This window comes from Paraburkholderia sp. FT54 (assembly GCF_031585635.1).
Classification (GTDB): domain Bacteria; phylum Pseudomonadota; class Gammaproteobacteria; order Burkholderiales; family Burkholderiaceae; genus Paraburkholderia.
Genome location: NZ_CP134195.1, coordinates 971394 through 1086736, shown reverse-complemented (window position 1 = coordinate 1086736; position 115343 = coordinate 971394). Strand labels below are relative to the sequence as shown.

105 protein-coding genes, 2 tRNA genes and 1 other RNA gene (2 of these 108 cut by a window edge) are annotated in these 115343 nt (G+C 63.8%); 51 read left to right on the top strand and 57 right to left on the bottom strand.

The window, feature by feature from the left end:
• Positions 1-320: the 5' end (the start) of a nicotinate phosphoribosyltransferase gene (gene pncB / locus RI103_RS05075; RefSeq protein WP_310814304.1), read on the bottom strand. The gene continues 877 nt to the left of window position 1, outside the view; only the first 320 of its 1197 coding nucleotides appear in the window; the start codon lies at positions 318-320; its stop codon lies beyond the left edge, outside the window.
• A gap of 291 nt (positions 321-611) precedes the next feature.
• On the opposite strand from pncB, the gene fdxA reads away from it, so the two are divergent.
• The 8 genes from fdxA to RI103_RS05035 all read left to right on the top strand — a co-directional run bounded on the left by fdxA (position 612) and on the right by RI103_RS05035 (position 5179).
• Positions 612-935 carry a ferredoxin FdxA gene (fdxA, locus tag RI103_RS05070; RefSeq protein WP_064268471.1) on the top strand — a complete coding sequence of 108 codons (324 nt, stop codon included), beginning with the start codon at positions 612-614 and terminating at the stop codon, positions 933-935.
• Positions 936-1051: 116 nt separating this feature from the next.
• Positions 1052-1127, top strand: a tRNA-Asn gene (locus RI103_RS05065).
• A gap of 77 nt (positions 1128-1204) precedes the next feature.
• A tRNA-Asn gene (locus RI103_RS05060) sits at positions 1205-1280 on the top strand.
• Positions 1281-1512: 232 nt separating this feature from the next.
• A complete protein-coding gene (locus RI103_RS05055) occupies positions 1513-1989 on the top strand; it encodes a CreA family protein (protein WP_310815175.1) in 477 nt (158 codons plus the stop codon).
• A gap of 100 nt (positions 1990-2089) precedes the next feature.
• A complete protein-coding gene (locus RI103_RS05050; protein ID WP_310814303.1) occupies positions 2090-2920 on the top strand; it encodes an AraC family transcriptional regulator in 831 nt (276 codons plus the stop codon).
• A gap of 131 nt (positions 2921-3051) precedes the next feature.
• Entirely contained in the window at positions 3052-3813 is a 762-nt protein-coding gene (locus tag RI103_RS05045) for an AzlC family ABC transporter permease (RefSeq protein WP_310814302.1), read from the top strand.
• Positions 3810-4133, top strand: a complete 324-nt coding sequence (locus RI103_RS05040; RefSeq protein WP_310814301.1) for an AzlD domain-containing protein — start codon at positions 3810-3812, stop codon at positions 4131-4133. The genes RI103_RS05045 and RI103_RS05040 overlap by 4 nt, the downstream gene beginning before the upstream one ends.
• 284 nt (positions 4134-4417) lie before the next feature.
• A complete protein-coding gene (locus RI103_RS05035) occupies positions 4418-5179 on the top strand; it encodes a DUF4088 family protein (RefSeq protein WP_310814300.1) in 762 nt (253 codons plus the stop codon).
• 65 nt (positions 5180-5244) lie between these two features.
• Here the strand turns inward: RI103_RS05035 and RI103_RS05030 are convergent, their stop codons facing one another.
• From RI103_RS05030 to RI103_RS05020, 3 genes are all read right to left on the bottom strand, one after another.
• Complete coding sequence (locus RI103_RS05030; RefSeq protein WP_409076963.1) at positions 5245-7401, bottom strand: ATP-dependent helicase; 2157 nt, start codon at positions 7399-7401, stop codon at positions 5245-5247.
• Between the two features lie 285 nt (positions 7402-7686).
• Positions 7687-7950 (bottom strand): hypothetical protein, encoded by a 264-nt coding sequence (locus RI103_RS05025; protein WP_310814297.1) that lies wholly within the window; start codon positions 7948-7950, stop codon positions 7687-7689.
• Positions 7951-8048: 98 nt separating this feature from the next.
• Positions 8049-8495, bottom strand: a complete 447-nt coding sequence (locus tag RI103_RS05020) for a hypothetical protein (RefSeq protein WP_310814296.1) — start codon at positions 8493-8495, stop codon at positions 8049-8051.
• Positions 8496-8813: 318 nt separating this feature from the next.
• On the opposite strand from RI103_RS05020, the gene RI103_RS05015 reads away from it, so the two are divergent.
• The 5 genes from RI103_RS05015 (at position 8814) to fumC (ending at position 15348) form a co-directional block, all read left to right on the top strand.
• The gene (locus RI103_RS05015; protein WP_011489423.1) at positions 8814-9032 is read left to right on the top strand and encodes an RNA-binding S4 domain-containing protein; all 219 of its coding nucleotides are present in this window, start codon (positions 8814-8816) and stop codon (positions 9030-9032) included.
• 250 nt (positions 9033-9282) lie between these two features.
• The gene (locus RI103_RS05010) at positions 9283-10695 is read left to right on the top strand and encodes an MATE family efflux transporter (RefSeq protein ID WP_310814295.1); all 1413 of its coding nucleotides are present in this window, start codon (positions 9283-9285) and stop codon (positions 10693-10695) included.
• Between the two features lie 455 nt (positions 10696-11150).
• Positions 11151-12110, top strand: a complete 960-nt coding sequence (locus tag RI103_RS05005) for a bile acid:sodium symporter family protein (protein WP_310814294.1) — start codon at positions 11151-11153, stop codon at positions 12108-12110.
• A gap of 184 nt (positions 12111-12294) precedes the next feature.
• Positions 12295-13932 (top strand): phospholipase D family protein, encoded by a 1638-nt coding sequence (locus tag RI103_RS05000; RefSeq protein WP_409076973.1) that lies wholly within the window; start codon positions 12295-12297, stop codon positions 13930-13932.
• A gap of 15 nt (positions 13933-13947) precedes the next feature.
• The gene (gene fumC / locus RI103_RS04995) at positions 13948-15348 is read left to right on the top strand and encodes a class II fumarate hydratase (RefSeq protein ID WP_310814292.1); all 1401 of its coding nucleotides are present in this window, start codon (positions 13948-13950) and stop codon (positions 15346-15348) included.
• A gap of 146 nt (positions 15349-15494) precedes the next feature.
• On the opposite strand, the gene RI103_RS04990 is transcribed toward fumC, so the two are convergent.
• The 4 genes from RI103_RS04990 to RI103_RS04975 form a co-directional block, all read right to left on the bottom strand.
• Entirely contained in the window at positions 15495-16001 is a 507-nt protein-coding gene (locus RI103_RS04990; RefSeq protein ID WP_310814291.1) for an acyl-CoA thioesterase, read from the bottom strand.
• 268 nt (positions 16002-16269) lie between these two features.
• Positions 16270-17526: a helix-turn-helix domain-containing protein gene (locus tag RI103_RS04985; protein WP_310814290.1), complete on the bottom strand. Its 1257-nt coding sequence runs from the start codon at positions 17524-17526 to the stop codon at positions 16270-16272.
• Positions 17526-18782 (bottom strand): MFS transporter, encoded by a 1257-nt coding sequence (locus tag RI103_RS04980; protein WP_310814289.1) that lies wholly within the window; start codon positions 18780-18782, stop codon positions 17526-17528. Before RI103_RS04980 ends, RI103_RS04985 begins: the two co-directional genes overlap by 1 nt.
• A gap of 141 nt (positions 18783-18923) precedes the next feature.
• Positions 18924-19061: a hypothetical protein gene (locus tag RI103_RS04975; protein ID WP_310814288.1), complete on the bottom strand. Its 138-nt coding sequence runs from the start codon at positions 19059-19061 to the stop codon at positions 18924-18926.
• Positions 19062-19380: 319 nt separating this feature from the next.
• Here RI103_RS04975 and RI103_RS04970 point away from each other — a divergent pair, with 319 nt between their 5' ends.
• On the top strand, positions 19381-20094 hold the full coding sequence (locus RI103_RS04970; protein ID WP_310814287.1) for a helix-turn-helix transcriptional regulator: 714 nt from the start codon (positions 19381-19383) through the stop codon (positions 20092-20094).
• Between the two features lie 182 nt (positions 20095-20276).
• Positions 20277-22991 (top strand): DUF6600 domain-containing protein, encoded by a 2715-nt coding sequence (locus RI103_RS04965; RefSeq protein ID WP_310814286.1) that lies wholly within the window; start codon positions 20277-20279, stop codon positions 22989-22991.
• 110 nt (positions 22992-23101) lie between these two features.
• On the opposite strand, the gene RI103_RS04960 is transcribed toward RI103_RS04965, so the two are convergent.
• Both RI103_RS04960 and RI103_RS04955 read right to left on the bottom strand, forming a co-directional pair.
• Entirely contained in the window at positions 23102-24073 is a 972-nt protein-coding gene (locus tag RI103_RS04960) for a thymidylate synthase (RefSeq protein WP_310814285.1), read from the bottom strand.
• Positions 24074-24327: 254 nt separating this feature from the next.
• Complete coding sequence (locus RI103_RS04955) at positions 24328-25722, bottom strand: sigma-54 dependent transcriptional regulator (protein WP_310814284.1); 1395 nt, start codon at positions 25720-25722, stop codon at positions 24328-24330.
• Positions 25723-26255: 533 nt separating this feature from the next.
• Here RI103_RS04955 and RI103_RS04950 point away from each other — a divergent pair.
• From RI103_RS04950 to RI103_RS04940, 3 genes are all read left to right on the top strand, one after another.
• Complete coding sequence (locus RI103_RS04950; protein ID WP_310814283.1) at positions 26256-26747, top strand: hypothetical protein; 492 nt, start codon at positions 26256-26258, stop codon at positions 26745-26747.
• Between the two features lie 95 nt (positions 26748-26842).
• Complete coding sequence (locus tag RI103_RS04945) at positions 26843-27055, top strand: hypothetical protein (protein WP_310814282.1); 213 nt, start codon at positions 26843-26845, stop codon at positions 27053-27055.
• A gap of 32 nt (positions 27056-27087) precedes the next feature.
• The gene (locus RI103_RS04940) at positions 27088-27588 is read left to right on the top strand and encodes a dihydrofolate reductase (RefSeq protein WP_310814281.1); all 501 of its coding nucleotides are present in this window, start codon (positions 27088-27090) and stop codon (positions 27586-27588) included.
• Between the two features lie 153 nt (positions 27589-27741).
• Here the strand turns inward: RI103_RS04940 and pmbA are convergent, their stop codons facing one another.
• A complete protein-coding gene (gene pmbA / locus RI103_RS04935; protein WP_310814280.1) occupies positions 27742-29112 on the bottom strand; it encodes a metalloprotease PmbA in 1371 nt (456 codons plus the stop codon).
• A 276-nt stretch (positions 29113-29388) separates the two neighbouring features.
• Here pmbA and yjgA point away from each other — a divergent pair, with 276 nt between their 5' ends.
• On the top strand, positions 29389-29997 hold the full coding sequence (gene yjgA / locus RI103_RS04930) for a ribosome biogenesis factor YjgA (RefSeq protein WP_310815174.1): 609 nt from the start codon (positions 29389-29391) through the stop codon (positions 29995-29997).
• Positions 29978-30622: a molybdopterin adenylyltransferase gene (gene mog, locus RI103_RS04925; RefSeq protein WP_310814279.1), complete on the top strand. Its 645-nt coding sequence runs from the start codon at positions 29978-29980 to the stop codon at positions 30620-30622. The genes yjgA and mog overlap by 20 nt, the downstream gene beginning before the upstream one ends.
• A gap of 33 nt (positions 30623-30655) precedes the next feature.
• Here mog and orn read toward each other — a convergent pair whose 3' ends face one another.
• Positions 30656-31267, bottom strand: a complete 612-nt coding sequence (gene orn, locus RI103_RS04920; protein WP_310814277.1) for an oligoribonuclease — start codon at positions 31265-31267, stop codon at positions 30656-30658.
• 146 nt (positions 31268-31413) lie between these two features.
• Here orn and RI103_RS04915 point away from each other — a divergent pair, with 146 nt between their 5' ends.
• From RI103_RS04915 to RI103_RS04905, 3 genes are read left to right on the top strand one after another with little or no spacing between them, the layout of a single operon-like run.
• On the top strand, positions 31414-32673 hold the full coding sequence (locus RI103_RS04915) for a M48 family metallopeptidase (RefSeq protein WP_310814276.1): 1260 nt from the start codon (positions 31414-31416) through the stop codon (positions 32671-32673).
• Positions 32670-33620 (top strand): ribosome small subunit-dependent GTPase A, encoded by a 951-nt coding sequence (gene rsgA, locus RI103_RS04910; protein ID WP_310814275.1) that lies wholly within the window; start codon positions 32670-32672, stop codon positions 33618-33620. Before RI103_RS04915 ends, rsgA begins: the two co-directional genes overlap by 4 nt.
• Position 33621: 1 nt before the next feature.
• The gene (locus RI103_RS04905; protein WP_310814274.1) at positions 33622-33942 is read left to right on the top strand and encodes a putative signal transducing protein; all 321 of its coding nucleotides are present in this window, start codon (positions 33622-33624) and stop codon (positions 33940-33942) included.
• A 190-nt stretch (positions 33943-34132) separates the two neighbouring features.
• Here RI103_RS04905 and RI103_RS04900 read toward each other — a convergent pair whose 3' ends face one another.
• The 6 genes from RI103_RS04900 to rpsP all read right to left on the bottom strand — a co-directional run bounded on the left by RI103_RS04900 (position 34133) and on the right by rpsP (position 38437).
• Positions 34133-35071, bottom strand: coding sequence for a CobD/CbiB family protein (locus tag RI103_RS04900; protein ID WP_012433946.1), 939 nt, complete (start codon positions 35069-35071; stop codon positions 34133-34135).
• Between the two features lie 114 nt (positions 35072-35185).
• Positions 35186-35902 carry a CoA pyrophosphatase gene (locus RI103_RS04895; RefSeq protein ID WP_310814273.1) on the bottom strand — a complete coding sequence of 239 codons (717 nt, stop codon included), beginning with the start codon at positions 35900-35902 and terminating at the stop codon, positions 35186-35188.
• 92 nt (positions 35903-35994) lie between these two features.
• Positions 35995-36384: a 50S ribosomal protein L19 gene (gene rplS, locus RI103_RS04890; RefSeq protein WP_310814272.1), complete on the bottom strand. Its 390-nt coding sequence runs from the start codon at positions 36382-36384 to the stop codon at positions 35995-35997.
• Positions 36385-36541: 157 nt separating this feature from the next.
• A complete protein-coding gene (gene trmD, locus RI103_RS04885) occupies positions 36542-37309 on the bottom strand; it encodes a tRNA (guanosine(37)-N1)-methyltransferase TrmD (protein ID WP_310814271.1) in 768 nt (255 codons plus the stop codon).
• Between the two features lie 24 nt (positions 37310-37333).
• Positions 37334-38062, bottom strand: a complete 729-nt coding sequence (gene rimM / locus RI103_RS04880; RefSeq protein WP_310814270.1) for a ribosome maturation factor RimM — start codon at positions 38060-38062, stop codon at positions 37334-37336.
• A gap of 120 nt (positions 38063-38182) precedes the next feature.
• Positions 38183-38437, bottom strand: a complete 255-nt coding sequence (gene rpsP / locus RI103_RS04875) for a 30S ribosomal protein S16 (RefSeq protein WP_007180912.1) — start codon at positions 38435-38437, stop codon at positions 38183-38185.
• Between the two features lie 172 nt (positions 38438-38609).
• Between rpsP and RI103_RS04870 the strand changes: the two genes are divergently transcribed.
• A complete protein-coding gene (locus tag RI103_RS04870; protein ID WP_310814269.1) occupies positions 38610-39794 on the top strand; it encodes a sorbosone dehydrogenase family protein in 1185 nt (394 codons plus the stop codon).
• 252 nt (positions 39795-40046) lie between these two features.
• Positions 40047-40514, top strand: a complete 468-nt coding sequence (locus RI103_RS04865) for an NINE protein (RefSeq protein ID WP_310814268.1) — start codon at positions 40047-40049, stop codon at positions 40512-40514.
• A gap of 15 nt (positions 40515-40529) precedes the next feature.
• On the opposite strand, the gene RI103_RS04860 is transcribed toward RI103_RS04865, so the two are convergent.
• Positions 40530-41675, bottom strand: a complete 1146-nt coding sequence (locus RI103_RS04860) for a PA0069 family radical SAM protein (RefSeq protein ID WP_310814267.1) — start codon at positions 41673-41675, stop codon at positions 40530-40532.
• A gap of 98 nt (positions 41676-41773) precedes the next feature.
• A complete protein-coding gene (locus tag RI103_RS04855) occupies positions 41774-42262 on the bottom strand; it encodes an Lrp/AsnC ligand binding domain-containing protein (RefSeq protein WP_310814266.1) in 489 nt (162 codons plus the stop codon).
• Positions 42263-42429: 167 nt separating this feature from the next.
• On the opposite strand from RI103_RS04855, the gene RI103_RS04850 reads away from it, so the two are divergent.
• Positions 42430-43716 (top strand): D-amino acid dehydrogenase, encoded by a 1287-nt coding sequence (locus RI103_RS04850; RefSeq protein WP_310814265.1) that lies wholly within the window; start codon positions 42430-42432, stop codon positions 43714-43716.
• A gap of 119 nt (positions 43717-43835) precedes the next feature.
• Here the strand turns inward: RI103_RS04850 and RI103_RS04845 are convergent, their stop codons facing one another.
• The 6 genes from RI103_RS04845 to RI103_RS04820 all read right to left on the bottom strand — a co-directional run bounded on the left by RI103_RS04845 (position 43836) and on the right by RI103_RS04820 (position 50235).
• A complete protein-coding gene (locus tag RI103_RS04845) occupies positions 43836-45626 on the bottom strand; it encodes an acyl-CoA dehydrogenase (RefSeq protein ID WP_310814264.1) in 1791 nt (596 codons plus the stop codon).
• Positions 45627-45724: 98 nt separating this feature from the next.
• Positions 45725-46660 (bottom strand): FAD-binding protein, encoded by a 936-nt coding sequence (locus tag RI103_RS04840; protein WP_310814263.1) that lies wholly within the window; start codon positions 46658-46660, stop codon positions 45725-45727.
• A 77-nt stretch (positions 46661-46737) separates the two neighbouring features.
• A complete protein-coding gene (locus tag RI103_RS04835; protein ID WP_310814262.1) occupies positions 46738-47487 on the bottom strand; it encodes an electron transfer flavoprotein subunit beta/FixA family protein in 750 nt (249 codons plus the stop codon).
• A gap of 237 nt (positions 47488-47724) precedes the next feature.
• Positions 47725-48522 carry a MetQ/NlpA family ABC transporter substrate-binding protein gene (locus RI103_RS04830; RefSeq protein ID WP_310814261.1) on the bottom strand — a complete coding sequence of 266 codons (798 nt, stop codon included), beginning with the start codon at positions 48520-48522 and terminating at the stop codon, positions 47725-47727.
• A gap of 35 nt (positions 48523-48557) precedes the next feature.
• The gene (locus tag RI103_RS04825; RefSeq protein ID WP_310814260.1) at positions 48558-49211 is read right to left on the bottom strand and encodes a methionine ABC transporter permease; all 654 of its coding nucleotides are present in this window, start codon (positions 49209-49211) and stop codon (positions 48558-48560) included.
• On the bottom strand, positions 49201-50235 hold the full coding sequence (locus RI103_RS04820) for a methionine ABC transporter ATP-binding protein (RefSeq protein WP_310814259.1): 1035 nt from the start codon (positions 50233-50235) through the stop codon (positions 49201-49203). Before RI103_RS04820 ends, RI103_RS04825 begins: the two co-directional genes overlap by 11 nt.
• Positions 50236-50475: 240 nt before the next feature.
• On the opposite strand from RI103_RS04820, the gene RI103_RS04815 reads away from it, so the two are divergent.
• Positions 50476-51381, top strand: coding sequence for a lysophospholipase (locus RI103_RS04815; RefSeq protein WP_310814258.1), 906 nt, complete (start codon positions 50476-50478; stop codon positions 51379-51381).
• Positions 51382-51402: 21 nt separating this feature from the next.
• On the opposite strand, the gene RI103_RS04810 is transcribed toward RI103_RS04815, so the two are convergent.
• Both RI103_RS04810 and RI103_RS04805 read right to left on the bottom strand, forming a co-directional pair.
• Positions 51403-52203 carry an enoyl-CoA hydratase gene (locus RI103_RS04810; RefSeq protein WP_310814257.1) on the bottom strand — a complete coding sequence of 267 codons (801 nt, stop codon included), beginning with the start codon at positions 52201-52203 and terminating at the stop codon, positions 51403-51405.
• A gap of 54 nt (positions 52204-52257) precedes the next feature.
• Positions 52258-53181, bottom strand: a complete 924-nt coding sequence (locus RI103_RS04805) for a histone deacetylase family protein (RefSeq protein WP_310814256.1) — start codon at positions 53179-53181, stop codon at positions 52258-52260.
• A 293-nt stretch (positions 53182-53474) separates the two neighbouring features.
• Here RI103_RS04805 and mltB point away from each other — a divergent pair, with 293 nt between their 5' ends.
• Complete coding sequence (gene mltB, locus RI103_RS04800) at positions 53475-54623, top strand: lytic murein transglycosylase B (protein WP_310815173.1); 1149 nt, start codon at positions 53475-53477, stop codon at positions 54621-54623.
• A gap of 108 nt (positions 54624-54731) precedes the next feature.
• Here mltB and cysM read toward each other — a convergent pair whose 3' ends face one another.
• From cysM to gyrA, 17 genes are all read right to left on the bottom strand, one after another.
• Positions 54732-55634 carry a cysteine synthase CysM gene (gene cysM / locus RI103_RS04795; RefSeq protein WP_310814255.1) on the bottom strand — a complete coding sequence of 301 codons (903 nt, stop codon included), beginning with the start codon at positions 55632-55634 and terminating at the stop codon, positions 54732-54734.
• A gap of 273 nt (positions 55635-55907) precedes the next feature.
• Positions 55908-56273, bottom strand: coding sequence for a helix-hairpin-helix domain-containing protein (locus RI103_RS04790; RefSeq protein ID WP_310814253.1), 366 nt, complete (start codon positions 56271-56273; stop codon positions 55908-55910).
• A gap of 77 nt (positions 56274-56350) precedes the next feature.
• Positions 56351-57343 (bottom strand): ADP-glyceromanno-heptose 6-epimerase, encoded by a 993-nt coding sequence (gene rfaD / locus RI103_RS04785; protein ID WP_310814252.1) that lies wholly within the window; start codon positions 57341-57343, stop codon positions 56351-56353.
• A gap of 144 nt (positions 57344-57487) precedes the next feature.
• Positions 57488-58495 (bottom strand): D-glycero-beta-D-manno-heptose-7-phosphate kinase, encoded by a 1008-nt coding sequence (gene rfaE1, locus RI103_RS04780; protein ID WP_310814251.1) that lies wholly within the window; start codon positions 58493-58495, stop codon positions 57488-57490.
• Positions 58461-59864, bottom strand: a complete 1404-nt coding sequence (locus RI103_RS04775) for a UDP-glucose/GDP-mannose dehydrogenase family protein (protein WP_310814250.1) — start codon at positions 59862-59864, stop codon at positions 58461-58463. Before RI103_RS04775 ends, rfaE1 begins: the two co-directional genes overlap by 35 nt.
• A 147-nt stretch (positions 59865-60011) precedes the next feature.
• A complete protein-coding gene (lapB, locus tag RI103_RS04770) occupies positions 60012-61187 on the bottom strand; it encodes a lipopolysaccharide assembly protein LapB (RefSeq protein ID WP_168794882.1) in 1176 nt (391 codons plus the stop codon).
• A gap of 68 nt (positions 61188-61255) precedes the next feature.
• Positions 61256-61549, bottom strand: a complete 294-nt coding sequence (locus tag RI103_RS04765) for a lipopolysaccharide assembly LapA domain-containing protein (RefSeq protein WP_095418546.1) — start codon at positions 61547-61549, stop codon at positions 61256-61258.
• A gap of 485 nt (positions 61550-62034) precedes the next feature.
• Positions 62035-62358 carry an integration host factor subunit beta gene (locus RI103_RS04760; RefSeq protein WP_012433973.1) on the bottom strand — a complete coding sequence of 108 codons (324 nt, stop codon included), beginning with the start codon at positions 62356-62358 and terminating at the stop codon, positions 62035-62037.
• A 32-nt stretch (positions 62359-62390) separates the two neighbouring features.
• Positions 62391-64124: a 30S ribosomal protein S1 gene (gene rpsA / locus RI103_RS04755; protein WP_042321879.1), complete on the bottom strand. Its 1734-nt coding sequence runs from the start codon at positions 64122-64124 to the stop codon at positions 62391-62393.
• A 165-nt stretch (positions 64125-64289) separates the two neighbouring features.
• Positions 64290-64976 (bottom strand): (d)CMP kinase, encoded by a 687-nt coding sequence (cmk, locus tag RI103_RS04750; RefSeq protein WP_310814248.1) that lies wholly within the window; start codon positions 64974-64976, stop codon positions 64290-64292.
• Positions 64977-65011: 35 nt separating this feature from the next.
• Entirely contained in the window at positions 65012-66316 is a 1305-nt protein-coding gene (aroA, locus tag RI103_RS04745; RefSeq protein ID WP_310814247.1) for a 3-phosphoshikimate 1-carboxyvinyltransferase, read from the bottom strand.
• Between the two features lie 19 nt (positions 66317-66335).
• Complete coding sequence (locus tag RI103_RS04740) at positions 66336-67277, bottom strand: prephenate dehydrogenase/arogenate dehydrogenase family protein (RefSeq protein WP_310814246.1); 942 nt, start codon at positions 67275-67277, stop codon at positions 66336-66338.
• A gap of 52 nt (positions 67278-67329) precedes the next feature.
• Positions 67330-68442, bottom strand: coding sequence for a histidinol-phosphate transaminase (gene hisC / locus RI103_RS04735; protein WP_310814245.1), 1113 nt, complete (start codon positions 68440-68442; stop codon positions 67330-67332).
• 79 nt (positions 68443-68521) lie between these two features.
• On the bottom strand, positions 68522-69604 hold the full coding sequence (pheA, locus tag RI103_RS04730; protein ID WP_310814244.1) for a prephenate dehydratase: 1083 nt from the start codon (positions 69602-69604) through the stop codon (positions 68522-68524).
• 78 nt (positions 69605-69682) lie between these two features.
• A complete protein-coding gene (gene serC, locus RI103_RS04725; protein ID WP_310814243.1) occupies positions 69683-70765 on the bottom strand; it encodes a 3-phosphoserine/phosphohydroxythreonine transaminase in 1083 nt (360 codons plus the stop codon).
• Positions 70766-71056: 291 nt separating this feature from the next.
• Positions 71057-71659: a DUF2059 domain-containing protein gene (locus RI103_RS04720; protein WP_095420280.1), complete on the bottom strand. Its 603-nt coding sequence runs from the start codon at positions 71657-71659 to the stop codon at positions 71057-71059.
• Between the two features lie 123 nt (positions 71660-71782).
• Entirely contained in the window at positions 71783-74407 is a 2625-nt protein-coding gene (gene gyrA / locus RI103_RS04715) for a DNA gyrase subunit A (RefSeq protein WP_310814242.1), read from the bottom strand.
• Between the two features lie 485 nt (positions 74408-74892).
• Between gyrA and ompA the strand changes: the two genes are divergently transcribed.
• The 5 genes from ompA to RI103_RS04690 all read left to right on the top strand — a co-directional run bounded on the left by ompA (position 74893) and on the right by RI103_RS04690 (position 78291).
• Complete coding sequence (gene ompA, locus RI103_RS04710; RefSeq protein WP_012433983.1) at positions 74893-75540, top strand: outer membrane protein OmpA; 648 nt, start codon at positions 74893-74895, stop codon at positions 75538-75540.
• Between the two features lie 192 nt (positions 75541-75732).
• Positions 75733-76431 (top strand): bifunctional 2-polyprenyl-6-hydroxyphenol methylase/3-demethylubiquinol 3-O-methyltransferase UbiG, encoded by a 699-nt coding sequence (gene ubiG / locus RI103_RS04705; RefSeq protein WP_310814241.1) that lies wholly within the window; start codon positions 75733-75735, stop codon positions 76429-76431.
• Positions 76432-76462: 31 nt separating this feature from the next.
• On the top strand, positions 76463-77176 hold the full coding sequence (gene gph / locus RI103_RS04700; RefSeq protein ID WP_310814240.1) for a phosphoglycolate phosphatase: 714 nt from the start codon (positions 76463-76465) through the stop codon (positions 77174-77176).
• A gap of 116 nt (positions 77177-77292) precedes the next feature.
• Positions 77293-77662, top strand: a transfer-messenger RNA (tmRNA) gene (gene ssrA, locus RI103_RS04695).
• A 269-nt stretch (positions 77663-77931) separates the two neighbouring features.
• Positions 77932-78291 carry a hypothetical protein gene (locus tag RI103_RS04690; protein ID WP_310814239.1) on the top strand — a complete coding sequence of 120 codons (360 nt, stop codon included), beginning with the start codon at positions 77932-77934 and terminating at the stop codon, positions 78289-78291.
• A gap of 97 nt (positions 78292-78388) precedes the next feature.
• Here RI103_RS04690 and RI103_RS04685 read toward each other — a convergent pair whose 3' ends face one another.
• Positions 78389-78655, bottom strand: coding sequence for a hypothetical protein (locus RI103_RS04685; RefSeq protein ID WP_310814238.1), 267 nt, complete (start codon positions 78653-78655; stop codon positions 78389-78391).
• Positions 78656-78763: 108 nt separating this feature from the next.
• Positions 78764-79843: a substrate-binding domain-containing protein gene (locus RI103_RS04680; RefSeq protein ID WP_310814237.1), complete on the bottom strand. Its 1080-nt coding sequence runs from the start codon at positions 79841-79843 to the stop codon at positions 78764-78766.
• 134 nt (positions 79844-79977) lie between these two features.
• Here RI103_RS04680 and RI103_RS04675 point away from each other — a divergent pair, with 134 nt between their 5' ends.
• Genes RI103_RS04675 through RI103_RS04660 form a run of 4 tightly spaced genes read left to right on the top strand, consistent with a single transcriptional unit; the run spans position 79978 to position 85244 of the window.
• The gene (locus tag RI103_RS04675) at positions 79978-80463 is read left to right on the top strand and encodes an NAD(P)H-dependent oxidoreductase subunit E (protein WP_310814236.1); all 486 of its coding nucleotides are present in this window, start codon (positions 79978-79980) and stop codon (positions 80461-80463) included.
• Positions 80460-82022: an NADH-ubiquinone oxidoreductase-F iron-sulfur binding region domain-containing protein gene (locus RI103_RS04670; RefSeq protein WP_310814235.1), complete on the top strand. Its 1563-nt coding sequence runs from the start codon at positions 80460-80462 to the stop codon at positions 82020-82022. The genes RI103_RS04675 and RI103_RS04670 overlap by 4 nt, the downstream gene beginning before the upstream one ends.
• A gap of 16 nt (positions 82023-82038) precedes the next feature.
• A complete protein-coding gene (gene fdhF, locus RI103_RS04665; RefSeq protein WP_310814234.1) occupies positions 82039-84984 on the top strand; it encodes a formate dehydrogenase subunit alpha in 2946 nt (981 codons plus the stop codon).
• An 8-nt stretch (positions 84985-84992) separates the two neighbouring features.
• Positions 84993-85244, top strand: a complete 252-nt coding sequence (locus RI103_RS04660) for a formate dehydrogenase subunit delta (RefSeq protein WP_310814233.1) — start codon at positions 84993-84995, stop codon at positions 85242-85244.
• A 131-nt stretch (positions 85245-85375) separates the two neighbouring features.
• On the opposite strand, the gene RI103_RS04655 is transcribed toward RI103_RS04660, so the two are convergent.
• The 3 genes from RI103_RS04655 to RI103_RS04645 form a co-directional block, all read right to left on the bottom strand.
• Positions 85376-87100, bottom strand: a complete 1725-nt coding sequence (locus RI103_RS04655) for an FAD-dependent monooxygenase (RefSeq protein ID WP_310814232.1) — start codon at positions 87098-87100, stop codon at positions 85376-85378.
• 160 nt (positions 87101-87260) lie between these two features.
• Complete coding sequence (locus tag RI103_RS04650) at positions 87261-88259, bottom strand: cation diffusion facilitator family transporter (protein WP_310814231.1); 999 nt, start codon at positions 88257-88259, stop codon at positions 87261-87263.
• Positions 88256-88615, bottom strand: a complete 360-nt coding sequence (locus RI103_RS04645; RefSeq protein WP_310814230.1) for a metalloregulator ArsR/SmtB family transcription factor — start codon at positions 88613-88615, stop codon at positions 88256-88258. Before RI103_RS04645 ends, RI103_RS04650 begins: the two co-directional genes overlap by 4 nt.
• Before the next feature lie 137 nt (positions 88616-88752).
• On the opposite strand from RI103_RS04645, the gene RI103_RS04640 reads away from it, so the two are divergent.
• Entirely contained in the window at positions 88753-90600 is a 1848-nt protein-coding gene (locus RI103_RS04640) for a tetratricopeptide repeat protein (RefSeq protein ID WP_310814229.1), read from the top strand.
• Positions 90601-90714: 114 nt separating this feature from the next.
• On the opposite strand, the gene RI103_RS04635 is transcribed toward RI103_RS04640, so the two are convergent.
• Positions 90715-92016 (bottom strand): MFS transporter, encoded by a 1302-nt coding sequence (locus RI103_RS04635; protein WP_310814228.1) that lies wholly within the window; start codon positions 92014-92016, stop codon positions 90715-90717.
• A gap of 307 nt (positions 92017-92323) precedes the next feature.
• On the opposite strand from RI103_RS04635, the gene RI103_RS04630 reads away from it, so the two are divergent.
• Together RI103_RS04630 and RI103_RS04625 are read left to right on the top strand one after the other, a co-directional pair.
• Positions 92324-92848, top strand: a complete 525-nt coding sequence (locus RI103_RS04630) for a GNAT family N-acetyltransferase (RefSeq protein WP_310814227.1) — start codon at positions 92324-92326, stop codon at positions 92846-92848.
• A gap of 303 nt (positions 92849-93151) precedes the next feature.
• Complete coding sequence (locus RI103_RS04625; protein WP_310814226.1) at positions 93152-94240, top strand: hypothetical protein; 1089 nt, start codon at positions 93152-93154, stop codon at positions 94238-94240.
• Between the two features lie 83 nt (positions 94241-94323).
• On the opposite strand, the gene RI103_RS04620 is transcribed toward RI103_RS04625, so the two are convergent.
• From RI103_RS04620 to RI103_RS04610, 3 genes are all read right to left on the bottom strand, one after another.
• On the bottom strand, positions 94324-95058 hold the full coding sequence (locus RI103_RS04620) for a DUF2968 domain-containing protein (protein WP_310814225.1): 735 nt from the start codon (positions 95056-95058) through the stop codon (positions 94324-94326).
• 548 nt (positions 95059-95606) lie between these two features.
• Entirely contained in the window at positions 95607-97103 is a 1497-nt protein-coding gene (locus tag RI103_RS04615) for a type 1 glutamine amidotransferase (RefSeq protein ID WP_310814224.1), read from the bottom strand.
• Between the two features lie 160 nt (positions 97104-97263).
• Positions 97264-99021 carry a cation:proton antiporter gene (locus tag RI103_RS04610; RefSeq protein ID WP_310814223.1) on the bottom strand — a complete coding sequence of 586 codons (1758 nt, stop codon included), beginning with the start codon at positions 99019-99021 and terminating at the stop codon, positions 97264-97266.
• A 205-nt stretch (positions 99022-99226) separates the two neighbouring features.
• On the opposite strand from RI103_RS04610, the gene RI103_RS04605 reads away from it, so the two are divergent.
• From RI103_RS04605 to guaD, 10 genes are all read left to right on the top strand, one after another.
• Complete coding sequence (locus RI103_RS04605; RefSeq protein ID WP_310814222.1) at positions 99227-99913, top strand: DUF2848 domain-containing protein; 687 nt, start codon at positions 99227-99229, stop codon at positions 99911-99913.
• Positions 99914-99920: 7 nt separating this feature from the next.
• Positions 99921-101270, top strand: coding sequence for an MFS transporter (locus RI103_RS04600; RefSeq protein ID WP_310814221.1), 1350 nt, complete (start codon positions 99921-99923; stop codon positions 101268-101270).
• Positions 101271-101416: 146 nt separating this feature from the next.
• Positions 101417-102097, top strand: a complete 681-nt coding sequence (locus RI103_RS04595; RefSeq protein ID WP_310814220.1) for a GntR family transcriptional regulator — start codon at positions 101417-101419, stop codon at positions 102095-102097.
• Positions 102098-102185: 88 nt separating this feature from the next.
• A complete protein-coding gene (locus RI103_RS04590; protein ID WP_310815172.1) occupies positions 102186-103562 on the top strand; it encodes an amidase in 1377 nt (458 codons plus the stop codon).
• 98 nt (positions 103563-103660) lie between these two features.
• Positions 103661-104170, top strand: a complete 510-nt coding sequence (locus RI103_RS04585) for a disulfide bond formation protein B (protein WP_310814219.1) — start codon at positions 103661-103663, stop codon at positions 104168-104170.
• Between the two features lie 376 nt (positions 104171-104546).
• Positions 104547-106094 carry a xanthine dehydrogenase small subunit gene (xdhA, locus tag RI103_RS04580; protein WP_310814218.1) on the top strand — a complete coding sequence of 516 codons (1548 nt, stop codon included), beginning with the start codon at positions 104547-104549 and terminating at the stop codon, positions 106092-106094.
• Entirely contained in the window at positions 106094-108499 is a 2406-nt protein-coding gene (gene xdhB / locus RI103_RS04575) for a xanthine dehydrogenase molybdopterin binding subunit (protein WP_310814217.1), read from the top strand. Before xdhA ends, xdhB begins: the two co-directional genes overlap by 1 nt.
• Before the next feature lie 95 nt (positions 108500-108594).
• Positions 108595-109611 carry a xanthine dehydrogenase accessory protein XdhC gene (gene xdhC, locus RI103_RS04570; RefSeq protein WP_310814216.1) on the top strand — a complete coding sequence of 339 codons (1017 nt, stop codon included), beginning with the start codon at positions 108595-108597 and terminating at the stop codon, positions 109609-109611.
• Positions 109612-109681: 70 nt separating this feature from the next.
• Complete coding sequence (locus RI103_RS04565; protein ID WP_310814215.1) at positions 109682-110734, top strand: adenosine deaminase; 1053 nt, start codon at positions 109682-109684, stop codon at positions 110732-110734.
• 105 nt (positions 110735-110839) lie between these two features.
• Positions 110840-112204, top strand: a complete 1365-nt coding sequence (gene guaD / locus RI103_RS04560) for a guanine deaminase (RefSeq protein ID WP_310814214.1) — start codon at positions 110840-110842, stop codon at positions 112202-112204.
• A gap of 123 nt (positions 112205-112327) precedes the next feature.
• Here the strand turns inward: guaD and RI103_RS04555 are convergent, their stop codons facing one another.
• From RI103_RS04555 to RI103_RS04545, 3 genes are all read right to left on the bottom strand, one after another.
• On the bottom strand, positions 112328-112801 hold the full coding sequence (locus RI103_RS04555; RefSeq protein WP_310814213.1) for a DUF3828 domain-containing protein: 474 nt from the start codon (positions 112799-112801) through the stop codon (positions 112328-112330).
• 9 nt (positions 112802-112810) lie between these two features.
• Positions 112811-113179, bottom strand: a complete 369-nt coding sequence (locus RI103_RS04550; protein WP_310814212.1) for a CHAP domain-containing protein — start codon at positions 113177-113179, stop codon at positions 112811-112813.
• A 156-nt stretch (positions 113180-113335) separates the two neighbouring features.
• Entirely contained in the window at positions 113336-114580 is a 1245-nt protein-coding gene (locus RI103_RS04545) for an NAD(P)/FAD-dependent oxidoreductase (protein ID WP_310814211.1), read from the bottom strand.
• 135 nt (positions 114581-114715) lie between these two features.
• On the opposite strand from RI103_RS04545, the gene RI103_RS04540 reads away from it, so the two are divergent.
• Positions 114716-115343, top strand: the 5' portion of a protein-coding gene (locus RI103_RS04540) for a class I SAM-dependent methyltransferase (RefSeq protein ID WP_310814210.1). The gene runs 101 nt beyond the window's last position; 628 of the gene's 729 nt are visible here — the first part of the coding sequence; its start codon is at positions 114716-114718; its stop codon lies beyond the right edge, outside the window.

Here is a 115343-nt window from a genome sequence, read left to right as displayed (position 1 = left end):
ATCTCGATTTCGCCATTGCCCTTGGGCGACGGTTCGATCGAAATGTATTTCTCGTTCAGATGGAACAGCGCGAGAAACTCGATGAAGTCGCCCTTGATGAAGCGCATGCGCCGCAGGTAGTCGAGTTCGTCGTCGGTGAAGCGCAGTTGGCAGAGCTTGCGCACTTCGTCGCGAATCTCGCCGATATACGGCACGAGATCGACATTCGGCGTACGGCAGCGGAAGCGATATTCCACGTTCGCCGCGGGAAAGTGATGCAACACCACTTGCATCATCGTGAACTTGTACAGATCGGTGTCGAGCAGCGAAGTAATAATCATGATGGTGCGAACTGGACTGCGGAGGAACGGAAGGCCTGACACGAAAGGCCCGACTCACCCATGCGCGTGCGGCACACCCCGTGCGTGCCGACCTGACGCATGTTACCCGAATGCGCCGGCATTCAGCGCGCCGCCACACCCCGCGCCGCGCGCCCCAGGGGCACGCCATAAACTAATCACGAAAACGTATAAACGGCGTGCTGCGATGCTGCATGCGCCTCTTGACGTTACGATACAATAGCGCTTTTGGCGTTTGCGCCTCCCCAGATACCGCATGCAGGAGCTGCCTGAATGACTCACGTTGTGACCGAAAGCTGCATCAAGTGCCGCTATACCGACTGTGTCGATGTGTGCCCGGTGGACTGCTTTCGCGAAGGTCCCAACTTCCTCGCGATCGACCCCGATGAATGCATCGACTGCGCCGTGTGCGTCGCCGAATGCCCGGTGAATGCCATTTATGCCGAAGAAGACGTGCCGGGCGACCAACAGAACTTCATCGAGCTGAATGCCGACCTCGCGAAGAACTGGCCGAGCATCACCAAGACCAAGGCGCCGCTGCCGGAAGCCGACGAGTTCAAGGACGTGAAGGAAAAGCTCGAGTTGCTCGTACGCTGAGCCTCGCTGCCTGTCGCGTGCGCAACCAAATTCGAATGAAATCGAGATGAACGCAGGGTATTGACAGGCGCTTAAGCTGCTCCTACAATTTCGTTTCTCTGCTGTTGTTGTTCTGTTCCTCGATAGCTCAGTCGGTAGAGCGCCGGACTGTTAATCCGTAGGTCCCTGGTTCGAGCCCAGGTCGAGGAGCCAAGAATTGCAAAAGCCCGTTAACCAAGACGGGCTTTTTTATGTAGATCAAGCTGTAGTCAATCAAGTTGTACTGCTGTTCCTCGATAGCTCAGTCGGTAGAGCGCCGGACTGTTAATCCGTAGGTCCCTGGTTCGAGCCCAGGTCGAGGAGCCAAAAAATCTGAAAGGCCCGCATCCGTGCGGGCCTTTTTCTTTTTGCGCGCCGCGCGTCTCCCGACGTCACAACATCCGCGGCGAGGTTCGCGCCGCTAGCCCGCACGGAGCCGATGCGGCTCAAGCGTGGCATCCGTATGAGCCCTTTGACATGCTGGCCGTTATACGATGGCGGTTCCCCGGCGCGTCTCCTGCGCCCAACCCAGGCGCTCAACTTCCGGCAAACCCATCCCATGAAACCCATTTTGTTGCGCATCGCGCTTGCGGCGGCCACCGCCCTCCTGCTGCCTTTGGCACACAGCGAAGAAGTTGGCAGCGTCAATACCAATTTCCACGTCACAGGCTCCGACCGTGTGGTCGTCGAGGCCTATGACGATCCAGTGGTTCAGGGCGTGACCTGCTACGTGTCGCGGGCACGTACCGGCGGCGTCAAAGGTACGCTCGGCATCGCGGAAGATCCCACCGAGGCGTCGATCGCCTGTCGTCAAGTCGGCGCGATTCATTTCACTGGTCCGGTGAAGCAACAGGCCGACGTGTTCTCGGTGAGCATGTCACTCATCTTCAAGTCGCTGCATGTGGTGCGGGTGGTCGACGCGAAGCGCAACTCGCTGGTGTATCTCACCTACAGCGACCGGGTGGTCAGCGGCAGCGCGAAAAACAGCGTGAGCGCCGTGCCGATGCCGCCGGGCACCACGATTCCACTCAAGTAAGCACCCCGCCCACGGCGAAACGCACACGGCGAACGCATCATCCGATGAAGCGACACCGGTCGCGACGCGCTACACTGACCGGTCCAGCCGGACCTTCACCATGACCGCCGCCCCTCGTTTCCAGGATTCCGCCCGCTACTGGCGCACGCCGCTTCTGCCCGGCGCGGATCTGCTCACCGCCGAATATCACGATCACGAGTTCACGCCGCATTGGCACGACGCGTACACGATTCCGGTGATCGTGGCGGGTGCCGAGGGGTATCGCTATCTCGGTTCCGACTACATCGCCGAAGCCGGCAGCGTGCCGATCATCAATCCGGGCGAGCTGCATACCGGCTCGAAGGCGGTCGAGGCGGGCTGGCGGTATCGCGTGATCTATGCGCCGGTGGATTTCATCCACGACCTTGCCAATGAGGTCAGCGGCAAGCCGCGGGCTTTGCCGTGGTTCGCACCCGGCGTGATCCGCGACCCGGATCTGGCCGTGCGTCTGGCGCGCGCGCATCGTCTGCTCGAAGCGGGCGACGACGCGCTCGCCGCCGAGGCCGCCATGCTCGACGCCTTGTCCACGCTGCTGGTGCGCCATTCGCAGACACAGCCAGCACCTTCGCGCCTCGCCACCGACGACGCTCGCGTCGCGCTCATGCAGGAACGTCTGACAGGCGACCTTATCGAACCCGTCACTCTTGCTGAAGTGGCCCAGGCGGCGGGACTCTCGCCGTTCCACGCGGCGCGTCTTTTCACCCAAACGACCGGCCTGCCGCCCCACGCATGGCGCAACCAGGTGCGCTTGCAGCGGGCGCTCGCGCCGCTGCGCGCCGGCGTTTCCGTCACGAATGTCGCCGCCGCCAGCGGCTTCACCGACCAGAGCCATTTCACGCGACACTTCCGGCGCATGTTCGGTGTGCCGCCCGGACGCTGGCAGGGCGTGTGAGGCGACCACGGCCTGGCGCGCACGCCATCACGACCTAGGCGCACGCCGCCGCATCAGTTCACCTCCTCCGCAAGAACGTACAAGCCCCGCCCAGCCGCCCCCGCTATGCTTCCCCAATCAAGGAGGCTAGATTGACCCATTCCACTGCAGGCCAGCCCACGAGCCCAGGCCATTTCAAAGAGTTCACCGCCGGCGCGCGCGACATCATTCCGATGATGGTAGGCGCGGCGCCTTTCGGCGTCATATTCGGCACACTCGTCGCATCCGGGCCGCTGCACCTATGGCACGGCCAGTTGATGTCGCTCGTCGTGTTCGCCGGCTCCGCGCAGTTCATCGCCCTCGGGCTGATCGCCGGACACGCGAGTTTCGCCGTGATCTGGGCGACCACGCTCGTCGTCAATTTGCGTCACGTGCTGTACAGCGCCACCCTCGCGCCGCACGTCGCGCATCTGCCGGCACGCTGGCGCTGGGCGCTCGGCGCGCTGCTCACGGACGAAGTCTTCGCCGTCGCGTGGGAGCATTACCGGCATCGGGAACCCGGCACGGTAGGCCCGCATTACTTCTTCGGCGCCGGCCTCGCCATGTACCTGAACTGGCAGCTCTGGACCGTCGCCGGCCTGCTGTTCGGCGCGGCCTTTCCGGGCCTGCAATCGCTCGGCCTCGATTTCGCCATGGTCGCCACCTTCATCGCGATCGTCGTGCCGCAACTCGTCGCGTTGCGCTATATCGCGGCCGCCGTCACCGCCGGCACGCTGGCCTTTTTCTGGCAGGCGTGGCCATACAAGCTTGGCTTGCTCGGCGCGGTCTTCGCGGGCGTGGCGATCGGCGTCCTGCTGTCGACGTCGCGGCCCAACCTGCGCGGCTCGGGCAAAACCGCAGGGGCATCGCGATGAACTACGTCGTCCTGATTCTCGGCATGGCGGCCATCACGTGGGTGATCCGCGCCGCTGTCTTCGTGCTCGGCGACCGGCTGGTGTTTCCGCCGCTCGTGCGCACCGCTCTAGGTTTCGTGCCGGTTACCGTGCTGACGGCGATCATCGTGCCGATGGCGGTTTCACCGCACGGCAGCGGCGCCGAACTGACCTGGCGCAATCCGCAACTGGTCGGCGCGCTGGCCGCGGTGCTTGTCAGCGCGTTGACGCGGCGGCCGCTCCTGACCATCGCCGTCGGCCTGACGGTGTTTTTTGTCTGGCAATGCGTCGTGCTCAAATAGGCGCACGCCGCTTTCAAGGCGGCATCGGCGTCGTCCGGCTCGCGCCAGCCGCGCGCAGGCACGGCGACGCTTCTCTCTAAAACGGGCGCCCCCGCCCCGTAGTCCCTTAAGTTTCCCGTCAATCCGCCGTTATGCAGTCGAGGTCCGCTCGTCGGGATACGTCCCGCTGATCACGCGGCAACAGGCAGGAATCAAGCGCGCCGGCATCGAGCGCCGCATCTCCCGAGGCCCGCGCGGCCGGGCGGCGTGGCGAGGCCGCGCGGCAGGACCAAACGGGATAACACATGGGTCAAATCACCCTCACGCTCAAAGACGAGACCATGGCGACGTTGCGCAAGGATTTCGACGCTTTTCTGCGGGTATCGCTAAAGCTCGATCCGCAGTTCGCGACGCCGTCGTTTGAGGATTTTTTGCGCGCCAAGCTGCTCGACAATATGGTGCCGCTGACCGAGCACGCGGTTCAGCGGATGTTGCAGGGCGGCCAGTACGCATGGGCCAAACGCACGCTCGACAAAGAGTTTCCGGATGTCGTGGCGATTCTGATGCGGCAGGCAGGCGAGTTCGGCTTCGGCTTTGCGGCCCGCTCGGAATGGACGCCGGAAGAACTCGCCAAGCAATGCCGCGACTGGGCGGCGGCGATCGTCAAGGAAGCGGAAGGCGACGCCGTGTTGATCGACCCGCTCGCGGCGCAGATCAAGAGCGCGGCGCAGGACATTCAGGCGCTCGAGGAAGTCATGCAGACGCCGGCGTGGCGGCTGGTGGAATCGCTGCGCCAGCGCGTCTACGAGGCCAAGGTGGCGTGCGAAACGAGCGTGGGCAGCACCGCGCGCGAAAAGCTCGGCGAACTGCGCGGGCTGCTGCGGCTGGGCATTTCGCACGGCTCGTTCCAGAAGCAGGAAGCTCAGCAGATCATGGAGTTCCTGCGCCTGCTCAAGCCGGAAATTTTCGTGGAAGAGCCATACGACGTGTTTTCGCGCATGGCGGCCTGGCTGCGCAATTTCTTCGTGCCGCCGCGTCCGGCGCCACAGCAACAGCAGCCACGCTAGTCGCGCTAGTCGCGCCGACGTAGGCGGGCGCGCCACGCGCACAAGCGCGCCGCCCGCCCGCGCTCTCAATCCCACATCTTCCTGAGTTTCGCCCCGATCTCGATCTTCGCCTGCGCCGCCGCGGCCAGCCCCGCCGCCGTGGGCGCGCCAGGAACCGGCACGCGCGGCCATGCATAGGCGTCGAACAACGGCATCAGATGCGCGGGAATGAAGCGCGTGCGCGACGCCCATACGTGTCGATCGCCCATATGCGTCTGGTTGTGCACGTAAAAGCGCTGCGGCACGACGATATGCAGATCCTCCTTCGCGCGCGTCATCGCCACATAGAGGAGGCGCCGCTCCTCGTCGATTTCCTCTTCGCTGCCTGTGCCGAGATCGGACGGAATGCAGCCGTCCACGCCATTCAGCACGAACACATTGCGCCACTCCTGCCCCTTCGCCGAATGGATCGTGGAGAGGATCAGGTAGTCCACGTCGATCAGCGGCACGCCCGATTCGTCGCTGGTGGCGTCGGGCGGATCGAGCGTCAGTTCGGTCAGAAAGCGTTCACGCGATGGATATGTGCCCGCGATGCTCTCCATCTGCAACACGTCCGCGTGACGGATCGCCGCGTCTTCGTGATTGCGCTCGAGATGCGGCTCGTACCAGCGCCGCACCATTTCGAACTCGGCGGGCCACGGTGTCTCACGCCCGTACACGCTCGACATGAGCTTGACGAACGGATGCCAGTCTTCCTGCGCGCGCGCCGGCGCGGCGAAGGCGGCCAACGCGCTGCCGGCGGTGTCGGCGGGATTGCCGCTGCCCGCGCGCGCGACGATCTCGTCGAGCACCTTCGCGGCGGTGGCCGGCCCCACGCCCGGCAGCAACTGCACGACGCGAAAGCCGGCCACGCGGTCGCGCGGATTTTCCGCCCAGCGCAGCACCGCGAGCACGTCTTTCACGTGCACCGAGTCGAGAAACTTCAACCCGCCGAACTTCACGAACGGAATGTTGCGCCGGGTCAGTTCGATCTCCAGCGCGGCGCTGTGATGCGCGGCACGAAACAGCACCGCCTGCGACTTGAGCTTCATGCCCTGCTCGCGCGCCTCGAGCACCTGTTCGACGATATAGCGCGCCTGGTCGGCCTCGTCGGCAACGGTGACGAGGCGCGGGCGCTGCGCCGACGCCTTGTCGGTCCACAGATTCTTCGTGTAGCGCTCGCTGGCCAGTTCGATCACTGCGTTCGACGCCGCCAGAATCGGCTCGGTCGACCGGTAGTTGCGCTCGAGCGTGACCTGTTTGGCCGGTGGATCGAAGTGCGCGGGAAAATCGAGAATGTTGCGCACGGTCGCGCCGCGAAACGAATAGATGGACTGGGCGTCGTCGCCGACCACGGTCAGGCCGCGGCCGTCCGGCTTCAATGCGAGCAGGATCGACGCCTGCAGACGGTTGGTATCCTGGTACTCGTCGACCAGCACATGGTCGAAGCGCGCCGACAGGTCGGCGGCGATGGCCGGTTCAGCGGCCATGTGCGACCAGTAAAGCAACAGGTCGTCGTAGTCGAGCACGCTCTGTTTCTGTTTGGCTTCGACGTAAGACGCGAACAGCATGCGCAGATCGGCCTCCCATTCACGGCACCAGGGGAACGCCTTGTCGAGCACCTGGCCAAGCGACGCGCCGGTGTTCACGACGCGCGAGTAAATGGCGAAACACGTGCTCTTGGCCGGGAAGCGCCGCTCTTTCGCCGACAAGCCGAGTTCGTGGCGCACCAGATTCATCAGGTCGGCGGAATCCTCCCGGTCGTTGATCGTGAAGGCCGGCGCGAGGCCGATCAGATCGGCGTACTCGCGCAACAGCCGCGCGCCGACGCTATGGAAAGTGCCCGACCACGTCAGCCCTTGCGCGAGCGCGGCTCGCGAGCCAAGCGCCGCGCCAGCGATGCGCGTGACGCGGCGGGTCATTTCGAGCGCCGCGCGGCGCGAAAAGGTCAGCAGCAGGATGCGGCGCGGATCGGCGCCGTTCACCACCAGATTGGCGACGCGGTGTGCGAGCGTGTTGGTCTTGCCGGAACCGGCGCCCGCGATCACCAGCAAAGCGCCGGGCGGCGCGGCGGGCGTGTGGGCGCCGTAATCGACGGCTTCGCGCTGCGCGTCATTGAGTTTCGCCAGCCAGCCGGCGCTGTCGGATGACGACAAGGACGAAGGCGAGGACGAGGACGGCGGAGATTCGGCGACGGAGAGCACGATCGATTTTTGGGCGTTGGATGGATTCAGAGCGGCGACGCATACTGTATATCCATACAACCCGCACAGACAAGCGACCCTTTTTTCGGCCACGCAACTGGCGGCCTTTACCTCACTCCGGCGCATGCCCACCGAGTCAATCGCGCGTAAAAATGGCCGTGGCATGGAAACGCACCGGCCATTCGTCTAAAGCGTCACCGTGAACGGTTCGCGCATCCAGCAGCGCCAGCACGCCCGGACTGTCGGACGCGCGGCGACGCGCGCGCCACACGGGAAGGACGCCTGCTATTGTTTCTTCGCGTCCTTCACATTCGCATCGGCGTTGGCCTTGTCGGCGTCGGCCTGCGCATCGGTTTTCTTCTTGTCGGCCTTGGCTTGCGCGACGGACGCTTTCTTGTCCGCCTTCGACTGTTCCTTGGCCGCCTTCTTGTCGGCATGGGTGACCGGCGCGGCGGCGGGATCGCTGGCCTGCGCGAAGGCAATCGACGACAGACATCCCGCGATCAATGCGGCGACGATCCTGCTCTTCGTAGACTGGGTGATGCTCATGCGATACCTCCGTGAAACGAGATGAGCGGGCCTGGAAGCCCGTTGAGGCGGCCACGGCGGCAAGCCACGCCGCCGCGCCACTTCGTCAAAACCCAGCCTTAGTGCTTGACGTCGGCGCCGTCCGACTGGTCGCCCGCCTGGCCTTGCATGTTCATCTTCATTTCGTTGTTGGCGGCCTGCTTATCCGCCTTCTGGTTGATCTTGGCGTCGCGCACCTGTTCCTTGTACTGCGACTTGGCGGCCTTCTGCTGATCCTTCAGTTCGGCCTTCGATGCCTTCTTCGACGCGCGATATTCGGCGTTAGCCTTCGCATTGGCGTCGCGCTTCTGCACCAGCGGGTCGGTCGAGCCCGATGCAGTCAGACGCGTCGGGGCGGGTGTCACGGGCTGCGCGCCCTGCGCGGCGGGCGCAACGTCGGCGCCTTGCATCTGGACCTGCGGCTGGCCGTCCGTACCCGCTGCAGGCTGCGCGGTCTGCGCGAGCGCGGCCGTCGAAGCGAAAGCCGTAAGGGCGGTACCGATCAGAAGCGTACGAATCTGGGTCATGGCTAATCCTCTCTAAGTTGTTGTGAACGCGGGCGACCTGTCCGGCGTTGCGAATTTGAGCCGCTGCGTGAGCGTGCCCTGCGTGCCTCGCCCGGTCTGCTCGCTGCCAGATAAAAATCCAGCAGGCTTTCCCTACTGACTTGCACTTTACGAGTGAACTTCGTGTTTTACGACCGTCGTTACGGAACGTTTCACTTTCTGACAAACGTATAACATCTGCTTGCAGATGCTCACACGACGGCGGCGCACACCGCGAACTTCATCCAGGGCAAGCTTCTGGCTTATGATGCGAACCCTTTGCCTGAAGGCGCAAACGCCATGCCCAACCTCGATTTCACGCTTACCGGCGACTACGTCGAACTGCACAATCTCCTGAAGATAACCGGCCTGGCGGACAGCGGCGGCTCGGCGAAAATGATGGTGGCCGACGGTGCGGTCACTGTCGACGGCCGGGTCGAAACGCGTAAAACCTGCAAAATCCGCGCGGGTCAGGTCGTGCTGCTCGGCGACACGCGGATCGCGGTTCATGAGGCCTGACGCCGCGCCCTGTCGCGCGCGGTCCGGAAACCCAGAGGAAGGTGCGCACCAAAATCGTGCTTCTTCCGTCGACATCGCCGCGTCCAGGCAATAAGCTGTCGGTTTCGACAAACAAGAAATCGGCTGACACAACCGGCTGGCGGCTGCCTCGAGCATTCGCCCAGGCTCACCAGGCCGCTGCCCTCGCCCGTGCCTGCGCGCTCGTCGCGCCCGCCGCCGCGCTGTCGCCACTTCCGCCGCCAGGCGCTCCATGACTCAATCCGGCATCACCCGGCTGGCCGCCCGGCCGCCGACCCTGACCCGCCACGCGGCCGACACCGCGCTGCTCGCGGCGCCGCTCGCCATCGCGCAACTCTCGCAAATGGCGATGGGCGTCACCGACACGATCCTGCTCGGCTCGCTCGGCCCCGACGCGCTCGCCGCCGGCGGCCTCGGCGCGAACCTGTTTTTCGTGGTGGTCACGCTGCTGCAAGGCGTTCTGACCTCGGTCAGCGTGAGCGTCTCGCACGCGCGCGGCGCTCAGGACGAAGGCCGCGTGCCGCACATCTACTGGACCGGCTTCGTGCTGTCCGTGCTGCTGTCGGTGCCGGCGTTCTTCCTGCTCTCCTTCGCCACGCCGATCCTGCTCGCTTTCGGCGAACCCGCGCTGCTCGCGCACAACGTCGGCGAATATGCTGCGGTGCTGCGCTGGGGCGCGCTCGGCAGCCTGATCGGGGTCGGCCTGATGCGCTCGTTCCTGCCGGCAATCGGCGCGGCCAAGCGGCTCTTGTGGGTGTCGCTGGTGAGCGTCGGCGTGAACGGTTTTCTCAACTACGGCCTGATCCACGGCGCGTATGGACTGCCGCGGCTCGGCTTTCTCGGCTCGGCGGCCGCGACCTCGATCACCGTCTGGCTGAGCGCGCTCGTGTTGATGGCGCTGTTGCATCTGCGGCCGCGTTATCGCCATTTCGTCGTCGCGACCCGGCCGAATGTGCCGCTGATGGGCGAACTGTTCGGCATCGGCTGGCCGGTCGCAATCACCTACGGCGTCGAGTCGACGCTTTTTCTCGCCACCGGCCTGATGGTCGGCCTGCTCGGCGAGTCGCAACTGGCCGCGCATCAGATCGCGCTGAACGTCGCCTCGGTGGCCTTCATGGTGCCGCTCGCGATCGGCCAGGCGGCCAACGTGCGCGTCGGCTTCTGGTCCGGCGCCGGCCAGCCGCTCGCCGCGCGCCACGCCGGCTTTGTCGCGCTTGTGCTCGGCGTCGCTTTCATGACGCTGTCGGGCCTCGTGCTGATCGCCGCGCCGCACTGGATCGTCGGCCTCTATCTGCATCTTGACGACCCGGCCAACGCGGCCACGGTCACGCTCGCAAGTTCGCTGCTTGGCGTGGCGGCAATTTTCCAGATCGTGGACGGCATGCAGACGGTCGGCTCCGGCTGTCTGCGTGGCCTGAAAGACACACGTGTACCGATGATCGCCGCCGCGTTCGGCTACTGGGTGATCGGTTTTCCGACCGGCTACACGCTGGCGTTTCACTTCGGCCTCGGCGCGCGCGGGTTGTGGTGGGGACTGGCGGCCGGCCTCGCCAGCGTCGCGCTGCTGATGACGCTGCGCTTCCACAAACTGAGCCTGCGGCGCGTGCCGGCCGCGTCTGGTGGGTCGCCGGTCACACCCGTTTGACGCCGGGTTAAAGGCGCGTGCTGGCCGCGCCCGGTGGGTCGCGCAGCAGTCACGCGCGAAGCTGCGCCAGCGGCGCGATCCGGCAACGCGCGGCTCGTCGTCAGCCAAATCCGCGTGAAGCCGAACCTGCAGCGCGGTGCGGCCACGCTCGGCACACGGCCGCCCGACCCCGGCAGGACGATACACGCCTGGTTGCACGCGCAACCATAGACGCACGAGGAATTCGCCGCGAACGGTAAAATGCCGTGTTCCGGCTTATGGACGCGCACCCGCGCCCCTACGCCGAAAACCCGCCCGCGCGCCTCAAAAAGGCCAGCGCCGCCCGAAGGCCCATCACCCGCCATCAAGGCTTGCTGCGCTCACGCGGCAGACTCCCGCAAGCGCGCCACCGCCGGTGGCGCGCCGCTCGACCGACCCTGCTTCTCGCGATAAAACATAACCAAGGACCACCCGTCATGCTTGCCCGCGTCACCCGTCTTTTCCCGCTCTGGGCCGTGCTCGTTTCGATTGCCGCGTACTTCTCGCCCGCCTCGTTTTCCGGCATCGCGCCGCACGTCACCACGCTGCTGACGATCATCATGCTGGCGATGGGCGTCACGCTCTCCCTGGCGGATTTCCAGCGTGTCTTCACGCGGCCCGCGCCGGTGATCGCCGGCATCGTGCTGCACTATCTCGTCATGCCGCTCGCCGCCTGGGTAATCGCCAAGGCGTTGCGCATGCCGCCGGACCTCACCGCCGGCATGGTGCTGGTGGGCAGCGTGGCAAGCGGCACGGCGTCGAACGTGATGATCTATCTGGCGCGCGGCGACGTCGCGTTGTCGGTGACGATCAGCGCGTTGTCCACGCTGGTCGGCGTCTTCGCGACGCCCTTGCTCACGCGTCTTTACGTGGACGCGTCGATCGCCGTCGACGTGCACGGCATGTTGATGAGCATCCTGCAGATCGTCGCGTTGCCGATCGTGGTGGGCCTGATCGTCAATCATCTGTTCGGCAAGGTCGTGCGCAAGATCGAACCGATCTTGCCGCTGATCTCGATGGTCGCGATCGTGCTGATCATCGGCGCGGTGGTGGGCGGCACGCAGAAGAGCATCGCTTCGGTCGGCCTCGTGGTGATGCTGGGCGTGGTGCTGCATAACGGCATCGGCCTGCTCGGCGGATATTGGGGCGGCCGTCTGCTCGGTTTCGACGAAGCCGTGTGCCGCACACTTGCGATCGAAGTCGGCATGCAAAACTCGGGGCTCGCCGCGACGCTCGGCAAGCTCTATTTCACGCCGATCGCGGCCTTGCCCGGCGCGCTGTTCTCGGTGTGGCACAACCTGTCGGGTTCGCTGCTGGCGGGGTACTGGGCAGGACGTCCCGCGAAAGGCTCGACGTATGTGGATGGCAACCAGGTGTTGAACGCCGAACGCGGGTAAGAGGCGGCGCGCGTCCCGATTGCTTCACGATCTGGACGCGCGCAAGAACAAAAGCCCATCGGCCTGATTCCCCTTAGAATGCATTTCTCGACAGCGTGAGTCGCTCATCCGCTGCCGCCATGAGAAGCCAGCAAACTGGGGGAAAAGCGTGCCGTCGCATCAAGATCAAAAAAGCTGGGCCGCACTGCAACGCAAGTGCGCGTTCAGCGCGAGCAAGTCCGCTTGGGGAACAACGAGACATTTCTTCCTGCTGTGCTGCGCAACGGCATTTTTGACTGCCTGCGCCACCAAGCCGCCCGCCACCGCGTTCGACCGCCACGTCACCCACGCACTCCCCGTCACGGAAACGACGCCGCTGCATACGGCGCTCACGCCGCTCGAAGCAGCACATCCAGGTCAATCCGGTTTCCGGATCCTTGCGAGCGGCACCGATGCCTTGCAGATGCGCATTGCACTTGCACGCGCCGCGACCAGAACGCTCGACATGCAGTACTACATCGCCAACGAGGACACCACTGGCAAGCTGCTGCTCGGCGCCGCGCTCTATGCGGCCGACCACGGCGTGCGGGTGCGCATGCTGGTCGACGACCTGAATTTCAAGGACATCGACCGCATCATGGCGGGCTTGAACTCGCACGACAACATCGAGATTCGCGTCTTCAATCCGTTCGGCAGCGCGCAGGGAGGCTTTTTCGAACGCACGACGAACGTGTTCACGCAGATCGGCCATTTCACGCGCCGCATGCATAACAAGGCGATGATCGCGGACAACCAGATAGCGATCGTGGGCGGCCGCAATCTCGGCGACGAATATTTCAGCGCGAGCGAAACGCTGCAGTTCCGCGATCTCGACGTGCTGGCCGCCGGCCCGATCACCGCCGACGTCTCCGCGAGTTTCGACGACTACTGGAACAGCAGCATCGCCTATCCGTTGCGCGTGCTGAACAAGCAGAAGTTCGACGCGAGGGAATTGGACCAGACGCGCGACGACCTCCGTCAGCACTGGCGCACCAACGCCGATCCGTACAACGCAAAGCCGCTGAACGCCACGCCGCTCGCCTCGCAGATCGCCAACGATCAGCTCGGCTTGACCTGGGCGCCGGCCGAATTCAAAGCGGACTTGCCGGAGAAGATCGTGCATCCGTCGCCGGACTACGTGAGTCCGCCGATGCAGCGACTCGGCGAATTGATGCATGACGCGCAGAAGGACTTCCTGATCATTTCACCCTACTTCGTGCCGCACGATTCGGGCGTCAAGACGGCCGGCGAATTGACGCATCGTGGCGTGCGCATCGCCGTGCTGACCAATTCGCTTGCCGCTACCGACGCGGTTGCCGTGCAGGCAGGCTACAGTCCGTTTCGTGTACCGCTGCTGAAACAGGGCGTCGAGTTATACGAATTCAAGCCACGGCAGAACACGCCGAACGCGGGCGTTGCCGGCTCGCGTTCGCGCGCCAGCCTGCATGCGAAAACGTATGTGATCGACCGCAAGATTCTGGTGATCGGCTCGATGAACCTCGACCCGCGTTCGGCCAATCTGAACACTGAACTGGCGCTGGTGATCCACAGCCCGCCGCTCGCCGAACAGGTCGCGGGAATCTTCGAGCGCGCCACGGGCCCCGAGGAAAGCTATCGCGTCACGCTCGCGGACGAGGCCCAACTCGCCTATCTGCGTTCGATCGGCGCGCCGCTCTCGCCGCTCGTGTGGACCGACGTCGAAAACGGCATGCCCCGCACTTACATATTCGATCCGCAGGCCGGTTTGTACCGGAATGCGCTAACAGGTCTATTCTCCCTATTGCCCGTCAACGCAGAACTTTGAAAAGCGGAGTGGAACATGACTGACGATGTACGAATGGAGCGTGACACGTTCGGCGAGATCGCCGTGCCGAACGCTCGTCTATGGGGCGCGCAGACTCAGCGCTCGCTGCAGAATTTCCGCATTTCGACCGAGAAGCAATCGCCCGAACTGATTACCGCGCTGGCCGTCATCAAGCGCGCCGCCGCCGAAGTCAACCTCGGCCTCGGCGTGCTCGACGAAAGCAAGGCGAAGGCGATCATGCAGGCCGCCGACGAGATCATCGACGGCAAGCATCCGGATGAATTTCCGCTCGCCGTCTGGCAGACCGGCTCCGGCACGCAGACCAACATGAACCTCAACGAGGTGATCGCGAATCGCGCGAGCGAGCTGCTCGGCGGCGAGCGCGGCGAAGAACGCAAAGTGCATCCGAACGACGACGTGAATCGCGGCCAGTCGTCGAATGACGTGTTTCCGACCGCCATGCACGTGGCCGCGGCGTATGCGATCGTCAAGCATCTGCTGCCGGCGCTGAAGACGCTGCGCGATACGCTCGACGGCAAGGCGAAGGCTTTCGCCGACATCGTCAAGATCGGCCGCACGCACTTGCAGGACGCCACGCCGCTGACGCTCGGCCAGGAGTTTTCCGGCTACGTCGCGCAACTCGAGCACGGCATTCGTCATGTGGAGTCGGCGCTGCCGCATCTGTATGAACTGGCGCAAGGCGGCACCGCGGTCGGCACCGGTTTGAACGCGCACCCGCAGTTCGCGGACAAGGTCGCGGCCGCCATCGGCAAGCTGACCGGATTGCCGTTCGTCTCGGCGCCGAACAAATTCGAAGTGATGGCCGCGGCCGACGCGCTGGTGTTCGCGCACGGCGCGTTGAAGACGGTGGCGGCGAGCCTGAACAAGATCGCCAACGACGTCCGCTGGCTCGCAAGCGGCCCGCGTTGCGGCCTGGGCGAACTGTCGATTCCCGAGAACGAGCCGGGCAGCTCGATCATGCCGGGCAAGGTCAATCCGACCCAGTCCGAAGCATTGACGATGCTGTGCTCGCAGGTGTTCGGCAACGACGTCGCGGTGAATATCGGCGGCGCGAGCGGCAATTTCGAGCTGAACGTGTTCCGGCCGATGATCGCGCACAACGTGCTGCAGTCGGTGCGCCTGCTCGCCGACGGCGCACACAGTTTCAACGACAACTGCGCGGTCGGCATCGAGCCGAATCACGAGCGCATCGATACCTTGCTCAATGAATCGCTGATGCTGGTGACGGCGCTCAATCCGCACATTGGTTACGACAAGGCCGCGAAGATCGCCAAGAAAGCGCACAAGGAAGGCACCACGCTGAAGGCGGCGGCGCTTGATCTCGGCTTTGTCACCGAGCAGCAGTTCGACGAATGGGTGCGGCCGAAGGATATGGTCGGCAATCCGGCGGGTTAAGCAACTGCGGGATCACGCACGGCGGGCGGCCGAGCCAGTCGTGAGCCAGGGCGCTCGCGCTGCCCACACCGGCGTGATTCGAAACGGCAACGGGCCGCGCGGACATCAACTTCGCGCGGCGTTTGAGCGGCACTTGCGAGCGCCGCTCAAACCTTCCCCTGCGCCACTTCTTCCGGCTTCAGTTCGACGATCGCGTCGAGCGCTTCCTTCACGTCGATCGCATATCTGGCGAGGCGTTTCTGTTCGTCCGTCTCCGGCACGAAGGCCGGCACGGGCACTGGCTGGCCGTTCTCGTTGACGGCGACCATCACGATCAGACAATCCGTGGTTTGCAGCAGCTCGCCGCCCTTCGGATCGCCCGCCTGCACCGAAACATGAATGTGCATGCTGGTGCGGCCCGTGGCCACGACCCGGGCGCGCAGCTCGACCAGGTTGCCGACCAGAATCGGCCGGCGAAAGCGGATATTGCCCACGCTGACCGTCACGCAATAGCGTCCAGACCACACCGCCGAGCACGCGTACGCGGTCTCGTCGATCCACTTCATCAACGCGCCGCCGTGCACCTTGCCGCCAAAGTTGACCGAGCTCGGCTCGGCCAGAAAGCGGAAAGTGGTTTCGGAACGGTCCAACGGCGCTACGGGAGGGGTGCTCATCTTGACTCCGGTCAATCGGATGCATGAAAGGAGGCGATTATACGAGCGCAATATTGACTCGTTGTGGCCGGGATGTGAGGCGCGGGTGAAATTCGGTGGGAGCGCGGCTTGGGCTTTCGGAATGTTATCGCTTTGCGGTTGCGCTGCGTTTGCCTCGGCAACCTCGAAAGCGGTCTCACCTCGAGGCGCTTTCGTTGTGCGCGCGGTCGGTTCGTCTGAAGAACCTCGGCGCCAGCCTCGCTCCGAGGCGCTTTGGTCGCGCGCGCGTTCAGCTCGACTCGACAATTTCGGAAGCGACTTCGGAAGCGGCCCCGCTTCGCGGCGCGACAGCCGACATGAAGCGTTCGCGATAATCGAGCGGCAGCACGCCGAAACGCCGCAAAAACGCCCGTCGCAAGTTCTGTTCGCTGCCAAAGCCGCAATCTAGGGCGATGCGCTTGAGCGGCCGGCGCGATTCGGCGAGCGCGCGCGAGGCCGCTTCGAGCCGCAGCGCCGAGACCGTTTTAGCCGGCGTGCGGCCGACCTCGTCGACGTAGCGCCGCGCGAACGTGCGCGGGCTCATCCGGGTTCGCTCGGCGAGCCGCTCGACCGACAGGTCGTCGCGTAAGTGCGCCGCCATCCAGCTATGCAGCGCCTCGAACGGGCCGTTCGCCGAGGCCTGCGCAGCGAGCGCCGCGCTGTACTGCGACTGCCCGCCGGGCCGCTTCATGAAGACCACCAGCCGCCGCGCGGCCTGCATCGCGACCGCATGGCCGACATCCTCCTCAATTAGCGCCAGCGCCAGGTCGATGCCCGCCGTCACGCCCGCCGAAGTCCAGACGACGCCGTCACCTTCGTGTCGCCCGGCATCGCGGATGAAGATCGGATCGGCGTCCACGCGGATGTTGGGAAAGCGGCGCGCGAGGTGCGGGGCGTCGCGCCAGTGCGTGGTCGCGCGACGGTCGTCGAGCAGGCCCGCCGCCGCCAGATAGAACGCGCCGGTGCACACCGAGCACACCCGTCGCGCCCGCGGCGCATGGCGCTTGATCCATGCGACGAGTTCCGGCTGCAAGGTGCAGTGTTCGTCGACCGGGACGCCGGGCACGATCAGCGTGTCGATCGGCTGGTCATCGAGTGAATCGAGCCTTTCGGTGACGATCGGCAGGCCGGGGAAAGTCTGGAGAACGCCGCCGTCGATCGACGCAACCGTCGTGCGATAGGCCACTGGCTGTGACGCGTGGCGACCTGAGTTGGCCGAGTTGACCGAGTTGATCGCACTCGCCGAACTGGCCTCGTTGGCCGCACTGGCCTCGCTGGTCAACCTTGCCGAACTAGTCGCACTAGGCGCACCAGCCGAACTGATGGGTATCCCCAATCGGCCCGCGTCGCGGGCAACTCCCTCGTCACTGTCCACCGCACGGGCAACACCCGCTCCCGCCATTCCAGCAACCGTCAACTCCGCGCGCCAGAACGCCTCCAGCGGCCCGCAGGCGTCGAGCAGTACCAGATCCGGTGCGACCGCGAAAACGATGTGACGCGCCGCCATCAGGAGACCTCCGTCACCATCTGCCGCTTACGCGACCACGCATAGCCGAGCGTGGCCAGCGCCGCCGCCGCGAGCAGCGGAAAAATCGCGACATTGATCGTCGTCCAGCCGAAGCGCGCCAGCAATTGGCCTGCAAACAGGGAACCCAGCGCGGAAAACGCGAACGTCGTGAATTCGCTGGTCGCCTGCGTCTTGGCGCGCTCCGACGGCCGGTACGATTGGGCGAGCAGCGTCGAGCCGCCGACGAACATGAAATTCCAGCCCACGCCGAGACAGGCGAGCGCCGCGTAGAAGTACGGCAGATCGGTCGAACGCAAGGCGAGCACACCGCACAGCGCCGACAGCGCAATGCCCGCGCCGATCACCCGCAGCACGCCGAAGCGTTTGATCAGCCGCGCGGAAAAGAGCGACGGCGCGAACATGCCGACCAGGTGCCACTGGATGATCGCCGCGCCGTCGCCGATCGTGTGGCCGCACGCGACCGCGGCGATCGGCGTCGCCGTCATCACGAACATCATCACGGCGTAGCCAAGCGCGTTGTTGGCAAGCGCTGCCGCAAAAATCGGCTGCCGCACGATCTCGCCGAGCGGCCGCGCCGCCTCGTGAGCCGCCGTCGTGATCACGACGGGCGCCGCGTCGCGATACAGGAAAGCCAGCAAGCCAATCGAGACCAGCCCGAAGCCCGTCACGAGCGCATACGAACCCGCGAACGCGACCGGCGCCAGCCAGTCCTTGCTCCACGCGGCAAGCAGCGGCCCGCAGACGGCGGCCACCACTCCGCCCGCCAGCACGGTCGAAATCGCGCGGCTTTTGTCTTCGATGCCGACCGCGTCGGCGGCGGCCAGGCGGTAATACTGCGCGAACGCCTGGAACACGCCGACCGTCGCCGTACCGGCGCAGAAGGCCCAGAAACTGTGGTGAAAGATTGCCCACACTGAAACGGCGCCGCCAAGCGCGCCGACGCCCGCGCCGAGCACGAAGCCCGCGCGTCGGCCGATGCGCGCCATCAGGAACGACGCGAAGATCGTCGTCAGCGCGGCCGCGACGGTGATCAGCGAGAACGGCAGCGTGGCCAGCGCCTTGTCGTCGGCGAGCGTGTAGCCGACCAGACCGGTCAGCGTCAGATCGATCGATACCGATGAGGTGTACAGCGCCTGGCACACCGCCAGCACGCGCGCGGCACGGCGGTCGTGTGGATCGGACTCGCGCAGGCCAGTCGAATGGGTGGGAACGGTGGCGGCGGCGGACGGTGGCATCGAAAGTACCGGGCGACGAAAATGGGATGACCCGATCGTCACATGAACGCTGATGGCAGAGATGACAATGATGCATCAATTCCTGCCAGCCCGGACAGTTACCTGACCGATGTCTTTAGAAGCGTTCGCGCGGGGTTGCTCTTATTTGCGGACCGTGATGCCTTCGTCGATCGTGCCGTACATCGTGATGCTGCCGGCGCCCGCGTCCGAACCGCCGCCGCCTTGCGCACATGCACCGAGCAGCCATGCCGCGGCAATGACGGCCAGAAGAGTTTTCATGAAAGCGTGTTTCCTGCTAGGACAGGCTTCGATTCTAGCCTGGCGGCCCTGCGCGGCACCGAGCGCGGCGTGCGTCATAGCGCCGGCCCTGCGCGCTATCAAAGCGCGGCTTGGACGACCGGGAGCGGCCCTGTGTCGCGCGCCGCCGCCAAAGCACGGTTCTCGGGGGCGTGCGCTCGCCGGCGCTGCGCGCCGCGCCTGCCGGGTTTTCGTAGCTGCTGCATTCGACGCTTCACGCTAAGCTGAAACATCGAATCGCGCAGTCCGATACAGTGGACTACATGGCGCGCTTGCCCGCGCCGTCCCCTGGAGACGCCAAATGGCCGCCACCCTCGCAGACGAACAGAACCATTTCCCCGGCTTGAGCCGGATCGGCGCGCTGCTCGCCGACCCCGGCCGTGCCGCCATGCTGTGGGCGTTGATGGACGGCAGCGCGCGCCCTGCCGGCGAACTGACGATGATCGCCGGGCTCTCGCCGTCGGCGGCCAGCGCCCATCTCGCGCGCCTGACCGACGGCGGCCTGCTTGCGCTCGAAGTGCGCGGCCGGCATCGCTATTTCCGGATCGCGTCGTCCGACATTGCCGCCTCGATCGAAGCGCTCGCCAACGTCGCGCAAGTCAGCGCGCCGCAGCGTCCCGTGCCGCGCCCCGTGCGCACGGTGCCGCTCGACATGCGTTACGCGCGCACCTGCTACGACCATATGGCAGGCGAATTGTCGGTGCGCGTGTTCGAGCGGCTGGTCGAATGCGGCCTGCTGACGCTCGACGGCACCTCACTGGAAGCCACCGCCGACGGCGTCGCCCGCCTGGCCGATTGGGGCATCGACATGTCGGCGCAAAAAAGCCGGCGCCGCCGCTTTGCCTGCACCTGCCCCGACTGGAGCGAGCGGCGCCCGCATCTGGGCGGCGCCCTTGGCGCGGCGCTGCTCGATTCGTGGACGTCGCAGGGCTGGGTCGAGCGCACCGAGCGGCCGCGAATTCTGCGTATCACGCCGGCCGGCCATCGCCATTTCGATGCATTTCTCGGTGCGTGAGGTGCGCCTGACTGCCCCGACCCGATGACGGAAATCGGCAATCAGCTTCCAAATCGCCTTATCGAGACCTTTTGTTACACGGTGGTGAGGCGGCCTTACAAAAGTGGGGGCCTTGAAACAAACGCCGCGGGTACAGTGACTCCACGGATGCCGCAAGACGCCGCGTCCGTCGGAGATCAATCATGAGAACAGTCACCACCTCACACCGCCGCTCGAACCGCCGCGCGATCGGCTATACGCTGATCGCAGCCGCTACGTTTCTCTTTGCGGGCCACGCCGCCTTCGCGCAGGAAATGCAGGAGGCGCCCGAGAGCGCCGCCGCCACGCAGAACACCGATCCGCCAGGCCGCGTCGCACGTCTGAACTACACGGCGGGCGCCGTGACCACGGAACCGGCCGGCGCCACCGACTGGTCGTACGCGCAGATCAACCGCCCGCTCACCACCGGCGACCAGTTGTGGAACGATCAGAACGCGCGCTCGGAGTTGCACATCGGCTCGACCGCGGTGCGCCTCGGGCCCTCCACCAGCCTCGATCTGCTGAATCTCGACGACAACAGCGCCCAGCTCAAGGTCGCGCAAGGCACGTTGTCGGCGCGCGTGCGTGAGCTCGCGCCGGGCTCGTCCTATGAAATCGATACGCCGAATCTGGCGCTCAGCCTGGACGGCCCCGGCGACTATCGCGTCGACGTCGCGCCGGACGGCAGCACCACCACCGTCACCGTCCGCAGCGGCGGCGCGACGGTGTATGGCGACAGCGGCCAGGTGCCGGTCACGGCCGGCCAGCAGATCCGCTTCGGCGGCACCAACCTGCAACAGGTCGCCGACAATGGCGCGCCCGGCCTCGACGGCTTCGATCAGTGGGCCGCCGGCCGCGACGCCGCGGAAGACCGCTCGGTGTCGGCGCGCTACGTGTCGCGCGACATTCCCGGCTACCAGGATCTCGACGCCAATGGCACTTGGCAAAGCACGCCGCAATACGGCGAAGTGTGGGTGCCGCGCGGTACGCCCGCCGGGTGGGCGCCGTATCACGACGGCCATTGGGTGTGGCAGGCGCCGTGGGGCTGGACCTGGGTCGACGACGCGCCGTGGGGCTTCGCGCCCTATCACTACGGCCGCTGGGCTCAGGTCGACGATACGTGGGCATGGGTGCCGGGGCCGGTCGCGGTCAGCGAACCGCCGGTCTACGCGCCGGCCCTCGTCGCTTTCGTGGGCGGCGGTGGCGGCGGCGTGAACTGGGGTGTGGATCTGGCGATCGGCGGGGCGGTGGCGGCGGGCGTCGCGTGGTTCCCGCTCGGCCCTGGCGAGCCGTGGCATCCGCATTGGGGCGGTCACGATCACTGGAGCCCGGGCTACTACAACCGCGTCAACCGGACGACGATCGTCAACAATTACAACCGCAACGTGAATGTGACCAACATTCATAACACGTATATCAACTACCGCGCGCCGGGCGGCGTGACCGCAGTGCCGGCGACGGCTTTCGTCCACGGCCAGCCGGTTGGGCGCTTCGCGCAAAAGGTCGATCCGCGGCAATGGCGCAATGCGCAGATCAACCCGGGCGGTCCTGGCATCGCGCCGGTCCGGGAGAGCTTCGGTCCGGGCTTGCGCAACGCGAATTACCGGCCCCCGGCAGCCGTGATGGCGCGTCCGGTGGTGGCGACGCGTAGTCCGGCAATGCCGGCGGCGTACCACGACAGTCTTGCCCAGCGCTTCGCGCAAAGCGGTGGACGGGTGCCGGGCGCGGGTCAGCCTATGGTGCGTACCTCGGTGCCGGCGCATATGGCGGGCGGGCCGGGCGCGCTGCCGGTGCAGAACGTGCGGGTCGTCCAGTCGCACATCGCCGGACGTGCGCCGGGCATGGCGCCGGGCGCGCCGGTTGTTGGAGCTAACGGTACGCAACAGCAGGTCGGACAGCGGCCGGGTGAGGCGCCGCATGGCGGCGGACCGCAGGCGCGGCCGGGCATGCCGACGGGTGGACCGGGCGCCATGCCACAACAAGCCGGGCAGCGGCCGGGCGAAGCACCCTATGGTGGCGGACCGCAAGCGCGGCCCGGCATGCCGTCACAGATGGCCAACCAGCGGCCGCAGCCTGGAGAGATGGGACATCCTTCGAACGGCGTGCCGCGTCCGCCGCAAGCTAACCTCGGCAATCCGGCGGCGATGGCGCAGCAGCAGCGCGGTATGTCGCAACAGGCGGGTCAGCAGCTGGGTGTGACCCCGGGCGTGAACGAACGTCGCGAGCCAGTCTGGACTCAGCCGCACACACCGATGGCGCAGCAGGCACAGCAAGCCCAGCAGCATGGCGGTCCGCAGCCGCAAGCGGGACGGCCGGAGTTTGCGCAGCAGCACGGCGCGCCTCGTCCTGTGGAGAACCCGGCGATCCAGCAACAACGGCAACAGGCGCGTCAGCAGGAGGTGCGGCCGCAAGGGCAGCCGCAGGCTCAAGTACAACGTCAGCCTGAGCCGCAGGCGCCGCGTCCGGCGGAAATTCAGGCGCAACAACAACCGCGTCAGGAATATCATCCGCAGCCCGTGCAGCAGCCGATGCAGCAGCCGCGTCAGCAACAGGCACAGCAAGAACCTCGGCCGGAGTTCCATCCGCAGCCGCCGCAGCAGCCACGGCCCGAGCCGCGCCAGCAACAGGCGCAGCAACAACCTCGGCCAGAGTTCCATCCGCAGCCGCAGCCGCAGCAGCCACGGCCTGAGCCGCGCCAGCAACAGGCACAGCAACAACCTCGGCCGGAGTTCCATCCGCAGCCGCAGCCGCAGCCGCAGCCGCAGCCGCAGCAGCAACCGCGTCCGCAGCAGGTTCAGCAGCCACATCCTCAAGCGCAGCCGCAGCACGCCGAACAGCATTCGGGCGGCGGCAACCGCGACGAACATCACAAAGGCTGAGCGTCATCCGCCTGCAAGTTGGGGAGGAGCAAAAGAAAAAACCGCCGCGATTCACATCGCGGCGGTTTTTCTTTGTGCGGGCGCGGGCCACTTATCGGCCCGGCCGACGATCAAACCGCCATCGGCGCCGTGAGCGGCTCGTGATGCCGGTAGCCGACCAGCGAGAAATCCGCCGGCTCGATCTTTTCAAGCCACTCCGGCTCGTACACGCCGGTTTTCGCATACTCCGGCACACGGTCCGAGATAGCGAAGGCCGGGCTTTCGTATGGCTCGCGCGTGAGCTGCTGCTGCAGCATGTCGAGCTGATTCTCGTAGATGTGCGCGTCGCCGATGAAATAGGTGAACCAGCGCGGTGTGTACCCCGTCAGACGACCGACCAGATGCAGCAGCGCCGCTCCCTCGGTCAGATTGAACGGTGTGCCGAGCCCGACATCGTTACTGCGAATGTACAGACACAGCGAAATCTCCTTGCGTGCGACATTCGGCAGGAACTGATACAGCAGGTGGCAGGCCGGCAACGCGATCTGATCCAGCACCGCGGGGTTCCACGCATGAAACAGAATGCGCCGGTCAGCCGGGTTCTGCATGATCGTGTCGAGACACTGGCGCAACTGGTCGATCGCCTTGTACAGCAGCACTTTGCGCCCACCGTCTTCTTCGAATTCCGTCACCGCCTGGAAGCCGCGTGCGGTCGCGTCGGCAAGCTGCGCGCTCGCGTTCGCGTCCAGCACCTTGTAGGCCGGCCACTGGCGCCATTGCACGCCGTACACGTCGCCGAGATCGTCCGGACCCTGGCGATAGGGATTGGCGAGCCATTGCGGATTCTGGTTGGCGTTCGCGTCCCACACCTTGCAGCCGAGATCGCGGAAATCCGCGGCACTGCGCGAGGCGCGCAGAAACCCGACCAGTTCGCCCACCGCCGATTTGAACGCCAGCTTTTTCGTGGTGACCGCGGGGAAGCCTTCCTGAAGGTCGAAGCGCAACATCGCGCCCGGCATGCTGATGGTGCGGATGCCAGTGCGGTTCTCCTGCCACGTGCCGGTATCGAGAATCGTGCGGACGAGGTCGAGGTATTGTTTCATTCGGGTTCCTTCGACGAGGCGCGTGCCGGGAAGATCCGGGCGCCACGGAGATTGAGCGGAAAACGCGATTTTAACAAGCGCGGCCGGACGGCGCCCGGTCATGGCGCACGGCATCGAAAATATCGAGGGAATAGGAGGTGCGAGGTTGGCGCGAACGGAGCGCACGCAGCCGCTCGCGGCTTCACTAACGCGCGCTGCACGCACCGCTGAAACCGTTTGCCGGCCCACGAGACCCGCGAGGCCCGTCAAACGATTTACAGATGCGGCACCGAAGCCGGCAATTCGCCGTGCGGCGTGGCGAGCGGCTCCCCTTCCATGTGGCGCATGCCATGCGAGCACAGAAGCCGGTACAACGTCACGCGCGAGATGCCGAGTTCCTGCGCGGCGTCGCCCAGGCGCCCGCGGTGACGCAACAGCGCCAGCTCGATCGCCTGACGCTCGGCCGCTTCACGCGCCTGCGCGAGTGAGACCGGCACGATCTCCACGTATTCAGCAAGCTCGAGATCGCGCGCCGTGATCGCGCGCCCTTCCGACATCACGATGGCGCGCCGCACGCGGTTGATCAACTCCCGCACATTGCCCGGCCAGCCATAGTTATGCAGCGCTGCGATCGCGTCCGGCGCGAAGCCGCGCAAACGGCGGCTTGCATCCTTCTTGAAACGTTCCAGCATATGCCGCGCAAGCAGTTCGATGTCCTTGCCACGCGCGCGCAGCGGCGGCTCGTCGATCTGCAGCACGCACAGACGATGGTAGAGGTCGGAACGGAAACGTCCTTCGATCATCGCCGCCGTCATATCCACGTGCGTGGCCGAGATGATGCGCACGTCGACGTCGATCGCGCCGTGCCCGCCGAGGCGCTCCACCTTGCGCTCCTGCAAAAACCGCAGCAGGCTCGCCTGGCTTTCGAGCGGCAGATCGCCGATTTCGTCGAGAAAGAGCGTGCCGCCGTTCGCCGCTTCGACCCGGCCGATCTTGCGCTGATTGGCGCCGGTGAACGCGCCGCGTTCATAGCCGAATAGTTCGGATTGCAGCAGATGCGGCGGAATCGCGCCGCAGTTGATCGGCACGAAAGGCGCATTGCGCCGCGCCGAGCGTTCGTGAATCGCGACCGCTGTCAGTTCCTTGCCGGTGCCCGATTCGCCGGAGATGAACACCGGCGCGTCGGTCATCGCTACTTTGCGGATGGAGCGGAACAGCGCGAGCATGGCGTCGCACGAGCCCACCATTTCGCCTTCGGCGCCTTGCGACGCGTCGTTGGAAGCCGTTTCGCCGAGGGAAATCATGCCGTAGGCGTGACCCACCGAATCGACGATCCTGTCGCCAGAATACGGCACGGTTACATAGTCGAAACAGTAGTCGCGCACGAGCCGGCGCAACGCGGCGTCCTGCAATTGTCCCGGCATGGTGGCCGCGACCCAGCCGACGTTCGGCATGGTCAGGCAGGATTCGAACGCAGCGATTTCGTGTGGCTGAAAATCGCTAGACAGATCCAGCAGGCCGCCCGCCGCCATTCCGGCGCGAACCGCCCGGCGCACGTCGCGCGCCGACCCCACGACTTCCACATGCCAGCCGCGCTGGTGAAACCGAGTATTCAGCTCCGCGCTCGGATCGCGCGAAACGTAAATCAGTTGCCGCGTTGCGGGTTCCATTATTCAGATCCTCTCGTCAACGAACGTTAAGGATGACGCACGCACCTGAAACGAGTTCAGACACGCTGACTCGTTCGGGATTCGCGATATGGCAAAAACCGAACGGCCATTCCATTCCGTGCGGACAGCTGATCCCCAAGAAAGCGGCGTGTGTGTTTGAGACGGCCCGTTAGCGGGCTTTTTTAAATCTGAAGCTCTTTTTCGAGAGCTTACTATACGCGCGCCGCTTGGAAAACAATTATGCGAATTTAATCGTGCCCACCTTACTCAGCAAGGCTCTCCGGGCGATAAACAGTTATTCAGCCGACGAATAAAAGATTAGTGGAAGCGCTTTCCTGGCATTGACCCAAGGTAGTTCGTACCGCCCGGATTAACGATTAACAGGTATTTCCTGCTCACCGTGTCAGCGCTGAAACGTTTTTGTGCAATTTCTCTATTGTTGCTCCGGCGTTTTGACTCACATGCAGATGCATCAATGGATTGCGAGCGATGGCACACGTTTCGCTAAATGCCGTGCACCAAGGAGACACATCATGCGACTCGCTTTCCGCATCGATCTGGGCACCATTGCACCGTACGCAGCACTGTGCACCGCCATCGCACTGATCGTGCTGCCCATTGGCGTCAATGCACAGGAAGCCGGCCAGGCTCCATCCGCCACGCTGACGCAATCCGCCGATGAAGGCTCCGCCACCGTCCCGAACGCCACGGCCGCCTCATCCGACCCGACGACGCGCGCCGCCAGCGCATTTTTCGAACTTCCCGCCACGGTGCTGAGCCTTCCGGCCGATGGTGGTGTATCCGTGAGCGAGTTTTCGCTCGATGACCGGGTGTTGTCGCGGCAACGCGGCGGCGCGGTCGGCATGGTGATGGCCGCTGCCACGCCGCAGCTCATGCGCGGCAACGTCGGCAGCGGCAACAGCGTGACGCTGTGGGACGAGATTGCCCCGCCCTCGCCTTTACCGATTCCCGTCGACGCGGCGCGCGCCGCACAGGGCAACGTGGCCAACTACCAAAGAAAGTAGCCGAACAAATCAACGAAGCGAACAGGGGTGGCGATGTAGCGACCACACCGTCCGCATACGAGACAACCAGACACCAGACGCAAGCAGGGACCGACATGACTACCTCCATTTGGACGCCGCGTGCGCTCAGGTCGCGGGTGGCATCGCTCATCCCGCGTGACGCTGCGTCGCTGCCCGATCAGGCAGCCGTATCCAGCTGCGGCGAGCGCGTGATTTGCACGGCGCTTCCCGGCCGGCTGCACTGGCGCCATACGGGCGGCCGCCGGGCCGAAGCCCGTTACGGCGGCGCGGACCCGCGCGTCAGGTAGAATCAGTCCGGTTACGTTCCCCTTTCCATTCGATGACGACGCTCACCCTGATCGTCGCTCGCGCCAACAACGGCGTGATCGGCCGCGACAACCAGTTGCCCTGGCGACTTCCCGAAGACCTCGCGTTCTTCAAGCGCACGACCATGGGCGCGCCCATCATCATGGGCCGCAAAACGCATGAGTCGATCGGCCGGCCGTTGCCGGGACGCCGCAACATTGTGGTGACGCGGGATGCCACGCGGCGTTTTCAGGGCTGCGACGCGGCCACGACGCTCGAAGACGCGCTCAAGCTCGCCGCCCAGGATCAGGCGCCGGAAGCGTTTCTGATCGGCGGTGCGCAGTTGTATGCGGAAGGTTTGCTGCAGGCGGACAAGCTGATCATCACCGAGATTTCCGCCGACTTCGAAGGCGATGCCACTTTCCCCGAACTCGACGAAAACGAATGGGAAGAAGTCGGGCATGAAACGCATCGCGCGGATGCACCGAACGATTTCGACTACGCGTTCGTGACGTATAAGCGCAAAGGCGCTTGAGCATTTCCGGCTTGCGGCAGTAGCGCCGCGCGCAATGCAAACCGTCGGCGCTGCCCGTCTGATCACGCACAAAAAAAGCCACGCAATGACTTGCGTGGCGTTCTGTTTTTTTGCCGGCCAGCTGAAAAGGCCGCCGGACAGCGGCTAAACCGCTTACTGCCCCGCGATCGTCATCCGTTCGATCAGCACCGAGCCGGTCTGCTTCGTGCCGCGCGTGATCGTATCCGCACCGATCGCGACGATGTGATGGAACATCTCCTGCAGCGTGCTCGCCACCGTGATCTCTTCGACCGGATACTGGATCTTGCCGTTCTCGACCCAGAAGCCCGACGCGCCGCGCGAGTAGTCGCCCGTCACGTAGTTCACGCCCTGCCCCATCAATTCGGTCAGCAGCAGGCCCGTGCCGAGCTTGCGCAGCATTTCTTCGAAATCGTCCTCAGGACGCGTGTTCGAGCTTCGCAGCGACAGGTTGTGCGAGCCGCCCGCGTTGCCGGTGGTCTGCATGCCGAGCTTGCGCGCCGAGTAGGTGGAGAGGAAATAGCCTTCCACCACGCCGTCCTTCACCACCGAGCGCTGCCGGGTGCGCACGCCTTCTTCGTCGAACGGCGCGCTGCCCATGGCGCGCGCGACATGCGGGTCTTCGACCACCTGCACATGCGGCGCGAACACCGGCTTGCCGAGGCTGTCGACGAGGAACGAGGTCTTGCGGTACAACGCGCCACCGCTCGTGGCTTGCACGAATGCGCCGAGAATCCCGGCGGCGAGCGGCGCTTCGAACAGCACCGGCACCTTGCGCGTATCCAGACCGCGCGCGCCGATGCGCGCCAGCGCACGCTGCGCCGCGTAACGGCCCACGGCTTCCGGATCGGCAAGTTCTTCGGCGCTGCGGGTCGACGTGTACCAGTCGTCGCGCTGCATGTTGCGGGCGCTCCCCGCAATCGGCGCGCACGCAATGTAGTGGCGCGAGTACGGATAACCCGCCAGGAAACCGCGCGAGGTGGCCAGCACGAACTGCGAGTGCTGCGCCGAGACGCTCGCGCCTTCCGAATTCTTGATCTGCGGATCGGTCGCGAATGCGGCGTCTTCCGCGCGGCGGGCGATTTCCACCGCTTCGTCGGCGGACAGATTCCACGGGTGATAGAGATCGAGATCGCGCGGCGCCGTTTCCAGCAGATCGGCTTCGGCGAGACCCGCGCAATCGTCTTCCGCGGTGAAGCGGGCGATGTTGTAGGCCGCCGCAACCGTGTCCTTCAAAGCCTGCGACGAGAAGTCCGACGTGCTCGCGTTGCCGCGCTTGTTGCCGATGAACACCGTCACGCCGACCATCTTGTCGCGGTTGTGCTCGATCGTCTCGACTTCGCCGCGCCGCACGGAGACGGACAGGCCGTCGCCTTCCGAAATCTCGGTCGCCGCGTCGGTCCCGCCGAGCGACTTCGCGTGACGAAGGATGTCCGAGGCGATTTCCTTCAGCTCATCCTGGGTATGCGGAAAAAAGCGCTGCTTGACGTCCATGTCTGCTGCCATTGTCGTTGCCGTCCTGTTCGGGGCCGAGCGGCCCAAAGTGTTCGCTGTGTTCGCACCGGTCACGCACATGCCTCACGCATGCGCGCGCCGGTGCGCGCGCCTGTGTCCTATGACGTATCCCGCGATCATAGCAAGGTACGCGATGCCGTACCTGGCATTCGCTGCGCCTCGCCTCACCACCGCCTGAGCGCTGCGTTGCCACCGCTTCGCGAGGCGCGAGGCCTCGTGCGCGGCGGCACCGCGGGTTCGGCGGGCGCGGCACGCTACAATATCGAAATGACACGCAAAACCCGCATTCAACCCATCGAATCCGCCGAGCCGGAAGTCGACGAGAACGGCTACGACCGTCCCAGCAAGTCCCAGCTCAAGCGCGAAATGCACGAGCTGCAGGAACTGGGCTCGGCGCTGATCGCGCTGCCCAAAGACGCGCTCAAGCGCATGCCGATGCCCGAAAAGCTCGACGACGCCGTGCGCGAAGCGCGCCGCATCACCGATCACGAAGGCAAACGCCGCCAGGTGCAATACGTCGGTCGCGTGATGCGCTCGCTGCTGGACGAGGAAACCGCCGCGCTGCGCACCGCGCTCGACACCTACAACGGTGTCAACAAGGCGGAGACGGCTAAGCTCCACTGGATCGAGCGCACCCGCGAAAAGCTGCTCGCCGACGACGCCGCGCTGACCGAGTTCATCCGCCAGCACCCGAACGCCGACCCGCAGCAGGGCCGCACGCTGATCCGCAACGCCCGCAAGGAAGCGCAGCAGAGCAAGCCGCCGCGCTACTTCCGCGAACTGTTCCAGTGGATCAAGAACGCGGACGGCCCGTCGGCGTCAACCGACGCCGACGACGCTCTGGACGAAGACGACGATGACGACCGCGACGCTTAAAGCAGCACGTCAGCACCCCGACGAAATCGTGATCGGCCTCGTGTCGATCAGCGATCGCGCGTCCACCGGCGTCTACGAGGACAAAGGCATTCCGGCCTTGCAGGAATGGCTCGGCGCGGCGCTGGTCTCGCCGTGGCAAGTCGTCACGCGCCTGATTCAGGACGACGCGCCGACGATTTCCGCCACGCTGACCGAGCTGGTCGACGAGGTCGGCTGTGATCTGGTGTTGACCACCGGCGGCACCGGCCCCTCGCGCCGCGACGTGACGCCCGAGGCGACGCTGGCGGTGGCGACGAAGGAAATGCCGGGTTTCGGCGAGCAGATGCGGCAGATCAGCCTGAATTTCGTGCCGACCGCGATTCTGTCCCGCCAGGTCGCGGTGATCCGCGAAACGGCGGAGCATGCGGCGCTGATCATCAACCTGCCGGGTCAGCCGAAGTCGATCAAGGAAACGCTGGAAGGCTTGCGCGACACTGAAGCAGGCAGCGCGGTGAAGGTGCCGGGCATATTCGCCGCGGTGCCGTACTGCATCGACCTGATCGGCGGGCCGTATGTGGAAACCAACGCCGACGTGGTGAAGGCGTTCCGGCCGAAGAACGCGCAGCGCGCGCCCCGGCCGGCTTAGGCGCGCTTTATCGACTGGTTCTATTCCGCAGCTTTATTCCGCGCCGTCGGCGGCGTCCGGCGCGGACGGGATCAGGAAGTGCTCGCGGTAGTACTTCAGTTCGTCGATCGACTCGTGGATATCGGCCAGCGCCGTGTGCATCGCGCGTTTCTGGAAGCCCTTGTAAATGGCCGGCTGCCAGCGGCGGCACAGTTCCTTCAGCGTACTGACGTCGAGATTGCGGTAGTGGAAGAAACGCTCCAGATCCGGCATCCAGCGCGCCATGAAGCGGCGGTCCTGGCAGATCGAGTTGCCGCACATCGGCGATTTGCCGGGCGGCACGAACACGCTGAGGAAATCGCGAATCTGTTCGGTGGCGTCGGCCTCGCTCACCGTGGAAGCCTTCACGCGGTCGATCAGGCCCGAGCGGCCATGCGTGTTCTGATTCCATTGATCCATTTTGGCGAGCGTCTCGTCGCCCTGATGAATCGCGAGGACGGGGCCTTCGACCATCCTGTCGAGCGTCGAATTCGTCACCACCACCGCGATTTCGATGATGCGGTCGGAATCGGGCTCGAGCCCGGTCATTTCCATGTCCAGCCAGACGAGATTCATGTCGCTACGCACGAGCGGCGGCTGTTCGGTGGATGCGAGGATGTCAGTCATGAAGGCAGCCCTGATGGCCCGGCAAACGGCTGTTCTGCAAGCCCGCCTGCCGCGGCAATGGTTCGTTTGAGATTGGTTTGAGCGTGTCCCCGCCGCGCGGCGGGAAGAAACATATAATTCTCGCATAGATACCACGGAATCCCTGGATGCCTACCCTGTACTTCACCGTTCTGTTCGTCGTCGCCGTCGTGGCGATGGTCGGCACCAAACTGTGGCTCGCGTCGCGGCAAATCCGCTTCGTGGCCGGCCATCGCGAGCAGGTGCCGAGCCAGTTCGCCGGCACCATCGCGCTCACCGCGCACCAGCGCGCCGCCGACTACACGGTCGAGCGCACCCGCCTCACGATGATCGAGATCGTTGTCAGCGCGGCCGTGCTGATCGGCCTCACGCTGCTCGGCGGCGTGCAGGCGCTCGATCTGGGCATCTCCGACTGGCTCGGCCGCGGCTACCTCGGCCAGATCGCGCTGGTCGCCGCGGTGATCGCGATCACCAGCGTGATCGACCTGCCGTTCGACTACTACCGGCAGTTCGTGGTCGAGCAGCGCTTCGGCTTCAACCGCATGAGCAAGGGCATTTTCTTCGTCGACCGGATCAAGGGCGTGCTGCTCGGCGCCGCCTTCGGCCTGCCGCTGCTGTTCGTCGTGCTCTGGCTGATGAACCAGGCGGGCAGCCTGTGGTGGCTGTGGACGTGGATCGTGTGGGTCGCCTTCCAGATGCTCGTGCTGGTGCTGTATCCGTCGTTTATCGCGCCGCTTTTCAACAAGTTCGAACCGCTCAAGGACGAAGCGCTGAAAAGCCGCATCGAAGCGCTCATGCAGCGCTGCGGTTTCGCCGCCAAGGGCCTCTTCGTGATGGACGGCAGCCGCCGTTCGGCGCACGGCAATGCCTACTTCACCGGTTTCGGCGCGGCCAAGCGGATCGTGTTCTTCGACACGCTGCTCGCGCGCCTGTCGGGCAGCGAGATCGAAGCCGTGCTCGCGCACGAGCTCGGTCACTTCAAGCGGCGTCACGTGATCAAGCGCATGCTCGTCACTTTCGCGATCAGTCTCGCGATGCTCGCCCTGCTCGGCTGGCTCACGCAGTGCGTGTGGTTCTATGAAGGGCTGGGCGTGCGGCCGTCGCTGATCGGCGGCAATAGCGGCCTCGCGCTGGTGCTGTTCTTCCTCGCGCTGCCGGTGTTCCTGTTCTTCGTGACGCCGCTCGGCAGCCTCAGCTCGCGCAAGCACGAGTTCGAAGCCGACGCGTTCGCCGCGACGCAGACCGATGCGCAAGACCTCGTCAACGCGCTCGTCAAGCTGTACGAGGACAATGCGTCGACCCTCACGCCCGATCCGCTCTACACCGCGTTCTACTATTCGCATCCGCCGGCGTCGCAGCGGATCGACCGCCTGCTGCGGCACGCATGAGCGGCCGCTCCCCGAAAGCGCCGCGCGCGCCGTCCAGCGCGCGCGTAGGCGGCCTAGTCGTGGCCGCGCATGGCCGCCACTATCTGGTCGCGCCGGATGACGGCGGCGCCATGCTCCAATGCTTTCCGCGCGGCAAGCGCAGCGAAGTGGCGGTCGGCGATCGCGTGGTGTACGAACTGGCTTCGGCGGACCAAGGCGTGATCGTCGAGATCGGCGAACGGCGCAATTTGCTGTATCGCTCGGATCAGTACAAGTCGAAGCTGTTCGCCGCGAACCTCGATCAATTGTTGATCGTGCTCGCCACTGAACCGCATTTCAGTGAAGACCTGCTCGGGCGCGCGCTCGTCGCGGCCGAGGCGAACGAACTGAAGCCGCTGATCGTGCTGAACAAGACCGACGTGACCGACTCGCTCGAAGGCGCGCGCAAGCGGCTCGAGTCGTATCGCGCGCTGGGTTATACGGTGGTGGAAGTGTCGATCAAGATGCAACCCGAGGCCGCGCGTGCCGCGCTGATCGAACATCTGCATGGTCATTCGACGCTGTTGCTCGGCCAGTCCGGCATGGGCAAATCCACGCTGGTGAATCTGCTGATTCCCGATGCCGAAGTCGCCACGCGCGAGATTTCGACGGCGCTCAACAGTGGGCGCCACACCACGACCTTCACGCGTCTCTATCCGCTGCCGGACAGCGCGGACGGCGAAGGCGGCGCGTTGATCGACTCGCCGGGTTTCCAGGAATTCGGTCTGCATCATTTGACCGAAGGCCGGCTCGAGCGCGCGTTTCCGGAGTTCCGGTCGCTGTTGCCGAACTGCCGGTTCTACAACTGCCATCATTTGCAGGAACCCGGTTGCGCGATTCTCGAAGCCGTGGCCGATGGCAGCATCCGCCGCGAACGGCATGCGCTGTATGCGCAACTCGTGCACGAAGCCAGCCAGATCGTCCGCTGATATGAAACTGATGCGCGCGCCGAATTTGATCATCGGACAGCATTGGGTCAATGTGCTGGCCACCGCGGGCATTGCTTGCGAGTTGCATAACCGCTATCTGAACGGCGCGCTCGGGGATATTCCGGCGGACCAGTGCTCGCCGGAGCTTTGGCTCGTCGATGAACGCGATGAGGCAATGGCCCGGAGCTTGATCGACGCGGCGTTACATGGACCGGCAGCGGGGTCGCCTGGCTGGCGGTGTCGTCAGTGTGGTGAAACGCTCGAGGCGCAGTTTACGGTGTGCTGGCAGTGTGGGACGGCGCGCGATCCGCGGGATGGGTGAAGGGATTCGCTGTAGACCGTGCTGATCGGAACACCGTGCTGCTGGCGGCATAGGTGAAAAACCGGAGCAATCGCTTGACGTGCGATTATCCACGCCTGAAAAACAAAGCCCTACGCTTCGAAGAAACGTAGGGCTGGTCAGCACTCTGAAGCCGGTTTTCTTTTTCCGAGTAGCGCTTAGCGCGGCGACGTCAAGCCAGCCACACCGCGATCGTCAGCATCAACAACAAAATCATCCACAACACCACTGCGCGCCACACCAGGCCCACGGCCGATTGCAGCGTGCGCGGCGTGCAGTCGTCGCCGACCTGCATCGGGCCGCCGTCGCCGGTGGCGAGCGCGTCGAGGCTCGACGGCTCAGCCAGCGGCCCACTCAGTCGTGCGCCTAGCGCTCCGCTGCCCGCGGCCAGCAACACGCCGTCGTTCGCATCCGGCCACTGGCGCGCATGGTTGCGCCATGCATAAATCGCGTCTTCGAAATTGCCGACGATCGCAAAGCCCAGCGACGTCAGCCGCGCCGGCACCCAGTCGATCACGAAGAAAGCGCGCTGCGCGAAACTCGAAAACGCGACGGTGCGGTCGTCGACCGGTCGCGCCCATGTGCGCGCGAGGTACTCGGCAATCCGATATAGGACCGCGCCCGCCGGGCCGACCGGAATCAGAAACCAGAAGAACACGCCGAACACGTGTCGATGCGAAGCGACCACCGCATGAATCAATGTATGACGCACGATCTCGCTGACCGGCATATCGACGGTATCGAGCCCGGTCCATTCGTTCAGGATTTCACGCGCGCGCGGCACGTCGTCGTTGTTCAGCGCGAGGTGGATGTCCGTGAAGTAATGGCTGAACTGGCGAAAGCCCAGCGTGAAGTACAGCACCGCGACGTTCCACAGGAACGCCAGCGCAAAGTGAATGTGATAGAGCACGTAGTAGACGAGTGCGACGACCAGCGTCCAGGGCACCACCACCACGAGCCAGGCAAGCAGGCCATGCTTCGGCTTGCCGGCATCGAATCCGTGCGCCGCCGACTCCGCATGGTATTGAAGCAACGCTGACACCGGATTGTTCGGCGAGAGCGCGCGTACCTGTTCAATGATCAGAGCCAGCAATACGGAGAAAAAAGTCATGCGATGCGCCGTGCTATTCGAGTTTTGCGATTGTTTTATAACGATAGCACAGGGTCGGATGCGACTGAGCGCGGACGTTGACAAACACCCGACAACTGCACAGTCCGGCGCGGCTCACGCCGCGAGGAACCGATAGAAGTTGCGCAGCATCGCCGCCGTCGCGCCCCAGATGAAATAGTGGCCGCCGACCTCGCGCCCGCGCTCTTCAGTTTCAGCCGACGCGGCGCGCGGATACGGCATGGCGAAAAAGCGGCGCTCGCCGCCTTCATAGCTGAACACGCGCACCTCGTGATGCGCGGGGTTCATCAGAAAAGCGAGCGGTACTTCGAAGACTTCGGCCACTTCGAGCGCATCCGCCTTCACCGTGAACGGCGGATGCACAAGACCGATCACCGGCGTCACGCGAAAACCGGTGCCCGTCAGATAGTCGGGCAATGCACCGAGAATTTCCACGCGCGACGGCGCGAGACCGACCTCCTCCTCCGCCTCCCGCAGCGCGGTGGCGGTGGCGTCGGCGTCGAAGGGTTCGTGACGGCCGCCGGGAAAGCTCACCTGGCCAGCGTGATCGTTCAGATGGTCGGCACGCTGGGTGAGCAGCACGGTCAGGCCGTGTTCGCGAACCACCAGCGGCACTAGTACCGCCGCGACGCGTGGATCGGCGTGGGCATCGCGCCAGGGTGCTTCGACGATACGCTCGGGGGTCCAGGCAAGACGCTGCTCGAAGCGCGCGCGCAGGCCATCAGGCGTGAGACGCTCGCTCGCCACCGGCGGCAGATCGGCGCTCGTCGCTTCGACAGGCAGGGTTTCAGGCTCAAAGACGGGGCGGATCAACGGGTCTCTCGAATGAGCGGATAGGGGACATGCCGCTATTTTGACCTGGCAAACAAAAAAGCACCCGCGAGGGGTGCTTTTTCTTACAGCATTTACGCTTCGGCAGCGTTGCGATCTTTCTTCGCAACCAGCTTTTCCTTGATCCGGGCCGACTTGCCCGAACGGTCGCGCAGGTAGTACAGCTTCGCACGACGCACATCGCCGCGACGCTTCACGACAATACTTGCCAGCAGCGGCGAGTACGTCTGGAACGTACGCTCGACGCCTTCGCCCGACGAAATCTTGCGGACGATGAACGACGAATTCAGACCACGGTTACGCTTGGCGATCACGACGCCTTCGTAAGCCTGAACACGCTTACGCGTACCTTCAACCACATTCACGCTGACAATCACCGTATCGCCGGGAGCGAATTCGGGGATGGTCTTCTCGCCGAGGGCGCGCGCGATTTCTTCCTGCTCGAGTTTTGCAATCAGATTCATCACTGACTCCTAAGTCCATCTTGTCGGCGTTCGTACCTGCCTTGCACTCAGTTTCCTTAGTGTGCCTGGCTACGGCCCCGATAGAGGATGGGTTCACATCTGGCGCCGTGCACGCATGCGCGGCGCCGCCTAATGTCCGCTCGAAAGGCCCAAGGCTTTACGCCTTCGACTCTTCCTTCGCGAGACTCGTAAGCCACGCCTCATCGGCACGGCTCAACATCTTGTTCTTTCTGGCCTTCACGATCAGATCGGGCCGTTTGTTCAACGTGTTGCGCAGAGCTTCACGCCGGCGCCACGCTTCGATCTCCGCATGATGGCCGCCGAGCAGCACATCGGGCACACGCGCACCGTTGTATTCCTCAGGGCGCGTGTAATGCGGACAATCCAGCAGCACGTCGACAAAACTATCCTGCACCGCTGACTGCGAGTCATTGAGCACACCGGGCAACTGACGCACCACGGCGTCCATCAAGGCCATGGCCGGCAATTCGCCGCCCGACAGCACGAAGTCGCCAAGGCTGACTTCTTCGTCGACGACACGGTCGAGCAAACGCTGATCGATCGCTTCATAGCGCCCGCACAACAGGATCAAACCGGGTTCGGCCGCGAACTGCATGACACGGTCGTGATTCAGCGTGGCGCCTTGCGGCGACATCATCACGACGCGCGATGCGCCGATGCCCTGCTCCGCCTGCGCCGCTTTCGCCGCGCCGATTGCGTCTTCCAGCGGCTTGGCCAGCATGACCATGCCGGGGCCGCCGCCGTACGGGCGATCGTCGATCGTGCGGTAATTGTCGGTGGTGAAATCGCGCGGATTCCACGTACGCAACCCGTAGCGCTCCTGCTTCGCCGCACGGCTGGTGATGCCCCAGTCGGTCAGCGCGCGAAACATGTCAGGAAAGAGCGTGACGACATCGAACTGCATCGCTCTCTCCGTTCAGCGAATGTTTTAGTAATCAGCTTCCCAGTCGACAGTGATCTGCTTCGCCGCCTGGTCCACCGTTTTGACAAAGACGCCGACGAACGGGATCAAACGCTCGCCGGTGACCGGTTTGCCGCTTTTGTCGGTAGCCGGGTATTCGATACGCAACACCGAGTGCGCACCGTTGTCGATCATGTCTGCAACCTTGCCGAGATTGACCCCGGCAACGTTCACCACATCCAGGCCGAGCAGGTCGACCCAGTAGAATTCGTCCGCTTCGAGAGCCGGAAATTCGCTGCGGCTGATATAGACGCGAGAGCCGCGCAATGCCAACGCCACGTCGCGGTCAGTGACGCCGCCCAGATGGGCAACCACACTGTCGCTATGCGTTTTCGCCTGCAATGACGGCGCCGACTTGCGCTCCTGGCCTTTGAGCAGCCACCAGCGCTTCGCGCTCAGCAACGCGTCGCCGCCATGCCCGGCATCCGCATGAGCGGCTACCTTGACCCAGCCCTTGAGGCCGTAAGCGTCGACGACTGCGCCGACCTCGACCGCATCGGCCGGCCAGCTTTCCACCGTTTCCACGCGCATTTCTGCCGCACCGGAACCGGCGTTTGAATCTTGCGCTTTCGCCTTGCCCTCGGCTTTTTCGACCGGCTTGCGGACGAATGCACCGAATGGCGCCTGACCAGACGTCTTCGCGCGCGGGGCTGCTGCCTTCACGCGACCAGAACTGCCGGAATCACGCTCAGACATAAGAGAACCTCGCTGCCAGCTTCGACGCCTGCGTCAGCAAAACAACTCGCGCATCGGACTGCTCACGCAAACCGCGCGAGCCGCCGGTCGAACCGACGACGATACGCATGCTAGCTACCATTAAGCAGCCGGCTGCGCCTTTGCAGCTTCTTTCACGAGACGCTCGACGGTCGGCGACAGTTGTGCGCCAACACCTTGCCAATACGTCAGGCGGTCTTGAGCGATACGGAGGGACTCACCCTTCGTAGCGACCGGGTTGTAGAAGCCAACGCGCTCGATGAAGCGGCCGTCACGACGGTTACGCGAATCGGTTGCGACGATGTTGTAGAACGGGCGCTTCTTGGAGCCGCCACGAGCCAAGCGGATGATGACCATACTAGAATCCTTGAAAACCGGGGTTCGGAACGACTGAAACACGCGATTATAGCGGGAAACCGACGCCATAACAAACACTTACCCGGATAAACTGAGCGACGCGGTGGCGCCGGCCATACGGACGAGACTCCCGAGCCACATCGAAACGCCCGAATTACCTGATGGAGCGCCCGTGAACCTGCTGCAACCCATTGTCTCTTTGCGCGCATTCTTTACCGCCTTCGTGCGGTTTGCCGTCTCGGCGCGCGCTTTGCGAAACCGGGGCCTGCGCGCAGGCGCGGCCATGTTGCTCGCGGCAACCGCCCTGCCGGCGCTAGCAGCGCTGCCGGTCGAGCGAATCAAACTGCCGCCGGGCTTCCATATCGAGGTCTTGTCGGATGCCGTGCCGAGCGCGCGAGCCATGGCGCTCTCGCCGAAGGGCATTCTTTATATAGGCAGCCTCGACGGCCACGTCTACGCGCTCGAATTGCAAAACGGACGAGTGACGGCGCGTCACGTGATCGCTTCCGGTCTGGAAACGCCAGCGGGCTTGGCTTGGCGCGACGGTGCGCTCTATGTTTCCGCCGTGTCGGAAATTGTGCGCTTCGATGCCATTGACACCCACCTTAACGATCCGCCCAAACCTGCCGTCGTGATCGACACGTTGCCGACGGAGGCGCACCACGGCTGGAAATTCATCGCCTTCGGCCCGGACGGCAAGCTGTATGTGCCCCAAGGCGCGCCGTGCAACGTCTGCCTGAAGGATCGCAACCGCTTCGGGCTGATCGGCCGCATGGACCCGGACGGCAGTCACTACGAAGTCGTGGCGCGCGGCATCCGCAATTCGGTTGGCTTCGCGTGGCATCCGGTCACGCATGAACTGTGGTTCACCGACAACGGCCGCGACCTGCTCGGCGACGACGTGCCGGACGACAAACTCAATCGCGCGCCGCGCGCCGGGATGGATTTCGGTTTTCCGTACTGCCATGGCGGCGACACCCCTGACCCCGAGTTCGGCAAAGACCGTCCGTGCAGCGCGTTCACGCCGCCCGTGGTCAAACTCGGGGCGCACGTCGCGGCGCTCGGCATGCGCTTTTATAGCGGGTCCATGTTTCCGCCGGCTTACCGAAACTCGATTTTCATCGCCGAGCATGGCTCGTGGAATCGCAGCAAGAAGGTCGGCTACCGCGTCGTGCACGTGATCACGGACCCGGATGGCAGCAACGCCCGCCAGCAAGTCTTTGCCGAAGGCTGGCTTCAGCCGGGCGAGACCGAGTGGGGTCGCCCGGCCGACGTGCTGCCACTGCCCGATGGTTCGCTCCTGATCAGCGACGATTACGCCGGCGCCGTCTATCGCGTCACTTATTCAACGCCGTAGCCGGCCTCAACCGACTCACCGCGTCGGCCGCCCGGCGCCCGAAGCCGGGCGGCCGAAAAACCTGGGCCGGCTAGACGAACCCGGCTACCCGCGCCGCCGCGGCAACCAATCCAGCGCGTCTTATACCGCCCGCCTCGCCGTCGCAACCGCCCGTCACGTGACCCGCGGCCCGCGGCGGGCGTAGAATGCGCGTCGGTCCGCGCGAGCCGCGCGGCGCTCCTTTCGACCGCCTGTCACTCTGCTCTGGCCTACATGTCCACCCTTGTTTCGACTTCCCCGCGCTTCAGATCCAAGACGATGACCGCCGCCCTGGCGTTCTTCTTCGGCAGCCTCGGCGCTCACCGGTTCTATCTGTACGGCATGCGCGACATTTACGGCTGGGCTCACGTGATCGGCACGCTGATCGGCATTCCGGGCGCCATGCTGGTGGTGGCGAGCGAACGGTCTTCGATGCTCGGCTGGGTGCTGGCCTTTCCCGGCGCGGTTTCGCTGCTGGCCGCGTTTCTCGCCGCGATCGTCTACGGGCTGCGTCCGGACGAGAAATGGGACGCGCAGTTCAACGCTCAGACCCAGCGCAAAAGCCGCTCCGGCTGGACGGTCATTTTCATCGTGATCTTTTCGCTGCTGATCGGCGCATTCCTGCTGATGACAGGCCTCGCCATTTCATTCCAGACGTACTTCGAAAGTCAGGTGCAGGCGGCCAAAGCCCTCTCGCAGTGAGCGCCGGGCGCTGCGCTAAAAAAGATCCAGTTGAGGATCGTCGCGCGGCGGTTCGGCGGGACGCGGCACCTCGAGGCGGCGAAAGTGCGACATATCCAGAATGCCGCGGTCACGCTGATTCAGTCCCAGACGGCGCGCCGCCTTCTGGAATCGCTGCTTGAGCAGATCCGCCCATAATCCTTCGCCCTTCATGCGTGTGGAGAAGGACGAGTCGTAATCCTTCCCGCCCCGCATGTCCCGCACCCGGCTCATGACACGGTCGGCACGATCGGGAAAGTGCGCCGCGAGCCAATCCTTGAATAGCGGAGCGACTTCCCACGGCAGACGCAGCACGATATAGCTCGCGTTGCTTGCACCGGCCTCGGCGCAGGCCTCCAGCACGCGCTCCATGTCCGGCTCGGTGACGAACGGAATCACCGGCGCGATGCTGACGCCGACCGGTATGCCCGCCTCGCTCAACGTACGGATGGTTCGTAGCCGCCGTGACGGCGTGGCCGCGCGCGGTTCGAGTGTGCGGGCGATTTCGGCGTCCAGCGTGGTGATGGTGATGGCCGCCATGAATTGTCCGCACGCCGCCATGGGCGCCAGCAGATCGAGATCGCGTTCGATCAGCGACGACTTGGTGATTGCCGCAAACGGATGCTGACGTTCGCTGAGCACTTCGATCACCCTGCGTGTGAGCCGCAAGTCGCGTTCGACGGGCTGCCACGCGTCCGTATTGACGCCCAGCGCGATCGGCTCCGGCACATAGGACTTCTTCGACAATTCCCGCTCGAGCAACTCCGGCGCGTTGACTTTGGCGTAGATCCGGCTTTCGAAGTCGAGCCCCGGCGACAGCCCCAGATAGGCGTGCGTGGGCCGCGCAAAACAATAAATGCAGCCGTGCTCGCAGCCGCGATACGGGTTCAGCGATACGCCGAACGGAATATCCGGCGACGCATTGCGCGTCAGAATGGTCTTGGCCCGCTCTTCGAAAACCTGCGTGCGCAAGGCCTTGGGCTCGTCATCGGCTTCCGCCGGCGACAGCCAGCCGTCGTCCACCGCTTCGCGCTGGTCGACTTCGTAGCGGCCTTGCAGATTCGTCACCGCGCCACGGCCCTTGCGCGGCGCGGGCGGCGCGATCGGAAACTCGTTGACGAAGTGGGAATCGAAGTCGGTCACGGCTGGAACACGCAAAAACAGAAAACGGCATAAAACACCTGTATAAATATACAGTGTTTACACCGTTTGTCGAGCCCCGCCGAGCGCTGATGTACCGGTTAATCCCCGACCGCGATGGTCAGCGTTTCCTTGATCTCTTCCATTACCACATAGCTTTTCGACTGCACCGCGCCGGGCAGTTGCAAGAGGATATCGCCGAGCAGTTTCCGGTAGTCGGCCATTTCGCCGATGCGCGCCTTGATCAGATAGTCGAAATCGCCCGACACCAGGTGGCATTCCAGCACCTCCGGGATCTTCTGCACCTCGCGCCGGAACTGCTCGAACGTGTTGCCGCTCTTGTGGGCCAGCGTGATCTCGACGAACACCAGCAGCGCCGCGCCCAATTCCGCCGGGTTCACGCGCGCGTGGTAGCCGGTGATCACGCCGTCGCGCTCCATCCGCTTGACGCGCTCGATGCAAGGCGTGACCGACAACCCCACCTGCTCCGCCAGGTCTTTCATTGCCATGCGGCCATCCTGTTGCAGCAGCCGCAGGATCTTGTGATCGAGTTTGTCGAGGGACCGGACCGGCTGGCGCTGTGTACGCATGGTGTTTTTGCTGAAAATCTTGAAAATACAATAACAAAACCTACCTGACTGTTAATAGTATAGCGGCTAACACTGGGCAAACCGCGTTACACCTCGTTAATCGACCGAATTCTAACGAATCCGCGAGCGCACCGCCCTCAGACCTCATTTGAATACCTGGAGCATCTATGCGAGTCGTCGTTTTGGGCAGTGGCGTTGTCGGCGTGACCAGTGCATATTACCTGGCGCGCGCGGGGCACGAAGTGACCGTTATCGATCGCGAGGCCGGCCCGGCGCTCGAAACCAGTTTCGCCAATGCAGGCCAGATCTCGCCGGGCTACGCGTCGCCGTGGGCCGCGCCTGGCGTGCCGCTGAAGGCCGTCAAGTGGATGTTCCAGAAACACGCGCCGCTGGCGATCCGCCTCGACGGCACGCAGTTCCAGTTGCAATGGATGTGGCAGATGCTGCAGAACTGCACGTCGTCGCGTTATGCGGTGAACAAGGGCCGCATGGTCCGTCTCGCTGAATACAGCCGCGACTGTCTGCAAGCGCTGCGCGCTGAAACCGGCATCCAGTACGAAGGGCGCACCGGCGGCACGCTCCAGGTGTTCCGCACGCAGCAGCAATTCGAGGGTGCGGCGAAAGACATCGCCGTGCTGCAGGAAGCCAACGTGCCGTATGAACTGCTGTCGCCGGCCGAACTCGCGCGGGCCGAACCGGCGCTCGCCGCCGTGTCGAACAAGCTGACCGGCGGTCTGCGCCTGCCGGGCGACGAAACCGGCGACTGCCAGATGTTCACCACGCGCCTCGCCGCACTGGCCGAGGAACTGGGTGTCAAATTCCGCTACAACACGCCGATCGACGCACTCGCGATGGCTGGTGACCGCATCGCCGGTGTGAAGTGCGGCGAGGAACTGGTGCGCGCGGATTCGTTCGTCGTCGCGCTGGGCTCGTACTCGACCCAGTTCCTGTCCGGTCTCGTGAAGATTCCCGTCTATCCGCTCAAGGGTTATTCGATCACCGCGCCGATCGTCAACGAAGCGTCGGCGCCGGTATCCACTGTGCTCGACGAAACGTACAAGATCGCGATCACGCGCTTCGACGACCGGATTCGTGTGGGCGGCATGGCCGAGATCGTCGGTTTCGACAAATCGCTGCGCCGGGCGCGCCGCGAAACGCTGGAACTGTGCGTGAACGACTTGTTCCCGGGCGGCGGCGATACATCGAAGGCCACCTTCTGGACCGGTCTGCGTCCGATGACGCCGGACGGCACGCCGATCGTCGGCCGCACGCCCGTGCCGAACCTGTTCCTGAACACGGGCCACGGCACGTTGGGCTGGACGATGTCGTGCGGCTCGGGCCAACTGCTCGCCGACGTGATGTCGGGCAAGCAACCCGCCATCAAGGCGGACGATCTGTCGGTGCATCGCTATTTCGGCGAGATCGGCGGCGCGCATCGCCCGGCTTATGCTTAAGGTTTAACGACGACGCTTCGCGAGAGCGGTTGCGCTGGTTTGTGATCTGACAGACCGGCGCGACAAAAACAAACGGCGCCCAGGCGCCGTTTGTTTTTTCAAGCGAGGTAAAAGCGACGTCAGAACTGATCTTCCGACAGAGCCAGCACACTCTCTCCACCCTTGGCGCTAACAATCGACGCCTCGAGCGCCGACGCCAGCGGCAACACGTGCTCCGCGTAGAACTGCGCGGTCGCGATCTTGGCGCCGTAGAACGACGGGTCTTCGTCGCGCTTCTGAGCCGCCACGAGCAACGCACGCGCCATCTGCCAGCCGCCCAGCACGACGCCCGCGAGTTTCAGATACGGCACGCTGCCCGCGAACACCGCATTCGGATCACCCTTCGTATTGGCAACAACAAAATCGACCGCCGCGCTCAACGAGCGCTGGCCCTGCGCGAGATACTTCTTCATCGAATCGAACGCCGGGCATTGCTGCGCGCCGAGTGCTTCGACCGTTTCAGCCACACCGGCGAGCAGCGACTTCGCCACCTTGCCGCCGTCGCGCAAGGTCTTGCGACCGATCAGGTCGTTGGCCTGAATCGCGGTGGTGCCTTCGTAGATCGGCAGAATGCGCGCATCGCGGTAGTACTGCGCGGCGCCGGTTTCTTCGATGAAGCCCATGCCGCCGTGCACCTGCACGCCGAGGCTCGTGACGTCGATCGACAGTTCCGTGCTCCAGCCCTTCACGATCGGCACAAGGTATTCGTAGATCGCCTGATGCTCGGCGCGCTTGCCTTCGTCCGCATGACGATGCGCGATATCGCAGTGACCCGCGGCTACATACGCGAGTGCGCGCGACGCCTCGGTGAGGCCACGCATGGTCGCGAGCATACGGCGCACGTCGGGATGTTGAATGATCGCAACCGGCTGCTTCGCGGAGCCATCCACGGGACGGCTTTGCACACGATCTTTCGCGTACGCCACCGCCTTCTGGTAAGCGCGATCCGAGATGCCGACACCTTGCATGCCGACCGCAAAACGCGCCGCGTTCATCATGATGAACATGTACTCGAGACCACGATTCTCTTCGCCGATCAGATGACCGACCGCGCCGCCATGGTCGCCGAACTGCAATACCGCAGTCGGGCTCGCCTTGATGCCGAGCTTGTGTTCGATCGAGACGCAATGCACGTCGTTGCGCTCGCCGAGCGAACCGTCTTCATTGACGAGAAACTTCGGCACGATGAACAGCGAAATGCCCTTCACGCCTTCCGGCGCGTTCGGCGTGCGCGCCAGCACGAGATGCGCGATGTTCTTCGCCATGTCGTGCTCGCCCCACGTGATGAAAATCTTCGTGCCGAACAGCTTGAACGAACTGTCGCCCTGCGGCTCGGCGCGCGTGCGCACCAACGCGAGATCGGAACCGGCCTGCGGCTCGGTCAGGTTCATCGTGCCGGTCCATTCGCCGGAAATCAGCTTCGGCACATAGGTTTGTTTTTGCGCTTCGGTGCCGGCGGTGAGCAATGCTTCGATCGCGCCGTCGGTCAGCAACGGACACAGTGCGAACGACAGATTCGACGCGTTGAGCATTTCGACGCACGGCGTCGCGATCAACTTCGGCAGGCCTTGGCCTTCATAGTCGAGCGGATGTTGCACGCCTTGCCAGCCGCCTTCGCCGAACTGGCGGAACGCTTCCTTGAAGCCGGGCGTCGCGGTGACCACGCCGTCTTTCCAGCTGCTCGGATTGCGATCGCCTTCGACATTCAGCGGCGCCAGCACTCCACCGCACAGTTTCGCCGATTCTTCGAGCACGGCTTGCGCCGTCTCGAGGTTCGCGTCTTCGAAGCCCGGCAACGTCGCGATATCTTCGAGACCGGCCAGTTCTTTCATCACGAACAGCATGTCCTTGAGTGGCGCCGTATAGCTCATGTTCTCCTCCCGTCTTTGATATAAAAAAGGACGCTGGACCTGGTCGGTCCCGCGCCCTTCATGTGCTGCCAGACGCCTTTTACGCGGCGCTACGGTGCTTAGCCGAGTTCGCTAACGAGTTCGGGCACGAGCGTGAACAGATCGCCCACCAGACCGTAATCGGCGACGCTGAAGATCGGCGCTTCTTCGTCCTTGTTGATCGCGACGATCACTTTGCTGTCCTTCATGCCGGCCAGATGCTGGATCGCACCCGAGATACCGACTGCAATGTACAGCTGCGGCGCGACGATCTTGCCGGTCTGGCCGACCTGATAGTCGTTCGGCACGAAGCCCGCATCGACTGCTGCGCGCGATGCGCCCAGCGCTGCGTTCAGCTTGTCCGCCAGCGGTTCGAGAACCTTCGTGTAGTTCTCGCCGTTGCCCAGGCCGCGGCCACCCGAGACGATGATCTTCGCCGACGTCAGTTCCGGACGGTCCAGCTTCGTCACCTCACGGCTGACGAACTGCGAGATGCCGCTGTCGGCTGCCGCTTCGATCTTTTCTACCGTCGCGCTGCCGCCTTCGGCTGCCACGGCATCGAAACCGGTCGTGCGGACCGTGATGACCTTGATCGGGTCCTGAGACTGCACCGTTGCGATCGCGTTGCCTGCGTAGATCGGGCGCTCGAACGTATCCGGGCTGTCCACTGCCGTGATGTCGCTGATTTGCGCGACGTCCAGCTTCGCGGCGATACGCGGCGCGATGTTCTTGCCGTAAGCGGTGGCCGGCGCGAGGATGTGTGTGTAATCCTTCGCGATGTTCATCACCGTCGCTTCGATGTTTTCCGCGAGGCCGGCTTCGAGTTGCGGCGCATCGGCGAGCAACACTTTGCTAACGCCTGCGATCTTCGCTGCCGCATCCGCTGCGGCCTGTGCGTTGTGACCTGCCACCAGCACGTGGATATCGCCACCAATCTTCTGCGCCGCTGCGATCGTGTTCAGCGTCGCGGCCTTGATCGACGCGCTGTCGTGTTCTGCTATTACCAGATTCGTCATTTGCTCTATCTCCGTGTCGACTGGAGTTAGCGCTTTGGCGCTTACTCCAGTCCCATGCAACATGGTTGCCGTTCTACTTAAAGCACCTTGGCTTCGGTCTTCAGCTTCTCGACCAGTGTCTTCACATCCGGCACCTTCACACCGGCGGAGCGCTTCGGCGGCTCGACGACTTTCAGCGTCTTCAGGCGCGGCGTGACGTCGACACCCAGATCTTCCGGCTTGAGGACTTCCAGCGGCTTCTTCTTCGCCTTCATGATGTTCGGCAGCGTCACATAACGCGGCTCGTTCAGGCGCAGGTCGGTAGTGATGACTGCGGGGAGCTTCAAGGACAGCGTTTCCGCGCCGCCATCCACTTCGCGCGAAACGGTTGCCTTGCCGTCTGCCACGACAACCTTCGAGGCAAACGTGGCTTGCGGCAGGTTAGCCAAGGCAGCGAGCATCTGGCCGGTCTGGTTCGAATCGTCGTCGATGGCCTGCTTGCCGAGAATGACCAGCTGCGGCTGTTCCTTGTCGACCAGCGCCTTCAGCAGCTTCGCGACAGCCAGCGGCTGCAGTTCCTCGCCCGACTCGATCAGAATCGCGCGATCCGCACCAATCGCCAGCGCCGTGCGCAGCGTTTCCTGCGATTGCGTCACACCCGCCGACACAGCGATCACTTCCGTCGCCACGCCCGCTTCCTTCAGACGCACCGCTTCCTCAACCGCGATTTCGTCGAACGGATTCATCGACATCTTCACGTTAGCAATGTCGACGCCCGTGCCGTCCGACTTGACTCGAACTTTCACGTTGTAGTCGACCACTCTTTTGACTGGCACCAGGATTTTCATGCACACGCTCCAAAGTTACGAATACGTCAACCCAACGGACATTATAGCGACTGCCCTCATGGCAGCCGTGTCGCGGGTGCTTTAGCACGAGGATATCGCTCCTCAGCGGCGTGACGGCAATATCGAACGATCGTTCTATTTTAAACTCGAAAAAACCCGGGCGACAACCCCGGGTTAAGCCCTACGACTCTAATTTTGCATTGCCGTCGTATCTTGCTTGTTCTGCAGGCCGCCGGCTCACCACGCGGTGATCACCGACCCGCCGAATTTGCTTTCAACGAACTGCTTCACTTCCGGCGAATGATACGCCGCGACCAGTTTGGCGACCCATGGCTTGTTCTTATCCGCTTCGCGGATTGCGATGATGTTCACGTACGGACCTTTGGGATCTTCGATCGCAATCGCGTCCTGCTTGGGCTTCAGACCCGCTTCCATCGCGAAGTTCGTGTTGATCGCGGCCGCGTCCACGTCGTTCAGCGAGCGCGGAATCTGCGCGGCGTCGAGTTCGACGATCTTCAGCTTCTTCGGGTTGTCGACGATATCGAGCGGCGTCGCCTTCAGGCCCGCGTCCGCACGCAGCTTCAGCAGACCCTGCTTTTGCAGCAACAGCAGCGCGCGGCCGCCATTGGTCGGATCGTTCGGCACGGCGATCTTCGCCCCCGGCTGCAGCTCGGCCAGCGTCTTCACTTTCTTCGAGTAGATGCCCATCGGGTACGTGACCGTGTCCGCGACGCGGATCAACTTGTAGCCGCGATCCTTCACCTGCGCCTGCAGATACGGGTCGTGCTGGTAGCTGTTCGCGTCCAGATCGCCGCCGGCGAGCGCGGCGTTCGGCTGCACGTAGTCGGAGAATTCGACGATCTTGATGTTCAAACCGTTCTTCGCCGCGACTGTTTTGACGACTTCCATGATCTGCGCGTGCGGACCGCCGGTGACGCCGACCTTGATCGTGTCTTCAGCGTGAGCCGCGTTGGCGGCGAACAGCGATGCGGCGCCGAACACGGCTGCCAGCTTGAGAATGAAACGACGTTGCATGATGGACCTTTCCGAACCTGATCGAAATTGTTGTTTTACTTATGGCTCAAACGACGCACGAGCCAATCCCCGAACGACTGCACCAACTGCACGAAGACGATCAGAATCACCACGACCGTCAACATGACTTCCGGCAAAAAACGCTGATACCCGTAGCGAATGCCGAGATCGCCAAGACCGCCGCCGCCGATCGCGCCAGCCATCGCCGAATAGCCGACCAGCGACACGAACGTGATCGTCAAGCCGGCGACCACGCCCGGCAGCGATTCCGGCAGCAACACCTTGAAGACGATCTGGCTGGTGGTCGCGCCCATCGCCTGGGCGGCTTCGATCAGGCCGCGGTCCACTTCGCGCAGCGCGGTCTCGACCAGGCGCGCGATGAACGGCGCGGCGGCGATCGTCAGCGGCACGACGGCGGCCGCCGTGCCGATCGACGAACCGACCACGAGACGCGTGAACGGAATCACGGCCACCAGCAGGATGATGAACGGCGTCGAACGGACCGCATTGACGATCACGCCCATCACGCGATTCACGGCGACGTTCTGCAGCACACCCTGGCGATCCGTCAGATACAGCAGCACGCCGAGCGGCAAACCCACCAAGGCGCCGACCAGCCCGGAAATGCCCACCATGACGAGCGTTTCCCAGAACGACTGGACGAACATATCGAACATTTCACTCAACATACGAGAGCTCCTCCACCACCACACCCTGTTCACGCAGATACGTCAGCGCCTGCGCCACCTTCGCCGGTTCGCCGCCCGCGAGCACCGCAAGCGAGCCGAACGCCTGCCCCTGGATCTCGTCGATCTGGCCGTGCAGGATGTTGAAGTCGAGTTCGTAACGGCGAATCGTTTCCGACAGGATCGGCTGATCGACGCCCGAGCCGGTAAACGCGAGGCGCAGCAAGTGGCCGCTGCCTGTCTTCAGGCGCTCCGCGACGCGTGCCTTCATGGCGGGCGGCAGTTCCTGCGCAATCACGTCGCCGATCAAGGCGCGCGTGACTTCGTGATGCGGTTGCAGGAACACGTCGATGACCTTGCCTTCTTCGACCACACGGCCCGCGTCCAACACCGCGACGCGGTCGCAGACCTGTTTGATCACATCCATCTGGTGCGTGATCAGGACGATGGTCAGGTTCAATTCTCGATTGATGCGCTTGAGCAGGTCGAGAATCGCGCGCGTGGTTTCCGGATCGAGCGCGGAGGTGGCTTCGTCGGAGAGCAGCACTTTGGGCTTGCTCGCGAGCGCGCGCGCAATGCCGACGCGCTGCTTCTGCCCGCCGCTGATCTGCGCCGGAAACCGGTCCTTCTGCGCCGACAGGCCGACCAGATCGAGCAGCGGCAGCACGTTCGCTTCGATTTCGTCGCGCTGCATGCCGGCGAGTTCGAGCGGCAGCGCGACGTTCTCGTAGACCGTACGCGACGACAGCAGGTTGAAGTGCTGGAAGATCATGCCGATCTCGCGGCGCGCCTCGCGCAATTGCGCGGCGGGCAGCGTGGTCAGATCGCGGCCGTTGACGACAATATTGCCTTCGCTCGGACGCGTCAGCAGGTTGATGGTGCGCACGAGCGTACTCTTGCCCGCGCCGCTGCGGCCGATGATGCCGAACACCTCGCCCGCCGGAACCGACAGATTGACGTTGTGCAGCGCCTCGACCCAGCCCCGGGGCCCGGCGAACCGCTGGGAGATATTGCGTATTTCGATCATGGAAAAACGAAACGGCGGAGGCTGTCAGCGAGCGTTGTGCGCTCCCGACAAGCGGCCGCCGTTGCTTTTATTGGGATTTGAGGCCGCAATTCTACCGCAGCGTCGACATTCCCTTTAATAATCAATTACGATCTTTTCATAACCTGTGGGCATTAGAGGCACGCTCCGTGCGAGACGCTCGCGCGCGCACTGTCGCTGCGACTATGATCAGGCGGAACAAAATCAGGATAAGCAGTAGCCATGGAAACATCCCAAAGCAGTAACGTGCGGTCCAGCACTGGCAACCGGAATGCCGGCGAGCCACAGCGCGCGTCGGTCAAGACCGGCGACGGGCTGGAACTGCCGCTGTACCGCTGGCCGGCCGCCGCGCCGCTGCGCGCCACGGTCGCGCTGCTCCACGGACTCGCCGAACACGCCGGCCGCTATGCGGCGCTGGCCGCGCGACTGAACGCAGCGGGTATCGAACTGGTGGCGATCGATTTGCGCGGCCATGGCCACGCGCCCGGCAGGCGAGCCTACGTGAAGCGCTTCGACGACTATCTGCTGGACGCGCAAGCCCTGCTCGACGCCGCCGCGCAAAGTTGCGCCCCGCTCTTCCTGATGGGCCACAGCATGGGCGGCGCCGTAGCGGCGCTGTATGCAATCGAACGGCTCGAAGCGAGCGGCCGGCGCCTGAACGGCTTGATCCTGTCGAGCCCGGCGCTGGCGCCCGGCCGCGACGTGCCGCGCTGGATGCTCAAGCTGAGCCAGGTGATCAGCCGCCTCTACCCGAGCTTCCCGGCGATGAAAATCGACGCCGCCTTGCTATCCCGACTTCAACCCGTGGTGAACGCCAATCGCAACGATCCGCTCGTGCATCACGGCGCGATTGCCGCGCGTACCGGCGCGGAACTGCTGCTGGCGATGGCGCGCATCGAACGCGGCCGTGCTGGCTTGCGAGTACCGCTGCTGGTTTATCACGGCACCGCCGACAAGCTCACCGAACCCGAAGGCAGCCGCGAATTCGGCCAGCATGCAGGCTCGCCGGACAAGACGCTCACCCTGCACGAAGGCAGCTATCACGAGACGATGAACGACATGGACCGCGACCGGGTGATCGGCGCATTGATCGAGTGGATTGAAAAGCGGCTGGTGCTTAAAGCCTGAGTAACGTGCGGCTAGCTCGCGTCACGACTTCCAGTCGGGCGGCCGTTTGTCGATGAAAGCCTGCACGCCTTCGAGCGCTGACTCATCCATCATGTTGCAGGCCATCGTCTGGCCGGCGAGCTGGTAAGCCGCTTCGATACCCATCTCCAACTGACGATAGAAGAGGCCTTTGCCGGCGCTCACGGCTTCGACGGGTTTCGCGCAGATGCTGGCGGCGAGCCGCGCGAGCTCGGCATCGAGCGCGTCCGCCGGAACCACGCGGTTCACGAGACCCTGCTGCTTCGCTTCGGCGGCATCGATGAAATCGCCGGTGAGCAGCATTTCGAGCGCCGCCTTGCGCGACAGGTTGCGCGACAGCGGCACGGAAGGCGTCGCACAAAAGAGCCCGAGGTTCACACCCGACACGGCGAACCGCGCCGTGTCGGCCGCAACGGCCAGATCGCACATCGCGACGAGTTGACAGCCGGCCGCCGTCGCGACGCCCTGGACCCGCGCGATCACGGGTTGCGGCAAGCGCTGGATCGCCAGCATGAGCCTGGTGCAGCGGGCGAACAGCGCCTGGTAGTAAGCCAGCGACGGCGCCGCGCGCATTTCCTTCAGATCGTGTCCCGCGCAGAACGCCCGGCCCGCGCCGGCGATCACGACCACCCGCGCGTCCGATCGCCCGATTTCGCTCAAAGCGGTCTGCAGGTCGTCGAGCAAGGCTTCGGAGAGCGCGTTGAAGGCATCGGGCCGGTTCATCGTCAGACGCACGACGCCCGGCACGCCGTACACGCCGTGTTCGATCTCGACCAGTGAAGCGTTGCGCGCGTCGGCATTCATGGCTCGCTGCTCCATGCGTGTTGAGTGAATGGCGCCGCTATGCAGGGCGGCGGCTCAGATCCCGGCAAGCGAGCGCACGTGAGCAACCACGCTGCGCCCCAACGCGGACAGGTTGTAGCCGCCTTCGAGACAGCTGACGATCCGGCCGTGCGAATACCGCTTCGCAATCTCGCGTATCTGATCGGTGATCCAGGCGTAATCGTCTTCGACGAGGCCCATGTTGCCGAGGTCGTCCTCGCGATGTGCGTCGAAACCGGCCGAGATGAACAGCATCTGCGGCTTGAATTCATGGAGGCGCGGCAACCACAGCATGTCCACCGCCTCGCGCACCGCCATGCCTTTCGAACGCGCCGGCATCGGCACATTGCACATGTTGAGCGCCTGATTGTCGGCACCGGTGAACGGATAAAACGGATGCTGGAAGATGCTGCACATCAGCACGCGTGAATCGCCCGAGAAGGCCGCTTCGGTGCCGTTGCCGTGATGCACGTCGAAGTCGATGATGGCGACGCGCTCCAAGCCGTGCACTTCGAGCGCATGACGCGCGGCGATCGCGACATTGTTGAAGAAGCAGAAGCCCATGGCGCGCGCCGGCTCCGCATGGTGGCCGGGCGGGCGCACGCTGCAGAAGGCATTGTCGTAGCGGCCTTCGATCACCGCGTCGGTTGCGGCGACCGCGGCGCCCGCGGCGCGCAACGCGGCCTGCAAGGTATGCGGGTTCATCGACGTATCGGGGTCGATTTCGGCTGTGCCTTCAGCGGGCGAGCGGCTGCGGATGTAATCGACGTGAGCTTGCGTATGCACGCGCAGTAACGCGGCGTCGTCGGCGAGCGGCGGCGACTCGCGCTCGATCAGCGAGTCGATGCGGCTCGCGATCAATTGATCTTCGATGGCCTGCAGACGCGCGGGGCATTCGGGATGCCATTGCCCCATATCGTGCAGCAGACAGTCGGCGTGGGAATAGAAGCCTGTTGCCATGTTTCGCTTTTTGCGGCGTCACGCTTTTGAGGCGCGCGCGGCATGTCTCCATCCAGGGGCGCGCGCCCTCGGCGCGCCAACATGCATCAAGTTACCACACCATGCGGCTGTGACGCGTCAGGCACAGTTTTGCGCAGAGGCCTCGGGTATACTGCCCCGATCGGTTTTTCCCGTCTTCCCTTGTCTCCAGCGCCACGCACCTCCAGCTCACTATGACCGTCAAGCTTGCTCTGTCTGCACGAAACCGGCTAAGCATCAGAACCATGGCCGCCGCACTGTCCGTCGCATCGTGCATGTTCATGGCAACCAGTCCGGCGATTGCGCAAAGCGCCGGCAAGAAACCGCCGGTGCTGCTCGCGCAAAGCCAGCCGCAACCTGCCGTGCCGCAAGGGCAAACGTTTGAAGAAGAGATCATCCCGCAGCGCTACGCGAACAATGCCGATGTCAATGCGTTCATCAACGACATGGTCGCGCGCTACGACTTCGACGAGTCCGCGCTGCATTCGCTCTTTGCCGGCGTGAGCTATTCGGCGACCGCGGTCAAGCTCGTGACGCCGTCGCCTTCGCCGTCGGTCAAGAACTGGCGCGTGTATCAGTCGCGTTTCCTCGACCAGGTGCGCATCAATGCAGGCGTGCGCTTCTGGCGCGCGAACCAGGCCACGCTGCAACGCGCCTATGAAGAGTTCGGCGTGCCGCCGGAAGTGATCGTCGGCATCATCGGGGTGGAGACGATCTATGGGCGCTTCATGGGCAACTTCCGCGTGCTCGACGCGCTGACCACGCTCAGCTTCGACTATCCGAACACCAATAATCGCGCGGATCGCCAGGCGACCTTCCGCAAGAATCTCGAAGACTACCTGGTGTGGACGCGCGACTCGCAGATCGATCCGACCACGGTGCTCGGCTCCTACACCGGCGCGATCGGCATTCCGCAGTTCCTGCCGAGCAGCATCGTGCAATACGCGGTGAGCTACGACGGCAACAAGCAGATCGATCTGCGCACGAGCCAGGCGGATGCGATCGGCAGCGTGGCGAATTATCTGCGTCAGAACGGTTGGGAAAACGGCCGTCCGGTGGTATGGAAGATCGGCTCGGACGCCGGCAGCCTCGGCGTCGCGCAAGCAGCCGCCGACGGCCAGCCGGAGCCGCACTGGCCGCTCAGTCAGTTGCTGCGCGCCGGGTTGCTGCTGAACGAGCCGGATGTGGATATCGCGTCGGAAGCCGGTACGCCGGTGACGGTGGTGGATCTACCCTCGCCGGGACGTGGCACCGAGTTCATGCTCGGCTTGAAGAACTTCTACGTGCTGACGCGTTATAACCGCAGCTTCTTCTACGCGCTCGCGGTGTATCAGTTGGGCCAGCGGGTCAAGGCGCAGATGGAAGCCGGCGACGCGACGAACGCTGTCAACAACGCGGCGCCGCCGGCTGCGGCGTCGCAATAACCGGCAGTGCGGGCGCCGAATGCGTCGCGCCGATCGATGAGATGAAAAAAGCGCCGGTCTTGAACCGGCGCTTTTTCGTTAACGAGCGAGACTTTCCAGGCGACGCGTTTACGCGGGAAACACACCGGTCGACAGATAACGGTCGCCGCGATCGCAGACGATGAACACGATCGTCGCATTCTCGACCTGCCGCGCGACGCGCAGCGCCACTTCGCAAGCGCCGCCCGACGAGATGCCGGCGAAAATCCCTTCCACCGACGCCATGCGGCGCGCCATCGCTTCCGCGGCGGCCTGGCTCACATTCTCGACACGGTCCACGCGGCTGCGATCGAAAATCTTCGGCAGATAGGCTTCCGGCCATTTGCGGATGCCCGGAATACGCGAACCCTCTTCGGGTTGCGCGCCGATGATCTCGATGGCCTGATTCTGTTCTTTCAGATACGTGGACACGCCCATGATCGTGCCGGTCGTGCCCATCGACGACACGAAGTGGGTAATGCGCCCTTCGGTGTCGCGCCAGATTTCCGGGCCCGTGCCCTCGATGTGCGAGGCCGGATTATCAGGATTGGCGAACTGATCGAGGATGATGCCCTTACCTTCGCGCTGCATCTGCTCGGCCAGATCGCGTGCGTACTCCATGCCGCCCGTGACCGGCGTGAGCACGATCTGCGCGCCATATGCGGCCATGCTCTGACGGCGTTCCACCGACAGATCTTCCGGCATGATCAGGACCATCTTGTAGCCACGTACCGCTGCCGCCATGGCGAGCGCGATGCCGGTGTTGCCGCTGGTCGCTTCGATCAGCGTGTCACCCGGCTTGATGCGCCCGCGCGCTTCCGCTTTCTTGATCATCGACAACGCCGGGCGATCCTTCACCGAGCCCGCCGGGTTGTTACCCTCGAGCTTCGCAAGAATCACGTTATTGCGGCTGCGGATCTCGTCGTCAGGGAGCCGGACGAGTTGTACGAGCGGCGTATTGCCGATCGTGTCTTCAATCGTTTTGTAAGCCATATCGGTTCTGGTGCTGTCGATGCGCGGAGTCTTCAATCCATCGATTCTAAACCACCGTGCCCGCGGCTGCCGCGCGGCCCTTCTGTCCGCATGGATGCAGGCGCCCGTGTCCGAGCGCCCGCAACGCAAAAAGCCCGCGGCTGAGCACCGCGGGAGCCAGTCATCTGCATGACAGCTGAAGGAGTGTTACTGCCAACTCCGACCATGAAGGGAAACGACGGGGATGGACTCCGCGCGCGGGTCACCAGGCCCGCGCGCTGAATCCGCGTGAGCTTATTTCTTCACTGCCACCGTGGCGTTGTTCTTCGGCGTGGCGGCCGGAACGGCCGCGCCTTTGGTCTGTGCAGACGCCGCAGCCTGCGGGTTAGCAGCCGCGCCAGCCGGACCGACAGCGAGACCCTCCGCCTGCAGGCGCTCGACGGTATGCCCGCCCATGCCTTTGACGCGCTTGCCGAGATCGGCCGGGTCCTTGAACGGACCATGCGCTGCACGCTCGTCGAGAATGGCTTTCGCTTTGGCAGGACCGATGCCCTTGATGCCGCGCAGCGCGTCCTCATTGGCCGTGTTGACGTCGACCGCCGCATAAGCGTGGCCGAAAGCGGCCAGCATGGCCGCGGTAACCAGAATTTTTCGAAACATATGGAATCTCCCTCGTACAACCGGTTGGCGACCATCACCAACCGGGAGATTCCAGTTTAAAGAGGGATCCGAAAGATTTACACCTGGCCGAATAGCCAACGCACGTAACGATCGACACCTTCCTGCACGCTCAGGAACGGCGCGTCGTAACCGGCCGCGCGCAGCTTCGACTGATCCGCCTGCGTGAAGCACTGGTACTTGCCGCGCAAGGCATCGGGGAACGCAATGTATTCGATCAGCCCTCGCTGCACCTGCTCCGCGAGCGACAGCGCCGGTTCGTTGTTCAGCGCGCGCAGCGTGTTGACCACCGTGCTGGCGATGTCGTTGAACGGTTGCGCGCGCCCGCTGCCCAGATTGAAGATGCCCGACTTGTCCGGATTGTCGAAGAAGAACAGGTTGACCTTCACCACGTCTTCCACGGAGACGAAGTCGCGTGTCTGTTCACCCGCGGCGTAGCCGTTGTATTCGCCGAACAGCTTGACCTTGCCCTCGGCGCGAAACTGGTTGAAGTTGTGAAACGCCACCGATGCCATGCGCGCCTTGTGCGTTTCGCGCGGCCCGTAGACATTGAAATAACGGAAGCCGGCAATCTGGCTCTTCGCGGTCGGCAGCACGCGGCGGATCACCTGGTCGAACAGGAACTTCGAGTAGCCGTACACGTTCAGCGGCTGCTCGACTTCGCGCTCTTCGACGAAACGGCTCGAACCGCCATACGTTGCCGCCGACGATGCGTACAGGAACTGGATGTTCTGCGCGAGACAGACGTCGAGCACGTCGCGGCTATAGCGGAAGTTGTTGTCCATCATGTAGCGACCGTCGGTTTCCATCGTGTCCGAACAGGCGCCTTCGTGGAAAATCGCGCGCACCTTGCCGAAGTCGCCGCGCTTGAAGCGTTCGACGAACTCGGTCTTGTCTAGGTAGTCGTCGATCTCGCAGTCGACGAGGTTCTTGAACTTGTCCGCGCGCGTGAGGTTATCGACCGCGATGATGCGTTGTTCACCGCGCTCGTTGAGCGCCTTCACGAGATTGCTGCCGATAAACCCGGCCGCGCCGGTGACGATGAGGGTCATGATGAGCCTGCGGTAAAGAGCTTTGCATGGGATCGGAGCAAGTGCCCAAGCGCTCGCTCCAATCGACAGATTCGGTCGATGCCCCGCGGATCTCTTTTTTGCGCGTCGCTCACGACCGCACAGCGGGAGACCCAGCGGTTCGCATCAATGAAAAAGTTCGTCGTAGTTCACGGTGGCGGTGCCGAGTTTGCCGACCACGATACCGGCCGCGCGATTCGCGAGCCCGACCGCCTCGACCAGCGTCAAACCCGCGCCGAGCATGGCGGCGAGCGTGGCGATCACGGTGTCGCCCGCGCCCGAGACATCATACACTTCGCGCGCGACCGCCGAGGCGTGCAGGATGCCGTCGTCCGAGAAGAGCGTCATACCCTCTTCCGAACGCGTCAGCAGCAGCGCCTTGAATTGCAGGTCGGCGCGCAGTTTCGTCACCCGCGCGATCAGATCTTCTTCCGATTTCCATTGGCCGACCACCTCGCGCAACTCGGCGCGGTTCGGCGTGATCAGCGTGGCGCCGCGATAGCGTTCCCAGTCGTCGCCCTTCGGATCGACCAATACCGGCTTGCCTGCCGCGTGCGCCTTCGCGATCATCTGCGTAACGTGAGTCAGGCCGCCCTTCGCGTAGTCGGACATCAGGATCACGTCGTGCGACGGCAGCAGTTCGTCGAACCGCGCGAGGCCCGCGAGCAGCACTTCGTGCGCTGGCGTGTTTTCGAAATCGACCCGCAACAGCTGCTGCTGGCGCGACAGCACGCGCAGCTTGATCGTGGTGAGAAGCGCCGGATCGCGTTCGAGATGCGGCTTCACACCGCTTTCGGCCAGCAGCTGCACGATGCGCTCGCCGGGCTCGTCATGGCCGACCACGCACAGCAAGCCGGCTTGCGCGCCGAGCGCGACCGCATTGCGCGCGACGTTCGCCGCGCCGCCGAGGCGGTCTTCCTGACGCTGCACGTGCACGACCGGCACCGGCGCTTCCGGCGAAATACGGTTCACGTCGCCGAACCAGTAGCGATCGAGCATGACGTCGCCCACCACCAGCACGCGCGCTGCGCCGAGCTGTTCGCGCGGCACTACCGTGAGTTGCGGCGCGGGCGTGGACGGCGTGGCGCCAGGCACGGCCTCAGGCATCGGCCGGAAGTTCAGAGGGTTGGGCATAAGGGCGTCCAATCGAATGATAGTCGATGCCGAGCTCGGTCATCGCGTCCGGTTCATACAGGTTGCGGCCGTCGAAAATCAGCGGCGACTTCAGCACCGATTTCAGATGGACGAAATCCGGACTCTTGAATTCTTTCCATTCGGTCACGATCACGAGGGCGTCGGCGCCAGTGAGCGTTTCGTCCTGTGTGGTCGTGAAGGTGAGACGCGCGAACTGATCGGGTGAATCGTGCAGATCCATGGCGAAGACGCGGCGCGCTTCGGTCACCGCGACCGGATCGTACGCGCGCACTTGCGCGCCGCGCAGCAGCAGTTCCGCGATCAGGCGGCGGCTCGGCGCCTCGCGCATATCGTCGGTATTCGGCTTGAACGCGAGGCCCCACACGGCGAACGTGCGGCCGCTCAGATCGTCGCCGAGCTTGCCCGTGATCTTGTGCACCAGCACGTCTTTCTGCCTGTCGTTCACTTCCTCGACCGCTTCGAGAATGCGCAGATTGTGACCGCTTTCGCTGGCCGTGCGAATCAGCGCCTGCACATCCTTCGGGAAACACGAGCCGCCGTAGCCGCAGCCGGCATACAGGAAGTGATAGCCGATGCGCGGATCGGAGCCGATGCCGCGACGCACGGCTTCGATATCCGCGCCGACGCGGTCGGCCAGATTCGACATTTCGTTCATGAACGAAATGCGCGTGGCGAGCATTGCATTGGCGGCATATTTGGTGAATTCAGCCGAGCGCACGTCCATGTACAGCGTGCGTTCGTGATTGCGGTTGAACGGCGCGTACAGACGCTTCATCAGTTCGCGCGCGCGCAGGCCGGGCGCGTCTTCGTCCAGGCCGATCACGATGCGGTCGGGGCGCATGAAGTCGTCGACCGCGGCGCCTTCCTTCAGGAACTCGGGATTGGACACTACCGAGAAGCGATGCTGCGCGCTGTCGGCGAGCCCGCGTTTGGCCAGCTCTTCTTCGACCACCGCGCGTACGCGCTGCGCGGTGCCGACCGGCACCGTCGACTTGTCGACGATCACCTTGAAGCCGTTCATCGTGCGGCCGATGTTGCGCGCCGCTTCGAGCACGTATTGCAGATCCGCCGAGCCGTCTTCGTCCGGCGGCGTGCCGACGGCGATGAACTGCACGTCGCCGTGCGCGACGCTGGCTTCGACATCCGTGGAGAACGTAATGCGCCGCGCCGCGCGCGTGCGGGCGATCATCTCCTGCAAACCGGGCTCGTGAATGGGCACGCCGCCGTTATTGAGGATTTCGATCTTGCGCGGATCGACGTCGAGACAGAAAACGTCGTGACCGATCTCAGCGAGACACGCGCCGGTGACAAGACCCACATAGCCCGTGCCGATAATGGTGATTTTCATACGCTTTCCGGTAGAGGGTTCCGGTGTTGATTCCCGGCGATGAAGCCGGTCAGAAACACATTGCGAAATCCGCCCGCGCAGGAGCGGTTGCCATACGCCGGGCGGCAGTGCGACTGCGCAGCCGAACCCGGCGCTGCCGCCCGAGCGTCAGTTCGACGCGGTGATCGGCTCGACGCGACGCGGCGCATAGGTTTCCCAACCGCTGCAACCCGGGCACTGCCAATAGAAAAGCCGCGCCCTGAAACCGCAATTCTGGCACGTGTACCGTGGCAGATTTTTTGTGCGCTGGCGGATCAGCGTGCGCATCAGTTCGAGTTCGCTGCGCCGCGGTTCTTCCGCGACGGCTTCCTGCGCCTCGAGCAGCCGCGTCATGCCCGCCAGATTCGGCGACTTCTGCATTTGCGAACGTGCCAGCGCATGGGCGGCGTCGGGTCCGCGCAGCGATGCGACGTGCTGGTAGGCCACGTCGAGCAGGTCGTTGGTCGGATAGCGGTCCACCCACGTGGTGAGCAGATCGGCGCCATCCTGCGGGCGACCGAGCGCTTCGTAGGCCTTCATCAACTTTTCCGCGACCAGCGGCAGATAGGCCGGATTCTGCTCCTCCACGCGCCGCCATTGGGCGATGGCCGCTTCCGGCGCGCCGCCGGCCGCGTCGACGTCGCCGAACAGGATCGTGGCGCGCACGTTGGTCGGGTTCGCCTTCAGCGCGAAGCCGAGCTGGCGCCGCGCCTCGTCCGGCTTTTTCTGCTGTAGCGCTTCCTGGGCGAGTTCGCAGTGAAACTGCGCGATTTCCTTGTCGAGCGACTCCGCGCCCATTGTTTCCAGATGACGCGCGGTGTCGATGGATTTGACCCAGTCCTTCTCGATTTCGTAGATGGTGAGAAGCGCGCGCTGCGCGCCCAACGCGTAGTCGCCGGTTTCGAGCGAGCGGAACGTTTCTTCCGCGCGATCGAGCAGCCCCGCCTTCAGGAAGTCTTGCCCCAACTCGTAGAGCGCGTGATCGCGCTCGCTGACCGGCAGGTCGGCGCGGCTCAACAGATTCTGATGCACGCGAATCGCGCGATCCGTTTCACCGCGGCGCCGGAACAGATTGCCCAGCGCGAAGTGCAACTCGACCGTTTCCGGATCGAGCTTGACCACTTCGATGAACGCATCGATCGCCTGGTCCGGCTGCTCATTGAGCAGAAAGTTCAGGCCGCGGAAATACGAGCGCGGCAGGTTGGCGCTTTCGGACAGCAGCGTCTTGAGGTCGTAGCGCGCAGCCATCCAGCCAAACGCGAACGCGACGGGTATGACGAGCAGCCACCAGAAGTCTAGATCCATGCGATTAATGCAAATGTGCGGGAAAGCGAAAACGGAAAGCCGCGCTCACGAAGCGCGGCGCAGGGCATTCAGATCAGCGGCGGCATGGGCGGTTGTTCGACCACGACCGGGGTTTCGCGCGCCACCCGCAACTCGCGCTTGAGCCGGCCATTTTCCATGCGCAAGCGCAGCATGGCCGGCATCGACGACACCAGCCCGGCCAGCAGCCCCACCACGAAGAACGCGAGGCCGATCAGGATCAACGGCGCCGACCATGCGTAGCCGGCGAGGAAATTCAGCGTAGCAGGTTGTGTATTGGAGAGCGCCAGCACCAGCAGCAGCACGAACACCAGCACACGGATCAGCCAGACGATAAATTTCATGAATAGGTCTCTTGACGGCAGTTGCGGGGTGACGCCGGCTTGATGGCGCGTCGCGCCACGGTGTTGCCCGCGCCGAAGTGACCCGTATTGTAATTGAAGCCCTCGCGGCTGGGCAGGAACTGGCGGATTGCGGGCTTACGCGGGGTTTGTCTTGTTTGATTGAATACGTGGGGGTGCGTCTGTTTGTTAGGTTTGCCGGTGGCACTTGCGAGCCGCGTCTGCATGCTAGTGGGCGCGTGCTTGCCGGTCGGCTTGTGGGCATTGCTTGTGGACCGTACCTACCGGTCGGCTTGTGGGCATCGCTTACGGGCCGTGCTCGCCGGTCGGCTTGTGGGCATTGCTGGTGGGGACGGCGACCGCGGCGCAACATGCCGAACGTACAGACGAAAAAAAAAGCGCCCGAAGGCGCTTTTTCTGGTCTTTTGCCGACTGGCTTTGGCCGCTGACGCTACCAATGCCACGCTGCAAACAGCACAGCGAAGCATTTACAGGTCGTCATCCGGCTCTTCGGCCTTCAACGGCTCACCCGCACGGCGATCTACCCGCTCGCGCAATTCCTTGCCCGGCTTGAAGTGCGGTACGTATTTCTCAGGCACCAACACCTTCTCGCCCGATTTCGGATTACGCCCGACGCGGGAGGGACGGCGGTTAAGGCCGAAGCTGCCGAAGCCGCGAATTTCGATGCGATGACCGTTGGCAAGTGCCTCCGACATCGCATCAAGCATCGTCTTCACCGCGAAATCCGCATCTTTAAGGACAAGTTGCGGAAATCGCGCAGCCAGCTGGGCGACCAATTCCGATTTGGTCATACTGCAGCAGACCTCTCAAGAAAACTCAAGGCTTACTGGTTCTGGCCGTCGAGCTTGGCCTTCAGCAGCGCGCCGAGGTTCGTCGTGCCGGTAGCTGCCGAGCTCGAATCCGACGAAGCCAGGCCGCGGATCGCTTCCTGTTGCTCAGCCGAATCCTTGGCCTTGATCGACAGGTTGATGCCACGCGACTTGCGATCGATGTTGATGATCATCGCGTTGACCTTGTCGCCTTCCTTCAGCACGTTGCGAGCATCTTCCACGCGGTCTTGTGCGATTTCCGAAGCGCGCAGGTAGCCTTCGACTTCCGCCGACAGCTGAACCACGGCACCCTTCGCGTCCACCGTCTTGACCACGCCGTCGACGATCGAACCCTTGTCGTTCATTGCAACGAAGTTGCTGAACGGGTCGCCTTCGAGCTGCTTGATGCCCAGCGAAATGCGTTCCTTCTCGACGTCGATGCCGAGAACGATCGCTTCCACTTCGTCGCCCTTCTTGTACTTGCGAACTGCTTCTTCGCCCGTTTCGCTCCACGACAGGTCGGACAGGTGAACCAGACCGTCGATGCCGCCCGGCAGACCGATGAAGACGCCGAAGTCGGTGATCGACTTGATTGCGCCTTGCAGCTTGTCGCCCTTCTTGAAGTTGCGGCTGAAGTCGTCCCACGGGTTCGGCTTGCATTGCTTCATGCCGAGGCTGATACGGCGGCGGTCTTCGTCGATTTCGAGAACCATGACTTCGACTTCGTCGCCCAGTTGCACAACCTTCGACGGTGCAACGTTCTTGTTCGTCCAGTCCATTTCCGACACGTGAACCAGGCCTTCGATGCCCGATTCGACTTCGACGAATGCGCCGTAGTCGGTGATGTTGGTGACCTTACCGAACAGGCGCGTGCCCGACGGGTAACGGCGCGAGATGCCTTCCCACGGATCGTCGCCCAGTTGCTTGATGCCCAGCGAAACGCGGTTCTTCTCTTGATCGAACTTGAGGATCTTCGCGGTGACTTCCTGGCCAACCGACAGCACTTCGCTCGGGTGACGCACACGACGCCATGCGATGTCGGTGATGTGCAGCAGGCCGTCGATACCGCCGAGGTCCACAAACGCGCCGTAATCCGTGATGTTCTTCACCACGCCTTCCACGATCGCGCCTTCCTTCAGCGTTTCGAGCAGCTTTGCGCGCTCTTCGCCTTGCGTGGCTTCGATCACGGCACGGCGCGACAGCACGACGTTGTTACGCTTGCGGTCGAGCTTGATGACGCGGAATTCCAGCGTCTTGCCTTCGTACGGGGTCGTGTCCTTGACCGGACGCGTATCGACCAGCGAACCCGGCAGGAATGCGCGGATGCCGTTGACCATGACGGTCATGCCGCCCTTGACCTTGCCCGTGATGGTGCCGGTCACGAGTTCGTTGTTGTCGAGAGCCTTTTCCAGCGACAGCCACGAAGCGAGGCGCTTCGCCTTGTCGCGCGACAGGATCGTGTCGCCATAGCCGTTTTCCAGCGCGTCGATCGCGACGGAAACGAAGTCGCCCGCCTGCACTTCTACCTCGCCCGCGTCGTTCAGGAACTCTTCGAGCGGGATGTAGGCTTCGGACTTGAGACCAGCGTTGACGACCACGAAGTTGTGGTCGACACGCACGACTTCGGCGGAGATCACTTCGCCGGCGCGCATGTCTTGCTTGGTCAGCGACTCTTCGAACAGAGCCGCAAAAGATTCGGTATTCGGGGTAGAGGTTTGCAGGTCGGACATAAAAATCAAAATTTGCATGGTTCTCGCGGTGCCAGGCTGGCCGGACGGTCAGCAACAACGGCCAAGAGAGCGAATGCCACGCGGGGTTAAAGGGTTAACACAACGCTTCGCGACGATCGCGAAGCACCTACTGACAACGGACTTTCTACTGCGCCTACGCCTGAAGCACAACGCGTACTTTCATCAGGCATGCGGGACTAAAGCTTCATACCACTGCACCACTTGCTCGACCGCCTGGTCGACCGACAATGCGGAGGTATCAAGCAGCTTTGCATCCGCTGCGGGCTTGAGTGGCGCGGCTGCGCGCTGACTGTCACGCTCATCGCGCTCACGCAAATCCCGGAGCAAGTCATCTATATTAGCAGAAAATCCTTTTTGGATCAATTGCTTATGCCGGCGCGCCGCGCGGGCCTCGACGCTGGCGGTCATGAACACCTTCAGCACGGCGTCCTGGAAGATCACGGTGCCCATATCGCGGCCGTCCGCGACCAGCCCCGGTTCCTTACGGAAAGCCCGCTGACGCGCCACCAGCGCGCTGCGCACCGGCGCGTGCACGGCGATCGCCGAGGCGCGCCCGCCGACTTCCTCGGCGCGAATCTCGGCCGAGACATCGACGCCGTCGAGCTGCGCCAGTCCCTCGCGAAAGGTGATGTGCAGGTCGTCGATCAGTTTTGCAAGGGCGTCGGCGTCGTGCGCCGCAATGTCGTAGCGCAGGCTGGCGAGCGCGGCGAGACGGTACAGCGCGCCGCTATCCAGCAAGTGGAAGCCGAGGCTCGCGGCAACCAGCGCGGCCACGGTGCCTTTGCCGGAGGCACTCGGGCCGTCGATCGTAATGACGGGCGTCTGGTGAAAGGGACGGGTCGGTTTCATCGAAAAAGTCGCACGTCAGTCGATTCGGGGTCGAATCAGGGTTGAGCAAGCGCGGTGAAGCGCTCGAAATAATCGGGAAACGTCTTGCCGACGCACTTCGGGTCGTTGATCCGCACCGGCACGCCGCCGAGGCTCACCAGCGAAAAGCACATGGCCATGCGGTGATCGTCGTAGGTGTCGATGGCGGCGTTCGGAATCAGCTTTTCAGGCGGTTCGATGATGAGGTAGTCCTCGCCTTCCTGCACCTTCGCGCCGACCTTGCGCAGCTCGGTCGCCATCGCGGCGAGCCGGTCGGTTTCCTTCACGCGCCAGCTGGCGATATTGCGCAGCGTGGTCGCGCCGTCCGCGAACAGCGCCGCGACGGCGATCGTCATGGCGGCGTCGGGAATCAGGTTGCAGTCCATGTCAATCGGCTCGAGCTTGCCGCTGTCGTGGCCGACGCCGCGCACTTCGATCCAGTCGTCGCCCATCTGCAGGTTCGCGCCCATCCTGATGAGCGCATCGGCAAAGCCGACGTCGCCCTGGATGCTGGCCCGGCCGACGCCCTCCACCTTCAGCGGCCCGCCGCCAAGCGCGCCGGCTGCGAGGAAATACGAAGCGGACGACGCATCGCCCTCCACCATGATCGTGCCCGGTGACTGATAGCGCTGCCCCGCCGGCACGACGAACTGATGCCAGCCGTGGCGTTCGACCTTGATGCCGAAGCGCTCCATCAGCTTGATGGTGATCTCGATGTACGGCTTCGAGATCAGTTCGCCGTCCACCTGCACGGTGCTCACGCCGCTTTCGGTGCGCACAAGCGGCAACGTCATGAGCAGCGAAGTGAGGAACTGGCTGGACACGTCGCCGCGTACGGTGATCGGCGAGTCAGCGTTGATCTGCCCTGGACGAATCCGCAGCGGCGGATAGCCTTCGTTCTCTTCATAGTCGATCTTCGCGCCGAGCTGGCGCAGACCGTCCACCAGATCTCCGATCGGCCGCTCGTGCATGCGCGGCACGCCGTGAATGCGATAGTCGCCGCCGTTGACCGCCAGCGCCGCCGTCAGCGGACGCACCGCCGTACCCGCATTGCCAAGAAACAGATCGGCCGTGCGCGCCGTGAAGGCGCCACGCGTGCCGGTCACGACGCAGGTGTCGCCGTCGCGCTTCAGACGCACGCCGAGCTTTTCGAGCGCGTCGAGCATCACGCGGGTGTCGTCGGAGTCGAGCAGGTTCGTGATAGTGGTTTCACCCTCGGCGAGCGCCGCAAGCAGCAGCACTCGATTCGAGATGCTCTTCGAGCCAGGCAGACGAACCGTGCCGGACGCGTGGGAAAACGGTCCGAGATCGAGGAATTCCATGATTGAGTCCAGTTTCCGGTTATTTCGACGCGTCGGTATTGGCGACGCCGCCAGCGCGCTGTTCCTGCCATTCCGTGCGCGCCACGCGCGAGCGCGCGAACACGCTTTCGAGCGCGGCGCCGTCGGCGGCTTCGATGGCCACGCGCAAGCGCGCGAGCACCGCCGTGTAGGCGTCGAGTTCGTCGAGCAGCGCGACGCGATTGGCGACGCACACGTCGCGCCACATTTCCGGGCTCGACGCGGCAATCCGCGTGAAGTCGCGGAAACCGCCCGCGGCAAACGAGAATTTCAGCGCGGCGTCGGGCGAACTGAGAATGTGCTCGACCAGCGCGAACGAGAGCACGTGTGGCAAATGGCTGACCGACGCGAACACGCGGTCGTGCTGCTCGGGCGCCATGTTGCGCACGAGCGCGCCGGTGGCGCGCCACATTGCCGCGACGCGCTCCACGTCGGCCGGTGCGTTCTCAGGCAGCGGGCACAGCACGACATTGCGGCCCACATACAAGTCGGGCAAGGCCGCATCCACGCCGCTTGCCTCGCGGCCGGCAATCGGATGCCCAGGCACGAACTGGCCGATGCGCGCGCCGAGCGCCGTGCGGGCTGCGGCGACCACGTCCGATTTGGTGCTGCCGGCGTCGGTGACGATCGTGGCAGCATCGAGAAACGGCGCGATGCGTTCGAGCAGCGGTTGGGTCTGCGCGACGGGCGCGGCCAGCAACACGAAGTCGGCGCCGGACAGCGCTTCACGCAGCGAGGCGTCGTCGTTCAACGCCGCCGAAACGTCGATCACGCTCAATTCCAGAGCACGCTCGGTGGATGCGATGGAACGCCCCACACCGATCACCTTGCGGGCCCCCTCGACCTCGCCCTGCTCGCGTAACGCGCGCGCGAGCGATCCGCCGATCAGGCCGACACCGAAAATTACCAGCTTGTTAAAAGAAAACACGGCCACGTCGGTCACAGATAAAGCGCGCCTTTCATGCTGACGAGGCGCGCGGGTCAAGGGTTATCGCTTACGGGGTGGCAAGCGTCTTTTCGAGCGCCGCAATAAATGCTTCGTTTTCTTCCGGCAGGCCGATCGTGACGCGCAGCCATTGCGGCAAACCGTAGTTGCCAACCGGGCGCACGATCACGCCCTGCTTCAGCAACTCCAGGTTGACGCGGTTACCGGCCGCGTCGTCGTTGCCGACGCGCACCAGCACGAAATTGCCATCCGACGGCACATACTCCAGGCCGAGCTTGTCGAACGCTTCGGTCAAGCGGCGATAGCCTCGCGCGTTCAACGCCGCGCTCTTTTCCAGAAAGGCCTTGTCGTTCAGCGCGGCGATCGCCGCGGCTTGCGCGAGCGTGTTCACGTTGAACGGCTGACGCAGGCGATTCAGCAGATCGGTCAACTCAGGCTGCGCGATCGCGAAGCCCACGCGCAAACCGGCCAGGCCAAACGCCTTCGAGAACGTGCGCGACACCAGCAGATTCGGATAGCGACGCACCCACGCGATCGAGTCGTAGCGCTTTTCTTCCGGCAGATATTCCGTGTACGCCTCGTCGAGCACGACGGCCACATTGCGCGGCACCTTGTCGAGAAACGCTTCGAGCTTCGGTCCTTCGATGAACGTACCCGTCGGGTTATTCGGGTTGGCGACGAAAATCAGGCGCGTGTCGTCGGTGATGGCCGCGAGCATCGCGTCGAGGTCATGACCGTATTTGACCGCCGGCACGACGATCGCGCGCGCGCCCAGGCCTTGCGTGGCCAACGCGTAAACCGCGAACGAATACTGTGCATAGACGATCGACTGGCCCTTTTCCACAAACGCGTGCGCGGCGATTTCGAGGATGTCGTTGCTGCCGTTGCCGAGTGTGATCCAATCGGCCGGCACGCCGTAGCGCTCGCTCAGCGCGGCCTTCAACTCGAACGCATTCGCGTCCGGGTAGCGGCCCAGCTCGCTGGCGGCCTGCGCCATGGCACGCTGCGCCGACTCCGGCATGCCGAGCGGATTCTCGTTCGACGCGAGTTTCACGATGGTCGCTTCGTCCAGACCGAACTCGCGGGCCACTTCCGAAATCGGTTTGCCTGCGATGTAAGGCGCAATGGCGCGCACGTAGGAAGGACCGAAAGACGCTGTCATGAGAATCTCCGAACGACTATGAGTAATTGAATGCGCGGCGGACGCGGCCGGGATGCCACGGGCCGCCGCTTGACTGTCATTAGCGGGCGCGCGGATACGAGCCCAGAATCTTCAGGAACGCAGCCTTCTCGCCGAGTTCGGTAAGCGCGGCGGCAACCGCCGGATCGTCGCGATGGCCTTCGACGTCGATGTAGAAGTAATACTCCCACGTGCCGACGCGCGCCGGACGCGATTCGAAGCGCGTCATGGAGACGCTGTGACGCGCCAGCGGCTCCAGCAGCTTGACCATCGCGCCCGGCTCGTTCACTACCGACACGATCAGCGACGTCTGGTCATAACCGCTCGGGCCGGCCGGCTGCTTGCCGATCATCACGAAACGCGTGCGGTTGTGCGGATCGTCCTGAATCAGCGCATACGCCACTTGCAGGCCGTAGTGGGTCGCCGCACGATCGCCGGCGATTGCCGCGACGGTCGGGTCTTCCGCTGCCATGCGTGCCGCTTCCGCGTTACTCGATACGGCCTGGCGCTCCAGATGCGGCGCGTTGCTCGACAGCCAGCGCTGACACTGGGCAAGCGCCTGCGCGTGCGCGCACACGCGCGTCACGCCCGTGAGGCCGCCGTTCAGCGTCAACAGATTGTGGTGGATCGGCAAAGCCAGCTCGCCGCCGATCGTGAGTTGCGTTTGCAGCAGCAGATCGAGCGTGCGCGACACCGCGCCTTCGGTCGAATTCTCGACCGGCACGACGCCGAATTCCGCGGCGCCGGCTTCGACCGAGCGGAACACTTCGTCGATCGACGGACACGCCAGTCCTTCGATCGATTGACCGAAGTACTCGTGCATTGCCTGTTCGCTGTAAGTGCCGACCGGGCCGAGGTACGCGGCCTTGATGGTCTTCTCGAGCGCGCGGCTCGCGGCCATGATCTCGCGCCAGATCGCGCTGATATGCTCGCTCGCGAGCGGCCCTTCGCTCATGTCCTGCAGACGCGCGATCACCTGCTGCTCGCGCTCCGGCCGGAACACCGGCGCGTTGAAATGCTTCTTGACCTCGCCCACTTCGAGCGCCACCGCGGCGCGCTGATTGAGGAGCGCGATCAACTGCGCGTCGAGCGCGTCGATGCGTTCGCGAAGAGGTTTGAGTCGGGTATTGAGTTCGTCGTCCATGCGTGAAAACGGCCCTGCCGGTAGCTGCTGCAAAAATGCGTGCTGGAAAGGATGCGCGCGCCCGCTAGCCAGTGTGGCTCAGGCGCTGCGCTGTTCGAATTCCTTCATGTATTCGACAAGCGCTTTGACGCCCTCGAGCGGGACGGCGTTATAAATCGACGCCCGCATGCCGCCGACGGACTTGTGGCCCTTTAGCTGCACCATTCCCCGCGCTTTCGCGCCGGCCAGGAAATCTTCATTGCGCGACTCGTCCGCGAGGAAGAACGGTACGTTCATCCGCGAGCGCGAGCCGCGTTCGACCTTGTTCAGATAGAAGCTGCTCGAGTCGATCGTGTCGTACAGCAGCTTCGACTTCTCGACATTACGCGCTTCCATTGCGGCAAGGCCGCCCTGCTTCTTCAACCATTTAAACACCAGCCCGGCGATGTAGATCGCATAGGTGGGCGGCGTGTTGTACATCGAATTGTTCTCGGCGACGGTCTTCCATTCGAACGCCGACGGGCAGATCGACTGCGCGCGATCCAGCAAGTCTTCGCGCACGATCACCACCGTCACGCCGGCCATGCCGATATTCTTCTGCGCGCCGCCGAACAGCACGCCGTATTTGGCGATGTCCATGGGACGCGACAGGATGTGCGACGAGGCGTCGGCCACCAGCGGAATATCGCCGAGATCGGGAATCTCGAACGTCTCGACGCCGTGGATCGTCTCGTTCGTGCACAGATGCACGTACGCCGGGTCGTCCGACAGTTGCCATTCGGAGCGCGCCGGCGCGCGGGTGAAACCCTCGGCCGTCTGGCCGCTCGCCGCCAGATGCACGGTGCCGTACCTCTGCGCTTCCTTCAGCGACTTCTGCGACCACGAACCCGTCACGACGAAATCCGCGCGCGGCTTCGCGCCCATCAGATTCATCGGCACGATCGCGTTCTCGCCGAGACCGCCGCCTTGCAGGAACAGGATGCGATGGCTGGCGGGCACATCGAGCAAGTCACGCAGGTCGACGAGCGCTTCCTCGTGGATCGACATGAACTCTTTCCCGCGATGGCTCATTTCCATCACGCTCATACCGCTGCCTTGCCAATCGAGCATTTCGCCGGCGGCTTGACGCAGTACTTCTTCGGGCATGGCCGCAGGGCCGGCGGAGAAATTAAAGACGCGCATCGTGAGATCCTGGAAGCAGGCGCAAAAAAGAAAATCGCGCAAAGATCGGCGAAGCTGGCAGCCGGGCGAACAATCACCGTGAAGCTGGCAACCCGATATTGCCGGCGCGATTTTCCGACACGGGTTCGGACCATTTCGCGCCGAAAAAGAAAATGGCCGTCCGCGCGTGTGCGCAAACGGCCATTATCGCATTGTCACCGCCAAGCCGCCAAACCCGGCGCGCCATCATTCCACGGCGGGCCTGCCAGGCGGCGGCTGGCGCGATGTCAGCGCAGCCTTTCGGCTTTGGAGTTACTTGGCCGGCTTGACCGAAGCGACTTCCTTGTCGGCCTGGTCACGCGTTGCCTTGATCGACTGCGGCATGTACTTTTGCATCAAGCCGTTCACGACGTCGCGGCCAACCTGGTCTTGCACCTGGATGAACTTGCGGCCGGTCGGGCTCTTGTAGAACGTCGTCAGATCTTTGATTTCCGACGTGCTGTAGTACTTCGCGTAAGCGTCGTACTGAGCTTGCATGGCGTCTTGACGGAAACTGTCCGTTGCGAACACCTGACCTGCGCCGTCAACCAGCTTCGGCACTGCATTCTTTTGCAGCGTCGGGACGGAAGCCTGCTTCTGCTTGTCCGTCATCGTCTTGTTTTCGCTCAGCGCGTCCGACAGGATAGCCGGGACCAGCTGCTTGGCTTGCATCTGGGCGCTGTTGCCGATCGCGCCGACGAGCTTCTGCGCGTCGATTGCGTCCAACAGGTCCTTGATTGCAGCCTGCTTGGCCGGATCAACCGGTGCTGCGGCAGCAGCCGGAGCCGCCGGAGCCGAGCTCTGAAGCGCTTGAGCCATGGCAAAGGTCGGCACGAGGGCAGCCAGCAACATCAGTTGTTTGAATCGTTTTTGCATCATTACTCCCTAATAGAAATGAACTTGAGCAGCAAGCCGCGCGGGACACGTATCAGCCCGACACGTCATTATTCCCGGCGCAGCTTTCAACTAATCACTGAGACTGTAAGACGCTGACGCGAATCAGGCCGCACCGCCCTCTTCGCCGCCGTTGTCACCTTCGACGTCGCCTTCCGCATCACCTTCGGCTTCGGCCTCCGCAACCTGTTGCAGACCTGAAAGCTTGGTCCCTTCATCAAGGCTGATGAGTGTAACACCTTGGGTTGCACGTCCCATTTCTCGAATTTCCGACACTCGCGTACGGATCAGCACGCCCGTATTGGTGATCAGCATGATCTGCGCTTCCTGATCGACCAGCGTGGCGGCGACGACCTTGCCGTTGCGCTCCGACGTCTGGATCGCGATCATGCCCTTCGTACCACGGCCGTGACGGGTGTACTCGATGATCGGCGTGCGCTTGCCGAAACCGTTTTCCGTCGCGGTGAGCACCGACTGCTGCTCGTCGCCGGCCACCAGCAATGCGATCACGTTCTGGCCCTCTTCGAGCTGCATGCCTCGCACGCCGCGCGCTTCGCGGCCCATCGGACGCACGTCGTTCTCGTCGAAGCGAACCGCCTTGCCCGAATCCGAGAACAGCATCACGTCGTGCTGGCCGTCAGTGATGGCGGCGCCGATCAGGTAGTCGCCGTCATCCAGACCGACCGCAATAATACCCTTGCGCAACACGCGGCCAAAGGCTTCCAGCGGCGTCTTTTTTACGGTTCCTAACGCGGTGCCCATGAAGACGAATTTGTCAGCCGAGAATTCCTTGACCGGCAGGACAACCGTAATCTTTTCGCCTTCCTGAAGCGGGAAGATATTGATAATCGGACGGCCGCGCGAATTGCGCGAACCTTGCGGCACTTCATAGACCTTCACGCTATAGACACGACCGCGATTCGAGAAGCACAGGATGTGATCGTGCGTGTTCGCGATGAACAGCGTGTCGATCCAGTCGTCTTCTTTCATCGCCGTGGCCTGCTTGCCGCGGCCACCCCGCTTCTGCGCACTGTATTCGGACAACGGCTGCGATTTCACGTAGCCGGCGTGCGACATGGTCACGACCATCTCTTGCGGCGTGATCAGATCTTCGGTGTTCAGTTCGGTGGCGTTCAGCTCGATCTTCGAGCGGCGCGCGTCACCGAATTCGGTTTTGATCGACGTGAGTTCGTCGACGATGATCGCCGTAATGCGTTCCGGGCGAGCCAGGATATCCAGCAGGTCGGCGATTTGCGCCATGACTTCGCGGTACTCGCCGATGATCTTGTCCTGCTCCAGGCCAGTCAGGCGCTGCAGACGCATCTGCAGAATTTCCTGAGCCTGGGTGTCGGACAGACGGTAGAGGCCGTCGGACTGCATGCCGAACGACGGATTCAAGCCGTCAGGACGGTAGGCTTCGCGGCCGCCCGCCGTCGCGTTTTCCGTCTCGGCGCGCGACAACATTTCGCGCACCAGCGACGAATCCCACGGACGCGCCATCAATTCCTGCTTGGCGATCGGCGGAGTCGGCGCGGCTTTGATGATCGCGATGAACTCGTCGATGTTGGCGAGCGCGACCGCCAGACCTTCGAGCACGTGGCCGCGTTCGCGCGCCTTGCGCAGTTCGTATACAGTGCGCCGCGTCAGCACTTCCCGGCGATGCGACAGGAAACACGACAGCATTTCCTTCAGGTTCAGCAGCTTCGGCTGGCCGTCGACCAGCGCGACCATGTTCATGCCGAAGGTGTCCTGAAGCTGGGTCGCCTTGTACAGATTGTTGAGAACCACTTCCGGCACTTCGCCGCGCTTCAGCTCGATCACGACGCGCATGCCGCTCTTGTCGGATTCGTCGCGGATGTCGGAAATACCTTCCAGCTTCTTCTCGTTGACCAGCTCGGCGATGCGCTCCAGAAGCGAGCGCTTGTTCACCTGGTACGGCAATTCGTCGACGATGATCGCCATGCGCTGGCCGCGATCGATTTCCTCGAAGTGCGTGAGCGCGCGCATCACCACGCGGCCACGGCCGGTGCGATAGCCGTCGCGCACGCCCGCCACGCCGTAGATGATGCCGGCGGTCGGGAAGTCGGGCGCCGGAATGATCTCGATCAGTTCGTCGATCGTGGCTTCCGGGTTCTTGAGCAGATGCTGGCAGGCGTCGACAACCTCGTTGAGGTTGTGCGGCGGGATGTTGGTCGCCATGCCGACCGCGATGCCGGACGAGCCATTGATCAGCAGATTGGGAATACGCGCCGGCAAGATGGCCGGTTCGTTTTCGCTGCCGTCGTAGTTCGGCGTGAAGTCGACCGTTTCCTTGTCGATGTCGGCCAGCAGTTCGTGGCCGATCTTCGCCATGCGGATTTCGGTGTACCGCATCGCCGCGGCATTGTCGCCGTCGACCGAGCCGAAGTTGCCCTGACCATCCACCAGCATGTAGCGCAACGAGAAGTCTTGCGCCATCCGGACGATGGTGTCGTAAACAGCCGTGTCGCCGTGCGGGTGGTATTTACCGATGACGTCGCCGACAATACGCGCCGACTTCTTGTACGCCCGGTTCCAGTCGTTGTTCAGTTCGTGCATCGCGTACAGCACGCGCCGGTGTACCGGCTTCAGGCCATCGCGAACATCGGGAAGCGCACGCCCTACGATCACGCTCATCGCGTAATCGAGATACGAACGGCGCATTTCCTCCTCTAGGGAGATTGGCAGAGTCTCTTTGGCGAATTGATCCATTATCCGTATCTTTTACGTGCCAAGACGACGGCTTAACTTCACTTCGCCGCGCCTTCGCGTAAGCATTGCAGGCGCAACGCATCACGCGATTCTAACATGCCGCGAATCCGCTCCCGGCGAAGGTGCGTATACCTATTAGTGGAATGCAAGCGAAGCGTTCCTCGGCGTCCATTTCTGGTCCGATCAGGCTCGATTCGTGCGTGAGGCAATTCGCCGCTCAGCCATGACTGGCGGAGCCTCCAGGGAATTGCTTCTGTTGCGCATGCACCACAATTGGAGGGTGATTTGATGGGGGGCAGATTTTTTTATCGTTGGAAGGGAACGATATGGCAAAATGCCAACGCACAAAGAGTTAGACACTGCTCGAAGTCTACACAGCACGTTTTTTGTTCTACACCGATGTTATACTTCGAGCAATGTATGACTTGTCTTCGTCAACAGGCTCGCAGTAAACCTGCGGTAATCTCAATTTCGAGAGGAGAAATATGAATAAACTTTCAAAGCTCGCGTTCATTGCAGCTACCGCGGTTATGGCTGCATCCGCCATGGCACAGTCGGTGCCGGCGTCGCGACAAGCTACGAACGACAACTGGGTGAATGGTACCGGCGAATACGTGTGGATGAACGGCACGAACGAGCTGTGCTGGCGCGATGCATTCTGGACGCCGGCAACGGCCAACGCAAAGTGCGATGGCGCTCTGGTTGCTCAAGCTCCGACTCCGCCGGCTCCGGTCGCACCTGCACCGGCTATTACGAGCCAGAAGATTACGTATCAAGCTGACGCACTGTTCGACTTTGACAAGGCAATCCTGAAGCCGGCTGGCAAGGAAAAGCTGGACGATCTGGCATCGAAGATCGGCGCGCTGAACCTCGAAGTCGTCGTCGCAACGGGTTACACGGACCGTATCGGTTCGGACAAGTACAACGACCGTCTGTCGCTGCGCCGTGCTCAAGCTGTGAAGGCATACCTCGTCAGCAAGGGCATCGAATCCAACCGTATCTATACGGAAGGCAAGGGCAAGCGCAACCCGGTTACGACCGGTTGCAACCAGAAGAACCGCAAGCAACTCATCGCCTGCCTCGCACCGGATCGTCGCGTGGAAGTCGAAGTTGTCGGTACTTCGAAGCAGTAAGCAACACAATACCGCAGTATCAAAGCCCCGCTTCGGCGGGGCTTTTTTTATGTCCGGCCGCTAGCGCGTTGTCGCGCGCCGGCAGCGGGCGGACCTCGAGGGAGGGCATTTTGCTGCCCCGTCTCTCGCCCTATATACTCAGGGTTTATCCTCGAGCGCCCGCTCACCGCTTTCTTCGAGGCAGCTTCCGCCATGACCAACGCCGATCCCCACGAACTGCAGAAATTTAGCGACCTTGCGCATCGTTGGTGGGACCCGAATGCCGAATTCAAGCCGTTGCACGAGCTCAATCCCATTCGCCTGAACTGGATCGACACGCACGCGCATCTCGCGGGCAAGACCGTGCTGGACATCGGTTGCGGCGGCGGCATTCTGTCCGAGTCGATGGCCGGCCTGGGCGCGCACGTGAAGGGCATCGACCTGTCAACCCAAGCTTTGGGCGTGGCCGATCTTCACAGCCTTGAAAGTGGCGTAACTGTCGATTACGAAGAAATCGCCGCCGAGGCGCTCGCCGCCCGCGAACCGGGTACGTACGACGTCGTGACCTGCATGGAAATGCTGGAGCACGTGCCTCGGCCAGCCGCCATCGTCGAGGCATGCAAGACGCTGGTGAAACCCGGCGGCTGGGTGTTCTTTTCCACGTTGAACCGCAACGTGAAGTCGTACCTGTTCGCCGTGATCGGCGCCGAATACATCGCGCGAATGCTGCCCAAGGGCACGCACGACTACGCGCGCTTCATTCGCCCGTCGGAATTGGCGAGCTTTGTGCGCGCGGCCGACCTGCACACGGCCAATATCAAGGGCATCGTCTATAACCCGCTCAGCAAGCATTTCATGCTGTCCGCCGACACGAGCGTGAATTACATGCTCGCCTGCCGACGCGACTTCTGATCCGCCCCGACCTGCCGGACCTATTGAATCAATGAGCGATCCCACGCCCCTGCCCCAACGCGAAGACAACGAAGACGCACTCGGTCTTTGCCAAGCCGTCCTGTTCGACCTCGACGGCACGCTAGCCGACACGGCACCCGACCTCGCGGCCGCCGTCAACAAGATGCGCCACGATCGCGGGCTGGAGATGGTGCCGCTCGAAGATCTGCGCCCGCTTGCGTCGGCAGGCGCGCGCGGGCTGATCGGCGGTGCGTTTGGGATCGGCCCCGATAGTCACGAGTTCGCGTCGATGCGCGAGGAGTTTCTCGCCAACTACGAAGCAGACCTGTGCATCGAGACCACGCTGTTTCCGGGCATCCCGGAATTGCTCGACGAGTTGGACGCACGCGGCGTGCGATGGGGCATCGTCACGAACAAGGTTGCACGGCTCACCGAGCCGCTGATCGCGCAACTCGGCCTCGAAGAGCGGGCGGGTTGTATCGTGAGCGGCGACACGACGCCGCATTCGAAACCACACCCGGCGCCGTTGCTGCACGCCGCGCGTGAACTGGGCGTGGTGCCGGAGCGCATCGTCTACGTCGGCGACGATCTGCGCGACGTGCAGGCGGGTTTCGCCGCCGGCATGAAGACGGTCGCGGCGGCATACGGCTACTGCGGCAACGATATTCCGCCGACACAATGGCACGCGCAACACGTCGTCCAGTCGCCGGCTGAATTGCAGAGGCTGCTGCGCGACCTCGACTGAAGCGCAGGCGGCGGATAAAGCCAAGCCGCCGCGCCAGCCACGCCAATGAGTCAGGACGTGGCCGTCAATCTATTGTAAAATCTTCGCTTGGCTCAGAAACTTGAGCAACGAACCGCGGGGGCGACCTGGTTTCGACAGGGGTTGCGAAGCGGCTAGGGCATGTCGAGGACCCGTCACCTCGTTAATCAATGGGAAAAACGTAACTGCAAACGACGATACGTTCGCACTGGCAGCCTAAGGGCCGCCGTCCTCTGCCTAGTTCACTGACGGGCTAGAGTCGCAAGACCGGTAGCAATACCGACAGAGGTCATATACGTCAGTTAAGCCTTGGTGGTGTCACGACATCCGGGTCGAAAAATTAGTGAATCGCCGTCGTGCAGCGTGTTCGTCCGCGTCACTACGGTTAAATCAAATGACAGAACTAAACATGTAGAACTGGTCGTAGAGTGCTTCTGGACGCGGGTTCGATTCCCGCCGCCTCCACCAGAACACGTTTCACGCCGCACCATCAAGTCTCACCTGAAACCCGTAAGCAGTCTGCTGCTTGCGGGTTTTTTCTTATCCCCCGCGTCCTTCCCGCTGCGCTCTTTCCCGCACTATTCTTATCTCATCCCAGTACTGCTCCCTGACGGACCCCATCCCGATCCTCTCGCGAAGTAGTGATTGGAATAAAAGCATCCGCTCAGTCGTTTGATCCTCACGCGCACGCACGCCGTGCTCGCGTGAGACCAACACCAAAATCAGGAGCCCACATCATGCGCAAGACTCTCTTCTGCCTCGCCCTCCTCGCACTGCAACAAAGCGCATTCGCAGAGGCGCCGAAAATCGTCGACGGGCGCTTCGTCACTGCGGACGGCATGACGCTCTACACCTTCGACAAGGACACGACGCCCGGCGTAAGCGCCTGCACCGGCGGCTGCATGAACTACTGGCCAGCGGCCACGGCTAGCGCGTCGGACAAGCCGTCTGGTGACTGGACCTTGATCGCCGGCGCCGACGGCAAGCAGCAATGGGCATACAAGGGCCATCCGCTGTATCGCTATGCGGCGGACAAGCAGGCGGGAGACATGAAGGGAGAAGGCTTCAAGGACATGTGGCACACGGCGAAGCCTTAAACACCGGCCGCCAGGCAACGGCACCAAGCTAAACCCTGAGAGCCAAACGGAAGACGCCGGCAGAACGCCGGCGTCGCGCCAACAACCATGCGTCCGCTTATTCGTCTTTAGGGCACTGCAGATTGCAGCCATTCGGATCGCCCATATCACCTCGTTTGCGCATGGCCGATTTTTTGCCGGTCTGGTACTTGTCCGACGGCGCCGACGCCGCAAACGGCATTTGCGGATGCTCGGCAAGACGGAACTGATCTTGCAGGATGCCGCCAGGAACACCCGGCGAATTCTGCGCGAACGCAACCGAAGCGGTGGCGAGAAGCACACCAGCCGTCGCAACGGCGGCACATGCGTGAAGAATGACTTTCATATCGATCGGCGCGACGTAGCGCGCGGTTAAGGCGGAAGCGGAAGCTTAGAGAGTATCCCAAACGGACGCCATACGCAGCGCGAAACACAGACTCATGTTTACCGCTGCTTACGCTACCGCTTCGCCCAGGCCCTCGTCGAGATCGACCAGCTTGCCGCACTCATGTGGGTCGTAGCCTTCTAGCTGATCGACGCTATGCCGAAACGCGCTGCCGCGCAGCAAATCGAGCACTGTCGCAAGCGGCGCACGTTCGAGGCGTGCGCGGTCACAGGCAAAATAATAGTCTTCGTCGACGATCGGAATGAAGTCGAGACCGAAGTGATGCGCCGCGGGCTCCACGCCAAAACCCACATCCGCCATGCCGCTCGCAACAAACGCCGCAATCGCCGAGTGCGTGAGTTCGGCTGACGCATAGCCATTGACCCGATCCGGATCGACTCCAACTTTCCGTAGCGCGAGATCGAGCAACATGCGCGTGCCGGAGCCCGGTTGTCGATTGACGAAGCGGATATCGTCGCGCGCGAGATCGCCCAGGCTGGCGATTCCCTTGGGATTGCCCTTGCCGAGAAAGAGCCCTTGCTTGCGTCGCGTGAGATGCACGAGCACGTGACGCTGCGGGTCGAGCCAGCGCCGGTACGCATCGGCGCATGCCGCGCGAAATTCGCCGAGCGGCAAATGAAAGCCGGCCAGATCGCATTCGCCCCGCGCGAGCGCGCTGACGGCGTCCGCGCTGTCGCGATACTTGATATCGACCGGCAGATCGTTGGCGACCAGCGCCGTCACGAGCGCGGCCACCGCGTAACCGTGCGACGCGAAGATGCGCACGTCGTCGGCGGCGGGGGCGAGCCAGCGGTTCAGATCGCTCGCCACTTCGCTGGCGAGCGCCTGCATGTTGCCGTCGAGCCGCTCGCCACACAGACGCTGCGCACGCAACACCGCTTGCCCGAGTTCGGAGAGCACCGAGCCGCGGCCACGCTCTTTCGCGATCAACGGACCGCCCAAACGCTCTTCGATGCTGCGCAGCAAACCCCACGCGTGACGGTAGGACAAACCCTTAAGCATCGCCGCCTGCGCGATGCTGCCGGATTCATCGACCAGCGCGAGGAGCGGCACCACGTCCGACAGGCTTGCCTCGCGGCCGTCCGGACCCTTCACCACCAGTTGCGCGTGACACTCGATTCTGATCATATATGTTGAACTCTTTCCTATTGCATCGGCCGAATCACCCGCCTATTGTTCGGCTATTCCCTACCGAATATACAAAGCATAAGTGCACGCATTATGAATAACAAGTGCATATATGACTTTGAAGGAGCTTTCATTTGGACGATTCCATCGCCATCGCGCCGGAGCAACTGGTGCAGCGTCACGCGCAACCGGGCATGTCGCTGCTAGCGGTCTTGCACGCGATTCAGGACGAAGTTGGTTATGTGCCACCCGCCGCGGTTGCGCCGCTAGCGCGTGCCATGAACCTGTCGCGCGCGGAAGTGCACGGCGTCATCACCTACTACCACCACTTCCGCTCGCAGCCGGCCGCGCCCGTGACGGTGCAACTGTGCCGCGCGGAAGCCTGCCGCAGCATGGGCACCGAGGCCCTCGCGCAGCATATCGAGGCTCACACCGGTTGCCGCTTCGACGCCGAACACCAGCACGGCGCGGCGGTCGAACTAGAATCAGTGTATTGCCTCGGCCAATGCGCGCTGTCCCCGGCGCTGATGCTCAACGGCACGCTGCACGCCAGAGTCACGCCGCAAAAATTCGACGCGATTTTCGCGGCCGCCAGCAAGTGTGTGGAGGTGACGGCATGACGCGCATCTACGTTCCCCGTGATTCGTCGGCGCTGGCGCTCGGCGCCGATGCGCTCGCTCAGGCAATCGAAGCTGAAGCCGCACGCCGCGGCGTTGCAATCGAACTGGTTCGCAACGGTTCGCGCGGTCTGCTGTGGCTCGAACCGCTCGTCGAAGTGCAAACGCCTGAAGGCCGCATCGGCTACGCGAATGTCGAAGCAAACGACGTCGCCGCGTTGTTCGACGCCGGCTTGCTTGAAGGCGGGGCACACGCGAACCGCGTCGGCGTGGTCGACGACATTCCGTATCTGAAGAAGCAGCAGCGCCTGACCTTCGCGCGCATCGGCATCACGGATCCGCTTTCCATCGACGACTACGTCGCCCACGGCGGTCTCGAAGGTTTGCGCCAAGCCCTGCAGACCGACGGCGACGCCGCCTGCGAAGCCCTGATCGAATCCGGCCTGCGTGGCCGTGGCGGCGCGGCCTTCCCCGCCGGCATCAAATGGCGCACGGTGCGCGGCGCCAAGGCGGCGCAGAAGTACATCGTCTGCAACGCGGACGAAGGCGATTCCGGCACCTTCTCCGACCGCCTCGTGATGGAAAGCGATCCGTACGTGCTGATCGAAGGGATGATCATCGCGGGCGTCGTGACGGGCGCGACGGTCGGCCATATCTACGTGCGCAGCGAGTACCCGCATTCGATCGCGATGCTCGAAGCGGCCATCGCCAAAGCGCGCGCCGCCGGCTGGCTCGGCGACAGCGTGCTTTCGACAACGCATCGCTTCGAACTGTTCGTCGCGAAAGGCGCCGGTGCCTATGTGTGCGGCGAGGAAACGGCGCTGCTCGAATCGCTCGAAGGCAAGCGCGGCATCGTGCGCGCCAAGCCGCCGGTGCCGGCGCTCGTCGGCCTGTTCGGCCAGCCGACCGTGATCAACAACGTCATCACGCTCGCCACGGTACCGATCATCTTCGCGCGCGGCGCGGCCTTCTACAAAGACTTCGGCATGGGCCGCTCGCGCGGCACGCTGCCGTTCCAGCTGGCGGGCAACGTCAAGCAAGGCGGTCTGGTCGAACTCGCGTTCGGCGTGACGCTGCGCGAATTGCTCTACGACTACGGCGGCGGCACGGCGAGCGGCCGGCCGGCGCGCGCGGTGCAAGTGGGCGGCCCGCTCGGCACGTATCTGCCGGAAAGCCAGTGGGACATTCCGATGGACTACGAGGCGTACGCGGCAGTCGGCGCGGTGGTAGGCCACGGCGGCCTCGTCGTGCATGACGACACCTCGAATCTCGCTGAACTCGCGCAGTACGCCATGCACTTTTGCGCACTCGAATCGTGCGGCAAATGCACACCGTGCCGGATCGGCTCGACGCGCGGCGTCGAAGTGATCGGCCGGATTCGCAACGGCGATACGTCCACTCGGCAGGTGCAGTTGCTACGCGATCTGTGCGACACGATGGTGTCCGGTTCGCTCTGCGCGATGGGCGGCATGACGCCGTTCCCGGTGCTGTCCGCACTCGATCATTTCCCCGAAGACTTCGGTCTCGCCAACGTGTCTCATCACGCGCCGAAAGCGGCCTGACCCAGGAGCCCCCCACATGTCCGACCTGCTCAACTCTTCCTCCGGCGGCTGCGGCTCAGGCAACTGCGCATGCAAAGCGCAAGCCCAGCAACGCGCGACCCGCTCGTTTTTCGACGACACCGATTTCGGCACGCCCGCGCGTCACGCCGATGTCGACGTCACGCTGGAAATCGATGGCCAGTCCGTCACCGTTCCCGCCGGCACTTCTGTGATGCGCGCCGCCGTCGAAGCGGGCGTCAACGTGCCGAAGCTCTGCGCGACCGATTCGCTGGAACCGTTCGGCTCGTGCCGTTTGTGTCTCGTGGAAATCGAAGGCAAGCGCGGCTATCCCGCCTCGTGCACGACGCCGGTCGAAGCCGGCATGAAGGTCCGTACGCAAACCGACCGTCTGCAGTCGCTGCGCCGCAATGTGATGGAGTTGTACATCTCCGATCACCCGCTCGACTGCCTCACCTGCCCCGCCAACGGCGACTGCGAATTGCAGGACATGGCGGGCGTCACGGGCTTGCGCGAAGTGCGCTACGGTTTCGACGGCGCGAATCATTTGAAGGATAAAAAAGACGAGTCGAACCCGTACTTCACGTACGACGCGTCGAAATGCATCGTCTGCAATCGCTGCGTGCGCGCGTGCGAAGAAACGCAAGGCACGTTCGCGCTGACCATCGCCGGACGCGGGTTCGAATCGCGCGTGGCGGCCAGCGAAAACGTGCCGTTCATGGAATCGGAATGCGTGTCGTGCGGCGCGTGCGTGGCCGCGTGCCCGACCGCGACCTTGCAGGAAAAGACCGTCATCATGCTTGGCCAGGCCGAGCATTCGGTCGTCACCACCTGCGCGTATTGCGGCGTCGGCTGTTCGTTCAAGGCGGAGATGAAGGGCAACGAGGTCGTGCGGATGGTGCCGCACAAGAACGGCCAGGCCAACGAAGGCCACGCCTGCGTGAAGGGTCGCTTTGCGTGGGGCTACGCGACGCACAAGGACCGCATCACCAAGCCGATGATCCGCGCGAAGATCACCGACCCGTGGCGCGAAGTCAGTTGGGAAGAAGCGCTCACGTATGCGGCCTCGGAATTCCGCCGCATTCAGGCCAAGCACGGGCGCGATTCGATCGGCGGCATCACGTCGTCGCGTTGCACGAATGAAGAAACGTATCTGGTGCAAAAGCTCGTGCGCGCCGCGTTCGGCAACAACAACGTCGATACCTGCGCGCGTGTCTGCCACTCGCCGACCGGCTATGGACTGAAGACCACGCTCGGCGAATCGGCGGGCACGCAGACTTTCGCATCCGTCGATAAAGCCGACGTGATCATGGTGATCGGCGCGAATCCGACCGACGGCCACCCGGTGTTCGGCTCGCGTCTGAAGCGCCGTGTGCGTGAAGGCGCGAAGCTGATCGTCGTGGATCCGCGCCGCATCGATATCGTCGATACGCCGCACGTGAAGGCCTCGCATCATCTGCAATTGCGGCCGGGCACCAACGTGGCGGTCGTGAACGCGCTGGCGCATGTGATCGTCACCGAAGGCCTGGTCAACGAAGCCTTCGTCGCCGAGCGCTGCGAAACGCGCGCGTTCGAGCAATGGCGCGATTTCGTCGCGCTGCCCGAGAACGCGCCGGAAGCGACCGAAGCGCTGACCGGCGTACCGGCTCAATTCGTGCGCGAAGCCGCCCGCATCTACGCGACCGGCGGCAACGCAGCGATCTACTACGGCCTCGGCGTCACCGAACACGCGCAAGGCTCGACCATGGTGATGGGCATCGCCAACCTCGCGATGGCGACGGGCAACATCGGCCGTGAAGGCGTGGGCGTCAATCCGCTGCGCGGCCAGAACAACGTGCAGGGTTCGTGCGACATGGGCTCGTTCCCGCACGAACTGCCGGGCTATCGCCACATCAGCGACACGGTCACGCGCACGCTGTTCGAGGAAGCCTGGAACGTCACGCTGCAACCGGAGCCGGGCCTGCGCATCCCGAACATGTTCGATGCCGCCGTGCACGGCACCTTCAAGGGTCTGTACTGCCAGGGCGAAGACATCGTGCAGTCGGATCCGAACACGCATCACGTGTCGGCGGCCCTGTCGTCGATGGAATGCATCGTCGTGCAGGACATTTTCCTGAACGAGACCGCCAAGTATGCGCACGTGCTGCTGCCCGGTTCGTCGTTCCTCGAAAAAGACGGCACGTTCACCAACGCGGAGCGCCGCATCTCGCGCGTGCGCAAGGTCATGCCGCCGGTGCCGGGTTACGCCGACTGGGAAGTCACGGTGATGCTCGCGCGCGCGCTCGGCTATGAAATGGACTACACGCATCCGTCGCAGATCATGGACGAGATCGCGCGTCTCACGCCGACCTTCCACGGTGTCTCGTACAAAAAGCTCGACGAGATGGGCAGCATCCAGTGGCCGTGCAACGAAGATGCGCCGGACGGCACGCCGACCATGCACATCGACGCGTTCGTGCGCGGCAAAGGCAAATTCGTGATCACGAAGTTCATCGCGACGCCGGAGAAAGTCACGCGCAAGTTCCCGATGCTGCTCACCACGGGCCGTATCCTGTCGCAATACAACGTCGGCGCGCAAACCCGCCGCACCGAGAACTCGCGCTGGCACGACGAGGATCGGCTGGAAATCCATCCGCACGACGCGGAAGAGCGCGGTATCAAGACCGACGACTGGGTCGGCATCGAATCGCGCGCGGGACAGACCGTGTTGCGCGCGAAGGTGACCGAGCGCATGCAGCCGGGCGTGGTCTATACGACGTTCCACTTCCCCGAATCGGGCGCGAACGTGATCACCACCGATAGCTCGGACTGGGCGACCAACTGTCCGGAGTACAAGGTGACCGCGGTGCAGGTGATGCCGGTCGAACAGCCGTCGCAATGGCAGAAAGACTATTCGCGTTTCAACACCGAACAGCTCGATTTGCTGAAGCAGCGCGAGCTGGCCAACGCGACATCGGGTAAGTGAGGGCAGCCATGGACAATCAGAGCCTGATCGACATGGCCAACCGGATCGGCGACTTTTTCGATTCGATGCCCGACCGCGAGGAAGCACTCGCCGGCATCGCCGACCATATCCGCCGTTTCTGGGAGCCGCGTATGCGCCGCGCGTTGCTGGGGGCGCTCGATGAGCCGGATGCGAGCGGCATTAAGATGTCGGCGATCGTCGAGGAAGCGCTCGTCAAACACCGCGAGCAACTGACGCCGGCCGCGCCTGCGACGGTGTAGCCACGCGGGTAGCTGCGACGGTGCAGCCTGGCCGTGCTCGCGCGCAAGCCAGGTCGCACCAATGAGGGTGTACCGAACCGCGCGCTTAGCGCATCACTTCCCTACCGCTTAGTCTCCGCAGGCGGCCCATATCACAGGGCCGCCTGCTCCGGTATCTGACCGCTCACCGTGAACCACGCTTCGCAATGCCGCAACAGGCCGTGCAGATCGGAGCCGGTGCGTCCACGCGCGCTGATGTAGCCGTCCGGCCGCACCAGATAGAACGACGGCCGCGTGCGGCCATACGACTCGGAGAGCGCCGGGCCGCCATCGCCGATCGTATCCGTGATGCGCCAGATGCGCACCGCGCCCGGCAGCAATCGTTCGACTTCCGCCGCCACGCGCTCCATTTCCGCGTCCGGCGGCGGCGCATGCTTCGCCGCGGGATCGAGCGGCGTTTTGTCGACCGGCAGCGGCGGCACCAGCAGGAACAGCGAGAAGAACGCCGGGTCGTGCAGATCGAAAATGCAGCCCACGCCAGGCGCGCGGCCAAGCGGTCCGTCCACCACATGCACCAGCGCGTCGGGCGCGCGCTCGCCGGCACGCGGTCCGCCGTCGAGCACGCGTTCGAGCGTCAGCGGACTGCGGCGGTACTGAATCGACAACTCGCTGATGGTGGCGCGCGCGGCGTCGCGCAACGGACCCAGCGCGGCGAGGACCGGCATCACGCGTTCGCGTAGCAGCTTCAGCGGTCCGTGATCGGCCTCGGCCATGTGCGTGATGAAGCCGGTTTGCCGCAGCACGTCTCGTTCGATCGGATGACGTTCGAGGTGATAGGTGTCGAGCAGGCGATCGGGTGCCGCGCCTTTCAACACGCGCGCCAGCTTCCAGCCGAGATTGAACGCTTCCTGAATGCCGGTGTTCATGCCTTGCGCCCCGGCCGGGCTGTGCACATGCGCGGCGTCGCCCGCGAGAAAAATGCGGCCGACGCGCAACCGGTCCACCATGCGGCTATTCAGATGGAAATACGCGGACCACGCCAGATCGGACACGTCGACCCGCTCGCGCACGCGCCTCGCGATCAGCGCCTTGCACTCCTCGAGCGACGGCGCCGGCACTTTGTTCAACGGTGGCTCGCCCAACACGGCGGGCGTCGCGGATGGCGCGACGGCGGCCGGCTCGAGCGCATGATCCGCGATCAGACGATGCCGGCCGTGGCCCATCGGAAACAGCGCTACCAGTCCTTCGCCTGACGCGAAGATATGGAACTCGTCTTCGGGCCAATCGGTTTCGGCGTGCAGATCGGCAAGCAGGAAAGTCTGCTCGAAGGTCTTGCCTTCAAAGCTCAGACCCAGCCGATGACGGATCGCGCTGTGCGCGCCGTCGGCGGCGATCACGTATGACGGACGCATCGTCTCCGTGTGGCCGTCCGCGCGGCGCAGCGTCGCCTGAATGCTGGCGGCGCCTTGCGCGAACATGGTCAGCTCGACGCCGCGCTCGATCGCCACGCCGAGCGTCGCGAGATGCTCCGTCAGCAAGCGCTCGGTCACGGACTGATCGAGAAACAGCAGATACGGATAGCGCGTGTGCAGCGGATCGAAGTCGAGTTGCGCGAGACGCATGCCGTTTGAAAACAGATTGGCGATGCGCGCGCGATGGCCGAGTTCGAGAAACGGTTCGACCAGCCGATGCTGCTCGAGCAACTCGAGCGTGCGCGCCTGGATGCCGATGGCCCGTGAATAGGGGTTCGGCTGCATGGCTTTGTCGATCAGACGCACGGGGATGTGGGCACGCGCCAGACTCATCGCTGCGGCGAGCCCCGTGGGCCCCGCCCCGACGATCAGCACCGGCGACGCATCGTTTGCGGCAGCGTCCATGCGGAACTCCGGAAACAACAATGCGTTCTAGTGTACGCCCGCGGGAAGTCCCTTTGGGGGGCGCTGCCGACAACGTGCTAACGGTGCGTTGCTTCAATGGCGCGGCCGGCGTGGGCTTGCTGAGCCCTTGCTGTGAGGTTGCTGCGCGCTCCCGTCCGCCTCAATGTGCGTGCGGTGCATGCTCCATCGCGCACCGATGTTCCGTGGTGCCGAGGTCGACCTGCAGCGTCGCGTGCTGCATCGAAAAGCGTTCGCGCAGCGTGGCCACAATGTGGTCGAGCAACTCGTCGCCAGGGTGGCCGGCCGGCATCACCAGATGCGCGCTGAGCGCATTGCCGGTGGTGGACAGCGCCCACACGTGCAGATCGTGCACGTCGACGACGCCGGGTTGCCCCGCCAGATAATCGCGGATGCTCTGCAGATCGACGCCGGGCGGCACGGCGTCGAGCGCGAGGCGCACCGAATCGCGCAACAGCCCCCACGTGCCGACCACCACGACCGCCACCACGAACAGGCTCATGAGCGGGTCGAGCCACGTCCAGTTGGTGTAGAGAATCACGAGGCCGCTCACCGCGACCGCCGCCGAGATGCCGGCATCCGCCGCCATGTGCAGGAACGCGCCGCGAATGTTCAGGTCTTCCTTCTGTCCGCGCATGAAGAGCCATGCGGAAATCCCGTTGACCACCACGCCGACCGTCGCGACGACAAACACCGCGAGCCCCGCCACCGGCGCCGGATTCATCAGGCGTCCGATTGCTTCGGCGACGATCACGCCGCACGCGAACAGCAGCAGCCCGGCATTGACGAGCGAGGCGAGGATCGACGAGCTGCCGTAGCCGAACGTATAGCGCGCCGACGGACGACGCGTGGCAAGCCAGGCGGCGCCCCAGGCAAGCAGAAGGCCGAGGACGTCGGAGAGATTGTGGCCGGCGTCGGCGAGCAGCGCGGTGGAATGGGCGATCACGCCGTAGACCGCTTGCGCGATCACGATGGCGACGTTCAACACGACGGCAAGCGCGAACGCGCGGCCGTGGCCTGCAACGGGTGCGTGAGCGTGGTGGTGGCCGGCGTGGCCGTGACTATGGCTGTGCGTGTGACCGTGGGTATGTTCATGGCCGACGTGGCCATGCCCTTCGTGGCCGTGCTCGTTCTGCTTCATGACAGGTCCAGAGAATAGTCGCCGGCCGGTTCGGCCACGTGTTCGAGCATGCCGGCCAGCATCGCGCTGATATGGCGATCGGCGGCGAGATAGAAGACCTGCTTGCCCTGCCGCTCCGCGCGCACGATCCGCGCCGCGCGCAGCAGGCGCAAATGATGGCTCACCAGCGACGACGACAAACCCAGCGCCTGGGCAATCGCGCCGACTGCGCGCCGCTCGTCGAGGCACGCCAGCACGATGCGCAAGCGCGTGGGGTCGCCGAGCAGGCGAAACAGGTCGGCGAGCGGCACGATCGTGTCGACCGGGCGCTCTTCAAAGCTCGCCAACGAAACGGCAGAAGCGACGGAGGAAGCCATGGCATTCGAGGTTGCGGAGGCACATATGAACAAGTATTCACACGTTATAGATATTGGGACGATCGGTCAATTCGGAGCGCGCTCCGGCGAGTGTGGGAAAATGCGGCCTCTGCCTCACCCAAAATGCCATCCCCGTCATGCAACCTGTATTTGACCGCGCTTTCGCGGCGCATCGTGACGGCCGCCTCGAAGATGCCGAACGCGGCTACCGCGCGACGCTCGAAGGCAATCCCGCGCACGTCGATGCGTTGCACCTGCTGGGCGTCCTGCGCCACCAGCAGGGCCAGCACGCCGAAGCCGCCGCGCTCGTGCGGCGCGCGGTGAACCTGCGCCCGGAAGACGCCGCGCTGCAACTGAACCTGGGCAACGCGCTGAAAGCGCTCGGTCAGATCGACGACGCCATCGAACAGTTTCGCAATGCGCTGACGCTGGCGCCGTCGTTCCCGATGGCGCACTACAACCTGGGCAACGCATACGCCGCGGTGGGCCGTCACGAAGACGCCGCCGACGCGTTCGAGAAATCGTTGCGCCTGCAACCGAACGACGCCTCGTCGCATAACAACCTCGGCAACGCGCTGCACGCGCTCGGACGCCACACGGAAGCGATCGCCGCTTTCCAGCGCACGCTCGAATTGCGGCCCGGCCACGCCGGCGCGCTCAACAACATGGGGATGTCGCTGAATGCGCTCGGTCGCGCGCAAGAGGCGATCCCGTGTTTTCAGACGGCATTGACAGCCGAGCCGCGCTTCGTCGCCGCGCATTTCAATCTCGCCAACACGTTCGACGCCACCGGCCGCCATGCCGAAGCGGTCACTTCGTTCAAGGCGGCACTGGCGCTGCAGCCGAATTTGCCACCAGCGATCTTCGGCATGGGTAACGCGCTCGCATCATTGGGATGCCACGCGGAAGCGCTGCCCTATCTCGAGCGCGCGGTCGGTCTCGATCCGCAATTCGCGCTCGCGTGGCTGAGTCTGGGCACCGCGCACCAGGCACTGGGTGCGCATGGGCCGGCCGTGCGCGCCTTCGATCAGGCGCTGCGTCTACGCCCGGACCTCGCCTCTGCGCACCTGAACCGCGCGCTCGCGTGGCTCGCGTTGCGCGATTTCGGCCGCGGATTGCCGGAGTACGAGTGGCGGCTGCAAACCATGGCGCAGCCGGTGATCCAGACGCTGCCGCGCTGGCACGGCGAGCCGATCGCACAACATACGCTGTTGGTCCATGCCGAGCAGGGTTTCGGCGACACGCTGCAATTCGTGCGCTTCGTCCCGCTCGTCGCGCAGCGCGCGGCGCGCGTCGTGCTCGAAGTACAGCCACAGCTGCTGCCCTTGCTGGCCCCTGCCGCGCAAGCCTGGCGCGTGACGCTGATCGCCCAGGGCACGCCGCGGCCCGCCGCCGATCTGCAATGCCCGCTGCTGAGCGTGCCGCTCGCACTCGGCACGGCCTACGACACCATTCCGGAGCAGACGCCCTACCTCAGCGTGCCGCCTGCCTACGGCCGCAAATGGCGCGGCTCGCTCGGCGGCCAGGCGAAGCGCAAGATCGGCATCGCGTGGTCGGGACGCATCCAGCAAAACGAAACGCGTTCGATGCCGCTCGCCGCGCTCGATCCGCTGTTCGCACTCGAAGGCATCGACTGGATCGTGCTGCAGCCCGAGTTGAGCGCCGACGAACGCGCGGCGCTCGACGCGCATCCGCGTGCGGCGTCGATTCATCGCTTCGACAGGCGGATCGGCGACTTCGCGGACACGGCGGCGATCATCGAACGGCTCGACGCGGTGGTGTCGATCGATACGTCCATCGCGCACCTGGCCGGCGCGCTGCGCAAGCCGCTCTGGCTGATGCTGCCGTTCGCGGCGGACTGGCGCTGGTTTGCCGGCGAGACACGCAGCCCCTGGTATCCGGGCGCGACGCTGCTGCGCCAGCCGCGACCCGGTGCATGGGGCGACGTCGTCGAGGCCGTGGCGAACGAATTGCGCAACGGCTAGCGCGAGCACCGCGCAACGGGACAATCAGCGCAGTTGCTGAGCCAAAAACAAAAACCCCGCGTTCGTGAGAACGCGGGGTTTCTACTTGCCCGAATGAATCGTGAACGGTGAAGCTCAGGCCGTCCGGTATTGATTGCGCGATTCCGGCGTGCGATACAGCACCAGCGTCGCGATCAACCCGCAAATCGCCGCCACCCCCAGGAACAGACCCGGCGCCGCCTTGTTGCCGGTAGTGTGAATCAACAACGTCGAGATAGCCGGCGTGAAACCGCCGATCGTCGTGGCGAGGCTGTAGGCGAGCGAGAACCCGGCGGTGCGCACTTCCACCGGCATGACTTCGGTGAGCGCCACGACCATCCCGCCGTTATAGCTGCCGTACAGGAACGACAGCCACAGTTCGACCTCCAGCAGACGCGCGAACGACGGGTCCGCCACCAGCCACTGTAGCGCCGGATACGCGGTGATGATGGTCAGAATCGTGAACACCAGCAGCACCGGACGCCGGCCGATACGGTCGGACAGCGCACCCGCGAGCGGCAGCCAGATCAGATTCGACAGACCGATACAGACCGTGACGACGAGCGTATCGATCGACGACAGTTTCAGCACTTCCTTGCCGAAGGTCGGCGTATACGCCGTGATCATGTAGAACGACACGGTGGTCATGATCACCATGCCCATGCCGCCGAGCACGATGCCCCAGTTCGCGGCCATCGTCTTCATGATCTCGCCCATCTTCGGATGATGCTTGCGCGCCTTGAATTCCTCGGTTTCCTGCAGCGAACGGCGGATCAGGAACAGGAACGGCACGATCAGGCAGCCGACCAGGAACGGAACGCGCCAGCCCCATGCGCTCATCTGGTCGGCCGGCAACATCTTGTTCAGGAACACGCCGATCAGCGCGGCGAACACCACCGCAACCTGCTGGCTGCCCGACTGCCACGCGCAATAGAAGCCCTTGTTGCCCTTGGTGGCGATCTCCGACAGATACACCGACACGCCGCCTAGTTCGACGCCGGCGGAGAAGCCTTGCAACAGCCGTCCGCCCAGAACGAGCACGGGTGCCAGCAAGCCGATCGTCGCGTAACCTGGAATCGATGCGACTGTGAGCGTGCCGAGCGCCATTAAACCGAGGGTGAGAATCAGGCCTTTGCGCCGGCCGTGATGATCGATGTAGGCGCCGAGGACGATCGCGCCGAGCGGCCGCATCAGGAAGCCCGCGCCGAACACCGACAGCGACAGCATCAACGAAGCGAACTCGTTGCCGCTCGGAAAATAGGTCTTGGCGATCGCCGAAGCGTAGTAGCCGTAGACCATGAAGTCGTACATCTCAAGAAAGTTGCCGCTGACCACGCGGAATACTGTCTTGACCTTGGATTCTTGCGATGAGGAAGCGACGTGCGACGCAGTAGACATGACATTCTCTGATGGGCCTGCTGCCACGAAAGAACCGGCGGGCAGGCAGTTGAAACGATCCACTGCGTCCGGCAAGCGGATGCCTCGGACGGACGGAAGATCGGAACGCGCCGGGGGCGCAGCATTCTCATGCTGAACGCATTCTCGCGGTATCAGGGTAAACGTTGTGAGTCATGCGGCACCCGCTCCACCTAATGTTACCGTTGAAGCCGCTGTCGCGTAATGCATACAGTTTCCTTACGCATGGTCTCGCCGGTCGTCGCGCGCTAACATTTGCAGTCAGGCATTTCCGTTGATCACTACCCCGATGCGAACCACCCCCGCTCTTTCGCTGCGCCCCGCGACGCTCGCGGATGCCGCGCTCATTGCTTCGATCCACAGCACAAGTTGGCAGGCCACGTATCGCAGCCTGTTGCCCGACGCTTTTCTCGACGGCGAAGTCACGCGCGAGCGCGCGGCCTATTGGGAAGCGCGCCTGAGCGCGCCCGGCGGCGAACGCCGCATCGTGCTGATCGCCGAACTCGCGGGCGAGCCGACCGGTTTTGTCTGCGTCGAACGTCAACCGGACTCCGCCTGGGGCGTGCTGCTCGATAACCTGCACACGCTGCCGGACTATCAGGGCATCGGAGTCGGCAAACTGCTGATGCATGCCGCCGAGGACTGGGCTCGCGGGCAGGGCGAGGCCCAACTCTATCTCTACGTGCTCGAAGGGAACACGCCCGCGATCGGCTTCTACGAGCGGCAAGGCTGGCAATTTGTCGGCGCCGAACCGGATCATATGGGCGGCGTGGATATTACGGCGTTGCGCTACATCTACAGATTCGATCGATAGGTCGAGCGTGGCCCGCTTGATCGTCGTTCAGGCTTGATTCAGGACCGGACGAATCGCGGGCCTCTTCGGAAATTTCCAGTCAGCAAGCCGGCTGCTGCGAAGTATCATCCTTCGGACCCCTACGGCTTCATAGTGATACGCCCATGCGCCCGTGTTCTCGTCCAGAGCACAACGCTGCGGTTCGGCGTCGACGTACGGCGTGCATGTCTGGTATTTCAACGCGCATCGCACCAAGGGTCTGAGTCCCCGCAGATCCCGGGACCGCCGATCGGCGGTCCCTTTAAGAGGCGCTGGAAAAGACCGATGTCCACAATTCCTTTCACCGTGATCGAGGGCTCCATGGCCCTGCCGCGTTTGCGGCCGTTCGGCCATGTGCCGGCGCCCTTCGGCCGCGACTGGGCACTGCTTCCGCCGGGCTACAGTTTGCGAGCGGAACTCAAGGCGCTTTACGCAGCCATCCTGCGCACGTTCTGCATGAACGATCAGACCATTCGCTCGCTTTGCCGCTGGTCGCCGTTGGGCGAACGGCGCGCGACTACGGCGCCGGCTCCCGTTTTTGAACAGCCAGTCAGCGCTGCTGCGCAAATGGTCGCGGCCGTCCCGCCGGTTCCGCCGCATGCTTATACAGCAGCGTCGCGCGGTTCCGGCCATCATTGGAGCGTATTGGCGGGCGGCGCCTGCGTGCTCGGCGGCGCTGCGATGCTCGGGTGGATCGGGTTCGATCATCTCGCCCATCGTCAGGCGGCCATCCATGTCGACCTCGCGAGCGAGGTTCCGGACGAGCGCGACTCGCAGTTGCCGACACATCAGGCACCGGCCGCAGTCGCCGCTCGCGCCGTGGATAAGGCTGCGGCACGCACGTCCGCGGCAGTTGCGGCATCAGCACCCACACTCCCGGGCGCGACTGCATCCAGTCCTGCCGCGGCGTCGGTGTCGATAAATGCTTCGACTTCAGCGCGCCCATTGCGCTTCGCTCCGGGGCGTGTCGGCGCCGAGAAAACCGTCTCACATCGCCGTCAGGTCGTTCGCGAGAAGAGCGCCAGGCAACGCGAACAAATCCACCCGCGTGCCGCGCGCTTCGTCGCCGCAAAACAGCCGACGCACGCAACTGCAATGGCCGGCGACATGCCGCGCGACGCAACCTCGAAGGTCGCCGCGAATGCGTCGCCAAAGCCATCGGCTGCGGGACCGTACTCGCCGCTCGCTCCGAGCCGGCTCGGTGTAGACGAATACGCGGGCGTAACGATGTCCGCTGCGACGCACCTGCGCGATATCGCGCCGAAGCCACGCACCAGTTCTTCAAGCAATGCATCCGGTAGCAACGGAACCGAGTGGATGAACCATCTTTCGCAGCGACGCGTGACCGACATTCCCGATCAATTCGCGAAGTAAGCACCACACGGCCGCAGACGTCGCGTAGTGCAAAAAGCCCGACCATTCACGAATGACCGGGCTTTCCTTTTACGTTCACGCATTTATTTCTGAACGGGCAATCCCATTTCGGTTTGGCGCTGCAGCTGCAGCACTTCGCCCTGCACCTGGCGCAGCTGCGCCTGTGCCCTTTCCTTCTCCGCGTGCAGCGCGGCCGTTTCGCCTTGCGTTTGACGCTGATAGTCGTTGACCTTGGCCTGCTGCGTGCGAGCCACGTCGAGATCGGCTTGCAAGCGTCTCGCGCGATCTTCGGACAACGCAATGATGTCTTCGATGTACGCCTTCTGCGCCTGCAACTGCGTGCGGCGAATCTCGACATCCGCGAGCTGCGCTGTCTGCTGGACAAAGCCCGCATAGATCGCTTCCGCGCGCGCCGCGTCCTCGGACTTGATCACCCGCCAGAAATGCTTGTCCTGAAATAACGCGACGTAATAGGTCATGTCGCGTGGATGGAAAAACAGACTCGCGCCGTAACTGCCGTTATAGGTGGTGCGCAGTTCGCTCAGCTTTGCGTCGCGAATCATCTGCATCAGCTCGGCGACATTGCCTTGCGCATCGCCGGCGATGGCAGGTGTAGCAGGCGTGGCCGACGTTGCCGACGCCGCGTTGCGCAGCGCATCCGCGACAGGCTGCGGCGTCAGGGTGTTGATGGCCGGCCGTGTGCCGACCAGTGGCGCGGCCTCGTCGCTCTGCGCGGCCAGCACGAAACCGCCCTGCTGCAACAGCGCACACGAGGTCGCGAGCAGCATGGCGCGCCGTACTATTAAGGGGTACTTCATACGTGCATGCTCCATGCGAATCTAAAACAGCCGCAGATTATCGCGCGGATTCGTCTTTAAGCGAAGCATTCAAATGTCTCGCGGACGGACTTTAAATCGAGATAAACCGTCAGCGAATGATTGGGTCGATCCATCGCGAAATAAACGAGTTCAGTTGAGACGAAAACGCGACGTTCCGTCTCGTTCGGATGGTTCTGAATTAACGTTGCATTTTCGCGAAATCAGCGGTGGGCGGATTCGCAATATGGAGATAGAGCGGCCGGTAGTGAGATACGCGCACTCCGCTCAAGAAAAACTCGCATTCCTGACTATACATCTCGATAACGAGATGTCTGCGATTCGAGGAATTGGAAATGCCGCACGCATCGAGAGACCGAGGCAAAAGGCGAGAGAGAAGCCAAACACGAATACATCAGTAAAACAGCACCAAGAAAATACAAGAGGCGCACCGCTGCTGCAAACCGCAGCGGTGCGCCTCGAACAAGCCATGCTTCAGAACTCAACCCTCGAGCCGCGCGATGCGGCACCGACTCACCACCCAGCGCGTCTCAAAACCGCGTCTCGCGCGCCACACGCAGGAAGGTGTCGAGCAACGGCGTGCAGTCGAGCAACTCCGGACCGCCCGCACGATGAAACTCCGGATGCCATTGCACCCCCATCACGAACGGTGCGCGGCGGTAGCGCACGGCTTCGATGAGGCCATCGGACGCCGACACCGCTTCGATATTGAGATCGCGGCCGAGCGTCTTGACCGCCTGATGATGAATCGAGTTGACGATCGCATCGCGCCGGCCCGGGAACATATTGGCGAGCGTCGACCCGTCCGGGAAGTGAATTCCGTGCCGATGCTGATCGTAGTTCTCGTTGACGTGCGTGGCCGCGGTCGGCACATCGGTGGCGATGTCCTGATACAAGGTCCCGCCGAACGCCACGTTGATCAGTTGACAGCCACGGCACACGCCGAGCACCGGCTTACCCGATTCGACGAACTCGTGCAGCAGTTCGAGCTCGTACATGTCGCGCACGCGGTCGCCGGGCCACTCGTGGCTGGTTGCCTGTTCCGCGTAAGACTGCGGCGAGACGTCGGCGCCGCCTTGCAGCAGCAGGCCGTCGAGATGCTTTGCATAGTCGCGCAAACGAATATTGCTCGGATGCAGCATGCCCTGATGACCGACCGTCGGAATCATGAACACCAGCACGTCGCGCGACATCACCCAGTGCGCGATCGATTCCTCGAGGTACTGCAAAGTCTTGCCGCGCAGTCCCTTCGCACCCGGCTCCGGATGGAAGATGCGCGCCGACACGCCGATGCGCAGCGTGCGCTGCGTGATCCGCTGGCCGGCGCGATCGAATATCTGGCGCGCGCGCGCCGCGATGATGCGGCCGAACACGGTCCACGCCGAATCGTTGTGCTTCAGATAGCGCGGCGGCGACGGCGGCAGCGCGTTGGGCGGCGGGGGATTCGACGCGGTGAAGTCAGGCGCCGCGCCAAAACCGGGCGGCGGGGAACCCGCCCGACGTTCGGCGGAGGTCTTGACGTCTTCGACCACAGTAGCGTCTTCAACGGAGCTAACCAGCTCGCCGTCGATGGCTTCACTGCTCCCGACAGTCGGCGGCGGTCTCATCGCATGGACGCCGGCGCGCCGCGCTTCCTGTTCATGAACCGCCGCTTCCTGCTTCGCGGTGGATGCCGCAGCCGAGCTGCGCGCTTCGGCCGCATCGCGTTGCCGCGCCGTTTGCGCATTGGTCGGTGCCGCCGATGCGCTGTCGGGATCGTCGGTCGACGATCGCGCGGCTGCCTCCTCGGCAGCCGGCGTCGCGCTGGGCTCAGCGGGCGCACGCGTCGACTGCGCGCCCGGCGGCGTCAGCGTGTCTTTGATCGGAGACTGGATGGCATCTTCGTGCGAGAGGGGTAGCGAGGCCGCCGGGTCAGCCGGCGCGGAGCCAGATGTCGACACGCCGGGCGTTGCGGACGGCGCGGGCGACGGCGAAGGCGGCATTGGATTGCCGGGCTTGCCGGCATTTTCAGGTTTGTTTTCGCTCATGACAGTCAGACAGGCGCCTTACACGCGAACGAATGAATATGCCCTGATTATCCGCTAGCGAAGCAGGCGCCGCAAACCCGCACACAATTGCTCACATTGTCGCGAGCGCCTATGACGCCTATGAGGAAATCAACCTGGAGAACCGCGCGGCAAGTCTGACTTAAGGATCCGGCTGCTCCTCGAAAGTCTCGCGCAAGGCGATCTGCATCGCCGCATGGATTTTCACGCACCAGCGCCACACGAGCGCCAGCAGCAACGCGGCGCAGACCAGCACCGCGGCAAGCAGGCCGGTCGGCGGCAGAATGCCGCCGGACAGCGCCGCGACCAGCAGAAACACGCCAACCATCGAGACCACCGGCACCAGATCGGCGATAGCGTAACGGATCGCACTGGTGAAGCGCCCCGCCTTCGCCGGTTGCACGCTGACCTCCGCGAGCAGCAAGGCAAGCGACTTGAGCTTGCGATACACCGCCACCAGAAACGGCATCGACACCACCAGCGCGAGGCTCCACAGCACCACGCGCTGCATTGGCTCGGAACTGACCCAATGAGCGAGCCACGAACTCGTATAAGGCGCGCTATATGACACGATCAGAAAAATCGCGGCGACGAGCGCCAGATTGACGGCGATCTGCAGAATGATCCGCCGCGTCATGCTGAACAGCGTCGGTTCACCGCTTCCCGTGCTCAGACTGCGCAACCACTGCCCGTACATGTCGAACACGTTCGCGAATGTGCGCGGCATGGCGTGACCGAGGCGCCGTGTCAGCGGATCGGCTGCGCGGATCAGATACGGCGTGAACAGCGTGGTCAAGGCGGAGACCGCCACCGCGATCGGATACAGAAACGCGCTCGTCACCTTGAGCGTCAAACCGAGCGACGCGATGATGAACGAGAACTCGCCGATCTGCGAGACGGTCATGCCGACGCGCATCGCCGTGCGCCCGTCCTTGCCGGCGAGAAAGGTGCCGAGCCCGCACGACACGATCTTGCCGACGATCACCGCCACCGTGATCACCGCGATCGGCCACGCGTAATCGACCAGCACGGCCGGGTTCAGCATCAGGCCGATCGTCACGAAGAAGATCGCGGAAAACGCGTCGCGCAGCGGCGCGATCAGATGCTCGATCCGATGCAGGTGACGCGATTCGGCCATGATCGCGCCGATCAGGAACGCGCCGAGCGCGATGCTGTAGTCGAGCTTCACGACCAGCAGACAGAAACCGAAGCAGAAGCCAAGCACCGAGACGAGCAGCATCTCGTCGCTCTTCGCGCGCGCCACGTAGTTCAGGGCGCGCGGCACGACCAGAATGCCGACCACCAGCGACACCGTCATGAACAGCAGCAGCTTGCCGAGCGTGACCACGGCGACGCCCGCGCTCAACTGCCCCGTCTGCGCGATGCCCGACAGCAGCACCAGCATGGCAATGGCGAGAATGTCCTCGACGATCAGAATGCCGAACACCAGTTGCGCGAAACGCTCGCGCTTCAGGCCCAGTTCGGAAAGCGCCTTGACGATGATGGTGGTCGACGAGATGGCGAGGATCGCGCCGAGGAACAGCGAATCCATCGAACTCCAGCCGAACGCGCTGCCGATTTCGTAGCCGAGCCACAGCATCAGCACGATCTCGGAGAGCGCCGCGACGATCGCCGTCGCGCCGACCTTGAAGAGTTTGCGCAGACTGAATTCGAGGCCGAGCGAAAACATCAGGAACACGACGCCGAGTTCGCCGAGCGTCTGAATGGTCTGCTCGTCATGGATCAGCTGGAAGGGCGGCGTGTACGGCCCGATGATCACGCCGGCGGCGATGTAGCCGAGCACCACCGGCTGTTTCAGGCGATGGAACAGCACGGTGACGACGCCGGCGAGCGCCATCACGACCGCCAAGTCCTGAATGAAGCCGATGCCATGGTGCATGGATGCATCCCTTACAAAAAGTAATCTTAAAAACGCAGTTTAACAAACGAACGCGATATGCCGCCGCGCGCCAATGTGCGTATGGCTTGGACTATCTGCGAGCCACGGATCCCAGCCACGCCGCGCAAAATAATGTTTTTGACACGCTCGACTTCTGTGAAATATCACAATAATATTTGCCGCATATTTCCTTTGGAGTCGAGCAATGCAGCAGGTGTCCTTCAATGTTGTAGACCGTTCCGGCGGCAGTCGCGCCGAGATCGCCGACGTGAATCGTCTGACCATTGCCGGTTGGGCCGGGCGCGACCAGGCGGCGATCGAGCATCACATCGCCGAACTGGCCGAACTCGGCGTGAAGCGGCCGTCCACCACGCCGTGCTTCTACCGCCTCGGCGTGGAACTGCTGACGCAGGCCGAGCAGATCGACGTGGTCGGCGTGAAATCGAGCGGCGAAGCCGAATGCGTGCTGGTCCATTCGAAAGCGGGCTTGCTCGTCACCGTCGGTTCGGATCACACCGACCGTGAAGTCGAGGCCTACGGCGTCACCGTCTCGAAACAGGTCTGTCCGAAACCGGTGGCCCGCGACGCCTGGCGTTTCGACGATGTCTCAGGCCACTGGGACCAGCTGGAATTGCGCGCCTACGCCGTGACGAACGGCGAGCGGCGCGTCTATCAGCAAGGCAGCGTGGCGGCGCTGCTGCCGGCGGCCGATCTGCTCACGCGCGCGCCGCTCGCGCAAGGCGCGGCGATGTTCTGCGGCACGCTGGCGGTCCAGGGCGGCATCGTCGGCATGGTTGATGGCGACGCGCTCGAACTCGAATTGCACGACCCGATCCTGAACCGCACGCTGCGCCACGCCTATCGCGTGCGCGCGCTACCTATCGTCGAATGAGGCACCCATGAGCTCCCCTTCGCTATCCGCCGCCGACGCTTCGTCCGACGCGTGGCTCGAAGCCGCCGCGCTGCGCAAGATCACCTGGCGCATCATGCCGTTCCTGTTTCTCGTCTATGTGCTGTCGTATCTGGACCGCGTCAACATCGGTTACGCGAAGCTGCAATTTACCGGCGACCTCGGCCTGTCGAACGCGGCGTACGGACTCGGCGCGGGGATCTTTTTCTTCGGCTACTTCGTGTTCGAAGTGCCGAGCAATCTGCTGCTGAAGAAATTCGGCGCGCGGGCCACCATCGCTCGCATCACCATGCTGTGGGGCCTGCTGTCGTGTCTGATGATGTTCGTGCGCTCGGAAACGATGTTCTACGTGCTGCGCTTTTTTCTCGGCGTTGCCGAAGCCGGTCTGGTGCCTGGCGTGGTGCTCTATCTGACCTTCTGGTTTCCGTCCGACCGGCGCGCGCGCATGGTCGCCGTGTTCATGGCGGCGATTCCGGTGGCGGGCATCATCGGCGCGCCGCTGTCGGGCTTTCTGATGTCGGCGTTGCATGAAGCGCACGGCTTGCGCGGCTGGCAGTGGATGTTCCTGATCGAAGGCATTCCGTCGATTCTCGCCGGCTTCTGGGCGCTCGCCGTGCTGCGCAACACGCCGGCGGAAGCCGCCTGGCTGAGCGACGACGAAAAGCGCGTGATCCTCGGCCGTCTCTCGCGGGAAAACAGCGCGGCTGCGGCGGCCGGCGCGGAGCATAGCCTCGCGGTGGCGCTGCGCTCGGGCCGCTTCTGGCTGCTCACGCTGATCTATTTCTGCCTCGTCACCGGCAATGCGGGCTTCTCGTTCTGGCTGCCGCAGATCGTCAAGGATCTGGGCGTGACGAATCTCGTCACCAATGGCTTTGTCACCGCGATTCCGTATCTGGCGGCGGGCATCGGCATGATCCTGATCGGGCGCTCCTCGGACATCACGGGCGAACGGCGCTGGCACTATGCCGTGTGCTGCTTCATTGGCGCGGCCGGTTTGCTCGGCAGCGCCTCGGTGACCAACTCGATTCCGCTCGCCGTGACCGGCCTGTCGATCGCGTATATCGGCATTCTCGCGGGCTTCGGCATCTTCTGGTCGATGTCGACGACTTTCCTGCAAGGCACGGCCGCGGTGGCCGGGATTGCCGTGATCAATTCGATCGCGAACCTCGCGGGCTATGTGAGCCCGTATGTGCTCGGCATCGTCAAGGACGCGACGCATAGCGTGACGTTCGGGCTCGTGCTGATCGCGGGGGCGCTGATCGTCGGCGGGCTGGTCACGCTGATGATGCCGCGTGTGAAGGTGCAGCATGCGGCGGCGATTTCGCCGAGCCGCGCCTGACAGACGGGGACGGTGACGCAACGCGCCGCACGGTGCGCGAGCCAAGGCCGGCGCGGGTCGATGACCCGCTGCCCGCCCGCCCCGCGCCGCCGTCCGCGCAAAACCTTGCTCTACAATGCGGACGACATCGCCCGCTTCCACCTCACATGACGCTCTTGCAGACTGCCCGCCCTTCCACGCCCGCCCGCGCGACCGCTGCCGCGAGTCTCGCCGAGCAGGCCTATGCGTTCGTCAAGCGCGAGATCATCACCATGCGCCTGCGGCCGAGCGAGGTGCTCAACGAAGCGGAACTGATGGCGCTGACCGGCATCGGCAGGACGCCGGTTCATCAGGCGCTGCATCGGCTGGTGCACGAAGGCATGCTGACCATCATGCCGCGCAAAGGCATCATGGTCCGTCCGGTTTCGCTCGACGACGTGCTGGCGATCATCGACGTGCGGCTGGTCAATGAAAGCTACTGCGTCGAACTGGCCGCGCGCCACGCGCAGCCGCACGACTACGATGCGATGCAGGTGCTGCTGGACCGCTCCGCCGTGTGCGTCGCCGCGCACGATATCGAAGGCATGATGGATATCGACCGCGAGTTTCATCTGGCGATCTCGGCCGCCTCGCGCAATCCCGTGCTGGCCGACATTCTGCGCGGACTGCACGAGCGCTCGCTACGCTTCTGGTTCATTTCACTGTCCGAGCCGCATCATCTGGAAGACGTGCACGAGGAACATCTCGAACTGTTTCGCCTGCTGCGCGAACGCGACGCCGAAGGCGCGCGTCAATCGGTGCAGAAGCATATCGAAGCGTTCCGCGCGACACTCTTCAATCGCATGTGATCGACCGCATTCAAGCCACCGCATTCAAGCTCACGCATTTCGCCCAATGACCGGCTTCGCCCGGTTCAACCGGATTTCTACCGACATCATGGCCACTGAATTCACGCCCTTTCCGCCGCTAGCCCAACTTGCTGCCGACCTCGCCGCCGGACGCACCACGAGCCGCGCGCTCGTCGAGACCGCGCTCGAACGGATCGCCGATCCGGCCGGCCAGGGTGCGGCCGTCTTCATGCACGTCGACGCCGACAGCGCCCGCGCCGCCGCCGACGCGCACGACCGTCTGCGCGCCGCCGGCACCGTGCTTTCGCCGCTCGCCGGGATTCCGGTGTCGGTCAAAGACCTGTTCGACATCGAAGGCCAGCCGACCCGCGCCGGTTCTGTCGTGCTCGCCGACGCGCCCGCCGCCAAGACGGACGCCGTCGCGGTCGCGCGTTTGAAGCGCGCGGGCGCCGTGATCGTCGGCCGGACCAATATGAGCGAGTTCGCGTTTTCCGGACTCGGTCTGAACCCGCATTACGGCAATCCGCTGTCGCCATACCAGCGCGGCGTGAAAGGCGATGAGCGGATTTCGGGCGGCTCGTCGTCGGGCGCGGCGGCTTCCGTCGCGGACGGCATGGCGGCCGTCGCGCTCGGCACCGACACCGGCGGCTCGATCCGCATTCCGGCGGCGCTGTGCGGCCTGACCGGTTTCAAGCCGACCGCCGACCGCATTCCCAAACAAGGCGGCGTGCCGCTTTCGTCCACCCTCGATTCGTTCGGGCCGATCGGCGTTTCCGTGGCCTGCTGCGCGCTGGTCGACCGCATGCTGGCCGGGCTCGAGCCGCGCATTCCGGCCGTCCGTCCGCTGGAAGGCGTGCGCCTCGGCGTGCTGACCAATTTCGTCACCGACGGCGTCGAGCCGGCGGTCGCCGCCGCAATCGACACGGCGCTCAAGCATCTGGAAGCGGCCGGCGCGATTGTCAGCGAAGTGCGTTTCGCGCCGCTCGACCGTTTGCCCGAGATCAACCGCTTCGGGTTCTCGCCGATCGAGGCGTATGCGTGGCATCGTCCGTTGCTGGAAAAACATCGCGACCAATATGATCCGCGCGTGCTGGTGCGCATTCTGAAGGGCCAGCCGGCCAGCGCCGCCGACTATCTGGACCTGCTCGCCGAACGCGAGGCGATGCTCGCCGAAGCTGCCCGCACGCTGTGGCAGCGGTTCGACGCGGTGGTGGCGCCCACGGTGCCGGTGGTGCCGCCGCGCGTCGCCGAACTGGCCGACGACGACGCCTTTGGCCGCACCAACGCGCTGATCCTGCGCAACCCGAGCGTGTTCAACTTCCTCGATACCTGCGCGCTGTCGCTGCCTTGCCATCTGCGCGGCGACGCACCGGTCGGCCTGATGCTCGCCGGCGCGCCCCACGCCGACGACGCCCTGCTGGCCATCGGCCGCGGCGCCGAAGCGGTGCTCAAGGCGATTCGCTGACAGGAAATACCTCGTAAAAGCAGGATAAGCTGGGGGCGGGGGTTCGCGCTAGAATCGCGGGCACCCGCCCTTTCCGTTTCCAGACAGCCACACGATCCATGAATAACGACACTGCAATGCTGCGCCGCGAGCGCTCCCTGCTGGTTCTGCTTGGCCTGATCTGCGTTGCCCTCGTGGGCGGCGCGCTGTATCTGCAGTATTTTCTGCACGAAGACCCGTGCCCGTTGTGCATCATCCAGCGGTATTTCTTCCTGCTGATTGCAATCTTCGCGTTCCTCGGCGCGCGGTTTAACAGCTGGCGCGGCGTGCGTCTGCTGGAAGTGCTCGCGGCCTTGTCGGCGCTGGCCGGCATCGTGACGGCGGCGCGCCACGTGTATGTTCAGGCGAATCCGGGCTTTAGCTGCGGCTTCGACGCGCTGCAGCCGCTGGTCGACAGCTTGCCGCCCGCGCATTGGCTGCCGGGCGTGTTCAAGGTCGCCGGGCTGTGCGAAACGGCCTATCCGCCGATTCTGGGTCTGACGCTGCCGCAATGGTCGCTGGTGGCATTCGTGATCGCTTTCATCCCGTTGGCGCTGAGCCTGCTGCGCAACCGTCGGCGGATCGCCTAACCGGGCTTTGTCGCGCCGCTTTTGCCACCCTGAATCGCGTCGGATTCGTGCCGCCACGGGCGGCGGTCCGAAATCCGGCGCTTCTTGTCCACAATCCCCGCCGTTTTGCGGTCTGACCGACCGCCCATTTTCCCCGCAGCACCCCACCACGCCTGGTTTTCCGCCCTCCGCCCCGTTTCACGCAACTTCCCGCCTTAACGCGAATCGTACTTATCTCATGATCGCTTCCGAATAAGCTTCATGCGACACGGGAAATATTTTTGAGACAAGGTAATGCTATCTTCGGAACTGGATGGCGATCTACGTGCGCGAGGCCGGCTTTGGCGCGACCCCATGCGTAACGCGCGCCCGGTCCGCACTGTCTTTCGGATTCGCCATGACAACGCAAACCATCCGCTTTTATCACCAGGGGTCCGTCCGTGAGGTCGCGGGCGTGCCTGCGTCGCGCACCGTGCTGCAGCATCTGCGCGAGGATCTGCATTGCACCGGCACCAAGGAAGGCTGTGCGGAAGGCGATTGCGGCGCCTGCACGGTCGTCATCGGCGAACTGGACGCGCATGGCGGCCTCGCGCTGAAAGCGGTCAATGCCTGCATCCAGTTCCTGCCCACGCTGGACGGCAAAGCGCTCTTCACCGTCGAAGACCTGCGCGCCGCCGACGGCGCGCTGCACCCCGTGCAGCAGGCCATGGTCGACTGCCACGGTTCGCAATGCGGCTTCTGCACGCCCGGCTTCGTGATGTCGATGTGGGCGCTGTATGAAAACCAGCCGGCCGCCGCCGGCCTGCCCACCCGCGATGAAATCAACGCCGCGCTCTCCGGCAATCTGTGCCGCTGCACCGGCTACCGGCCGATCGTCGACGCCTCGCAGAAGATGTTCGACTATCCGCAATATCCGCGCGTGACGCTCGACCGCAAGTTGGTCGCGGATCAACTGCGCGAACTGCAACGACGCGACACCTTCGAATACCACGCTGCCGACACGCGCGGCGCCGCGTTCGGCTCGCCCACCTTCTACGCGCCGGTCTCGCTCGATGCATTTGCCAGGCTGCGCGCCGAACATCCGCAAGCGCGTTTGCTCGCCGGCAGCACCGACGTCGGCCTGTGGGTCACCAAGCAATTCCGCGATCTCGGCGACATTCTGTACATCGGCAACGTCGCTGAATTGAAGACGATCGGGCGCGATGCGCAGACGCTGACGATCGGCGCCGCCGTCACGCTCGAAGACGCGTACGCCGCACTCGCGGTCGATTATCCCGAACTCGCCGAACTGTGGACGCGTTTCGCGTCGCTGCCGATCCGCAATGCCGGCACGCTCGGCGGCAACGTCGCGAACGGCTCGCCGATCGGCGATTCGATGCCGGCGCTGCTCGCTCTCGGCGCGCAAGTCGTGTTGCGCCACGGTCCGAAAACACGCACGCTGCCGCTCGACGCGTTCTATCTCGGCTATCAGAAGACCGCGCTCGTCGCCGGCGAATTCGTCGCGGCGCTGCGCGTGCCGCGGCCGGCCGGCAATCTGCGCTTTCGCACCTACAAAGTGTCGAAACGCTACGATCAGGACATTTCGGCCGTGTGCGCGGCGTTCGCGCTGCACCTGGGCGAAAACGGCGTCATTCAGCAAGCCCGCATCGCGTTCGGCGGCATGGCGGCCACGCCGAAGCGGGCCGCGCAAACCGAAGCCGTCCTGAATGGCGCAACATGGGACGAAAGCACCGCGCGGCAAGCCATGCATGCGCTCGTCGCCGATTACCAGCCGCTCACGGACATGCGCGCATCGAGCGCCTATCGACTGAAGGTGGCGCGCAACGTACTGTGGCGCTTCCACCTCGAAACGCGCGATGACGCGCCGCTCGCCCTCTTCGACGTGAATGCGTTCGCGTTCGAAGCCGGCGCGCCGGACGCCGCCGTTGCGAAGGAGCCTTCGTGATGAACCGGACCGATGCTTTCGTCGAACACGCTGCCAGGCACGTCGCTCACGAGAGCGACGCATCGATCGGCGTATCGCTGCCGCATGAATCGGCCGCGCTGCATGTGAGCGGCGAAGCCACCTACACGGACGACGTGCCTGAGCTGCAAGGCACCTTGCACGCGGCGCTCGGCCTGTCGCGCCATGCCCACGCGCGGATCGTGTCGATGGATCTGGACGCGGTCAGGAAGGCGCCGGGCGTGATCGCCGTGCTGACCGCCGAAGACATTCCCGGCGAGAACAACTGCGGCCCGGTGCTGCACGACGACCCGATTCTTGCCGTCGACGAAGTGCTGTACCTCGGCCAGCCAGTGTTCGCCGTGATCGCCGAAAGCCACGAACTCGCCCGCCGTGCCGCGTCGCTCGCAAAGAGCGACGACGTGGTCCGCTACGAACCGCTCGAAGCCATCCTCACGCCCGCCGAAGCAAAGGCCGTCAAACAGTTCGTGCTGCCGCCGCTGCATCTGAAACGCGGCAAGCCGGACGCGAAGATCGCCGCCGCGCCGCACCGGATCAGCGCCACGTTCGAAGTCGGCGGCCAGGAGCAGTTCTATCTGGAAGGCCAGATCGCGTACGCCGTACCGAAGGAAATGGACGGCATGCTCGTCTACAGTTCGACCCAGCATCCAAGCGAAATGCAGCAGGTGGTCGCGCATATGCTCGACTGGCCGGCGCATAACGTGGTGTGCGAATGCCGGCGCATGGGCGGCGGCTTCGGCGGCAAGGAATCGCAATCGGCGCTGTTCGCCTGCGTGGCCTCGCTGGCGGCGCAACGGCTGCGCCGTCCGGTCAAACTGCGCGCCGACCGCGACGACGATTTCATGATCACCGGCAAGCGCCACGACGCAGTCTACGCATACGAAGCGGGCTTCGACGACAGCGGCCGCATTCTCGGCGCGCGCGTCGAAATCGCATTGCGCGCGGGCTATTCCGCTGATCTCTCCGGCGCGGTCGCCACGCGCGCCGTTTGTCACTTCGACAACGCGTACTACCTGTCCGACGTCGACATCGTCGCGCTGTGCTGCAAGACCAACACGCAATCGAACACCGCGTTCCGTGGCTTCGGCGGTCCGCAAGGCGCGCTCGTGATGGAAGTGATGCTCGACAGCATCGCGCGTCAGTTGAAATGCGATCCGCTCGACGTGCGCCTTGCCAACTATTATGGCGTCGGCGAGCGTGATACGACGCCGTACGGACAGCGCGTCGAGGACAACATCATCGCGCCGTTGACCGACGAGTTGCTCGGCACCAGCGACTATCGCGCGCGCCGTAAAGCGATCGCGGCGTTCAACGCAAGCAGCCCGGTGCTCAAGCGCGGCCTCGCGTTTTCGCCGGTGAAATTCGGCATCTCGTTCAACGTGCCGTTTCTGAATCAGGCCGGCGCGCTGGTGCATGTGTACAAAGACGGCTCCGTGCTCGTCAATCACGGCGGCACGGAGATGGGCCAGGGCCTCAACACGAAGGTCGCGCAGGTCGTCGCCAATGAGTTCGGCTTGCCGCTTTCCCGCGTGCGGGTCACGGCAACCGACACTTCCAAGATCGCGAACACGTCGGCAACCGCGGCGTCCACCGGCAGCGATCTGAACGGCAAAGCCGCCGAAGCCGCGGCAAAAACGATTCGCGCGCGGCTCGCGGAACTCGTGGCCAAACAGCTCGGCGGCACGGCGAACGACGTGCAATTCGCCAACGGGGAAGTGTCGGTGAACGGCGGCGCGATGCCGTTCGAACAGGTGGTCGGCGCCGCCTATCTGGCGCGCGTGCAGTTGTGGTCGGACGGTTTCTACACCACGCCGAAGGTGCATTGGGACGCGAAAACGCTGACCGGTCACCCGTTCTACTACTTCGCCTATGGCGCGGCAGTCTCGGAGGTCGTGATCGACACGCTGACCGGCGAATGGAAACTGGTGCGCGCGGACGTGCTGCACGACGCCGGGCAGTCGATCAATCCGGCCATCGACATCGGCCAGGTGGAAGGCGGCTTCATTCAGGGCATGGGCTGGCTCACCACCGAGGAACTGTGGTGGAACCGCGATGGCCGTCTGATGACACACGCTCCGTCCACTTACAAGATTCCCGCGGTGAGCGACACGCCCGCCGCGTTCCGCGTGCAGCTCTATCAGAACCACAATGCCGAGCCGACCGTGTTCCGCTCGAAGGCAGTCGGCGAGCCGCCGTTGCTGTTGCCGTTCTCGGTATTTCTCGCGATTCGCGACGCAATCGCGGCCGCGGTGCCGGATGCGCAAGAGGCGCCGCCGTTGCGCGCGCCGGCCACGCCCGAAGCGATTCTCGACGCACTGGATGCCTTGCAGCCGCCAGCCGCGCCGCAACCGGCAGCGGAGCCCGCGCCAACCGTCACGACAGTTTGACCAATAAGCCCAAGGCCTGACACGACACGAACGCGCCAGGCCACACTCAACCGGCCGCACGGACACCCCGCGCGGCCACGTATGGAGAACGCCGGATGCAGCCCTGGCTACCTGACCTGCAACAACTGCTCGCGCACGGCGACGCCGCTGTGCTGGTGACGGTCGCGCGCGTCGAAGGTTCGGCGCCCCGCGAAGCCGGCACCAAGATGATCGTTACGCGCGATTCGGCGAAGCACACCATCGGCGGCGGACACCTCGAATGGAAAGCCATCGAGACCGCGCGCCAGGTGTTGCGCGACGGCATGCGCTCGCCGCACATGCGGCGGCTGGAGCGCTTCGCGCTCGGTCCGAGCCTCGGCCAATGCTGCGGCGGCGCGGTGATTCTCGCCTTCGAGCGGCTCGACGTAGGCGACCTCGGCTGGATCACGACGCTCGCGAAACGCGTGGCCGCGGGCCAGTCGACGGTGCGTAGCGTATCATTCGGCCCCGCACCGGATGCGGTGATGCTGTCCGACCCCGAGCCGGGTGTCGATGCCGCTGACTGTCTGCTGTGGGACGGCGCCGGTTTCGACGACAGCGGCGCGCTGCTCACCGAAACCGTCGCGCTAGGCGACTTCGCGGTCGTGCTGTTCGGCGCCGGCCATGTGGGCGCCGCGCTGGTTCGCGTGCTGGCCACGCTGCCTTGCGCGGTCCGCTGGGTGGACGAACGCGACGCGCAATTTCCGCCCGTGGAAACGCTACATGCGCCGAACGTGAAGATCGATCCGAACGACGCCCCCGACGAAGCCATCGATGAGGCCGCGCCGAACACGTACTTCATCGTGATGACGCACAACCATGCGCTCGATCTGGAGTTGGCCGAGCGCATTCTGCGGCGTGGCGACTTTGCGTTCTTCGGCATGATCGGCTCGCACAGCAAGCGCAAGCAGTTCGAACACCGGCTCGCCGCGCGCGGTCTCGATCCGTCGCTGATCGCGCGGATGAAGTGCCCGCTCGGCGTGGACGGCATTGTCGACAAGTCGCCGGAGATCATCGCGATCTCGGCGGCGGCGCAGGTGCTTCAGGCGGTCGAGGCGAACGCGGGCATGCATCACGCCACGCAGACGGTATGAAGCACGTCACGTTGTCGACACAGCGCTTTGCATCCGGCTCGAACCTACTCCAACGACATCCTGACCGACCATGACTACAACGACCGTTACCCCCACGCCGCTGGCCGAGAAAACCGCACTGGCACCGAAGGCCGAACTGCACATTCACATTGAAGGCTCGCTCGAACCCGAACTGATCTTCGCGCTTGCCGAGCGCAACGGCGTGAAGCTCGCGTACGACTCGATCGAGTCCCTGCGCGCCGCGTATGCGTTCACCGACCTGCAATCGTTCCTCGACATCTACTATGCCGGCGCGAGCGTGCTGCTGCACGAGCAGGACTTCTACGACATGACGATGGCGTACGTCGAACGCTGCCTCGCGGACAACGTGATTCACAGCGAGATCTTCTTCGACCCGCAGACGCACACCGAACGCGGCGTGCCGATCGCGACCGTCGTGGCCGGCATCGAACGCGCGCTCGCCGATGCGGAAAAGCGCGGCATGACGAGCAAGCTGATTCTGTGCTTCCTGCGCCATCTGTCCGAAGAAGACGCGCTCGCCACTTTCGAAGAAGCGCTGCCTTTGTTCGAGCAGTACAAGCATCGGCTGATCGGCGTCGGTCTCGATTCGTCGGAACGCGGCCATCCGCCTTCGAAGTTCGAGCGCGTCTTCGCCAAGGCGCGCGCGCTCGGCCTGAAACTCGTCGCGCATGCCGGCGAGGAAGGCCCGCCCTCGTACATCTACGAAGCGCTCGATCTGCTGAAAGTGGATCGCGTCGATCATGGCGTGCGCAGCATCGAAGATCCGGCGCTTGTCGCGCGTCTCGCCGATTCGCGCGTCGCGTTGACCGTGTGTCCGCTGTCGAACCTGAAGCTGTGCGTGTTCGACGACCTGACCAAGCACACGCTGAAGGACCTGCTCGATCGCGGCGTGGCCGTGACGGTCAATTCCGACGATCCGGCTTATTTCGGCGGCTACGTGAACGCCAACTATTTCGCCACCATCGACGCGTTGAAGCTCAACGATGCCGAGGTCTACACGATCATCCGCAACAGCTTCGAAGCGTCGTTCGTCACGCCCGAGCAACGCAGCGACCTGATCGCGAAGCTCGACGCGCACTGGCACCCAGGCGGTCCGCACTGACGGGCCGAGATATCGCAGCCGGCGGCGGCACGGGCTCATGAGTGAGCCGAGGATTCAACCGTCGTCCGGACTGTGCAGCTTCCCATAATCGGAGACGGTTTTTCCATGACTCAATCTGCCAACCCGGCTAAAGCAGCCCAATCGGCATTCCGCGCGCAATTGCTGACCTTCAACGGCGACCCCGCGCGATCGCCCGGCGCGGCGGTCTTCAACGAGGACGGTTTGTTGATCGTCGAAGACGGCCATGTCGTCGCGGCCGGCGCCTACGCGGCCCTGGCGTCGCGACTCGCGCCCGGCACCCAGGTGCAGGAGATGCGCGACAAGCTGATCGTGCCGGGTTTCATCGATACGCACATTCACTATCCGCAGACGGACATGATCGCGTCGCCCGCGCCGGGTTTGTTGCCGTGGCTCGAAACGTACACGTTCCCGACCGAGCGCCGCTTTACCGATCCGGCCTACGCGCGCGACACCGCGAGCTTTTTCGTCGACGAACTGCTGGCGTGCGGCACGACCACCGCGCTCGTGTACTGCACGGTCCATAAGGAATCCGCCGACGCGCTGTTCACCGAGAGCGAAGCGCGCAATCTGCGCATGGTGGCCGGCAAGGTGCTGATGGACCGCAACTGCCCTGAGTTCCTGCGCGACACCGCGCAATCGGGCTACGACGACAGCGCCGAACTGATCGGCCGCTGGCACAATCGCGGCCGCCAGATGTATGCGCTCACGCCGCGTTTCGCACCGACTTCGACCGAAGCGCAACTCGAAGCGTGCGGCGTGCTGGCGGGCAAGCATCCGGACGTCTTCATTCAGAGCCACGTCGCGGAGAATCACGACGAAGTGAAGTGGGTCGCCGATCTGTTCCCCGGTCACCGCAGCTATCTGGACATCTACGATCACTACGGGCTGCTGCGCCGCCGCGCGGTGTACGGCCATTGCATCCACCTCGACGCGGATGACCGCAAACGCATGGCGCAAACCGGCACGGTCGCCTCGCATTGCCCGACTTCGAACCTGTTTCTCGGCAGCGGCCTGTTCGATTTCGACAAGGCCGATGAAGCCGGCATGCCGATCGCGCTGGCGACGGACGTCGGCGGCGGCACTTCGTTCTCGATGCTGCAAACCATGAACGAAGCGCACAAGGTCGCGCGTCTGGGCGGCCATCATTTGACGGCCACGCGCATGTTCTATCTGGCGACGGCCGGCGCGGCCGAAGCGCTCGATCTGGCGGACAAGGTTGGCACGCTGAAGCCGAAGTCGGAAGCGGACTTCATCGTGCTCGATCCGCGCGCGACGCCGCTGCTCGCGCGCCGTACCGCGCGTACCGAAACGCTGGAGGAATTGTTGTTCGCGTTCGCGCTGCTCGGCGACGATCGGGCGATCTATGAAACGTATGCGGCCGGCAAGCGTGTGCATCGCCGTGATGATGTGCGGAAAGCTGCGTCGGGCGCGGCGAGGATCGCGGCTTGAGCTGAGTGATTCATGCGGCTGAATGAAGAAACGGCGCTTCGATAACGAAGCGCCGTTTTCATTCGTCATTGCCCAAATGGCGCGGTTAGCCGTGGCCCACACACTCATCACCCGAAACAGCGGCTATTCGTAACCGCTGAGGTCGTCGACCTTGCTGACTTTCCACTGACCGTCCGGTTGTTTTCGCATAAACACCAAGACCGTCTGAAGCGTGGCCTTGGTGTCACGTCCAAGAACAACCGGAACGACAGCGGTGTCGCCGAATATCAGTGCCGGGCGCGCTTCAATGTGTGCGGCCCAGTCCTTCTCGTCGTAATCCTGAACCTTCGTAAAGGGGTCGCTGCCCCCGGCGAACTTGTTTGCTTTGTACTCCGCGCGCAAAAAATCGACCGTCGGCTTTGCTACATATCGATAGATTTTTTTATCCAGTAACGGAAACCCTCGATTTTCCGAATCGCGCTTGATGTACCACGCGTAAAAAGCTGTCGCACTTGCCTCAGGCGTGGCCGGTTCCCCGTGCGCCATTGCCAGCGGGTGAAAAAGCACACCAAGAAGCATGCTTACGGCGACGGTCAACACTGACAGATATTTTTTCATGATTTCTGTTCAGTTGTGGCGATAGATTTTGTACTGTGGTTGTACGGTCCGGTACTGCTGACTCGGGTAGAACCCGTGATATTGCTTGAAGTCCGACACCCAGATTTGCCCATCGAACATTGCCATGTGCCCAGCGGGGTGGTTTGCAATTGGCTGAATCACAACGACGTCTCCCTTTTGGAGGTGAGCGGAATTGACTTCATAAAACCCGGCGCTGATCAACGATTGTCCATAGTCTTTTGCGTCCCGTGTTCGGTCAATCACGATTCCGCCTCGCTCTATCGCCAGCCGCACGAACTTCGCGCAGTGCCCCGTGCTCATCGGTGCGGCATGGGAGCTAACATAGTTAGCAGCGCTGAATCGATCATATGCGGGCATTCGTGTGTCTCCTTCTTCCGCTTAAACTCCAATGCTAAGGGACCGGCGCTCATCTTGAAATTATTCGCTGACAGTTGTTTTCACTTCACGCGAAAAAACGGCGCTTCGATAACGAAGCGCCGTTTTCATTGATGCATACCGTGCAGTAACGCACGCTCAACGCTGCATGCACACCTCATGCAACGCATTCAGCCGACGCACCGGATCCGCGACATACGGATTCGACTCATCCCACGCATAACCCGCCAGCACCGCGCTGATCATGCGGCGAATCGAGGGCGTCTGGTCCGGATAGAAAATGATGTCCTGCAACGCGCCCGAATACCACCGCTCGACGAACGCGCGGAACGTATCGATCCCCTTGCGCAACGGCACGTCGTAAGTGGCCGACCAGTCGACCTGCTCGCCGTCCAGTTGCCGGTTCAAAGTCTGCACCGCGAGATGCGCCGAGCGCAGCGCGATCGTCACGCCGGACGAAAACACCGGATCGAGAAACTCGCCGGCATTGCCGAGCAACGCGTAACCCGGCCCGTGCAGCCGCTCCACATTCGCCGCATAGCCGCCGATGTGGCGCACCGGCATCAGGAACGGCGCGTTGCCGATCAAACGGTTCAGCGTCGGCTCCTGCTGGATCAGCGCGCGCAGCTTCGCGTCGCGCTCCGCATCCGGCACGTCGAGGAAACTCGCCTCGGCGACACAGCCCACCGACGAGCGGCCACCAGCCAGCGGAATCATCCAGAACCACACGTCGCGGTGCTCCGGATGCGTCGCCACGCAGATCTTGTTGCGGTCGGTCACGCCGGCCGGAATGCCGTCCTGCACATGCGTGAAGATCGCCGCGCGCGTCGGCATGCGCGTCGGCGCCTCGAGGTTCAGCAAACGCGGCAACACGCGGCCGAAGCCGCTAGCGTCGAACACGAAACGTGCTTCGATCTGGTAGGCGTGATCCGCTTCGTCGATCACGTCGACCAAAGGCGTGGCGCCGGGATGAACCGCGCGCACCGTATGCCCGAAGCGCACGTCGGCGCCCTGCTGCGCCGCGCAGCGAATCAGAATGTCGTCGAACACCGCGCGTTCGACCTGATAGGTCGTGCCCCAACCCGGCGAGTGCTTGTCGCGGAAGTCGAATGCCGACGACTGGCCGCGATAGATGAAATGCGCGCCGTTCTTGTACTGGAAGCCGGCTTCGACCACGGCCTGCAGCATGCCGGCCTCTTCGAGGTAGGCCATGCTCTGCGGCAGCAGGCTCTCGCCGATGGAAAAGCGCGGAAAGTGCTGGCGCTCCAGCACCAGCACGGAGCGCCCGGCCTTGCGCAGCAATGCAGCCGCAACCGCGCCCGCCGGTCCGGCACCGATGATCACGACGTCGACAGTCGTGCGCTTTGACGAATGTGTACTCAAATTTGCCTCAATCGTTTGGCTTGCCTGGAGCAGCGTTTCGCTGCATCCTTACGTCTCGTTACAATTACGCTTCAATGCCCCGAAGCGAGTCTTCCTGGGGTACAGCAAGAACGCCATTTCGCCGCGGAGCCCAGCGTGTCGCCATCCGAAACATCCAGTGTGCCTTTCGTGCCGGAAACGGCTTTCGGGATCTGGTTCCTGCGTACCTACATCTGGGAACAGCATGTGCTGCGGGTCGCGATCAACGACCTCAAACGCCTCATCGACACGCCCTTGCCCGAGGCGCCGGTGATCGTCGACGTCGGCTGCGGGCAAGGCATTTCCTTCCGTCTGCTCGCCGAGGCGTTCAGGCCGCGCCGCCTTGTCGGCATCGACTTCCACGAGCCCTCGTTGACGCTCGCCGCGCAAGCGGCCGCTGCGCGCCACGACGAACTCGCGGACATCGAACTGCTGCATGGCGACTGCGCGAACCTGCCGCTACCCGACGCGAGCGCCGATATCGTGTTCTGCCATCAGACCTTCCATCACCTCGTCGAGCAGGACCGCGCCCTCGCCGAATTCCGCCGCGTGCTCAGACCGGGCGGCATCCTGCTGTTCGCCGAATCCACCGACGCGTACATCAAATCGTGGGTGATCCGGCTGCTGTTCCGTCATCCGATGCACGTGCAAAAAAGCGCCGACGGCTACCTCGACATGATTCGCCGCGGCGACTTCAGCTTCAGCGAGCGCAACGTCTCCCTGCCCTACCTCTGGTGGAGCCGCG

Excerpts from the sequence above, each read along its gene's own strand:
- fdxA (WP_064268471.1), top strand. The coding sequence starts at position 612 with ATGACTCACGTTGTGACCGAAAGCTGCATCAAGTGCCGCTATACCGAC.
- RI103_RS05055 (WP_310815175.1), top strand. The coding sequence starts at position 1,513 with ATGAAACCCATTTTGTTGCGCATCGCGCTTGCGGCGGCCACCGCCCTC.
- RI103_RS05050 (WP_310814303.1), top strand. The coding sequence starts at position 2,090 with ATGACCGCCGCCCCTCGTTTCCAGGATTCCGCCCGCTACTGGCGCACG.
- RI103_RS05040 (WP_310814301.1), top strand. The coding sequence starts at position 3,810 with ATGAACTACGTCGTCCTGATTCTCGGCATGGCGGCCATCACGTGGGTG.
- RI103_RS05035 (WP_310814300.1), top strand. The coding sequence starts at position 4,418 with ATGGGTCAAATCACCCTCACGCTCAAAGACGAGACCATGGCGACGTTG.
- RI103_RS05025 (WP_310814297.1), bottom strand. The coding sequence starts at position 7,950 with ATGAGCATCACCCAGTCTACGAAGAGCAGGATCGTCGCCGCATTGATC.
- RI103_RS05020 (WP_310814296.1), bottom strand. The coding sequence starts at position 8,495 with ATGACCCAGATTCGTACGCTTCTGATCGGTACCGCCCTTACGGCTTTC.
- RI103_RS05015 (WP_011489423.1), top strand. The coding sequence starts at position 8,814 with ATGCCCAACCTCGATTTCACGCTTACCGGCGACTACGTCGAACTGCAC.
- RI103_RS05010 (WP_310814295.1), top strand. The coding sequence starts at position 9,283 with ATGACTCAATCCGGCATCACCCGGCTGGCCGCCCGGCCGCCGACCCTG.
- RI103_RS05005 (WP_310814294.1), top strand. The coding sequence starts at position 11,151 with ATGCTTGCCCGCGTCACCCGTCTTTTCCCGCTCTGGGCCGTGCTCGTT.
- fumC (WP_310814292.1), top strand. The coding sequence starts at position 13,948 with ATGACTGACGATGTACGAATGGAGCGTGACACGTTCGGCGAGATCGCC.
- RI103_RS04990 (WP_310814291.1), bottom strand. The coding sequence starts at position 16,001 with ATGAGCACCCCTCCCGTAGCGCCGTTGGACCGTTCCGAAACCACTTTC.
- RI103_RS04985 (WP_310814290.1), bottom strand. The coding sequence starts at position 17,526 with ATGGCGGCGCGTCACATCGTTTTCGCGGTCGCACCGGATCTGGTACTG.
- RI103_RS04980 (WP_310814289.1), bottom strand. The coding sequence starts at position 18,782 with ATGCCACCGTCCGCCGCCGCCACCGTTCCCACCCATTCGACTGGCCTG.
- RI103_RS04975 (WP_310814288.1), bottom strand. The coding sequence starts at position 19,061 with ATGAAAACTCTTCTGGCCGTCATTGCCGCGGCATGGCTGCTCGGTGCA.
- RI103_RS04970 (WP_310814287.1), top strand. The coding sequence starts at position 19,381 with ATGGCCGCCACCCTCGCAGACGAACAGAACCATTTCCCCGGCTTGAGC.
- RI103_RS04965 (WP_310814286.1), top strand. The coding sequence starts at position 20,277 with ATGAGAACAGTCACCACCTCACACCGCCGCTCGAACCGCCGCGCGATC.
- RI103_RS04960 (WP_310814285.1), bottom strand. The coding sequence starts at position 24,073 with ATGAAACAATACCTCGACCTCGTCCGCACGATTCTCGATACCGGCACG.
- RI103_RS04955 (WP_310814284.1), bottom strand. The coding sequence starts at position 25,722 with ATGGAACCCGCAACGCGGCAACTGATTTACGTTTCGCGCGATCCGAGC.
- RI103_RS04950 (WP_310814283.1), top strand. The coding sequence starts at position 26,256 with ATGCGACTCGCTTTCCGCATCGATCTGGGCACCATTGCACCGTACGCA.
- RI103_RS04945 (WP_310814282.1), top strand. The coding sequence starts at position 26,843 with ATGACTACCTCCATTTGGACGCCGCGTGCGCTCAGGTCGCGGGTGGCA.
- RI103_RS04940 (WP_310814281.1), top strand. The coding sequence starts at position 27,088 with ATGACGACGCTCACCCTGATCGTCGCTCGCGCCAACAACGGCGTGATC.
- pmbA (WP_310814280.1), bottom strand. The coding sequence starts at position 29,112 with ATGGCAGCAGACATGGACGTCAAGCAGCGCTTTTTTCCGCATACCCAG.
- yjgA (WP_310815174.1), top strand. The coding sequence starts at position 29,389 with ATGACACGCAAAACCCGCATTCAACCCATCGAATCCGCCGAGCCGGAA.
- mog (WP_310814279.1), top strand. The coding sequence starts at position 29,978 with ATGACGACCGCGACGCTTAAAGCAGCACGTCAGCACCCCGACGAAATC.
- orn (WP_310814277.1), bottom strand. The coding sequence starts at position 31,267 with ATGACTGACATCCTCGCATCCACCGAACAGCCGCCGCTCGTGCGTAGC.
- RI103_RS04915 (WP_310814276.1), top strand. The coding sequence starts at position 31,414 with ATGCCTACCCTGTACTTCACCGTTCTGTTCGTCGTCGCCGTCGTGGCG.
- rsgA (WP_310814275.1), top strand. The coding sequence starts at position 32,670 with ATGAGCGGCCGCTCCCCGAAAGCGCCGCGCGCGCCGTCCAGCGCGCGC.
- RI103_RS04905 (WP_310814274.1), top strand. The coding sequence starts at position 33,622 with ATGAAACTGATGCGCGCGCCGAATTTGATCATCGGACAGCATTGGGTC.
- RI103_RS04900 (WP_012433946.1), bottom strand. The coding sequence starts at position 35,071 with ATGACTTTTTTCTCCGTATTGCTGGCTCTGATCATTGAACAGGTACGC.
- rplS (WP_310814272.1), bottom strand. The coding sequence starts at position 36,384 with ATGAATCTGATTGCAAAACTCGAGCAGGAAGAAATCGCGCGCGCCCTC.
- trmD (WP_310814271.1), bottom strand. The coding sequence starts at position 37,309 with ATGCAGTTCGATGTCGTCACGCTCTTTCCTGACATGTTTCGCGCGCTG.
- rimM (WP_310814270.1), bottom strand. The coding sequence starts at position 38,062 with ATGTCTGAGCGTGATTCCGGCAGTTCTGGTCGCGTGAAGGCAGCAGCC.
- rpsP (WP_007180912.1), bottom strand. The coding sequence starts at position 38,437 with ATGGTCATCATCCGCTTGGCTCGTGGCGGCTCCAAGAAGCGCCCGTTC.
- RI103_RS04865 (WP_310814268.1), top strand. The coding sequence starts at position 40,047 with ATGTCCACCCTTGTTTCGACTTCCCCGCGCTTCAGATCCAAGACGATG.
- RI103_RS04855 (WP_310814266.1), bottom strand. The coding sequence starts at position 42,262 with ATGCGTACACAGCGCCAGCCGGTCCGGTCCCTCGACAAACTCGATCAC.
- RI103_RS04850 (WP_310814265.1), top strand. The coding sequence starts at position 42,430 with ATGCGAGTCGTCGTTTTGGGCAGTGGCGTTGTCGGCGTGACCAGTGCA.
- RI103_RS04845 (WP_310814264.1), bottom strand. The coding sequence starts at position 45,626 with ATGAGCTATACGGCGCCACTCAAGGACATGCTGTTCGTGATGAAAGAA.
- RI103_RS04840 (WP_310814263.1), bottom strand. The coding sequence starts at position 46,660 with ATGACGAATCTGGTAATAGCAGAACACGACAGCGCGTCGATCAAGGCC.
- RI103_RS04835 (WP_310814262.1), bottom strand. The coding sequence starts at position 47,487 with ATGAAAATCCTGGTGCCAGTCAAAAGAGTGGTCGACTACAACGTGAAA.
- RI103_RS04830 (WP_310814261.1), bottom strand. The coding sequence starts at position 48,522 with ATGCAACGTCGTTTCATTCTCAAGCTGGCAGCCGTGTTCGGCGCCGCA.
- RI103_RS04825 (WP_310814260.1), bottom strand. The coding sequence starts at position 49,211 with ATGTTGAGTGAAATGTTCGATATGTTCGTCCAGTCGTTCTGGGAAACG.
- RI103_RS04820 (WP_310814259.1), bottom strand. The coding sequence starts at position 50,235 with ATGATCGAAATACGCAATATCTCCCAGCGGTTCGCCGGGCCCCGGGGC.
- RI103_RS04815 (WP_310814258.1), top strand. The coding sequence starts at position 50,476 with ATGGAAACATCCCAAAGCAGTAACGTGCGGTCCAGCACTGGCAACCGG.
- RI103_RS04810 (WP_310814257.1), bottom strand. The coding sequence starts at position 52,203 with ATGAATGCCGACGCGCGCAACGCTTCACTGGTCGAGATCGAACACGGC.
- RI103_RS04805 (WP_310814256.1), bottom strand. The coding sequence starts at position 53,181 with ATGGCAACAGGCTTCTATTCCCACGCCGACTGTCTGCTGCACGATATG.
- mltB (WP_310815173.1), top strand. The coding sequence starts at position 53,475 with ATGTTCATGGCAACCAGTCCGGCGATTGCGCAAAGCGCCGGCAAGAAA.
- cysM (WP_310814255.1), bottom strand. The coding sequence starts at position 55,634 with ATGGCTTACAAAACGATTGAAGACACGATCGGCAATACGCCGCTCGTA.
- RI103_RS04790 (WP_310814253.1), bottom strand. The coding sequence starts at position 56,273 with ATGTTTCGAAAAATTCTGGTTACCGCGGCCATGCTGGCCGCTTTCGGC.
- rfaD (WP_310814252.1), bottom strand. The coding sequence starts at position 57,343 with ATGACCCTCATCGTCACCGGCGCGGCCGGGTTTATCGGCAGCAATCTC.
- rfaE1 (WP_310814251.1), bottom strand. The coding sequence starts at position 58,495 with ATGCCCAACCCTCTGAACTTCCGGCCGATGCCTGAGGCCGTGCCTGGC.
- RI103_RS04775 (WP_310814250.1), bottom strand. The coding sequence starts at position 59,864 with ATGAAAATCACCATTATCGGCACGGGCTATGTGGGTCTTGTCACCGGC.
- lapB (WP_168794882.1), bottom strand. The coding sequence starts at position 61,187 with ATGGATCTAGACTTCTGGTGGCTGCTCGTCATACCCGTCGCGTTCGCG.
- RI103_RS04765 (WP_095418546.1), bottom strand. The coding sequence starts at position 61,549 with ATGAAATTTATCGTCTGGCTGATCCGTGTGCTGGTGTTCGTGCTGCTG.
- RI103_RS04760 (WP_012433973.1), bottom strand. The coding sequence starts at position 62,358 with ATGACCAAATCGGAATTGGTCGCCCAGCTGGCTGCGCGATTTCCGCAA.
- rpsA (WP_042321879.1), bottom strand. The coding sequence starts at position 64,124 with ATGCAAATTTTGATTTTTATGTCCGACCTGCAAACCTCTACCCCGAAT.
- cmk (WP_310814248.1), bottom strand. The coding sequence starts at position 64,976 with ATGAAACCGACCCGTCCCTTTCACCAGACGCCCGTCATTACGATCGAC.
- aroA (WP_310814247.1), bottom strand. The coding sequence starts at position 66,316 with ATGGAATTCCTCGATCTCGGACCGTTTTCCCACGCGTCCGGCACGGTT.
- hisC (WP_310814245.1), bottom strand. The coding sequence starts at position 68,442 with ATGACAGCGTCTTTCGGTCCTTCCTACGTGCGCGCCATTGCGCCTTAC.
- pheA (WP_310814244.1), bottom strand. The coding sequence starts at position 69,604 with ATGGACGACGAACTCAATACCCGACTCAAACCTCTTCGCGAACGCATC.
- serC (WP_310814243.1), bottom strand. The coding sequence starts at position 70,765 with ATGCGCGTCTTTAATTTCTCCGCCGGCCCTGCGGCCATGCCCGAAGAA.
- RI103_RS04720 (WP_095420280.1), bottom strand. The coding sequence starts at position 71,659 with ATGCAAAAACGATTCAAACAACTGATGTTGCTGGCTGCCCTCGTGCCG.
- gyrA (WP_310814242.1), bottom strand. The coding sequence starts at position 74,407 with ATGGATCAATTCGCCAAAGAGACTCTGCCAATCTCCCTAGAGGAGGAA.
- ompA (WP_012433983.1), top strand. The coding sequence starts at position 74,893 with ATGAATAAACTTTCAAAGCTCGCGTTCATTGCAGCTACCGCGGTTATG.
- ubiG (WP_310814241.1), top strand. The coding sequence starts at position 75,733 with ATGACCAACGCCGATCCCCACGAACTGCAGAAATTTAGCGACCTTGCG.
- gph (WP_310814240.1), top strand. The coding sequence starts at position 76,463 with ATGAGCGATCCCACGCCCCTGCCCCAACGCGAAGACAACGAAGACGCA.
- RI103_RS04690 (WP_310814239.1), top strand. The coding sequence starts at position 77,932 with ATGCGCAAGACTCTCTTCTGCCTCGCCCTCCTCGCACTGCAACAAAGC.
- RI103_RS04685 (WP_310814238.1), bottom strand. The coding sequence starts at position 78,655 with ATGAAAGTCATTCTTCACGCATGTGCCGCCGTTGCGACGGCTGGTGTG.
- RI103_RS04680 (WP_310814237.1), bottom strand. The coding sequence starts at position 79,843 with ATGATCAGAATCGAGTGTCACGCGCAACTGGTGGTGAAGGGTCCGGAC.
- RI103_RS04670 (WP_310814235.1), top strand. The coding sequence starts at position 80,460 with ATGACGCGCATCTACGTTCCCCGTGATTCGTCGGCGCTGGCGCTCGGC.
- fdhF (WP_310814234.1), top strand. The coding sequence starts at position 82,039 with ATGTCCGACCTGCTCAACTCTTCCTCCGGCGGCTGCGGCTCAGGCAAC.
- RI103_RS04660 (WP_310814233.1), top strand. The coding sequence starts at position 84,993 with ATGGACAATCAGAGCCTGATCGACATGGCCAACCGGATCGGCGACTTT.
- RI103_RS04655 (WP_310814232.1), bottom strand. The coding sequence starts at position 87,100 with ATGGACGCTGCCGCAAACGATGCGTCGCCGGTGCTGATCGTCGGGGCG.
- RI103_RS04650 (WP_310814231.1), bottom strand. The coding sequence starts at position 88,259 with ATGAAGCAGAACGAGCACGGCCACGAAGGGCATGGCCACGTCGGCCAT.
- RI103_RS04645 (WP_310814230.1), bottom strand. The coding sequence starts at position 88,615 with ATGGCTTCCTCCGTCGCTTCTGCCGTTTCGTTGGCGAGCTTTGAAGAG.
- RI103_RS04640 (WP_310814229.1), top strand. The coding sequence starts at position 88,753 with ATGCAACCTGTATTTGACCGCGCTTTCGCGGCGCATCGTGACGGCCGC.
- RI103_RS04635 (WP_310814228.1), bottom strand. The coding sequence starts at position 92,016 with ATGTCTACTGCGTCGCACGTCGCTTCCTCATCGCAAGAATCCAAGGTC.
- RI103_RS04630 (WP_310814227.1), top strand. The coding sequence starts at position 92,324 with ATGCGAACCACCCCCGCTCTTTCGCTGCGCCCCGCGACGCTCGCGGAT.
- RI103_RS04625 (WP_310814226.1), top strand. The coding sequence starts at position 93,152 with ATGTCCACAATTCCTTTCACCGTGATCGAGGGCTCCATGGCCCTGCCG.
- RI103_RS04620 (WP_310814225.1), bottom strand. The coding sequence starts at position 95,058 with ATGAAGTACCCCTTAATAGTACGGCGCGCCATGCTGCTCGCGACCTCG.
- RI103_RS04615 (WP_310814224.1), bottom strand. The coding sequence starts at position 97,103 with ATGAGCGAAAACAAACCTGAAAATGCCGGCAAGCCCGGCAATCCAATG.
- RI103_RS04610 (WP_310814223.1), bottom strand. The coding sequence starts at position 99,021 with ATGCACCATGGCATCGGCTTCATTCAGGACTTGGCGGTCGTGATGGCG.
- RI103_RS04605 (WP_310814222.1), top strand. The coding sequence starts at position 99,227 with ATGCAGCAGGTGTCCTTCAATGTTGTAGACCGTTCCGGCGGCAGTCGC.
- RI103_RS04600 (WP_310814221.1), top strand. The coding sequence starts at position 99,921 with ATGAGCTCCCCTTCGCTATCCGCCGCCGACGCTTCGTCCGACGCGTGG.
- RI103_RS04595 (WP_310814220.1), top strand. The coding sequence starts at position 101,417 with ATGACGCTCTTGCAGACTGCCCGCCCTTCCACGCCCGCCCGCGCGACC.
- RI103_RS04590 (WP_310815172.1), top strand. The coding sequence starts at position 102,186 with ATGGCCACTGAATTCACGCCCTTTCCGCCGCTAGCCCAACTTGCTGCC.
- RI103_RS04585 (WP_310814219.1), top strand. The coding sequence starts at position 103,661 with ATGAATAACGACACTGCAATGCTGCGCCGCGAGCGCTCCCTGCTGGTT.
- xdhA (WP_310814218.1), top strand. The coding sequence starts at position 104,547 with ATGACAACGCAAACCATCCGCTTTTATCACCAGGGGTCCGTCCGTGAG.
- xdhB (WP_310814217.1), top strand. The coding sequence starts at position 106,094 with ATGAACCGGACCGATGCTTTCGTCGAACACGCTGCCAGGCACGTCGCT.
- xdhC (WP_310814216.1), top strand. The coding sequence starts at position 108,595 with ATGCAGCCCTGGCTACCTGACCTGCAACAACTGCTCGCGCACGGCGAC.
- RI103_RS04565 (WP_310814215.1), top strand. The coding sequence starts at position 109,682 with ATGACTACAACGACCGTTACCCCCACGCCGCTGGCCGAGAAAACCGCA.
- guaD (WP_310814214.1), top strand. The coding sequence starts at position 110,840 with ATGACTCAATCTGCCAACCCGGCTAAAGCAGCCCAATCGGCATTCCGC.
- RI103_RS04555 (WP_310814213.1), bottom strand. The coding sequence starts at position 112,801 with ATGAAAAAATATCTGTCAGTGTTGACCGTCGCCGTAAGCATGCTTCTT.
- RI103_RS04550 (WP_310814212.1), bottom strand. The coding sequence starts at position 113,179 with ATGCCCGCATATGATCGATTCAGCGCTGCTAACTATGTTAGCTCCCAT.